The organism is Aerophototrophica crusticola (assembly GCF_012913305.1).
Lineage (GTDB): Bacteria > Pseudomonadota > Alphaproteobacteria > Azospirillales > Azospirillaceae > Niveispirillum > Niveispirillum crusticola.
In genome coordinates, this window is record NZ_CP051775.1 from 3,483,262 (window position 1) to 3,593,646 (window position 110,385).

109 protein-coding genes, 1 tRNA gene and 9 pseudogenes (2 of these 119 cut by a window edge) are annotated in these 110,385 nt (G+C 70.4%); 71 read left to right on the forward strand and 48 right to left on the reverse strand.

What is annotated here, in order from left to right; translation table 11 throughout:
* On the reverse strand, positions 1 to 47 hold the 5' portion of the coding sequence (locus tag HHL28_RS17100; RefSeq protein ID WP_075771092.1) for a S24 family peptidase. 607 nt of this gene lie to the left of the window's left edge; 47 of the gene's 654 nt are visible here — the first part of the coding sequence; its start codon is at positions 45 to 47; its stop codon lies off the left edge, out of view.
* 141 nt (positions 48 to 188) lie between these two features.
* Here HHL28_RS17100 and HHL28_RS17105 point away from each other — a divergent pair, with 141 nt between their 5' ends.
* The 7 genes and pseudogenes from HHL28_RS17105 to HHL28_RS18985 form a co-directional block, all read left to right on the forward strand.
* The gene (locus HHL28_RS17105) at positions 189 to 563 is read left to right on the forward strand and encodes a hypothetical protein (protein WP_075771091.1); all 375 of its coding nucleotides are present in this window, start codon (positions 189 to 191) and stop codon (positions 561 to 563) included.
* Positions 560 to 985, forward strand: a complete 426-nt coding sequence (locus HHL28_RS17110; RefSeq protein WP_075771090.1) for a hypothetical protein — start codon at positions 560 to 562, stop codon at positions 983 to 985. Before HHL28_RS17105 ends, HHL28_RS17110 begins: the two co-directional genes overlap by 4 nt.
* Complete coding sequence (locus HHL28_RS17115) at positions 973 to 1,236, forward strand: hypothetical protein (protein ID WP_075771089.1); 264 nt, start codon at positions 973 to 975, stop codon at positions 1,234 to 1,236. Before HHL28_RS17110 ends, HHL28_RS17115 begins: the two co-directional genes overlap by 13 nt.
* Before the next feature lie 12 nt (positions 1,237 to 1,248).
* A pseudogene (locus tag HHL28_RS18970) lies at positions 1,249 to 1,482 on the forward strand (portal protein); the annotation flags it as partial.
* Positions 1,445 to 1,813, forward strand: a complete 369-nt coding sequence (locus HHL28_RS18975; RefSeq protein WP_404326955.1) for a portal protein — start codon at positions 1,445 to 1,447, stop codon at positions 1,811 to 1,813. The pseudogene HHL28_RS18970 and the gene HHL28_RS18975, both read left to right, overlap by 38 nt.
* Before the next feature lie 53 nt (positions 1,814 to 1,866).
* Positions 1,867 to 2,720 (forward strand): annotated as a pseudogene (locus HHL28_RS18980) (portal protein); the annotation flags it as partial.
* 607 nt (positions 2,721 to 3,327) lie between these two features.
* Positions 3,328 to 3,708, forward strand: a pseudogene (locus HHL28_RS18985) (capsid assembly protein); the annotation flags it as partial.
* 6 nt (positions 3,709 to 3,714) lie between these two features.
* Here HHL28_RS18985 and HHL28_RS17130 read toward each other — a convergent pair.
* Positions 3,715 to 4,050 (reverse strand): hypothetical protein, encoded by a 336-nt coding sequence (locus HHL28_RS17130; RefSeq protein ID WP_169655555.1) that lies wholly within the window; start codon positions 4,048 to 4,050, stop codon positions 3,715 to 3,717.
* Entirely contained in the window at positions 3,999 to 4,472 is a 474-nt protein-coding gene (locus tag HHL28_RS17135) for a hypothetical protein (protein ID WP_169655557.1), read from the reverse strand. The genes HHL28_RS17130 and HHL28_RS17135 overlap by 52 nt, the downstream gene beginning before the upstream one ends.
* A gap of 159 nt (positions 4,473 to 4,631) precedes the next feature.
* Between HHL28_RS17135 and HHL28_RS17140 the strand changes: the two genes are divergently transcribed.
* The 12 genes from HHL28_RS17140 (at position 4,632) to HHL28_RS17185 (ending at position 15,198) form a co-directional block, all read left to right on the forward strand.
* On the forward strand, positions 4,632 to 5,513 hold the full coding sequence (locus tag HHL28_RS17140) for an alpha/beta fold hydrolase (protein WP_075772065.1): 882 nt from the start codon (positions 4,632 to 4,634) through the stop codon (positions 5,511 to 5,513).
* A gap of 295 nt (positions 5,514 to 5,808) precedes the next feature.
* The gene (locus tag HHL28_RS17145; RefSeq protein ID WP_075772064.1) at positions 5,809 to 6,624 is read left to right on the forward strand and encodes a phage capsid protein; all 816 of its coding nucleotides are present in this window, start codon (positions 5,809 to 5,811) and stop codon (positions 6,622 to 6,624) included.
* 261 nt (positions 6,625 to 6,885) lie between these two features.
* Positions 6,886 to 7,155, forward strand: a complete 270-nt coding sequence (locus HHL28_RS17150; RefSeq protein ID WP_075772063.1) for a hypothetical protein — start codon at positions 6,886 to 6,888, stop codon at positions 7,153 to 7,155.
* A 25-nt stretch (positions 7,156 to 7,180) separates the two neighbouring features.
* Complete coding sequence (locus tag HHL28_RS17155; protein ID WP_075772062.1) at positions 7,181 to 7,753, forward strand: hypothetical protein; 573 nt, start codon at positions 7,181 to 7,183, stop codon at positions 7,751 to 7,753.
* Positions 7,750 to 8,169 carry a hypothetical protein gene (locus tag HHL28_RS18990; protein WP_404326059.1) on the forward strand — a complete coding sequence of 140 codons (420 nt, stop codon included), beginning with the start codon at positions 7,750 to 7,752 and terminating at the stop codon, positions 8,167 to 8,169. The genes HHL28_RS17155 and HHL28_RS18990 overlap by 4 nt, the downstream gene beginning before the upstream one ends.
* Positions 8,121 to 9,257 carry a hypothetical protein gene (locus tag HHL28_RS18995; protein WP_404326060.1) on the forward strand — a complete coding sequence of 379 codons (1,137 nt, stop codon included), beginning with the start codon at positions 8,121 to 8,123 and terminating at the stop codon, positions 9,255 to 9,257. The genes HHL28_RS18990 and HHL28_RS18995 overlap by 49 nt, the downstream gene beginning before the upstream one ends.
* Positions 9,218 to 9,643: a hypothetical protein gene (locus tag HHL28_RS19000; protein WP_404326062.1), complete on the forward strand. Its 426-nt coding sequence runs from the start codon at positions 9,218 to 9,220 to the stop codon at positions 9,641 to 9,643. Before HHL28_RS18995 ends, HHL28_RS19000 begins: the two co-directional genes overlap by 40 nt.
* Positions 9,643 to 10,167: a hypothetical protein gene (locus HHL28_RS17165; RefSeq protein WP_075772060.1), complete on the forward strand. Its 525-nt coding sequence runs from the start codon at positions 9,643 to 9,645 to the stop codon at positions 10,165 to 10,167. Before HHL28_RS19000 ends, HHL28_RS17165 begins: the two co-directional genes overlap by 1 nt.
* A gap of 131 nt (positions 10,168 to 10,298) precedes the next feature.
* Positions 10,299 to 12,668, forward strand: coding sequence for a glycosyl hydrolase family 28-related protein (locus HHL28_RS17170; protein WP_075772059.1), 2,370 nt, complete (start codon positions 10,299 to 10,301; stop codon positions 12,666 to 12,668).
* Positions 12,669 to 12,841: 173 nt separating this feature from the next.
* Positions 12,842 to 14,221 carry a phage terminase large subunit gene (gene terL / locus HHL28_RS17175; protein WP_169655559.1) on the forward strand — a complete coding sequence of 460 codons (1,380 nt, stop codon included), beginning with the start codon at positions 12,842 to 12,844 and terminating at the stop codon, positions 14,219 to 14,221.
* A gap of 205 nt (positions 14,222 to 14,426) precedes the next feature.
* Positions 14,427 to 14,735: a hypothetical protein gene (locus HHL28_RS17180; protein ID WP_075772057.1), complete on the forward strand. Its 309-nt coding sequence runs from the start codon at positions 14,427 to 14,429 to the stop codon at positions 14,733 to 14,735.
* A 307-nt stretch (positions 14,736 to 15,042) separates the two neighbouring features.
* Positions 15,043 to 15,198 carry a hypothetical protein gene (locus tag HHL28_RS17185; protein WP_169655561.1) on the forward strand — a complete coding sequence of 52 codons (156 nt, stop codon included), beginning with the start codon at positions 15,043 to 15,045 and terminating at the stop codon, positions 15,196 to 15,198.
* Positions 15,199 to 15,269: 71 nt separating this feature from the next.
* Here HHL28_RS17185 and HHL28_RS17190 read toward each other — a convergent pair whose 3' ends face one another.
* Positions 15,270 to 15,467: a hypothetical protein gene (locus HHL28_RS17190; protein ID WP_169655563.1), complete on the reverse strand. Its 198-nt coding sequence runs from the start codon at positions 15,465 to 15,467 to the stop codon at positions 15,270 to 15,272.
* A gap of 289 nt (positions 15,468 to 15,756) precedes the next feature.
* Here HHL28_RS17190 and HHL28_RS17195 point away from each other — a divergent pair, with 289 nt between their 5' ends.
* The 4 genes from HHL28_RS17195 (at position 15,757) to HHL28_RS19145 (ending at position 19,510) form a co-directional block, all read left to right on the forward strand.
* Positions 15,757 to 16,137: a DUF952 domain-containing protein gene (locus HHL28_RS17195; protein ID WP_075772055.1), complete on the forward strand. Its 381-nt coding sequence runs from the start codon at positions 15,757 to 15,759 to the stop codon at positions 16,135 to 16,137.
* Positions 16,134 to 17,195 (forward strand): quinone-dependent dihydroorotate dehydrogenase, encoded by a 1,062-nt coding sequence (locus HHL28_RS17200; protein WP_075772054.1) that lies wholly within the window; start codon positions 16,134 to 16,136, stop codon positions 17,193 to 17,195. The genes HHL28_RS17195 and HHL28_RS17200 overlap by 4 nt, the downstream gene beginning before the upstream one ends.
* A gap of 11 nt (positions 17,196 to 17,206) precedes the next feature.
* Entirely contained in the window at positions 17,207 to 18,409 is a 1,203-nt protein-coding gene (locus HHL28_RS17205) for an EAL domain-containing protein (protein ID WP_075772053.1), read from the forward strand.
* A gap of 165 nt (positions 18,410 to 18,574) precedes the next feature.
* Positions 18,575 to 19,510, forward strand: a complete 936-nt coding sequence (locus HHL28_RS19145) for a TIGR01459 family HAD-type hydrolase (protein WP_449686966.1) — start codon at positions 18,575 to 18,577, stop codon at positions 19,508 to 19,510.
* Here the strand turns inward: HHL28_RS19145 and HHL28_RS17215 are convergent.
* Positions 19,462 to 19,848, reverse strand: coding sequence for a ribbon-helix-helix domain-containing protein (locus HHL28_RS17215; protein WP_169655565.1), 387 nt, complete (start codon positions 19,846 to 19,848; stop codon positions 19,462 to 19,464). The genes HHL28_RS19145 and HHL28_RS17215 overlap by 49 nt on opposite strands.
* A gap of 495 nt (positions 19,849 to 20,343) precedes the next feature.
* On the opposite strand from HHL28_RS17215, the gene HHL28_RS17220 reads away from it, so the two are divergent.
* From HHL28_RS17220 to leuC, 7 genes and pseudogenes are all read left to right on the forward strand, one after another.
* Positions 20,344 to 21,276 (forward strand): hypothetical protein, encoded by a 933-nt coding sequence (locus HHL28_RS17220; protein WP_169655567.1) that lies wholly within the window; start codon positions 20,344 to 20,346, stop codon positions 21,274 to 21,276.
* A 159-nt stretch (positions 21,277 to 21,435) separates the two neighbouring features.
* A complete protein-coding gene (locus HHL28_RS17225; protein ID WP_075772049.1) occupies positions 21,436 to 21,588 on the forward strand; it encodes an entericidin A/B family lipoprotein in 153 nt (50 codons plus the stop codon).
* 108 nt (positions 21,589 to 21,696) lie between these two features.
* Positions 21,697 to 22,326 (forward strand): NUDIX hydrolase, encoded by a 630-nt coding sequence (locus tag HHL28_RS17230; protein ID WP_169655569.1) that lies wholly within the window; start codon positions 21,697 to 21,699, stop codon positions 22,324 to 22,326.
* Positions 22,327 to 22,385: 59 nt separating this feature from the next.
* Positions 22,386 to 23,396, forward strand: a complete 1,011-nt coding sequence (locus HHL28_RS17235) for an alpha/beta hydrolase (protein ID WP_075772047.1) — start codon at positions 22,386 to 22,388, stop codon at positions 23,394 to 23,396.
* Between the two features lie 17 nt (positions 23,397 to 23,413).
* Positions 23,414 to 23,776, forward strand: coding sequence for an RNA-binding S4 domain-containing protein (locus tag HHL28_RS17240; RefSeq protein ID WP_075772046.1), 363 nt, complete (start codon positions 23,414 to 23,416; stop codon positions 23,774 to 23,776).
* Between the two features lie 127 nt (positions 23,777 to 23,903).
* Positions 23,904 to 25,193, forward strand: coding sequence for a M48 family metallopeptidase (locus tag HHL28_RS17245; protein ID WP_083699245.1), 1,290 nt, complete (start codon positions 23,904 to 23,906; stop codon positions 25,191 to 25,193).
* A gap of 185 nt (positions 25,194 to 25,378) precedes the next feature.
* Positions 25,379 to 26,805: pseudogene (gene leuC / locus HHL28_RS17250) on the forward strand (3-isopropylmalate dehydratase large subunit).
* Between the two features lie 229 nt (positions 26,806 to 27,034).
* Here the strand turns inward: leuC and HHL28_RS17255 are convergent.
* Complete coding sequence (locus HHL28_RS17255) at positions 27,035 to 29,170, reverse strand: TonB-dependent receptor plug domain-containing protein (RefSeq protein WP_169655571.1); 2,136 nt, start codon at positions 29,168 to 29,170, stop codon at positions 27,035 to 27,037.
* On the opposite strand from HHL28_RS17255, the gene HHL28_RS17260 reads away from it, so the two are divergent.
* The 4 genes from HHL28_RS17260 (at position 29,163) to HHL28_RS17275 (ending at position 32,230) form a co-directional block, all read left to right on the forward strand.
* On the forward strand, positions 29,163 to 30,080 hold the full coding sequence (locus HHL28_RS17260; protein WP_075772043.1) for a LytTR family DNA-binding domain-containing protein: 918 nt from the start codon (positions 29,163 to 29,165) through the stop codon (positions 30,078 to 30,080). The two genes, HHL28_RS17255 and HHL28_RS17260, sit on opposite strands and share 8 nt — an antisense overlap.
* Before the next feature lie 114 nt (positions 30,081 to 30,194).
* Complete coding sequence (locus HHL28_RS17265; protein ID WP_075772042.1) at positions 30,195 to 30,983, forward strand: TSUP family transporter; 789 nt, start codon at positions 30,195 to 30,197, stop codon at positions 30,981 to 30,983.
* 7 nt (positions 30,984 to 30,990) lie between these two features.
* Positions 30,991 to 31,785, forward strand: coding sequence for a HesA/MoeB/ThiF family protein (locus tag HHL28_RS17270; RefSeq protein WP_075772041.1), 795 nt, complete (start codon positions 30,991 to 30,993; stop codon positions 31,783 to 31,785).
* Between the two features lie 22 nt (positions 31,786 to 31,807).
* On the forward strand, positions 31,808 to 32,230 hold the full coding sequence (locus HHL28_RS17275; protein WP_075772040.1) for a DsrE family protein: 423 nt from the start codon (positions 31,808 to 31,810) through the stop codon (positions 32,228 to 32,230).
* A gap of 10 nt (positions 32,231 to 32,240) precedes the next feature.
* On the opposite strand, the gene HHL28_RS17280 is transcribed toward HHL28_RS17275, so the two are convergent.
* The 7 genes and pseudogenes from HHL28_RS17280 to HHL28_RS17305 form a co-directional block, all read right to left on the reverse strand.
* A complete protein-coding gene (locus HHL28_RS17280) occupies positions 32,241 to 32,795 on the reverse strand; it encodes a hypothetical protein (protein ID WP_169655573.1) in 555 nt (184 codons plus the stop codon).
* A complete protein-coding gene (locus HHL28_RS17285; protein WP_169655575.1) occupies positions 32,792 to 32,938 on the reverse strand; it encodes a hypothetical protein in 147 nt (48 codons plus the stop codon). Before HHL28_RS17285 ends, HHL28_RS17280 begins: the two co-directional genes overlap by 4 nt.
* Before the next feature lie 541 nt (positions 32,939 to 33,479).
* The gene (htpG, locus tag HHL28_RS17290; protein WP_075772038.1) at positions 33,480 to 35,360 is read right to left on the reverse strand and encodes a molecular chaperone HtpG; all 1,881 of its coding nucleotides are present in this window, start codon (positions 35,358 to 35,360) and stop codon (positions 33,480 to 33,482) included.
* Positions 35,361 to 35,611: 251 nt separating this feature from the next.
* Positions 35,612 to 36,058, reverse strand: a complete 447-nt coding sequence (locus HHL28_RS17295; protein ID WP_075772037.1) for a DUF4167 domain-containing protein — start codon at positions 36,056 to 36,058, stop codon at positions 35,612 to 35,614.
* 471 nt (positions 36,059 to 36,529) lie between these two features.
* Positions 36,530 to 36,775, reverse strand: coding sequence for a class I SAM-dependent methyltransferase (locus tag HHL28_RS19010; RefSeq protein WP_404326982.1), 246 nt, complete (start codon positions 36,773 to 36,775; stop codon positions 36,530 to 36,532).
* A 143-nt stretch (positions 36,776 to 36,918) separates the two neighbouring features.
* A pseudogene (locus HHL28_RS19015) lies at positions 36,919 to 37,391 on the reverse strand (N5-glutamine methyltransferase family protein); the annotation flags it as partial.
* Positions 37,392 to 37,780: 389 nt separating this feature from the next.
* The gene (locus tag HHL28_RS17305) at positions 37,781 to 40,324 is read right to left on the reverse strand and encodes a helicase-related protein (protein ID WP_083699242.1); all 2,544 of its coding nucleotides are present in this window, start codon (positions 40,322 to 40,324) and stop codon (positions 37,781 to 37,783) included.
* Between the two features lie 205 nt (positions 40,325 to 40,529).
* Here HHL28_RS17305 and HHL28_RS17310 point away from each other — a divergent pair, with 205 nt between their 5' ends.
* Entirely contained in the window at positions 40,530 to 42,026 is a 1,497-nt protein-coding gene (locus HHL28_RS17310; protein ID WP_169655577.1) for a hypothetical protein, read from the forward strand.
* Between the two features lie 97 nt (positions 42,027 to 42,123).
* On the opposite strand, the gene HHL28_RS17315 is transcribed toward HHL28_RS17310, so the two are convergent.
* From HHL28_RS17315 to HHL28_RS17375, 15 genes are all read right to left on the reverse strand, one after another.
* Positions 42,124 to 43,023, reverse strand: a complete 900-nt coding sequence (locus HHL28_RS17315) for an MOSC domain-containing protein (protein ID WP_169655579.1) — start codon at positions 43,021 to 43,023, stop codon at positions 42,124 to 42,126.
* A 296-nt stretch (positions 43,024 to 43,319) separates the two neighbouring features.
* Positions 43,320 to 43,754, reverse strand: a complete 435-nt coding sequence (locus HHL28_RS17320; protein WP_075772033.1) for a c-type cytochrome — start codon at positions 43,752 to 43,754, stop codon at positions 43,320 to 43,322.
* A 404-nt stretch (positions 43,755 to 44,158) separates the two neighbouring features.
* On the reverse strand, positions 44,159 to 45,229 hold the full coding sequence (gene pufC / locus HHL28_RS17325) for a photosynthetic reaction center cytochrome PufC (protein ID WP_083699241.1): 1,071 nt from the start codon (positions 45,227 to 45,229) through the stop codon (positions 44,159 to 44,161).
* The gene (gene pufM / locus HHL28_RS17330) at positions 45,226 to 46,209 is read right to left on the reverse strand and encodes a photosynthetic reaction center subunit M (protein WP_075772032.1); all 984 of its coding nucleotides are present in this window, start codon (positions 46,207 to 46,209) and stop codon (positions 45,226 to 45,228) included. The genes pufC and pufM overlap by 4 nt, the downstream gene beginning before the upstream one ends.
* Before the next feature lie 11 nt (positions 46,210 to 46,220).
* The gene (gene pufL / locus HHL28_RS17335; RefSeq protein ID WP_075772031.1) at positions 46,221 to 47,063 is read right to left on the reverse strand and encodes a photosynthetic reaction center subunit L; all 843 of its coding nucleotides are present in this window, start codon (positions 47,061 to 47,063) and stop codon (positions 46,221 to 46,223) included.
* Positions 47,064 to 47,181: 118 nt separating this feature from the next.
* A complete protein-coding gene (pufA, locus tag HHL28_RS17340; protein WP_075772030.1) occupies positions 47,182 to 47,364 on the reverse strand; it encodes a light-harvesting antenna LH1, alpha subunit in 183 nt (60 codons plus the stop codon).
* 9 nt (positions 47,365 to 47,373) lie between these two features.
* Positions 47,374 to 47,610, reverse strand: a complete 237-nt coding sequence (gene pufB, locus HHL28_RS17345; protein ID WP_075772029.1) for a light-harvesting antenna LH1, beta subunit — start codon at positions 47,608 to 47,610, stop codon at positions 47,374 to 47,376.
* 228 nt (positions 47,611 to 47,838) lie between these two features.
* Positions 47,839 to 49,296 carry a chlorophyllide a reductase subunit Z gene (bchZ, locus tag HHL28_RS17350; RefSeq protein ID WP_075772028.1) on the reverse strand — a complete coding sequence of 486 codons (1,458 nt, stop codon included), beginning with the start codon at positions 49,294 to 49,296 and terminating at the stop codon, positions 47,839 to 47,841.
* The gene (locus HHL28_RS19150) at positions 49,290 to 49,589 is read right to left on the reverse strand and encodes a hypothetical protein (RefSeq protein ID WP_449686976.1); all 300 of its coding nucleotides are present in this window, start codon (positions 49,587 to 49,589) and stop codon (positions 49,290 to 49,292) included. The genes bchZ and HHL28_RS19150 overlap by 7 nt, the downstream gene beginning before the upstream one ends.
* Positions 49,538 to 50,917, reverse strand: a complete 1,380-nt coding sequence (gene bchY / locus HHL28_RS17355; protein ID WP_449686978.1) for a chlorophyllide a reductase subunit Y — start codon at positions 50,915 to 50,917, stop codon at positions 49,538 to 49,540. Before bchY ends, HHL28_RS19150 begins: the two co-directional genes overlap by 52 nt.
* A gap of 8 nt (positions 50,918 to 50,925) precedes the next feature.
* Entirely contained in the window at positions 50,926 to 51,957 is a 1,032-nt protein-coding gene (locus HHL28_RS17360; protein WP_075772027.1) for a chlorophyllide a reductase iron protein subunit X, read from the reverse strand.
* On the reverse strand, positions 51,954 to 52,103 hold the full coding sequence (locus HHL28_RS19020; protein WP_404326071.1) for a hypothetical protein: 150 nt from the start codon (positions 52,101 to 52,103) through the stop codon (positions 51,954 to 51,956). The genes HHL28_RS17360 and HHL28_RS19020 overlap by 4 nt, the downstream gene beginning before the upstream one ends.
* Positions 52,058 to 52,885 (reverse strand): chlorophyll synthesis pathway protein BchC, encoded by an 828-nt coding sequence (gene bchC / locus HHL28_RS17365; RefSeq protein WP_404326073.1) that lies wholly within the window; start codon positions 52,883 to 52,885, stop codon positions 52,058 to 52,060. The genes HHL28_RS19020 and bchC overlap by 46 nt, the downstream gene beginning before the upstream one ends.
* Positions 52,886 to 53,016: 131 nt before the next feature.
* On the reverse strand, positions 53,017 to 54,162 hold the full coding sequence (locus HHL28_RS17370) for a methyltransferase (protein WP_075772025.1): 1,146 nt from the start codon (positions 54,160 to 54,162) through the stop codon (positions 53,017 to 53,019).
* A 235-nt stretch (positions 54,163 to 54,397) separates the two neighbouring features.
* Positions 54,398 to 55,201 carry a polyprenyl synthetase family protein gene (locus HHL28_RS17375; RefSeq protein WP_404326075.1) on the reverse strand — a complete coding sequence of 268 codons (804 nt, stop codon included), beginning with the start codon at positions 55,199 to 55,201 and terminating at the stop codon, positions 54,398 to 54,400.
* Between the two features lie 144 nt (positions 55,202 to 55,345).
* On the opposite strand from HHL28_RS17375, the gene HHL28_RS19025 reads away from it, so the two are divergent.
* From HHL28_RS19025 to HHL28_RS17385, 3 genes are read left to right on the forward strand one after another with little or no spacing between them, the layout of a single operon-like run.
* The gene (locus HHL28_RS19025; protein WP_404326076.1) at positions 55,346 to 55,807 is read left to right on the forward strand and encodes an FAD-dependent oxidoreductase; all 462 of its coding nucleotides are present in this window, start codon (positions 55,346 to 55,348) and stop codon (positions 55,805 to 55,807) included.
* Positions 55,807 to 56,844, forward strand: a complete 1,038-nt coding sequence (locus HHL28_RS17380) for a phytoene desaturase family protein (RefSeq protein ID WP_404326959.1) — start codon at positions 55,807 to 55,809, stop codon at positions 56,842 to 56,844. The genes HHL28_RS19025 and HHL28_RS17380 overlap by 1 nt, the downstream gene beginning before the upstream one ends.
* Positions 56,841 to 57,782, forward strand: coding sequence for a carotenoid 1,2-hydratase (locus HHL28_RS17385; RefSeq protein WP_404326077.1), 942 nt, complete (start codon positions 56,841 to 56,843; stop codon positions 57,780 to 57,782). Before HHL28_RS17380 ends, HHL28_RS17385 begins: the two co-directional genes overlap by 4 nt.
* 319 nt (positions 57,783 to 58,101) lie before the next feature.
* Here the strand turns inward: HHL28_RS17385 and HHL28_RS17390 are convergent, their stop codons facing one another.
* The 5 genes and pseudogenes from HHL28_RS17390 to HHL28_RS17410 form a co-directional block, all read right to left on the reverse strand.
* A complete protein-coding gene (locus tag HHL28_RS17390) occupies positions 58,102 to 58,305 on the reverse strand; it encodes a hypothetical protein (RefSeq protein WP_075772022.1) in 204 nt (67 codons plus the stop codon).
* 63 nt (positions 58,306 to 58,368) lie between these two features.
* The gene (locus tag HHL28_RS17395; protein ID WP_169655581.1) at positions 58,369 to 58,509 is read right to left on the reverse strand and encodes a hypothetical protein; all 141 of its coding nucleotides are present in this window, start codon (positions 58,507 to 58,509) and stop codon (positions 58,369 to 58,371) included.
* 3 nt (positions 58,510 to 58,512) lie between these two features.
* A pseudogene (locus HHL28_RS17400) lies at positions 58,513 to 59,621 on the reverse strand (phytoene/squalene synthase family protein).
* Entirely contained in the window at positions 59,602 to 61,128 is a 1,527-nt protein-coding gene (locus tag HHL28_RS17405) for a phytoene desaturase (protein ID WP_075772020.1), read from the reverse strand. Before HHL28_RS17405 ends, HHL28_RS17400 begins: the two are co-directional and overlap by 20 nt.
* An 813-nt stretch (positions 61,129 to 61,941) precedes the next feature.
* Complete coding sequence (locus HHL28_RS17410) at positions 61,942 to 62,847, reverse strand: alpha/beta fold hydrolase (protein ID WP_075772018.1); 906 nt, start codon at positions 62,845 to 62,847, stop codon at positions 61,942 to 61,944.
* Between the two features lie 224 nt (positions 62,848 to 63,071).
* Between HHL28_RS17410 and ptsP (HHL28_RS17415) the strand changes: the two genes are divergently transcribed.
* The 8 genes from ptsP (HHL28_RS17415) to prfA all read left to right on the forward strand — a co-directional run bounded on the left by ptsP (HHL28_RS17415) (position 63,072) and on the right by prfA (position 74,618).
* A complete protein-coding gene (gene ptsP, locus HHL28_RS17415) occupies positions 63,072 to 65,369 on the forward strand; it encodes a phosphoenolpyruvate--protein phosphotransferase (RefSeq protein WP_404326080.1) in 2,298 nt (765 codons plus the stop codon).
* Between the two features lie 265 nt (positions 65,370 to 65,634).
* Positions 65,635 to 66,816: a helix-turn-helix domain-containing protein gene (locus tag HHL28_RS17420; protein WP_169655583.1), complete on the forward strand. Its 1,182-nt coding sequence runs from the start codon at positions 65,635 to 65,637 to the stop codon at positions 66,814 to 66,816.
* Positions 66,817 to 67,231: 415 nt separating this feature from the next.
* Positions 67,232 to 68,359: a flavodoxin-dependent (E)-4-hydroxy-3-methylbut-2-enyl-diphosphate synthase gene (gene ispG, locus HHL28_RS17425; RefSeq protein ID WP_075772488.1), complete on the forward strand. Its 1,128-nt coding sequence runs from the start codon at positions 67,232 to 67,234 to the stop codon at positions 68,357 to 68,359.
* A gap of 106 nt (positions 68,360 to 68,465) precedes the next feature.
* Positions 68,466 to 69,734 carry a hypothetical protein gene (locus HHL28_RS17430; protein WP_075772489.1) on the forward strand — a complete coding sequence of 423 codons (1,269 nt, stop codon included), beginning with the start codon at positions 68,466 to 68,468 and terminating at the stop codon, positions 69,732 to 69,734.
* A gap of 7 nt (positions 69,735 to 69,741) precedes the next feature.
* Positions 69,742 to 70,830 (forward strand): hypothetical protein, encoded by a 1,089-nt coding sequence (locus tag HHL28_RS17435; protein ID WP_169655585.1) that lies wholly within the window; start codon positions 69,742 to 69,744, stop codon positions 70,828 to 70,830.
* Positions 70,831 to 70,973: 143 nt separating this feature from the next.
* On the forward strand, positions 70,974 to 72,047 hold the full coding sequence (locus HHL28_RS17440; protein ID WP_075772490.1) for an IS630 family transposase: 1,074 nt from the start codon (positions 70,974 to 70,976) through the stop codon (positions 72,045 to 72,047).
* 71 nt (positions 72,048 to 72,118) lie between these two features.
* A complete protein-coding gene (locus HHL28_RS17445; RefSeq protein WP_449687634.1) occupies positions 72,119 to 72,868 on the forward strand; it encodes a DUF5131 family protein in 750 nt (249 codons plus the stop codon).
* Positions 72,869 to 73,532: 664 nt separating this feature from the next.
* A complete protein-coding gene (prfA, locus tag HHL28_RS17450; protein ID WP_075772492.1) occupies positions 73,533 to 74,618 on the forward strand; it encodes a peptide chain release factor 1 in 1,086 nt (361 codons plus the stop codon).
* Positions 74,619 to 74,665: 47 nt separating this feature from the next.
* Here the strand turns inward: prfA and HHL28_RS17455 are convergent, their stop codons facing one another.
* The 5 genes from HHL28_RS17455 to HHL28_RS17475 all read right to left on the reverse strand — a co-directional run bounded on the left by HHL28_RS17455 (position 74,666) and on the right by HHL28_RS17475 (position 81,219).
* Positions 74,666 to 76,081 (reverse strand): S10 family peptidase, encoded by a 1,416-nt coding sequence (locus HHL28_RS17455; RefSeq protein WP_169655587.1) that lies wholly within the window; start codon positions 76,079 to 76,081, stop codon positions 74,666 to 74,668.
* A gap of 183 nt (positions 76,082 to 76,264) precedes the next feature.
* On the reverse strand, positions 76,265 to 78,196 hold the full coding sequence (locus tag HHL28_RS17460; protein ID WP_083699371.1) for a potassium transporter Kup: 1,932 nt from the start codon (positions 78,194 to 78,196) through the stop codon (positions 76,265 to 76,267).
* Between the two features lie 77 nt (positions 78,197 to 78,273).
* A complete protein-coding gene (locus tag HHL28_RS17465; RefSeq protein ID WP_075772494.1) occupies positions 78,274 to 79,671 on the reverse strand; it encodes a DUF3369 domain-containing protein in 1,398 nt (465 codons plus the stop codon).
* A 55-nt stretch (positions 79,672 to 79,726) separates the two neighbouring features.
* Positions 79,727 to 80,851: an alpha/beta hydrolase gene (locus tag HHL28_RS17470; RefSeq protein ID WP_075772495.1), complete on the reverse strand. Its 1,125-nt coding sequence runs from the start codon at positions 80,849 to 80,851 to the stop codon at positions 79,727 to 79,729.
* 68 nt (positions 80,852 to 80,919) lie between these two features.
* On the reverse strand, positions 80,920 to 81,219 hold the full coding sequence (locus tag HHL28_RS17475; protein WP_075772496.1) for a hypothetical protein: 300 nt from the start codon (positions 81,217 to 81,219) through the stop codon (positions 80,920 to 80,922).
* A gap of 83 nt (positions 81,220 to 81,302) precedes the next feature.
* Between HHL28_RS17475 and HHL28_RS17480 the strand changes: the two genes are divergently transcribed.
* The 4 genes from HHL28_RS17480 to HHL28_RS17495 all read left to right on the forward strand — a co-directional run bounded on the left by HHL28_RS17480 (position 81,303) and on the right by HHL28_RS17495 (position 85,598).
* A tRNA-Leu gene (locus HHL28_RS17480) sits at positions 81,303 to 81,389 on the forward strand.
* A gap of 363 nt (positions 81,390 to 81,752) precedes the next feature.
* Entirely contained in the window at positions 81,753 to 83,408 is a 1,656-nt protein-coding gene (locus tag HHL28_RS17485) for a right-handed parallel beta-helix repeat-containing protein (protein WP_169655589.1), read from the forward strand.
* A 177-nt stretch (positions 83,409 to 83,585) separates the two neighbouring features.
* Positions 83,586 to 84,665 carry a patatin-like phospholipase family protein gene (locus HHL28_RS17490; protein WP_075772497.1) on the forward strand — a complete coding sequence of 360 codons (1,080 nt, stop codon included), beginning with the start codon at positions 83,586 to 83,588 and terminating at the stop codon, positions 84,663 to 84,665.
* A 138-nt stretch (positions 84,666 to 84,803) separates the two neighbouring features.
* A complete protein-coding gene (locus tag HHL28_RS17495; protein WP_075772498.1) occupies positions 84,804 to 85,598 on the forward strand; it encodes an ABC transporter ATP-binding protein in 795 nt (264 codons plus the stop codon).
* A 273-nt stretch (positions 85,599 to 85,871) separates the two neighbouring features.
* On the opposite strand, the gene HHL28_RS17500 is transcribed toward HHL28_RS17495, so the two are convergent.
* Positions 85,872 to 86,573, reverse strand: coding sequence for a DUF2076 family protein (locus HHL28_RS17500; RefSeq protein WP_075772499.1), 702 nt, complete (start codon positions 86,571 to 86,573; stop codon positions 85,872 to 85,874).
* A gap of 115 nt (positions 86,574 to 86,688) precedes the next feature.
* Between HHL28_RS17500 and HHL28_RS17505 the strand changes: the two genes are divergently transcribed.
* From HHL28_RS17505 to ptsP (HHL28_RS17585), 18 genes and pseudogenes are all read left to right on the forward strand, one after another.
* On the forward strand, positions 86,689 to 87,018 hold the full coding sequence (locus tag HHL28_RS17505) for a hypothetical protein (RefSeq protein WP_075772500.1): 330 nt from the start codon (positions 86,689 to 86,691) through the stop codon (positions 87,016 to 87,018).
* Positions 87,019 to 87,108: 90 nt separating this feature from the next.
* Positions 87,109 to 87,357 carry a hypothetical protein gene (locus HHL28_RS17510; protein ID WP_075772501.1) on the forward strand — a complete coding sequence of 83 codons (249 nt, stop codon included), beginning with the start codon at positions 87,109 to 87,111 and terminating at the stop codon, positions 87,355 to 87,357.
* A gap of 371 nt (positions 87,358 to 87,728) precedes the next feature.
* A complete protein-coding gene (locus HHL28_RS17515; protein WP_075772502.1) occupies positions 87,729 to 88,121 on the forward strand; it encodes a MarR family winged helix-turn-helix transcriptional regulator in 393 nt (130 codons plus the stop codon).
* A 360-nt stretch (positions 88,122 to 88,481) separates the two neighbouring features.
* Positions 88,482 to 89,326 (forward strand): annotated as a pseudogene (gene mutM / locus HHL28_RS17520) (bifunctional DNA-formamidopyrimidine glycosylase/DNA-(apurinic or apyrimidinic site) lyase).
* A gap of 208 nt (positions 89,327 to 89,534) precedes the next feature.
* Entirely contained in the window at positions 89,535 to 90,752 is a 1,218-nt protein-coding gene (gene trpB / locus HHL28_RS17525) for a tryptophan synthase subunit beta (protein ID WP_075772504.1), read from the forward strand.
* A 25-nt stretch (positions 90,753 to 90,777) separates the two neighbouring features.
* A complete protein-coding gene (gene trpA / locus HHL28_RS17530) occupies positions 90,778 to 91,653 on the forward strand; it encodes a tryptophan synthase subunit alpha (RefSeq protein WP_169655591.1) in 876 nt (291 codons plus the stop codon).
* Entirely contained in the window at positions 91,619 to 92,065 is a 447-nt protein-coding gene (locus HHL28_RS17535) for a hypothetical protein (protein WP_075772506.1), read from the forward strand. The genes trpA and HHL28_RS17535 overlap by 35 nt, the downstream gene beginning before the upstream one ends.
* Complete coding sequence (locus tag HHL28_RS17540) at positions 92,062 to 92,535, forward strand: hypothetical protein (protein ID WP_075772507.1); 474 nt, start codon at positions 92,062 to 92,064, stop codon at positions 92,533 to 92,535. Before HHL28_RS17535 ends, HHL28_RS17540 begins: the two co-directional genes overlap by 4 nt.
* Positions 92,532 to 93,476: an acetyl-CoA carboxylase, carboxyltransferase subunit beta gene (accD, locus tag HHL28_RS17545; protein ID WP_075772508.1), complete on the forward strand. Its 945-nt coding sequence runs from the start codon at positions 92,532 to 92,534 to the stop codon at positions 93,474 to 93,476. The genes HHL28_RS17540 and accD overlap by 4 nt, the downstream gene beginning before the upstream one ends.
* Positions 93,477 to 93,602: 126 nt before the next feature.
* Complete coding sequence (locus HHL28_RS17550; RefSeq protein ID WP_075772509.1) at positions 93,603 to 94,922, forward strand: bifunctional folylpolyglutamate synthase/dihydrofolate synthase; 1,320 nt, start codon at positions 93,603 to 93,605, stop codon at positions 94,920 to 94,922.
* Between the two features lie 66 nt (positions 94,923 to 94,988).
* Positions 94,989 to 95,369: an MAPEG family protein gene (locus HHL28_RS17555; protein WP_075772510.1), complete on the forward strand. Its 381-nt coding sequence runs from the start codon at positions 94,989 to 94,991 to the stop codon at positions 95,367 to 95,369.
* 74 nt (positions 95,370 to 95,443) lie between these two features.
* Positions 95,444 to 96,316, forward strand: coding sequence for an alpha/beta hydrolase family protein (locus tag HHL28_RS17560; protein ID WP_075772511.1), 873 nt, complete (start codon positions 95,444 to 95,446; stop codon positions 96,314 to 96,316).
* A gap of 42 nt (positions 96,317 to 96,358) precedes the next feature.
* A pseudogene (locus HHL28_RS19030) lies at positions 96,359 to 96,448 on the forward strand (HPr kinase/phosphorylase); the annotation flags it as partial.
* 125 nt (positions 96,449 to 96,573) lie between these two features.
* Positions 96,574 to 96,837: a hypothetical protein gene (locus HHL28_RS19035; protein ID WP_404326984.1), complete on the forward strand. Its 264-nt coding sequence runs from the start codon at positions 96,574 to 96,576 to the stop codon at positions 96,835 to 96,837.
* Positions 96,834 to 97,823 (forward strand): RNase adapter RapZ, encoded by a 990-nt coding sequence (gene rapZ / locus HHL28_RS17570; RefSeq protein WP_075772513.1) that lies wholly within the window; start codon positions 96,834 to 96,836, stop codon positions 97,821 to 97,823. Before HHL28_RS19035 ends, rapZ begins: the two co-directional genes overlap by 4 nt.
* On the forward strand, positions 97,820 to 98,221 hold the full coding sequence (locus HHL28_RS17575; RefSeq protein WP_075772514.1) for a PTS sugar transporter subunit IIA: 402 nt from the start codon (positions 97,820 to 97,822) through the stop codon (positions 98,219 to 98,221). The genes rapZ and HHL28_RS17575 overlap by 4 nt, the downstream gene beginning before the upstream one ends.
* 2 nt (positions 98,222 to 98,223) lie before the next feature.
* Positions 98,224 to 98,529 carry an HPr family phosphocarrier protein gene (locus tag HHL28_RS17580; protein ID WP_075772515.1) on the forward strand — a complete coding sequence of 102 codons (306 nt, stop codon included), beginning with the start codon at positions 98,224 to 98,226 and terminating at the stop codon, positions 98,527 to 98,529.
* A gap of 10 nt (positions 98,530 to 98,539) precedes the next feature.
* Positions 98,540 to 100,351, forward strand: a complete 1,812-nt coding sequence (gene ptsP, locus HHL28_RS17585; RefSeq protein WP_083699375.1) for a phosphoenolpyruvate--protein phosphotransferase — start codon at positions 98,540 to 98,542, stop codon at positions 100,349 to 100,351.
* A gap of 6 nt (positions 100,352 to 100,357) precedes the next feature.
* Here the strand turns inward: ptsP (HHL28_RS17585) and HHL28_RS17590 are convergent, their stop codons facing one another.
* The 6 genes from HHL28_RS17590 to HHL28_RS17615 form a co-directional block, all read right to left on the reverse strand.
* On the reverse strand, positions 100,358 to 100,642 hold the full coding sequence (locus tag HHL28_RS17590) for a type II toxin-antitoxin system RelE/ParE family toxin (RefSeq protein WP_075772516.1): 285 nt from the start codon (positions 100,640 to 100,642) through the stop codon (positions 100,358 to 100,360).
* A 2-nt stretch (positions 100,643 to 100,644) separates the two neighbouring features.
* Positions 100,645 to 100,923, reverse strand: coding sequence for a ribbon-helix-helix domain-containing protein (locus HHL28_RS17595; RefSeq protein ID WP_075772521.1), 279 nt, complete (start codon positions 100,921 to 100,923; stop codon positions 100,645 to 100,647).
* A gap of 109 nt (positions 100,924 to 101,032) precedes the next feature.
* Positions 101,033 to 101,446: an iron response transcriptional regulator IrrA gene (irrA, locus tag HHL28_RS17600; protein ID WP_075772522.1), complete on the reverse strand. Its 414-nt coding sequence runs from the start codon at positions 101,444 to 101,446 to the stop codon at positions 101,033 to 101,035.
* 186 nt (positions 101,447 to 101,632) lie between these two features.
* A complete protein-coding gene (locus tag HHL28_RS17605) occupies positions 101,633 to 102,673 on the reverse strand; it encodes a hypothetical protein (RefSeq protein ID WP_075772517.1) in 1,041 nt (346 codons plus the stop codon).
* An 80-nt stretch (positions 102,674 to 102,753) separates the two neighbouring features.
* Positions 102,754 to 103,935, reverse strand: coding sequence for a hypothetical protein (locus HHL28_RS17610; RefSeq protein WP_169655593.1), 1,182 nt, complete (start codon positions 103,933 to 103,935; stop codon positions 102,754 to 102,756).
* A gap of 91 nt (positions 103,936 to 104,026) precedes the next feature.
* On the reverse strand, positions 104,027 to 104,842 hold the full coding sequence (locus HHL28_RS17615) for a hypothetical protein (RefSeq protein ID WP_169655595.1): 816 nt from the start codon (positions 104,840 to 104,842) through the stop codon (positions 104,027 to 104,029).
* 338 nt (positions 104,843 to 105,180) lie between these two features.
* On the opposite strand from HHL28_RS17615, the pseudogene HHL28_RS19040 reads away from it, so the two are divergent.
* Positions 105,181 to 105,471, forward strand: a pseudogene (locus HHL28_RS19040) (hypothetical protein); the annotation flags it as partial.
* Positions 105,472 to 106,039: 568 nt separating this feature from the next.
* Entirely contained in the window at positions 106,040 to 107,848 is a 1,809-nt protein-coding gene (locus HHL28_RS17625; RefSeq protein ID WP_169655597.1) for a putative bifunctional diguanylate cyclase/phosphodiesterase, read from the forward strand.
* A gap of 97 nt (positions 107,849 to 107,945) precedes the next feature.
* Here HHL28_RS17625 and HHL28_RS17630 read toward each other — a convergent pair whose 3' ends face one another.
* Positions 107,946 to 108,647 (reverse strand): hypothetical protein, encoded by a 702-nt coding sequence (locus HHL28_RS17630; protein WP_075772725.1) that lies wholly within the window; start codon positions 108,645 to 108,647, stop codon positions 107,946 to 107,948.
* Between the two features lie 181 nt (positions 108,648 to 108,828).
* Between HHL28_RS17630 and HHL28_RS17635 the strand changes: the two genes are divergently transcribed.
* Positions 108,829 to 109,533, forward strand: a complete 705-nt coding sequence (locus HHL28_RS17635) for a tRNA-uridine aminocarboxypropyltransferase (protein WP_075772724.1) — start codon at positions 108,829 to 108,831, stop codon at positions 109,531 to 109,533.
* A gap of 299 nt (positions 109,534 to 109,832) precedes the next feature.
* Here HHL28_RS17635 and HHL28_RS17640 read toward each other — a convergent pair whose 3' ends face one another.
* Both HHL28_RS17640 and HHL28_RS17645 read right to left on the reverse strand, forming a co-directional pair.
* Positions 109,833 to 110,267: a YccF domain-containing protein gene (locus HHL28_RS17640; RefSeq protein ID WP_075772723.1), complete on the reverse strand. Its 435-nt coding sequence runs from the start codon at positions 110,265 to 110,267 to the stop codon at positions 109,833 to 109,835.
* A 110-nt stretch (positions 110,268 to 110,377) separates the two neighbouring features.
* On the reverse strand, positions 110,378 to 110,385 hold the final stretch of the coding sequence (locus HHL28_RS17645; RefSeq protein ID WP_075772722.1) for a hypothetical protein. The gene runs 304 nt beyond the window's last position; 8 of the gene's 312 nt are visible here — the last part of the coding sequence; the start codon falls outside the window, past its right edge; it ends in the stop codon at positions 110,378 to 110,380.

Genomic DNA, 110,385 nt, shown 5'->3' on the forward strand with positions numbered 1-110,385 from the left:
TGCGCCAGCCGGTCGATGGCCCGCCATATGTCTGCGTGCTTGAGCATGGGAGATTTATCCCAGAAACGTTGCGGCCTGTCCCTAGGATCGTTTTCACAAATCTGTTGACATAGGAAAACTATCGCGCATAGCATCCCCCTAGTTCTGCTTTTGTTCCCTGTCGATGCTATGACTGCCTAGGATCGCCCATGCCAAGCCTGCACAGCAACGCCCCCCTGGCCCCACCCCCGCCGCCCCGGGCGGAGGTCCCCTTCGCCTCGGTCGAGGAAGCCTGGTTCTGGTTCGTGGAGGCCCAGGCCGCCCGGCAGGAAGGGGCCCGCATCCGCGCCGGCCTCGCCCTGCTGCCCCGCCCGTGCGAGCCGCTGGACATCCTGCGCGTGGTGGACCGGCTGTACCGGCAGCGCCGGCTGCTGCGAGACCATTTGCTGGTCCTTGCCCGCCATGGCCGCCGCCACATGGCCCCCGACCCCACCCGCCGGCATGAGGCCCGCGACGCCACCCTGTGGCGGGAGGCGCTGGACCGGCTGGAGCCGGTGCTGAAGGCGAAAGGCATTGTCCAATGAAACCCGCCCCCCTCTTCGACCCGCCCGACCGGGAGGGGCGGCCCGCCCTGGTCGTGTTCTGCGACGGGGTGGAGCTGTGGTGGCTGCGCTTCCTGAAGCCCGGCTTCCGCCATGTCTTCGTCGCCGTGCGCGACGGGGGCGTCTGGGTCACCGTGGACCCCCTGTCGCCCCACACGGAGGTGGCGGTCCAGCCCGTGGACCCGGCCTTCGACCTGGCCGGCTGGTTCCGCGCCCGCGGCCATGTGGTGGTGGAGACGGTGGCCCGCCGGCGCCGCGACCCCGCCCCCTTGGCCCCCTTCACCTGCGTGGAGGCGGTGAAGCGCGTGCTGGGCCTGCCCGACCGCGGCGTGCTCACCCCCTGGCAACTCTTTCGCCGCTTAACCGCTGACCGCCGAAACGGAGGTTCCGCATGGCCCGCCTGATCGCCCCCGCCACGCCGCGCAGCGTGGCACCCACCCCCGCGCCGGCGCCATCTCCCGGCCCGGCGGCCTTCGTCCCCGCCCTGCCGCCCAGCGACACCCCCCTGGGCGACGACCCCGCCCAGCCCAGCGCGGGGGAACGCAGCCTGCTGCGCCGCGGGCTGGGGCGGGCCGGGACGGTGCTGACCAGTTGGCGGGGCGTGCTGGCCCCCGGCAGCCTCGCCCCGCGCCGCAAGAGCCTGTTGGGGGAATGAGCCATGGTTGAGATGACGATCCCCCAGGCCGGCCCCGACCTGGCCGCCGCCGCGCTGCTGGAACGCTATGCCGCCGCCCGCGCCCGCCGCGCGGCCTGGGAACCGCTCTGGCAGGATTGCTACGCCCATGTCCTGCCGCAGAACGCCCTGTTCACCGGCGCCTCCCGGTCCACGGACCCCACCAGCCGCCAGAACGACCGGCTGTTCGATGCCACTGCCGCCGACGCGGCCGACCAGCTCGCCGCCAGCCTGCTGGCCCAGCTCACCCCGCCCTGGTCCCGCTGGGCCGGCCTCGCCCCGGGCCCGACCTGGAGGGGGAGGCCCGCGCCGCCGTCGCCCCCTGCTGGAAGGGGCGGGCGCCACGCTCCAGGCCCACCTGGACCGCTCCAACTTCGCGGTGGAGATGCACCAGGCCTTCCTGGACGTGGCCACCGGCGGCACCGGCTGCCTGCTGGTGGAGGAGGCACCGCCCGGCGGCCCCAGCGCCCTGCGCTTTACCGCCGTGCCCCTGTCCGACCTGGTACTGGAGGAAGGCGCCGACGGAAGGCTGGACACGGTGTTCCGGCGGGGGAGATGACCTTTGCCGCGCTGGAGCGTCGTTTCGGACCCGTTCCGGATGCGGTCCGCAAGGCGACGGACGATCCGGCTGCGAAACTGCCCATTGTGGAGGCCGTTTTCCCCGACGGCCCGGCTTGGCGCTGGGGTGTTGTCCTGGATACGGAGCGGCCGACCCTGCTGGCGGGCGGCCGGTTCGGGGAACTGCCCTTCATCGCCTTCCGCTGGCTGAAGGCACCGGGGGAAACCTATGGCCGCAGCCCGGTCATGAAGGCCCTGCCGGACATCCGCACCGCCAACAAGGTGGTGGAGCTGGTCCTGAAGAACGCCAGCATCGCCGTATCAGGCATCTGGCAGGCGGATGATGACGGGGTGATCAACCCGGCCGCCATCCGGCTGGTGCCCGGCACCATCATCCCCAAGGCGGTGGGCTCCGCCGGTTTGACGCCCCTGGCCGCCCCCGGCCGGTTCGATGTCAGCCAGCTCGTCCTGGACGACCTCCGCGCCCGCATCCGCCACGCCTTGCTGGCGGACCGGCTGGCCCCCCTGGACGGCACCCGCATGACCGCCACGGAGGTGCTGGAGCGCAGCGCGGAGATGGCCCGGCTGCTGGGCGCCACCTATGGCCGCCTTCAATCCGAACTGTTGGTGCCGCTGGTGCGGCGCTGCCTGTCCATCCTGCGCCGCCGGGGGAGGTGCCGGACATCCTGGCCGACGGCCGCCTGGTGGCGGTGCAGATCCTGTCGCCGCTGGCCCGCGCCCAGGCGGCGCGGGACGCGGAGGCGACGGTGCGTTGGCTGGAAAGCGTCTCCGCCCTGGGCCCCGACGCCCTGGCTGCCGTGGATTTGGCCGCCTGCGCCCGCTTCCTGGCCGAGGCCGCCGGCGTGCCCGTCGGGCTGCTGCGACCGGCGGAGGCCGCCGATGGCTGAGCCCGACTGGAGCGGGTTCGAGCCCGCCCCCGCCGCCCCGGCGACCCGGCGAGGCCGGAGGCCGCCGACCTGGCCCGCGCCGTCGCCCGGCTGGCCGCCACGCCCGACGGCGCCCGCCTGCTGGCCCACCTGCGCCGCGTCGCCTTCGGCCGCGCCGTGGGGCCGGAGGCGCCGGAGGCCACCCTGCGCCACCTGGAAGGCCAGCGCGCCCTGGTGCTGTCCATCGAGACCCTGGCCGCCCGCGGCCGTGACCCCTGACGTTCAAGGAGCAAGCGATGACCGAAGTGACCGCTACCGATATCCCGGCCCCCCAGCCGCCCGAGCCCGCCCCCGCCCCGCCGGGGTGCCGGAGAAGTTCTGGGACCCTGCCACCGGCCAGGTCCGGGTGGAGGCGCTGCTGAAATCCTACCTGGAGCTGGAGAAGCGCCTGGGCGCCCCCGCCGACCCGACCGCCGACGCTGGAAAACTGCGCAAGGCCCTGGGCGTGCCGGACAGCCCCGATGGCTATTGCATCGACTGCGCCCACGGCATGTTCGGCCCGGACATGGAGGTGAACGCCAAGCTGCACGCCGCCGGCTTCGCCCCGGCCCAGGCTCAGCTGGTCTATGATTTGGCGGCGGAGCGGCTGCTGCCCCTGGTGCGGGAACTGGCCGCCGAGTTCGAGGCGGAGCGGGAGCTTGAACGCCTCGTCGCCCAGTTCGGCGGGCCGGACAAGTGGCGGGAGACGGCCCGCCAGATCCTGGCCTGGGCCGGCCGCAACCTGCCCGCCGCGGCGGTGGAGGCCCTGGCCGGCACGGCGGACGGGGTGATGGCCCTCTACCGCATGATGCAGGGGGCTGAGCCCCTGGCCCTGGGCAGCGGTGAGCGGGAGGCCGCCAGCGAGGCCGACCTGCACCGGCTGGTGGGCGACCCCCGCTACTGGCGCGACCGCGACCCGGCCTTCGTCGCCAAGGTGACGGAAGGCTTCCGCCGGGCCTATGGGGGGTGACGCCCTTTACCGCGGGGCCAGGCCCAGGCCCCGCGCCTCCCGGCTGGTGAAGGCCGCCCAGGCCCGGGCGGCATAGCCGGGGATGCCAGGCCCCAGCAGGGGCAGGCCGCTCTCCGCCACCGTGGCGGCCAGGCCTTCCTCGTCCAATGCCCGCCCGGCGGCCCGGGCCATGCGGGCCAGGACCAGCTCCTGGCCCCAGAAATAGATGGTGTCGGCGCGGCAGTTCTGCTGCATGCGCCGCACCTCCTCCAGCCGGCCCTCATTCTCGAAGGGCAGCCAGATGTCGGGCATCAGCAGGTCCACCGGCTGGTCGGGCACGAACCCATAGGCGTCGCCCTCCACGATCCGCAGCTTGGCCGCGGCCCCGGGGGAAGCTGGGACCAGATGTCCAGCTCCCGGTGCAGGGCCAGCACGTCCGGGTCCCGCTCCACCACCGTCACGGCCGTCACATTGGGGTTCAGGGCCGTGTTGGCGGCGGCCCAGCCCATGCCCAGCCCCATGATCACCGTGTGGCCGCGGGCATGGCGACAGCCCACCTCCTGGCTTTCCAACTCCATCGGGGCCAGGGACATCCAGGTTTCCCAACCGCCGCGGCCATTCTCCCGCAGAAGCCCCACCAGGTCGGCCACCATATAGGGCGTGCCCCAATAGCCGATGCTGGTGGACAGGGGCGCCATGGTCATCCGCCAGCGGCCGGAGCCCGTTTCCCGATAACGCGGCACGAACAGGTCGGTGCTGAAGAAGGCCGGCAGGGCAGCAGTCACGGTCATCATCCCTTTGTCGATCCCCGGTTGCCCTTTCTGCCGGTTCTGCCGACGGGCTGCAACCGCGCCGGCGCCGATGTCATCCGATGTCCCCGGGTCGTGGGACCTTGGGGCCCGTTCCGCTGTTCCCCCCAGGCCGCAACGACCTGGGTACCGCCCATGCCCGACAGCCTCATCCTTGATCCCCGCATACGCCCCGGCCGGTTGGTGGGGGTGGTGGGACGGGCCGTGCACCTGCTGGACGAGGGGGAGGGGCCGCCCCTGTTGCTGCTGCACGGGTTGGGCGGCCTGGCGCAGGAGGTGGCGGCCCCCCTTGCCGACCTTTCCACCCGCTACCGCCTGCTCGCCCCCGACCGGCCGGGCTATGGCCTGAGCGAGCCGGTCCCCGAATCGGACATGGCCCCGCACCGCCAGGCCGGGGCGCTGGTGGCCCTGCTGGACCGGCTGGGCCTGGACCGGGTGACGGTGGCCGCCCATTCCATCGGCAGCGCCACGGCCCTGTGCCTGGCGCTGGATTTCCCGGACCGCGTTTCCGGACTTGTGCTTGTCGGGCCCTATTGCCGGCCCACCCGGCCGGCGGCCATGCCGCTGCTGCGCTTGGCGGTGGCGCCCGTCGTGGGGGTGCCGGTGCGGGAATGGGTGGTGCCCTGGCTGGCGGAGGCGCTGGGCCCGGCCAAGCTGCAGGCCTGCTTCGCCCCGGACCCCGTGCCGCCGGTCCTGGCCGACTTCCCCCTGGGCCACGCCGCCCGGCCGGACGCCATGCTGGCCATGGCGGGGGAGCTGCGCGGCTTCAACGCCAGCATGATGCCCCGCGCCTTGCGCCTGCGCCGCCTGGCGGTACCCCTCATCGTGCTGTGCGGGACGGAGGACACGGTGGCCGAGCCGGGGCGCCATGCCGCCTGGCTGGCGAAGCGGGTTCCGGGGGCGGCGCTGCGCCTGCTGCCCGGGGTCGGGCACATGGCCCACCATGTCTGGCCGGAGGCGGTGGTGCGGGCCGTGGACGATCTGCACGGGCCTGCATTTTCTGGCTTGACAGCATAAGGACTATAAGCCTACCATCCGCCTTGCCAACACCCCCGTGTGCCCGGGCCCAGCGGCCCGCCGCCCCGCGGGGTGTCCGGCATCCTGACAGCCTCCCTGCTCCCCAAGACCCCCGCCTGCCGCGACCGGGGAACCGCCGGACCTGTGTCCAGTGGCCTGGTCGCCGCTTGTATCCGTGGGGTGGGCAAAGCGCCAGGGGCGGCATCCCCCCATCCTTCCCGGCGTCCGCGCGGCGACCCCCGGTCGCAACCGCTGCTGTGGCCGGCCCTTGCCCTCCACACAGGAAGGAATTCATATGTCTGCCGAGATTGAGAAGGGCTTCGTCAAGCAGTTCGAGCGCGAGGTCCACGAGGCGTACCAGCGCATGGGCTCCAAGCTCCGCGCCACGGTGCGCAGCAAGAACAACGTCAAGGGCGCCAGCACCGTCTTCCAGATGGTCGGCAAGGGCAGCGCCAGCACCAAGGCCCGCAACGGCCTGATCGCGGCCATGAACCAGGACCGCGAAGCGGTGGAATGCCTGCTGGCCGACTATTACGCCGGCGACTGGATCGACAAGCTGGACGAGATCAAGACCAACATCGACGAGCGCGCCGTGGTGGCCAACGCCGGGGCCTATGCCCTGGGCCGCAAGACGGACGAGCTGATCATCAAGGAGCTGGACAAGTCCGCCCTGTTCGCCGGCGGCCCCGGTGACGGGCTGACCCGCGACAAGGTGCTGGAAGCGTTCGAGCTGCTGGGCGCCGGCGACGTGCCCGACGACGGCCAGCGCACCTGCGTGGTGGGCTGGAAGCAGTGGAGCCAGTTGCTGTCCATCGAGGAGTTCGCCAACGCCAACTATGTGGGCGTGGACGAGCTGCCCTGGCGCGGCACCCAGGCCAAGCGCTGGCTGGGCACCCTGTGGATGCCCCATTCCGGCCTGACCAAGCAGGGGGAGACGCGCCTCTGCCACTGGTACCACAAGACCGCCGTGGGCCACGCCTCCGGCTCCGAGGTGCAGCTTGACATCACCTGGCACGGCGACCGGGCCAGCCACTTCGTCAACTCCATGATGAGCCAGGGCGCCGCCCTGATCGACGCAAAGGGCGTGGTCACCCTGCGCTGCGTGGAGTGAGGCGTTGATGGTGCGGCGGCGGGGTTGCTGGCAGATTTCCACAGGTGTGCCCGAATACACGCACGAACACGCACAAGAAAAACACACGAACATTCACAAAAAGGAATGGCTGCGCCGCAGGCAATTGTCCTGTGCGTGTCCGTGAATGTTTTTGTGCGTGTTCGTGAATGTCCTCTTGTGTTTCCTGCGTCTTCCTGCCCCGCCGCTGCCACGCCCGCTCCTTCACCCGGCTTTTTCCCATCGACAAGAAAGGGTTCCCCCATGGCCTTCCTGCCGAAGGACCTGAGCGTGCTTGCCTATGCCAACGGCTTCACGCTCTGGCACTACACCACCCCCGACACGGCCGCCCAGGTGCGGGTGGCGGGGTACATGAACGCGGCCAGCCACATGCTGCGGCTGGGCGACATGGTGCTGGCCAACACCGGCACCGCCGGAACCCAGGCCGCCGGCATCTTCCTGGTGTCCGGCAACAGCGGCGGCACCGTCAACCTGTCCGACCTGACGCCCGTGGGCGCGGCGGACAGCGACTGATCCACCCCAGCCGGAGGCCCCACCCATGGCCCTCACCGCCATCGGGCTCTGCGCCCGTGCCTTGTTGAAGATCGGGGCCGCCCCCATCGCCACCTTCCAGGACGGCACGGCAGAGGCCGAGGTGGCGGCGGCCCTGTACGGGCCCACGCGGGACGCGCTGCTCTCGGCCCATGCCTGGAGCTTCGCCACCGCGCAAAGCCCGCTGAACCGGCTGGCCGGGCAACCGGCCGCCGACTTCGCCCACGCCTTCGCCCTGCCGCCCGGGTTCCTGCGGGCCCTGTCGGCGGGAACCGGGGGCAAGGGGCGGGGCCTGCCCTACCGTATCCAGGGGCAGGCCCTGCTGTGCGACGCGGCCGCCGTCACCCTGACCCATGTCTACCGCCCGGCGGAAGAAGGTTACCCGCCCTTCTTCGACCAGGCCCTGGTGGCGCGGCTGGCAGCGGAGTTCTGCGTGCCGCTGACGGAGAACACCAGCCGGGCGGAGGCCCTGTGGCGGCTGGCGGACGCGGAGTTCCGGCGCGCCCGGCTGGTGGACAGCCAGCAGGACAACCAGCCGGGCTTCGAGGATTTCAGCCTGCTGGAGGCCCGATTGCCATGACCCGGCTCAAGACCGTCAAGACCAACTTCACCGGCGGCGCCCTGGCCCCGGACCTGCTGGGCCGCGGTGACCTGCGGGCGTATGAGAACGGGGCGCGGACCCTGGACAACGTCATCGTCCTGCCCACCGGCGGGCTGGCGCGGCGCCCGGGCACGGCCTTCGTGGCGGCGGCCCCCGGCCCGGGGCGGCTGGTGCTGTTCAGCTTCAGCACCGACCAGGCCCATCTGCTGCTGTTCACCGACGGGCAGGTGCAGGTGTTCCGCGACGATGGGCTGGAGGCGACCCTGCCCACCCCCTGGACCCTGGCCCAGCTCAAGGACCTGACCTGGACGCAGAGCGCCGACGTGCTGCTGCTGTGCCACCCCAGGTGCCGCCCCAGCGGCTGGCCCGCACCGGCCCGGGCGCCTGGACCCTGAGCCCTTGGGTCTTCGCGGCGGAGGATGGCAAGTCCCGCATCCCCTATTTCCGCTTCGGCGACCTGTCCGTCACCCTGACCCCATCGGCCAGGTCGGGCCGGGTGCGGGTGAAGGCGTCCGCCCCTGTCTTCCAGCCCGGCCATGACGGGCAGCCCCTGCGCATCCACCGCAAGCCCTGCCGCTTCGCCGCCATCCTGTCCCCCACCCTGGCGGAGGTGGACGTCTTTGAAACGCTCCCCGACACGGACCCCACCGTGGACTGGGACGAGGCGGCGTTCAGCCCGGTGCGGGGCTGGCCCGTATCCGCCTGCTTCCACCAGGACCGGCTGGTGGTCGGCGGCAGCCGCGACCTGCCCAACCGGCTGTGGCTGTCCCGGTCCGGCGACCTGTTCAACTTCGACCTGGGCGAGGGGGAGGATGACGAGGCCATCGAGTTCGCCATCCTGTCGGATGAGGTGAACCCGATCCGCGCCGTCTTCAGCGGCCGGCACCTGCAGGTCTTCACCACGGGCGCCGAATGGGCCGTGACGGGGGAACCGCTGACGCCGCAGGCCATCCGCCTGGACCGGCAGACCCGCCTGGGCAGCCGCGGCGACCGCCAGATCGGCCCGCGGGAGGTGGACGGCGCCACCCTGTTCGCCGCGGCGGACGGGTCCTTGCGGGAGTTCTTCTGGACCGACGCGGAGCGGGTCTACCAGGCCGGCGACCTGACCGTGGCGGCCCGGCACATCGCCGGGCAGACGGTGGAGATGGACCATGACCGCCGACGGCGCCTGCTGCTGGCGGTGCAGGCGGACGGCACGGTGGCGGCGCTGACCCTCTACCGCGCCGAACAGGTCAGCGCCTGGACCCGGCTGGTGACGGCAGGGCAGGTGCTGTCCCTGGCCGTGGTGGGCGACACCCCCTATTGGCTGGTCCGCCGCGACGGCGCCGTGTGGCTGGAGGCCTGGGACGACGGATTCCAGGTGGATGCCGGCATTAGCGGCACCGCCCCGCGCCCACCGCCCGCTGGTCCGGGGCCGGGCACCTGGCGGGCCGCACGGCCACGGTGCTGGGCGACGGCATCGTCCTGGCGCCTTCATCGGTGAAGGCTGGGCGGCTGCGGCTGGACCGGGCCGTCCGCGCTATCCAGGCCGGGCTGCCCTTCACCCACCGGGTGGAGCCCTTGCCCGCCAACCTGCTGGCGGCGGAGGGGCAGGGGGCCAAGGCGCGGCTGCTGGCCGTGACCTTCCGGCTGAAGGATACGCCGGTGCTGAAGGCCGACCTTGGCCGCGGGGCCCTGGAGGTACCGCTGCGCCGCACGGGCGGGCTCGTGCTGACGGAAGCGCCGGCCGTCCCCTTCACGGGGGACCGGCGGCTGACCACCCTTGGCTGGCCCGCCGACCCGCTGAAGCCGGCCTGGAGCCTGGCCGACGACCGGCCGCTGCCCTTCACCCTGCTGGCCGCAACCCATGAGATGAAGGTGAACGACTGATGGCTGGGCTGACCACCCCGGTGCTGGCGACGCTCGGCACCCTGAACAACATCCGCCGCACCGCCACCGCCGTCCGCTCCCTACGCGGCAGCGGCGGGCGGGACAGGGGCGACGACGATGCCCTGCTGGGCCAGGCGCAGGAACTGGAACGCCGCTCCCTGGCCGAGGAACAGGCGGAGGAACAGCGCACCCAGAGCGAGGAACTCCAGCGCGAATCCGACCGCATCGCCCTGGAAGCGGCGGAGGATGAGCGCCGCCGCCAGCGCGCCCTGCGCCGCGCCGTGGGCCGCACCCGCGCCCAGCTCGGCGGCCAGGGCATCAGCACCGCCGACGGGTCGGGCGAGGCCATCCTGCTGGGCCTGGCGAGGCAGGACCAGGAAGACCGCGACACCGCCCGCCAACTCGACACCCTACGCCGCAAGGCCCTGACCGACCGCGACCAGTCCCTGACCCGCCGCAACCTGCTGGAACGCACCCGGCTGGAAGAACGGCAGCGGCTGGAACGGCTGGCGCGGGGGTACTAGGGGCGCCACCGTAGGTCGGATTAGGTGCCGCAGGCACCGTAATCCGACGGCCCCCCAGACGGCCCCTTGCCGTCGGATTACGCGGCTGGCGCCGCTAATCCGACCTACGAACCCGAACAGGACGACATCCCATGACCACCCACCCCCAGGTGCCGGCGGTGATGCCGCGCGTGCAGTATCTGGCGGATGGCGGCACGGCCGCCTTCGCCTTTCCCTTCCCCATTTTCGCCCAGGCCGACCTTAGGGTCTTCCTCAACGCCGCCCCGCAGGATGGCGGCTTCACCGTCAGCGGGGCCGGGCAGACTGAAGGAGGGTCCGTCACCTTCGCCAGCCCGCCCGCCGCCGGCACGGTGGTGACGCTGGAGCGGCGGCTCAGCGTCGAGCGGCTGTCCGACTTCGGGGAGAGCGGGCCCCTGTCCGCCCGCGCCCTGAATGAGCAGCTCGACCGCATGACCGCCATGGTGCAGGAAGCGCGGGCGGAGCAGGAGCGGGTGGTGCGCGCGCCCGCCACCGACCTGGCGGCGACGCTGGAGCTGCCCAGCCGCGCGGCGCGGGCCGGCAAGGTGCTGGGCTTCGATGAGGTCGGCGCCCCGGTGGCCCTGCCGCCCGGGTCTGGGGCCGATCCCGCCTTCACGGCGCAAGGGGCCGGGGCGGTGGGCCGCGGCATGGCGGCCAAGCTGCGCGACCTGGCCTCCGCCAAGGATTTCGGCGCGGTGGGGGACGGCATCGCCGACGACACAGATGCCATCCGCGCGGCCCTCGCCGCCCACCGGGCCGTGTTCCTGCCCGCCGGCACCTACCGCACCACGGGCACCATCACCCTCGGCCATGGCCAGACCCTGTACGGGGTGGGGGAGGGGTCGGTGATCCAGGCGCGGGCCACGGCCTTCGACCCCGTCAACCTGCCCAGCTACCCCAGCGGCTTCAACGCGGTGGAGCTGGTGGACGGCTACGCGACCCTGCGGGACCTGCGCATCGTCGGCGGGGCGGCGGGGGTGAAGCTCTATGGCCGCGACGGACCGTGCGTGAAGAACGTGCTGGAGAACCTGTCCCTGTGGGACAACGTCATCGGGCTGGTCCTGGACGGCTACCAGGACCCGGACCGGCCCTGTTATTGGAACCACATCACCCGCGTGCTGGTGGCCCGGCCGCAGTTGCACGGTGTGCTGCTGACGGTGGAAGGGGCGGGCGACACGCCCAACGCCAACAAGTTCGTGGATGTGCGCGTCTACAGCTTGGCGGCGCCCCTGTCGGGCTGCGGCTTCTTCCTGTCGGCGGGGCGGTTCAACAACAGTTTCACCGATTGCGAGGCGAACCTGCACCCCAATGGGGAGGCCTGCTTCCGCCTGGGTGCGGCCACGGACCAGACCCTGGTGGTCAACTTCTATGCGGAGAGTTTGGGGGCGCTTCCCGGCATCCGCATCGACAACGGGTCCCAGGGCACCAGCATCGTCAATTTGTTCAGCGCCACCGGCGGCCAGCCCATCTGGGACACGACGGGCGCGCGCAAGTACACCGCCGTCAACGCCGGCTTCCCTCTGCGCAACCTGTTGAAGGAGACGCTGGTCACCGACCTGCGGGTGGAGGGGTTCAGCCTGGACACGGAGTATGTGGAGCCCGCGGCGGGTGGCGTCGTCACCCCCGACCTGACCAGCACCACCTATTTCGTCAGCGCCTTCGGCGGGGCGGTGGAGTTCCGGCTGCCCCAGGCCTCCACCGCCAACGGCCGCGTCGTCACGGTGAAGAAGACCGACGGCAGCGCCAACCCCGTGCGCGTCACGGAAGGCGGCGGCCCCGGTCCGGACGGCCGCACCCTGCTGCTGGCCAGCCGGTTCGACGGCGCCACCCTGGTCAGCAACGGCGCCGGCTGGTGGGTCACCGCCCACAACATGCCGCCGGTGAACGCGGAGTTCTGGGAGACGGCGGGCCTCTTCACCCCCGACTGCGCCAAGGCCCTGTACCTGGTCAGCGCGTCGGCCGGGGCGGTGGAGGTGCGCCTGCCCGCCCCGTCGGACCCGCAGGCCGTCGGCCGCACCGTCACCATCAAGAAGGCCGACCTGTCCGACACCGCCGTCACCGTCACCCAGGCCGGCGGCGGGACGGGGCCGGAGGGGCGGGCCTGGGTGCTGTCCAGCCGGTACGATTATTTGACCGTCTTCTCCAACGGCGCGGCTTGGCTGGTGCTGGGCGGCCGGACCCAGCCGCTGGCAGTGCGCTTCCGGGAAGCGGCGGGCCTGTTCCAGCCGGACCTGGGCGCCGAGCTGTACCTGGTCAGCGCCTTCGCCGGCCCGGTGGAGGTGCGCCTGCCGGCGCCCGCCGACGGCAACGTAGGCCGCCGGGTCAGCATCAAGAAAACCGACGCCAGCGCCAACGCGGTCACGGTCACGTCCGGCGACGGCAGCACCGGCCCCGACGGCGCGACCCTCGCCCTCTCCGCCAAGAACGCTGCCGTCACCGCCATCAGCAACGGGGCGGCGTGGCACGTGGTGGCGCGGGTGTAGCCGCCGACACTCCCGGCCCCCCTCACCCCAACCCTCTCCCCGGTGGGGAGAGGGGGAAGGATCTCAAGCATGAATCCAGAAGATCGACTGCCCACGGGCAGCGTCAGCTTCCCCGCCTTCGTCGATGCCTGGAACGCCCGGTTCGGGCACGACACCCCGACATCCACCAGGAGATGTCGCGCTGGCTCCAGGACCAGTGGGACATCCCCAACCGGGACCTGCTGCTGCTGGCCTTCCGCGACAGCGGCAAGTCCAGCATCGTCGGGCTGTTCTGCGCCTGGCGGCTGGTGGAGGCGCCGGACACCCGCATCCTGGTGCTGGCGGCGGAGGAGGGGCTGGCCCGGCGCATGGTGCGCACGGTGAAGCGGGTGATCGAGACCCTGCGCCCCGACCTGAAGCCGCCCAAGCCCGATCTGTGGGGGGCGGAGGCCTTCACCATCCTGCGCCCCGGCGTGCACCGCGACCCGTCCATGGAGGCCAAGGGCATCTGCGCCAACGCCACCGGCTGCCATGCCGACATCGTGGTCTGCGACGACGTGGAGGTGCCCAACACCGCCGACACTGCCGCCAAGCGGGCCGAGCTGCGGCTGCGGCTGGGGGAGCTGGCGCATGTCCTGTCCCCCCGCGGCACCCTGCTCTACATCGGCACGCCGCACCACCACCACACCATCTACGCCGCCCAGCCCCGGCCGGGGGAGACGCAAGCGTTCCTGGCCGGGTTCAGCCGCAAGGAGCTGCCGGTCTACCGGGACATGGACAACCGGGCCGACCCCTGGTGGTCCGACCGCTTCACGCCGGAGACGCTGGAGCGCATCCGCCTGCGCAGCGGGGAGGCCAAGTTCCAGTCCCAGATGCTGCTGGTCCCCCGCCGGCTGGGCGACGGCCGCCTGGACCCCAACCGCCTGCGCCGCTATTCGGCGGAGCCGGTGCGCCAGGGGAACAGCGCCGGGGCCACCATCCTGCTGGACGGGCGGCCGCTGCTGCATCGCCGCGCCTGGTGGGACCCCGCCCTTGGCACCAACCCGGAGAAGGGCCGGGCCGGCGACGGCAGCGCCCTGGCCATCCTGTTCATCGACAACGAGGGCTGCGCCTGGCTGCACCGTCTGCTGTACCTGACCGTGCCGGAGGGGGAGGAACCCGCCCAGGCCCAGTGCCGGCAGGTGGCCCTGCTCTGCCGCGAGTTCCATGTGCGCCAGGTGACCGTGGAGACCAACGGCATCGGCAACTTCCTGCCCGGCCTGCTGCGGGAAGCGCTGGCGACGCTGGGGGAGGCCGGGACCAGCGTCCAGGGCAAGCACGCCCAAGGGGCCAAGGTGGACCGCATCCTGGACGCGTGGGAGCCGCGGCTGCTGTCCGGCACCCTGTTCGCCCACGACACCGTCTTCGACACCCGCCTGGTGCAGGAGATGGAGGAATGGCGCCCCGACCTAGCCGACGCCAGTGACGACGGGCTGGACGCCGTGGCCGGCGCCCTGCGCGACGGCGGGGAAAGCGGCACGCCCGGCCGCAAGCACCGCTCCCCCGTCCTGGCCCTGACCGACTTCGCTGTCTGATGCGCTGCCGTTTCCCAACCCGCACCCCTGATCCTTTCTTCGACATCCGTCACCCCGGCGAAAGCCGGGGCCCAGGGGGATAGGAATGCGCTCGTGATCCTGGGTCCCGGCTTCCGCCGGGATGACGGTCATTCATTGGGGGAAACGGACGATTGATCCGTATGGGGTGGCATGACCCACCCCCCGATTGAGAGGAGATGCGAATATGACCACACCCACCCTCGACCTCGTCTGGTGGATCACCGCCATCGAGGTGCCGGCCCTGGCCGGGCTGTTCTGGATGATCCAGCAGGTGAAGCGCGACACGGAGCAGTCGCTGGAGCCCCTGCGCGCCGGGCTGGACGCCACGTCGGTCCAGCTCCGCGATGCCCTGGCCGCCTTCAAGCTGGAAGTGGCGAAGACCTATGCCTCGCAGGATGCCCTGCGGGAGGTGGAGCAGCGGCTGACCGCCCACCTGCTGCGGATCGAGACCAAGCTGGACGGCAAGATGGTGGCCGACGGGGGTGTGCGGTGAGCCGCCCCTGCCTGACCCCCGACCGCCCGGCGCCCCCGCCGGCGCCGCCGGTACCCCGTGCCGACATCCGGGCGACCCCGGCGGACACGCTGGACATCCTGGCCCGCACCCTGTGGGGCGAGGCGTGCGGCCAGCCGCCGCGGGTGATGGAGGCGCTGGCCTGCATGGTCCTGAACCGGCAGCGGCGGGAACCGGGGGCGACCCTGGCGGCCGCCTGTGCCGACCTGGCGGGCTTCCGCGGCGGGGACCCGGGGGCCGACGCCGGCCCGTCCCCCTGGCGCCAAGCCCGGACGACCCGTCCTTTGCCATGGCCCTGCGGGTGGCCCGGCGGGCGCTGGCCGGCACCCTGTCCGACCCCACGGGGGGTGCCTGGCGTTTCCACCGGGGTGGGGAGTCCCCCGATTGGGCACAGGGGCTGGCCCCCCTGGCAGAGGTCGGGCCGCTGCTCTGCTACGGGTCCTGAGCGCGTCGGGCCGGGCCGGGGCGCGCGGTGCGCGCACCCGGCGACCCGGTTTCACCTGCCCGGCAACAGGGTCAATCCGCCGCCTGGAGCATCGCCGCATAAATACGCATGACGGTGCCGATGGAAACTTTGCCGGCATCGGCGCCCGCCGTAAGCATTTCCAGCGTCGGCTTCACCGGCACGGCAGTCAAGCCGCGGGTCCCCATGTGCGCGACCTCTTCCAGGGCGTGGCGCATGGAATCGCTCATGTCATCATCGTCTGGCATCATGGCCTGTCCCGTCATTCTCTTCATCGCTGACCCCCGGATCTTCTCTCTTCTTCTCCCTTGATTGACATCTAGCACCAGCCTGGGATGTCGGTGATCTATGCGTTGGGATAGAAGGATGGGACCTATCCCTTTGGATTCCGCGCATAATCATATGCGCGCCTTGGAGAACTATTGGCCTTTACATAGTCCCCTGCGGAAATCCACATTCCTGGCAGGGACTTTTCTTGTCATCCGGGCCATCCCGGCCAAAGGCTGGTCAGGGCGCCCCGTTCGGATTAGGGTACGGCCCATGACGACCCTGATCTTCCACATGTGCCGCGAGCCCGAATGGCAGGCGGCGCTGGCCGCCGGCCGCTATGACTGCTCCTCCCAGGACCAGGCGGACGGCTTCATCCATTTCTCCGACGCGGCGCAGCTGCCCGGCAGTGCCGCCAAGCACCGGGCCGGCCAGACGGGCCTGCTGCTGCTGACGGTGGCGGCGGATGCCCTGGGCGACGGGCTGAGGTGGGAACCGTCCCGCGGCGGGCAGCTTTTCCCGCACCTGTACGGGCCGCTGCTGCCGGGGCAGGTGCTGCGGGTGGACCCGCTGCCCCTGGGTGCCGATGGGCTCCACGTCTTCCCGCCGCATGTGGCGGGGGAAGCGGCGAAGCGGGGCGGGGCCGGCGCGTGATCGACCTGTACCCCCTGGCCCGCCCCCTGATCATGCGCCTGGACCCGGAAAAGGCGCATGGGCTGACCATTTCCGCCCTGAAGGCGGGCCTGGTCCCCGCCGACCGGCGGCCGGACCCGCCAAGCCTGCGCACCCGGGTGTTCGGGCTGGACTTCCCCAACCCCGTGGGCCTCGCCGCCGGCTTCGACAAGAACGCGGAGGTGCCGGACGCCATGCTGGCCCTGGGCTTCGGCTTCGTGGAGCCGGGCACCGTCACCCCGCTGCCCCAGCCGGGCAACCCGCGCCCGCGCCTGTTCCGGGTGCCGGAGGCGCGGGCCGTGATCAACCGCTTCGGCTTCAACAACGGGGGGCTGGAGGCCTTCACGGCCCGGCTGAAGGCGCGGCACCGCAAGCCCGGCATCGTCGGCGCCAACGTGGGCAAGAACAAGGACCAGACGGACGCGGCGGCCGACTACGCCGCGGGCATCCGGGCCGTGGCGCCCTGGTGCTCCTACGTCACCGTCAACGTCTCCTCCCCCAACACCCCCGGCCTGCGCACGCTCCAGTCCCGCGACGCGCTGGCGGACCTGCTGGGCCGCTGCCTGGAGGCACGGCGTCAGAGCGGGGCCACCCCGCCCCTGCTGCTGAAGGTCGCCCCCGACCTGGCCGATGCGGACAAGGAAGACATCGCCGCCGTGGTGCGGGACAGCGGCATCGACGGGCTGATCGTCAGCAACACCACCATCGCCCGCCCGGCGGAGATCCCCGCCGACCTGGCCAAAGAGGCCGGCGGCCTGTCCGGCAAGCCCTTGATGGGGCCCAGCACAAAGGTGTTGGGGGAGTTCCACCGCCTGCTGGGCGGGGCCGTGCCCCTGGTGGGGGTGGGCGGCATCGCGTCCGGTGCCGACGCCTATGCCAAGATCCGCGCCGGCGCCAGCCTGGTGCAGCTCTACTCCGCCCTGGTCTATGACGGCCCGGCCCTGGTGGGCCGGATCAAGCGGGAACTGGCGGACCTGCTGGCCCGCGACGGCTTCCGCAGCGTGGCGGACGCCGTGGGCGCGGACCAGCGGGGCGGCTGAGGGGTGACGGCATGACCACCCTCCGCCACATCGCCTTCGCCACCCTGTACGTGGCGCTTGCCTTCGCCGTGGCGGTGACCCTGCCGCTGACCGGCGGGGTGGACCGGCTGGTCGGCCTGCTGTTCGGGCTGGTGGTCTTCCTGGCCGGGGCCCTGCTGCATGAGTTCTGGGCCCGCAACGCGGAGCGGGAGGCGCTGGAGGAGGAACTCTGGCACCTGCGCAAGACCCAGGATGAGATGCGCATCGTGCTGCTGCACCTGGAGGAAAAGCTGCGGGGTGGGATCGCCGCCCCCGCCGCTGCCCCCTTGGTCCCGCCCCCAGTGCCGGCCCGGCCGGAGCTGGACTCGGTGGTGTCCGAGGCGCGGATGCTGGAGACCCTGGCCGGGCAGCTTCCCGTCCGCCGCCCCGGCGGGCGGGTGGAGCCGGTGTTCGGCGGCCCCGCCACCCCGGTGGCCGAGGCCGGGGTGGATGCCGATGCGGTGCTGGAAATGGTGCGCACGGCCCTGCGTTCCGACCGGGTGGACATCTTCCTCCAGCCCATGGTCAGCCTGCCCCAGCGCAAGCACCGCTATTACGAGGTCTTCTCCCGTATCCGCGGCGATGACGGCAGCCACCTGCCCCCCGACCGCTACCTGGACGTGGCGGCCAACGCCGGGCTGATCGCCGCCATCGACAACATGCTGCTGTTCCGCTGCATCCAACTGATCCGGGAGACGGAGAAGCGGCACCAGACCGTGGGCTTCTTCTGCAACATCTCCGCCGCCAGCCTGGACGATGCGGGCTTCATGCGGGAATTCGTCACCTACATGGGCCAGCACCCCAGCCTGGTGAACAAGCTGGTGTTCGAGCTGGGCCAGGCCGACCTGATGCGTGGCGGGGTGTTCGCCACCGGCTTCCTGGACGGGCTGCGGCGCCTGGGCTTCCGCTTCTCCATGGACCAGGTGACCCACCTGGACGTGGACTGGGACCAGCTGGCCCGGCACGAGATCCGCTTCGTCAAGCTGGACGCCGCCCGCCTGCTGGACCCTGCCGGCCGCTTCGCCGACCCCGCCGCCTTCAAGGCGCTGAAGGGCCAGCTGGACCGCAACGCCATCGACCTGGTGGTGGAGAAGATCGAGACCGACCGCCAGCTCCTGGACCTGCTGGACCTCTCCGTCGACTTCGGCCAGGGCTACCTGTTCGGCGAGCCGCGGCTGGCGAAGAAGCTGGGGTAGGTCAGACGGCCTCACCCGCGCCCGGCATCTGCCGCAGGTCCGAGACCAGGTCGGGGTGCCGGTCCAGCAGGTGCAGCAAGGCCACTTTGGGGCGCAGGCGCGACGGTTGTGCCGGTGCGCCCGACCCGGTATTGATGACCGGCCTGCCCACTTGGATATGTCCCCATGACCCTCCCCATCCACGTCGGCCTGTCCCAGGTCGCGGACCGGTATGACGGTTTCATCCTGGACCTCTGGGGTGTCGTGCATGACGGGGTGGCGCCCTATCCCGGGGTGCCGGAATGCCTGGCGGCGCTGAAGGCCCGGGGCAAGAAGATCTGCCTGCTGTCCAACGCGCCCCGCCGGGTGGCGGCGGCCAAGGCCAAGCTGGACGGGATGGGGCTGGACGCCGGGCTCTATGACTTTCTCTACACGTCGGGGGAGGCCAGCTTCGAGGCGTTGCGGGACCCGCCGGATGCCTGGCACGCCGCCCTGGGGCCCCGGCTGTTCCACATCGGCCCGCCGCGGGACAACGACGTCTATGACAGCCTGCCCGGCCGGGTTCGGGTGGACACGCCCGACCAGGCAGACTTCGTCGTCAACACGGGCATCGACGATTTCGACGAGACCCTGGCGGATTACGAGCCGGTGCTGCAGGCCTGCGCCGCCCGCCGCCTGCCCATGCTCTGCGCCAACCCGGACCTGGTGGTGGTCGTGGGCACGAAGATGGTGATCTGCGCCGGGGAACTGGCCCGCCGGTATGAGGAGCTGGGCGGCTCCGTCGCCTGGCACGGCAAGCCGTTCCCGTCGGTCTACCGCCGCTGCTTCCAGTTGCTGGGGGGATGGACCCGGCGCGGGTGCTGGCGGTGGGGGACAGCCTGCGCACCGACGTGGCCGGGGCCAATGCCGCCGGCATCGACAGCCTGCTGGTCACCGGGGGCATCCACCGGGAAGAACTGGGCACCCGATGGGGCGCGGCCCCCGACTCGGGCGCCGTGGCGCGGCTGCTGGAAACCGCCACACAGCGCCCCACCGGCATCATCCCGGCCCTGGTCTGGTAAGGACGGGGGGCGTCACCGCGACTCGAACACGTCCAGCGCCCGCTCAAACACGGGCGAATAGTGCCGCTCATGCCGGAACGACGCCTGCTCCTCCGCCATGCCGGCCAGGGCGTGGGCGGGGGTGGGCACCGGGTCGGCGGCGCTGCGGAAATAGCTCAGGATGAAGATGCGCAGCGCCGCGGTCAGGGCGCTGTCGCCCCGCTTCTGGTCGATCAGCGCCACCACGTCGTTGGTGGCCCGCCCCTCGCGGCGGCAGATTTCCGCAAGGCTTTCCCACTGCAAGGGCTCCATGCGGATGCTGGTCCGCCGGCCGCCCACCACCACGTTGCGGCAGACTGCCTTCATGGACTCCGGGGCCGTATCGTCGGGGATCACGGGGGGACGACGCTTCGCTGCCATCAACGACCTTCCGCCATAGGTTCTGGCCTGTACAAGGGTTGTGCCGAACATATTGAGTCTACTTGTATGGTACAATGGGTTGTAGCGGGTCTTATGACGGTTCTTGGCGTCGAAAGGCTGCCGGGTGGGCCCGGAAGGGCGGTGGGACGCGGCACCTTGTCCGGTCCATGACTTTTGTAACCGCCGTGAAACCGCGCATGACAGCCGCGTGGGGCAGTCTATCCTAAGGGGCATGAGGGACCCAGACGACATGCCCAGGACGCGACCGATGGACGCCAGCCTTGCCGCTCCCCGCACCCGACTGACCCCGGGCATCCCCATGGGGGGCATCGCGGCCCTGGCCGTGACCGTGGCCATGGTGGCTTGGGGCCTGTCCATGGGGGAGGAGGCGCCGCAGCCCCCCGCCCGCCCGGTGGCCGCCCGGGCCCCGCTCCCCCCTTGCCGCCGATGCCGCCGGCACCCGCCCCGGCGCCGTTGCGGGCGACCAGCCCCGGTATGGTGGACCTGGACGCCATCAGCCGCTCCGTGCGCGCCGCGGCCGACATGGCGGCCAAGCTGGCCACGGCGCCATCCGAATCGATGCCCGGCCATGACGGTGGCATCCGCTACCTGGAGCGGACAAGCGCCGCCGACGGGACCAACCGGGTGGTGGCCACGGCCAACGCCCCGGCCGGGCTGCGGCTGGCCAACATCTATGGCCGCGTCACCATCCGGGTGGACGAAAAGGCGGCCGGCGTGCTGTTCAGCATGACCAACAGCCGCAAGCGCTACAATCTGGAGGTCCAGGACGGGCTGCTCTGGGTCACCGGCCCCGGCCCTGACAGGGAGCCGCGCACCGACCTTGAATTCACCGTGCCGAAGGGCACGCCCCTGCTGCTGAACAACCATACCGGCGAGCTGGTGGTGGACGGCGACCTGGGCGCCCCCGTGCGGCTGGAACTGGCCCGCGGCCGGGTGGACATCCCGGGCACGGTCGCCTCGGCCCGGGTGCGCGTGACCCAGACCGGGGAGGTCAGGCTGGGACGGGTGGACGGGCTGCTGGCGGTGCAGGTGCCGGCCCAGGCTGACGTCAGCGCCGCCGGTGCCGGCCAGGCCTTCGCGGAGGTGAACGGCGCCGGCACCCTGCGGCTGGGCCCGGTGCGCGAGGGCCTGACCCTGTCCATCCCCGGCTCGGGCGACGTGCAGGTGGCCTCCGTGGCCGGGCCGGTGGCCCTGGCCTTCCAGGGCGTCGGCAAGGTGGACATCGCCGACGGCGCCGCCGACCGGTTCCAGGCGGGGGTCACCGGCATGGGGACCGTGCGCTTCAACGGCACGGCGGCGGACCCGCAGGTGCTTGTCACCGGGCCCGGCAGCGTCACCGTCGCCAAGGTCACCGGCACCCCCACGGTGCAGCAGCTCGGTGCCGGCAAGGTCAAGCTGGGGGACTGACCCCGGGTTGGTACCCACGGGGTGCATGGCTGGGCGTACCACCGCCGGTACTCGGGAACCTTGTTGACAAGTCCACGTTCCTTCCACCGACCCGTGCCGCTGGTGCGGGCAGGACAAGACCCGGACGTGTTCCGTCCGGCGCCACTGGAAGGAACAATCATGACCAAGCGTTTCTCTTGGAAGACGCTCAGCGCCGCCGGCCTTCTTCTTGCGATGGCCGGCCTGTCCGCCTGCAACACCGTCGAGGGCGCGGGCCAGGACCTGCAGTCCGGCGGCCAGGCCGTGGAGAAGGCCGCCGACCGCAACAAGTAAGCGCCAGGGCGGCGGCACGGGGGCATCCCCCGGCCGCCGCCCCCACTTCCCCGTCCGGCCTTGCGCGCCACCCTTGCGGTGCGGCCCCGACCGGCCCATCTTGCCGGCATGAGCGACACGCCCGCCCAAGCGCCCGCCGGCCCCCGCATCCGCACCATCCCCGCCGGCGAGGACCGGGAGCGGCTGGTCTGCCCGGACTGCGGCTATATCGCGTACGAAAACCCGAAGATCATCGTCGGCTCGGTGGTCAGCGCCCCCGACGGGCGCATCCTGCTGTGCAAGCGGGCCATCCACCCGCGCAAAGGTTACTGGACCCTGCCCGCCGGCTTCATGGAGCTGGGTGAGAGCACGGAGGAAGGGGCCGCCCGGGAAGCCTGGGAGGAAGCCCGCGCCCGCATCCGGGTGGATTGCCTGCTGGCCGTCTACAACATCCCCAGGATCAGCCAGGTGCAGCTGATCTACCGCGCGGGCCTTGTCTCCCCCGACGTGGAGGCGGGGCCGGAGAGCGAGGCCGTGGCCCTGTTCGCCTGGGACGACATCCCCTGGAAGGAACTGGCTTTCCCCAGCGTCCACTGGGCCCTGCACGAACACCGCGCCCGCCTGGGCCAGACCGCCTTCCCCCCGGCATCGCCCCGCCGGACGCGCCCATGGGGCTTTGAAGCCAGCGGCAGGAGCCAAGCCGCCGGATGGCGGCACCCGGCCCCTCGCATAAGCCCTCCCCTGGCGTTCCCGCCATGACCCTGGCATGAATGCGGGAACAGAGGCGGCGTCCCAGCCGCCCGGACCGGAGGAAACGGATGCGCAAGGCCCATGACACCCCCCGCGGCACCCTGCACCGGCTGGTGCTGGATTGCCGGCTGCTGGACGGGAACCTGCAAGGGGACCCGACGGAGCGGGAGGTGCATGTCTATGTTCCCGCCGGCCATGACGGGGCCGGGCTGCCCCTGCTGGTGGACATCGTGGGCTACACGGCGGGCGGCCCCGCCCACACCAACTGGCGCGCCTTCGGGGAGAACGTGCCGGAGCGGCTGGACCGCCTGATCGCGGCGGGGGAGATGCCGCCGGTGGTCGTGGCCTTCCCGGACTGCTTCACCCGGCTGGGCGGCAACCAGTATGTCAACAGCGCGGCCTTGGGCCCTTGGATGGACGTGATCTGCCAGGAGATGGTGCCCTTCGTGGAGCGGCAGTTCGGCTGCGGCGGCCCCGGCCGGCGCGGGATCTTCGGCAAAAGCAGCGGCGGCTATGGCGCCATGGCCCACGCCCTGCTGCGGCCGGATTTCTGGGCCGCCGCCGCCTGCCATTCCGGCGACGTGGCGTTCGAATGGTGCTACCTGCCCGAATTCCCCGGCGTGCTCCGCGCGCTCGCCAAGCATGACCTCGGCATCGAGGGCTTCATGCGCAAGTTCGAGTCGGCCAGGAAGCCCGACGGCAAGGACACCCATGTCCTGATGATGCTGTGCATGGCCGCCACCTATGACCCGGACCCCAAGGCCTATCTGGGCATCCGCCTGCCGGTGGACCTGGAGACCTGCGAAATCATCCCGGAGCGCTGGGCCGCCTGGCTGGACTGGGACCCGCTGATGCTGCTGGAAAAGCATGCCGACGGCCTGCGGGACCTGAAGGCGCTGTACATCGACTGCGGCGACCGCGACCAGTACAACCTCGTCTATGGCGCCCGCCGCCTGCACCGGCGGCTGGAGGCCCTGGGCATCAAGCACCGGTATGAGGAATTCCCCGACGACCACAGCGGCGTGGATTACCGCATGGACGAAAGCCTGCCCTTCCTGGCCAAGGCCCTGTCGGCGTGACGGGGGGGAGGGTAGCCATGGCCGGGAAAGGGGACGGGAAGAACGACGACACCAGCACCAGCGACCCGGCCGACGCCGCCGACCTGGCCCAGGGGCGGCTGCGGCTGGACAAGTGGCTGTGGTACGCCCGCTTCGTGAAGACGCGCAGCCTGGCGGCCAAGCTCTGTACCTCGGGCTCCATCCGCACCGGCGGGGCGCCGGTGACCAAGGCCAGCCACATGGTGCGGGCGGGGGACGTGCTGACCTTCCCCCTGGGCCCCCACATCCGGGTCATCAAGATCCTGGCCCTGGCCGCCCGCCGCGGCCCGGCCCCGGAGGCCCAGGCCCTGTACGAGGACCTGTCCCCGCCCACGCCGGAGACGCGGCTGCCGCGGGTGTAGCCATTTGTTCTCCTCAGTCGCCGCCGAAGCGTGTTTACGGCCAGCGTAAACACGCTCTGGTCCCCCTTTCCCGCGCCCCCGGCCAGGGTTACGCTCCCCGCAACGACAAGCGGCACAGGGGGCGGGGATGGGGCGGTTCGTGTGGGCGGCAGCCCTGGGGATCGGGGCCGCGCTGGCCGGGTCCGCGGCCCTGGCGCAAGGCGGTTCCCAAGGCTTCGACGTGCAGGCGGCCACCCAAGCCTACCTGGACAGCCTGCCGGCGGAGGCCCGGGCCAGGTCCGACGCCTATTTCGAGGGCGGCTACTGGCTGATCCTCTGGGGCCTGCTCTGGACCCTGGGCGCCTGCTGGCTGCTGCTGGGGACCGGCCTGTCCGCCCGGCTGCGGGATCGGGCGGAGCGGGTGACGAAGGCCCGCTTCGTGCAGGTCTTCCTCTACGCCGCCGGCCTGATCCTGGCCCTGACGGTCCAGACCCTGCCCTGGTCCATCTACACGGACTTCGTGCGGGAGCACCAATACGGCCTGTCCACCCAGAGCTTCGGCGCCTGGGCGGGGGAACAGGCCATCGGCACGGCGCTCAGCCTGGTCATCACCTCCCTCATCGTGGCGGTGATCTATGCGGTGGTCCGGCGCAGCCCGCGGCGCTGGTGGCTGTGGGGCACGGGCGTGGCCATGGTCTTCCTGGTGGTCGGCATCGCCATCTCCCCCGTCTTCATCGCCCCCATCTTCAACGACTACAAGCCCCTGGCGGAGGGGCCTTTGCGGGACCGCATCCTGTCCATGGCCCGGGCCAACGGCGTGCCGGCGGAGGAGGTCTACATGGTCGACGCCTCCCGCCAGACCAACCGGGTCAGCGCCAACGTCTCCGGCCTGTTCGGCACCACAAGGGTCAGCCTGAACGACAACCTGCTGAACCGCGGCACGCCGGAGGAGGTGGCCGCCGTCATGGGGCATGAGATCGGGCATTACGCCCTGGGCCACATCGACGAGGCGCTGTTGAAGCTGGGCGCCGTCATCCTGGCCGGCTTCGCCTTCGTCCACTGGGCCTTCCCGCGGGTGGCAAATGGTTTCGGGAGGGGCTGGGGCATCCGCGGCGTGGCGGACCCGGCCGGGGCGCCCCTGGCGCTGGCGCTGTTCAGCCTGTGGTTCACCCTGATGACCCCGGTGACCAACACCATCACCCGGAGCAACGAGATCGAGGCCGACATCTTCGGCCTGAACGCCGCGCGGGAACCCGACGCCTTCGCCACCATCGCCCTGAAGCTGGCCGAATACCGCAAGCTCGACCCCGGCCCCTTGGAGGAGTTCCTGTTCTACACCCACCCCAGCGGCCGCAACCGCATCGAGATGGCCATGCGCTGGAAGGCGGAGCACATGAGGGAACAGGCGCCGGTGGTGGGGGAGGCGGGGAAGCCCTGAGGCCAGGGGCGACGCCTGCCCCCCCATTCCCGCACCCTTCCCATGCTCGGGCGGGCATCCTGGCGGGCTTGTTCGCGGGTGCGGCAGGGGGTAAGGTCGGCTTTCCGCGAAACAAAATGGCGCATCCACGCCACGGACCTTTCCGGTTAGAACGAGACCCGACCCTACCCTAGTCGAGTGATCCCATGGCCACGCCGCGCACCCTGTACGACAAGATCTGGGACAGCCACGTCGTCCACCGGCAGGAGGACGGGACCGCCGTCCTGTACATCGACCTGCACCTGGTGCACGAGGTGACGAGCCCGCAGGCCTTCGAGGGGCTGCGCCTGGCGAACCGTCCCGTGCGGCAGCCGGCCAAGACCCTGGCCGTGGCCGACCACAACGTGCCCACCAGCCCCGACCGGCTGGAAGGCATCAAGAATGAGGAGAGCCGCATCCAGGTGGAGCAGCTCGCCATCAACGCGCGGGAGTTCGGGGTCGAGTACCTGGACATGGCGGACATCCGCCAGGGCATCGTCCACGTGGTGGGGCCGGAGCAGGGCGTGACCCAGCCGGGCCTGACCATCGTCTGCGGCGACAGCCACACCTCCACCCACGGGGCCTTCGGGGCGCTGGCCTTCGGCATCGGCACGTCGGACGTGGAGCATGTGCTGGCCACCCAGACCCTGCTGATGAAGAAGTCCAGGAACATGCGGGTGACGGTGGAGGGGGACCTGCCCCTCGGCGTCACCGCCAAGGACGTGACCCTGGCCATCATCGGCGCCCTGGGCACCGCCGGCGGCACCGGCTATGTCATCGAGTATGCCGGCAGCGCCATCCGCGGGCTTTCCATGGAAGGCCGGATGACGGTCTGCAACATGGCCATCGAGGCGGGCGCCCGCGCCGGCCTGATCGCCCCTGATGAGACCACCTTCGCCTACCTGAAGGGCCGCCCGCGCGCGCCAAGGCCGGCGCCTTCGAGCAGGCGGTGGCCTACTGGAAGACCCTGCCGTCGGATGAGGGCGCATCCTACGACAAGGAAATCTTCATCGACGCCGCCACCATCGCCCCGCTGGTGACCTGGGGCACCAGCCCGGAGGACGTGGCCCCGATCACCGCCGCGGTGCCCAGCCCGGCGGACTTCGCCGACCCGCACAAGCGCGCGGCGGTGGAACGGTCCCTGGCCTATATGGGCCTGACCGCCGGCACGCCCTTGTCGGAGGTGCCGGTGCAGAAGGTGTTCATCGGGTCCTGCACCAACAGCCGGATCGAGGATTTGCGCGCCGCCGCCGCGGTGGCGGAGCAGGCGCTGAAGCGGGGCCGCAAGGTGGCCGACGGCGTCTATGCCATGGTCGTCCCTGGCTCCGGCCTGGTGAAGCACCAGGCGGAGGCGGAGGGGCTGGACAAGGTCTTCCGGGAGGCCGGCTTCGACTGGCGGGAACCCGGCTGCTCCATGTGCCTGGCCATGAACGACGACAAGCTGAAGCCCGGCGAGCGCTGCGCCAGCACCAGCAACCGCAACTTCGAGGGCCGCCAGGGCCCCGGCGGCCGCACCCACCTGATGAGCCCCGCCATGGCCGCCGCCGCCGCCCTGACCGGCCGCCTGACGGACGTGCGGGAGTTCACCGCCTGACGCGATGGGCCGGGCGTCGGTGGGACCGGCGCCCGGTGCCCGCCTTGAGAGGGAAGATCAAATAACATTCACGGACACGCACAAACACACACACGAACATTCACACAATGAATTGGCTGCGCCGCAGGCATTTTCCTTTTGTGCGTGTCCGTGAGTGGTTGGTGCGTGTTCGTGTATGTTTTTGGCTCCCCGCCCGCCGGTTCGGGAACCCGGCCCGCCAGCAGCCCCCTCAGAACCGCGCCTTCGCCCCCAGCAGCCATTGCCGTCCCGGCCCGATATTGACCAGGCCGTCGGTGCGCTTGCCGGTCTCGATGGTGCGGTCGGTCAGGTTCTCCACCGTGGCGAACAGGTGGACGGCGTCGGTGATGTCATAGCCGACATAGGCGTCGCCGGTGACATAGGGGGCCAGGGTGCGGGTGTTGCGGCTGTCCTCGAAGGATTCGCCCACGGCCCGCACCTGGAGCCGCAGCACCAGCGGGTCCAGGGGCTGCCATTCCGCCTCCGCCGTGCCCTGGTGCTTGGGCGCCTGGCCCAGCCGGTTGCCCTCCAGGGCCGCGAAGCCCTGCGCCCGCTCGATCTCGCTGTCGCTGTAGAGATACGATAGGCGGAAGCGCAGATCGTCTCGCGCGGCCCAGTCCAGCTCCGCCTCGATGCCGTTGGCCACCACCCGGTCCAGTCCGCGCCGCTGCGCCAGGCTGCCGCCCGCGGGCACGAACACGCCGGTGGCGGCGTTCAGGCCCGGTGTCTCTTGCAGCACCACATTGTCCACGGCGTTCTCCAGCCGCGCGTGGAAGTAGGTGGCGGACAGTTCCAAGCCCGGAACGGGGCTGAAGCGCACGCCCGCCTCCCCGCCCGTCAGCCGCTCCGGCCCCAGGTTGGGGTTGGCCTCCGTGATGTCGTTGCCCACGCGGAAGGGGCGGTACAGCTCGTTCAGGGTGGGCAGGCGGAAGCCGGTATAGAAGGCGGCCCGCAGGCCCACCTGCTCCGTCGCCTGCCAGTCCACGCCCGCCCGGCCGTTCAGCACCCGGCCGGACTTGGTCTCGAACCGGTCGTTGCGCACTACGGCGCCATTGTCCAGGTTCACCTCCCGCCGGATGCCGTCGTCATTCTCCCACCAGTCGAAGCGCAGGCCCCCGGTCACGGTCAGGGTGGGGGCGGGGGTCCAGGCATGCTCCACGAAGAGGCCCGCCACCTCTTGCTCCCCGCCGGCGGCGCGGTCGCGGCGATAGGCGCCGTTGGTGAAGGTGAAGAACTCCCGCGTCTCCCCGTCCGTCAGGCGGATGTCGGCGCCCACATCCGTCTCATGGTCCGGGAATGGCTTGAAGCCCACCTGGAACACGGCGCCATAGGCGGTGGCCGGCACCTCATACTGGTCCAGGGACGGGGTTTCCCCGGTGCGGGTGGCGTTGACGCCGGAAAAGGTGCTGTCGAAGGTCCAGTCGCGGGCATAGACCACCGCCTCCCACGACACCGCCCCCTGGCCCACCAGGCGCAGGCTGCCCTCCAGCGCCTCCGTGGCGTTCTCGGTATAGGGGGTGCCGTTGCCCCGGTGCTCCCGGAAGCCGCTCAGCTTCGCCGTGGCGGTGACGGTGCCCAGCTCCAGGCTGGCCGTGCCGTCGATGTTGTAGGCTTCGGCGTCCGCGTCGATGTCGATGGGGCCGCGCCGGTCCTTGCGCACCAGGGGCACGCCGTCCGTCTGGAAGGCGCTGGCGGTCAGGCCCAGCCGGAACGGGCCTGCCTTGCCGCCCACGCTGCCCAGGCCCTGGAAGGTGCCGTCGCTGCCGCCCGCCACCTCCCCATAAAGCCCGTCGGTGGCCCGCGTCTCGATCCGGATGGTGCCGGCCAGGGCCGCGTTGCCCCAGGGGCCGGCGCCGCCGCCGCGGGTGATCACCACCCGCTCCGTGCTGGCGGTGGGCAGCCGCGCCCAATAGACCCAGCCGCCGAACGGGTCGTTCACCGGCACCCCGTCCACCAGCACCAGGGTGCGCCCCGCCCCGTTGGGGCCCAGGCCGCGCAAGCTCACGCCCTGGGTCGTCGGGTTGGCGGTGCGGCTGCCGCTGCGGCGGAACAGGCTGAAGCCGGGCACGGCGCGCAAGGCCTCGTCCAGCCGCCGCTCCGGGGCGGTGTCCAGGAACTCCGGCCCCAGCACGGTGGGACCATAGGCCCGCTCATAGGCCGGCACGCCGGACCGGCGGCCGATCACCACCACCTCCTCCGTCCGTTGGCTGCCGGCGGTGGTCTGGGCCCCGGCGGGCGATGCCACGGGCAGGGCGGCCACCAACGCGGTGCCCAGCAGCAACAGGCCGCGCCCCCGGACAGGTTGACGGATGCCGGCGGCGGCGGGAGAAGGGGGCGGAGTGCGCATCTGGTTTTTCTTCTTCTGCGGGACCGGCGGGGGCGACGTGGCGGCGACGGGCAACGGCGGGGCGGGGCAGGGGCTGTTGGGTTCCCGGCTGGGCTGGGGCGCCTTCATGCTGGCCTGGGCGGCCCTGCTGGGCGCCAGCTACATCCGTGACCTTTTGACCTTCACATTGGAAGCTGGAAAAGAGGCCAATCCCGTCCCGTTCTGGCACTATGCAACCTGGGAAGCCACCAGCCGTGTCGGCTGGATCATCGCCTTCCCCCTGATGCTCCTCGCCTTTTCCCGGCTGCGCCCGGCGCGGGTGGGCTGGCCCAGGGCCGTGGCCGGGCATGCCCTGGCCCTGGTGGCCGCCAGCCTGCTGCACGTCTCGGCCATGGTGGGGCTGCGGGCGCTGCTGCACGCCGCGGCGGGGCAAGGATACGGCCCCTTCCCCCTGCGACCCGCCCACGAGTTCCAGAAGGACGTGCTGGCCTATGCCGTCGCCCTGGGCATGGCCTGGCTGATGGCCCGCGCCTTCCCCGCCCGGCCGGCGCCGGTGGAACAGCCCGTGCCCGCCCCGGCGCCCGACCCCGTCCCGGCCGCGGACCTGGTCTTCCCCATCCGCGAACGCTGGGGCAGCAAGGACGTGCCGGCCAGCACGGTGCTGCGGGCGGAGGCCGCCGGCAACCATGTGGAGCTGACCACCGCCGAGGGCCGCTACCTGCACCGCACCACCCTGCTGAAGCTGGAGCAGGAGCTGGGCCCCCTGGGCTTCGTCCGCGTCCACCGCGGCCATCTGCTGAACCGCGCCGCCGTCATCGCCGTGCAGCCCGCCCCCGGCGGCGACGCCCTGGCCATCCTGTCCAACGGCGACGAGGTGCCCGTCAGCCGCCACTACCGCGCCGCCCTGGGCGAGGGCGCCGGGGTGGGATGAGGGGCCGGACAGCACAGTTTCGAATTCGAAAGTGCTGCACATCCCCACCCGCATCCCTCCCCCTTGTGCCGTGCAATGGCGGGGAGGGGCGCGGGCCCCTATGGTCGGGGCACCATGGATCCCGTGAATCTCCTCTTCCTCGTCCCCGCCGCGCTCCTGGCCGGATTCGTCGATGCCGTCGCCGGCGGCGGCGGGCTGGTGACCGTGCCGGCCCTGCTGGCCACCGGCATCCCCCCGGCCCAGGCCCTGGCCACCAACAAGCTGCAAGGCAGCTTCGGGACGCTGATGTCCACCTGGACGTTCTGGAAGGCCGGGCAGATCGACATCCGGTCCATGCTGTTCCCGGTGGTCTGCGTGCTGGTGGGGGCCGCGGCGGGCACGGTGGCGGTGCAGGTGATCGACGCCAGCCTGATCTCCGCCGTCATCCCGTTCCTGCTGGTGGCCATCGCGCTGTATTTCCTGCTCAGCCCGCGGGCGGGCGACCTGGAGGCGCAGGCGCGGGTGTCCCTGCCGGTGTTCGGGCTGACCGTGGGCATCGCGGTGGGCTTCTATGACGGGTTCTTCGGGCCCGGCACCGGCAGCTTCTTCGCCATCGGCTGCGTGGCCCTGCTGGGCATGCCCATGCGCAAGGCCACGGCCAACACCAAGCTTCTGAACTTCACCAGCAACGTGGTCAGCCTCGCGGTCTTCGCGTTGGGCGGCCAGATCATCTGGTGGGTGGGCCTCGCCATGGCGGTGGGGCAGGTGACCGGCAGCTTCATCGGCAGCCACGCCGCCCTGCGCTTCGGGGCCAAGCTGGTGCGGCCCCTGCTGGTGGTGGTGTGCCTGGCCATGACGGTGCGGCTGGTGGCGAACCCGCAGCACCCCGTCTATGGTTGGGTTTCCGGTCTCTTCTCGGGGTAATCATCCCATGCTCGACTTTTCCGACTCCCAGATCGAGCGTTACGCCCGCCACATCATGCTGAAGGAAGTGGGCGGGGAGGGGCAGTCACGGCTGCTGCGGTCCTCCGTCCTGGTGGTCGGCGCCGGGGGGCTGGGGGCGCCCTTGCTGCTGTACCTGGCCGCGGCCGGGGTGGGGCGGATCGGGGTGGTGGACCATGACGTGGTGGACCTCTCCAACCTCCAGCGCCAGGTGGTGCATGACACGGGCAGCATCGGCCAGCCCAAGGTGGACAGCGCCGCCGCCCGGCTGAAGGCCATCAACCCCGACGTGGTGGTGGAGACGCACCGCGAGCGGCTGACCAAGGCCAACGTGCTCGACCTGCTGGCCAAGTACGACGTGGTGGCCGACGGCACCGACAACTTCGCCACCCGGTTCCTCCTGAACGATTCCTGCTTCCTGGCCGGCAAGCCGCTGGTCAGCGCGGCCATGCTGCGCTTCGACGGGCAGCTCAGCACCTTCAAGGCGCACCTTGGCCATCCGCACCCCTGCTACCGCTGCATCTTCCGCGAACCCCCGCCCCCCGGCATGATCCCGAGCTGTTCGGAGGGGGGCGTGCTGGGCGCCCTTGCCGGCACCATGGGCAGCCTGCAGTCGGTGGAGGTGCTGAAGGAGCTGCTGGGCATCGGCGACAGCCTGTCCGGCCGGCTGCTGATGTATTCGGCGCTGGAGACCAGCTTCCGCACGGTGAAGGTCCGGCGCGACCCGGATTGCCCCCTGTGCGGGGAACATCCGACATACCGGGACCTTTCACACCACGCCTGATTACCAGAAGCGGAGTAGGGGCATGCCCGACGGCACCCAGGGACTGGCGGCCATCATCCAGTCCGGCGGCTATGACAAGGTGCATTACGCCCTGGCCCTGGCCAGCGCCGCCGCCGCCACCGGCCGACCGGTGACCCTGTTCTTCACCGGCCGCGCCCTGCCGGCCCTGTTGCAGGGCGACGGCTGGAAGCTGCTGGACTTTTCCGACGACTGCACCAGCCCGGAGGCGCGCGACGCCACCCTGGCCCGCCGCGGCGTCGCCACCTTCCCCGAACTGCTGGAAGCCTGCGCCGAGCTGGGCGTGCGTTTCATGGCCTGTGAGATGGGCTGGCGGGCGCTGAACCTGCGCGACCCGGTCACCAACCCGGCCCTGGCGGTGGAGACGTCCGGCCTGGTCACCCTGCTGGGCATGGTCCAGCCGGGGCACCAGCTGGTCTTCATCTGAACCGGCAGCCTCAGTCCAACGGCCCCCGGTAGTCCGGGTGGACATAGTGCAGCAGCAGGGTGGTGGACCGGTCCCCCTCCGGCAGCCGCGGCCGGGAATGGGGCAGGCGCCGGCCGCGGAAGACCACCCCGTCACCCAGGCGGCACCGCAGCTCCACGGGCGCCGTGTCCGGCCCGGGGCGGATGCGCAACGGCCAGGGCACCGGGCCGTCGGGCCGGGGCCGGTGGTCGATGTGGAGGCTCAGCGTGTACTCGCAGGGCGGGCGGTCCAGGTGTTCGTCCAGGGCCGACGCCGCCCGATAGGCCGACAGGAAGGCATAGCTCGGCACCAGCGGCCGGCCGGCCAGGGCCTCCGCCGCCGGGCGGAACAGGTGCAGGAACAGGGTCCCCACCGGGTCGCCATGATAGGTGTCCCGGTCCGCCGCCTTGGCGGAATGCTCCGTCAGTCCGGCGGCCACCAGCGCGTCGGCATAGGCCTGCCAAGCAGCCAGGTGGGCCGGCGGTAACAGGCCGGGGACCAGCACGAAGCCCTGGGCCGCCAGCGCCTCCCGGCCCCCGCCGGTCACGGATGGCGCGGCGCCCCCACCGGCACGGCCAGGCCTTCCCGCAGCAGGGTCGCCGCCACGTCGGGCGGGACGGGGGTGGGGATTTGGGTGTCAAGGGATCGCAGGGCGGCGCGGCAGGCCGGGTCCGGCCACCAGGGCAGCACCGGGCCGCCCGGCCGCTGGTGCCACAGCGGTTCCCCCCGGACAGGACGCAGCGCCAGGGCAGCGACACATGCGGGGCCGGGCACAGGCTGCCCGTGGCCAGCAGCGGGACCGGTTCACCACCCTCCGCCGCCCCCGCCGCCAGCGGCACGCGGAAGCCGGGCAGGCCGTCCAGTTCCGTGTCCAGCAGGGCCAGGCCCTGCCGGATCAGCAGGGGCAACGCCTGGGGCGGCAGGCCCGTGGGTTCCACCCGGCCGGCGGCCAGCCGGTCCAGGATCGCCTCCCCCCAGTCGCGGGACAGGCCGCCGGGGCCGAACCTCGTCTCGATCCGCATGCCGCCGCGCCGGGCGGCCTTCAGCAGCAGGCTGCCGTCAGGCTGTTCACGGGCGGACAGGAACGGGTTCAACACCAGTGTCGCGGTCGCCATGGCCCGGACCCCCGGAAAGGGACGGATGGCGCCAAGTATAACAGCAAATCCTGAAACAACGGGCCTGCGCGGATGGCACCCCGCCGGGCGCGGCGGGGGCCATCCGTCACGGGGGGTCAGGCCGCCAGGCCTCGCTCCAAGAAGGTGGCAAGGCGCCTACTGAAAGCGGCAGGGTCGCTCACCGCCTCGCCTTCCACGATGCGGGCCTGGTCCAGCAACAGCCAGGCGGCTTCCTCCAGGCCCGGCTTGGCACCCTCATTGGCGGCGGTGGCCGCCAGGCGCTTGATCAGCGGGTGGGTGGGGTTCAGTTCCAGGATGCGCTTGGACGGGCCGGCGCCCAACTGCTTGTGCTGGGCCAGCAGCCGCTCCAGGTGCATGTCCAGGTCGCCGTCGTCCGCCACCAGGCAGACGGGGCTTTCCGTCAGCCGGTCGGACACGCGCACATCCTTCACCTGGTCGCCCAGGGTCAGCTTGCAGAAGGCCAGCAGGCTGGACAGCTCGCCCTCCGGCGGGGTGTCCTTCTTCTCCGGCTCCTCGCCCTGGATCTTGGCCAGGTCGGCCCCGCCGCGGGTGACGGACTTGAAGGCCTTGCCCTTGTACTCCCGGACCGAGCCGACCCAGAACTCATCCACCGGGTCGGTCAGCAGCAGCACCTCGACACCCTTGGCGCGGTAACCCTCCAGTTGGGGGCTCTTCTCCAGGGCGGCGCGGTCGTCGCCGGCGATGTAGTAGATGGCCTCCTGCCCCTCCTTCATCCGGCCCAGCACCGTCTCCAGGCTGACCAGGGCGCCGTCGCTGGCGGTGGTGCGCACCCGCAGCAGCTTCAGCAGGTCATCCCGGTGGGCATAGTCCTCGTACAGCCCCTCCTTCAGCACGGGGCCGAAGGCGTCCCAGAAGGTGGCAAAGTCGGCAGCGCTCTCCGCATCCTCCGCCTTCTTGACCAAATCGCCCAGCACGCGCTTGACGATGCCGGCCCGCAGCTTGGACAGGACCGGGTTGTTCTGCAGCATCTCGCGGCTGACGTTCAGCGGCAGGTCCTCGCTGTCCACCACGCCGCGCAGGAAGCGCAGCCAGGACGGGACCAGCCCCTCCGCCTCATCGGTGATGAACACCCGGCGGACATACAGCTTCACCCGGTGGCGGCGCTTCGGGTCGAACAGGTCGAAGGGCCGCTCCTTGGGCACGTACAGCAGGCCCGTGTACTCGATCACCCCCTCGGCCCGCCAATGCAGGGTCAGCCAGGGGTCGTCGAAGCCGTGGCCCACATGGTGGTAGAATTCCTTGTACTGCTCCGCCGTGATCTCGCTTTTCGGGCGGGTCCACAGGGCGGACGCGGCATTGACCGACTCCGCGTCGTCCGCCTTGCCCAGCAGGATGGGCACGGCGATGTGGTCGGAATAGGTCTTCACGATCTGGCGGAGGCGGTAATCCTCCAGGTATTCCCCGGCATCCTCGCGCAGGTGCATGACGATGCGGGTGCCGCGGCTGGGCGCGTCCTCATCCGCCGCCTCTGCCACGGTGAAGCTGCCGCGGCCGTCGCTTTCCCACTTCCAGGCCTGCGCCTCGCCGGCCTTGCGGCTGAACACCTCCACCCGCTCCGCCACCATGAAGGCGGAATAGAAGCCGACGCCGAACTGGCCGATCAGGCTCACATCCTTCTTGGCGTCGCCGGTCAGGCTGTTCAGGAAGGCGCCGGTGCCGCTGCGGGCGATGGTGCCCAGATTCTCCACCAGCTCGTCCCGGGACATGCCGATGCCGTTGTCCCAGACGGTCAGGGTCTTGGCATCCTTGTCGGGGACCAGGCGGATGCGGAAGCCGCTGTCGTCGCCCAGCAGGGCCCCATCCGTCAGGGCCGCATAGCGCAGGCGGTCACAGGCGTCCGAGGCGTTGGAGATGAGTTCCCGCAGGAACACCTCCTTCTCGGAGTAGAGGCTGTGCGCCACGATGTCGAGCAGGCGGCTGACCTCGGCCTGGAAACTGAGCCGCTCCTCAGTCATGTCTTGTTCCCTCACCCTTGTCATAAGTCGGCGTGGTTGGGCCGGCCCCCGCCCCTGGGGATGGGCGCGGGGAACCGGTGCCGACGATATGGGCAAAGGCCGGGAAAGACGCAAGCGGCAGGATGGGGGCGACGCGGGCGTCCCACCGTCACGATGCTGGAACTGCCCCCTCTCCCCCTGAGTGAGGGGGAACAAGGTGCCGCCCTGACCTTATCCCAGTACCGATGGGACCCGGTCAGGGGCCGCGCGTACTACGCGTTGGCCTGCTCGCGGTCGTCCTCGCCCTGGCCGGCGTCGTCGCCGCCGTCATCCTGGCCGTCCTCGCCGTCATAGCCGTTGCCGTTGGGCTGGCCATAGGCGCCGTGGCCGTTCTCCCGGCCCTGCGGGCGCTGGCGGCCTTCCTGCTCGTTGATCTGCAGGATGATGCGGTAATAGTGCTCCGCATGCTGCAGGTAGTTCTCCGCCGCCACGCGGTCGCCGGAGGCCTGCGCGTCCCGGGCCAGGGCCTGGTACTTGTCGTAGATCTGGAAGGCGTTGCCGCGGATGCGCACATCCGGGCCGTTGCTGTCATAGTTCTGGTGGCGCAGCGGCACGTTGGACCGCCGGTTGCCGCCACCGTTGTTGTTGTTCTGGTTGCCGCCGTTCGGGTTGTTGTTGCCACGGCCGCGCGAGCGCCTGGAGTTCGGTCCCTGTCTCATTCCGCTTGCTTCTTGCCCAGTGAAAGTCTGCCCCTGGCCCTTGCCGCCAGCCCGGTCCCGTCCGCCCCTGGCGGCGACCCCCGTCCCGGACTGGCCAGCCACCGCTGGCATAGGTCGGGAAAACGGTCATCCATAGGGTCGGGCGGTGGGTTGCCCTGGCGGGGCGGGTCACCCCTGGCATGGTCGCCGACGACGGTGGGATGCCCAAGGCGCGGCACCCACACGGCCCCAACCGGCAACGGCCGTGGTACGGGCGGCCCCGAAACGGGGGGGCCACCGGACGGGCCGCGCCCCACGCGACAGCCCCGTTCCGTACCGGACCCTAGCCCTTGCCGCCCTTCATTCCAACAGCTTTTTTGCAGGCCCGCCCCTTTGCCCCGGCACCCGGCGGCCGCAAAATGCCCTGGCCATCGGCTCCCTCAGGCGCCGGGCGCCGGCAGTCGCCGGCCTTTAGCGGCATAAGCCCTCGTCTCACGCCGCTGGCACGACGCCCAACGTGACCCGGTCGCGGCCACCCAGGTCGTCCACCGTCTCCACCCCCGACAGGCCGGCCTGCCGCAACAACGCGGCCACCGCCGGCCCCTGGCCCAGGCCATGCTCCAACGCCGCCAACCCGCCGGGCACCAGCAGGCGGGGCAACTCCGCGGACAGGTGGCGGTAAGGGTCCAGCCCGTCCGCCCCGCCGGCCAGGGCGCGGCGCGGCTCATGCCGGGCCACCTCGGGCTGGAGGGTGTCGATCTCCCCATCGGGGATGTAGGGCGGGTTGGAGACGACGATGTCGAACCCCCGCCCGCCAGGGCGTCCGCCCAGCTCCCGACCACGAACCGGGCCCGGTCGCCCGCGCCGTTGAGCTGGGCGTTGCGCGCCGCCGTGGCCGCCGCCCCGGGGCTCAGGTCCACGCCCAGGCCGGTGGCCCGGGGGTATTCCGACAGCAGGGCCAGCAGGATGGCGCCGGTGCCGGTGCCCAGGTCCAGGATGCGCCAGGGCCGCCCCCGGTCCGGCCGCCGCTTCAGCACCGCGTCCACTACCGTCTCCGTATCGGCCCGCGGGATCAGCGTGTCGGGGGACAGCAGCAACTCCAGCCCCCAGAACTCCCAACTTCCCAGGATGCGCTGCAACGGCTCCCGCGCGGCGCGCCGGTCCAGCAGCGCCTGGAACCGGGCGGCCCGGCCGGGCTCGACCGCCTCCCCCCGCGCCGCCGCTGGGCCAGCCGCGGGATGCCCAGCGCATGCTCCGCCAGGTAGGCCGCGTCCAGCCCCGGGCTGTCGATGCCCGCGGCCTCCAGCCGGGCGGCGGCGGCGGAGAGGAGGTCGGAAAGGGTCGGCACGCTCATGCAGGGCCCTGATGTCACCCCGGGCTTGACCCGGGGCCCTTGGGAAAGCCGCGGTGCCAAGGGGCGGCAGCGGGTTTCAGGAAGGGGTTGTCGGCGACCTCCCTACCACGGCCGCTTGGGCGGGGCCAGGGTGGGGGTGCTGCTGTCCGGGCCCGCTGCCGCGCCAGTGCATCTAGGTGGCGAACCCTCGAATCCACCAAAATCCGTCATCCCCGCGGAAGCGGGGACCCAGGAGTCCCAAGCGCAACCTCCCCGCCAAACCGCTGCCCCCGCGAACCATGCCGTCGATCCCGTGACCCTGGGTCCCCGCTTTCGCGGGGATGACGGGAGAAGCATAGGAACAGGGGTAGGGCCAAACTCCCCCTACAATCCCCAATCCTGCAACGCCATCACCCCGCCAACCGCTGCAACACCGCGAACGGGTTGTCCGGGTCCACCGGTGCCGCCTTCCGTTCCTCCTGCCTGCGTTGCTGGCGCTTGGCGCGGCCGGAGCGGGCCCAGGGGCCGGGTTGGCCATCCTCCGTGGGCGGGCGCTGCTTCCAGCCCAGCACCTCCAGCACGCCCGCCAGCTCTTCCGTGGAGCAGCCGAGCAGGGAGGTCAGGTCCGCCACGCTGGCGATGGGGCCGGCAGCACCCCGGGTGGCCAGTTCCTTTTCCAGCCGGTCCAGCATGTCCACCCGGATGGCCCGGGGGCCGACGCGGGGGTAGCCCACCGCCTCCAGCAACCCGTTGGGCCCCGCGGCGGGGATGGAGACGCGGCCGGGCGGGGGAACCGGGGCCGGCAGGGCATGGCCGTGCTTCACCGCCCACAGCAGGGCGCGCAAGGACACCGCCTTGGGCTTGGACAACTGCGGCAGGAAGACGTGGCTGAAGCCCAGTCTGATGCCCAGCTTGGCCAAGTCCCGCCGCTGTTCCCGGGTCAGGGTGCGGATCAGCGGGTCCAGCGGGGGCCGGGGCAGGGCGCCCAGCCCCTCCGCCACCTGGAAGGCGATGCCGCGGCCGGGGCCCGTCAGGTCCGCCGTCTCCAGCCGCACCAGCGGGGCCAGGTTGCGGGTGATGTGGGCCCGCAGCCAGGCGGTCAGCCGGGCGCGTACCCGCTCCCGCTGGCTGCTGTCCAGCAGCTCGTCATGCAGCGGCTTCACCTGGGGTTCCAGCACCAGGGCGCCGGGCACCAGCCGGCCGGCGGGCGCCCCCTCCCAGGTAAGGATAGCGTGGTCGTCCAGGGCGAAGGCCTCGTCGCCGGCCTGTTCCAGCCGGGTGACCCGGTTGCCGACCTCGTCCTTCAGGGCCCGGCGGGCGGCGGTCATCAGGGCGCGCTGGTCGTCCGGCGCCACCTCCGCGTCCAGGGTGAAGCGCAGCCCGTCCATCCGGCCGACGGCATGGCCCTCCACCAGCACGGCCCCGTCCCCGGCCACGGCGCCCAGCAGGTCCCGCCCGTCCCGCAGGGATTTCACCAACCCGGCGGACCGCTTGTCCACGAAGCGCTGGGTCAGCCGCTCATGCAGCATGTCGGACAGCCGGTCCTCGATGGCGCGCGTCTTCTCCTGCCATTCCCGCGGCTTGGCCAGCCAGTCGGCCCGGTGGCTGACATAGGTCCAGGTGCGCACATGGGCGATGCGGGCCACCAGCGCGTCGATGTCCCCCTCCGTCCGGTCCAGCCGGTCCACCTGCCCCGCCACCCAATCGTCGGGCAGGCGGCCCGCCGGGGACATCAGGTGCCGGTAGATCTGGCCCAGCAGGCGGGTGTGCTGGTCGGACATGACCTTGCGGAAGTCCGGCACCTGGCAGACCTCCCACAACAGCCGCAGGTCGGACTGGCGGCGGACCAGCTTGGCGACCTCCTCCTCCTTGGACAGGGCCAGCAGGGCCTGCTGGTCGTCCGCCTCCCGCGCCCGGATCAGCACCGGCGAGGGCGGCCGCTCGTCCAGGGAGCGCAGCAGGTTGGGCAGGCTGCGGAAGTCCAAATCGCTGTTGCGGTAGAAGAAGGCCGTCTGCGGCGGGAAGGTGTGGCTCTCCACCGCCTCGACGGTCTCCTCATCCAGGGGCGCGCAGTCCCAGGTGGTGCCGAAGGTGCCGTCGGACAAATGCCGCCCGGCGCGGCCGGCGATCTGCGCCACCTCCGGCGCCCGCAGCCGGCGGGGGCTGTGGCCGTCGAACTTGTTCAGCCGGGCGAACCAGACATGGTCCACGTCCATGTTCAGGCCCATGCCGATGGCGTCGGTGGCCACCAGGTAATCCACGTCCCCCGCCTGGTACATGGCCACCTGGGCGTTGCGGGTGCGGGGGCTCAAGGCGCCCATCACCACGGCGGTGCCGCCGCGGGACCGGCGCACCATCTCCGCCAACTGGTAGACCTCCGTCACGCTGAAGGCGACGATGGCGCTGCGCGGGGGCAGGCGGGTCAGCTTCTTGTGCCCGGCATAGGACAGGTTGGAAAAGCGGGGGCGGCTGATCACCTCCACCCCCCGCACCAGCTTCTGGATCAGGGGGCGGGCGGTGTCGCTGCCCAGGAACATGGTCTCCGCCCCGCCGCGGGCGTGCAGCAGCCGGTCGGTGAAGATGTGCCCCCGCTCCGGGTCGGCGCAGAGCTGGATCTCATCCACGCACAGGAACTCCACCGGCCGGTCCAGGGGCATGGACTCCACCGTGCAGATCCAATAGCGCGGGGTGGCGGGGATGATCTTCTCCTCGCCCGTCACCAGGGCCACCGCGGCGGCACCCTTGGCCTTCACCACCTTGTCATAGTTCTCCCGCGCCAGCAGGCGCAGGGGGAAGCCGACCATGCCGGTGCGGTGCGCCAGCATGCGCTCCATCGCCAGATAGGTCTTGCCGGTGTTGGTAGGCCCCAGCACCGCGATGACCCGGCCGCCGGGGCTGCCCGCCCCCGGCCCCGGGGCAGGCCGGGGCGTCTGGGCGGAATCAAGCTTGCTCATGGCCCTCATCCTTGGGCGTTGCGGCACGTGAATGCAAGGGCGCGGGCCCGGTTTCGTTCCGGCGGCCTGTCGGATCATCCCGATGGCCCCACCGGGGAAGGCATCATTCCGGTTGCGCGACGACACAGTCCTGCCCGGCCATAGTTCTGCCATGGGGGCCCGCGATGATGGGGGCGAGATGGTCCATCACCCGAAGGCCTGCCCCATGCGTGTCCGCCCGATCGCGACATCCGCCCTGGTCGCCCTGCTGCTGGCGCCCCTGCCCGCCCTGGCGCAGGACACCTCGACCGAGGGGGCGGCGCGGCTGAAATCCATGGTGGAGCGGCGGCTGGCGGAAATGGCCCGCGGCGGCCCGGATGAGCTGCGGCTGGACGGGGTGCCCCCCGTGCAGGTCCGCCCGGCGGGGGAGACCTACCTGCTCAGCGTGCCCGGCCTGCGGGTGCTGCTGCCCGGCGGCTGGCTGGTGGAGGCCAGCGTGGTGGAGGCGGTGGTGACCCCCCAGGATGGCGGCGGCTTCGCCGTGGAGGCGACGGTGCCGCGGACCCTGGCCGTGTTCGGCGAACAGGGTTTCCGCGCCGGGGAGGTGACGGTGGGCAGCCAGCAGCTCCGCGGCCGGCTGACGGCGGACCTGTCCACCCTGGACGCGCTGGACGCCCGTTATGGCAACCTGGTCTTCACCCCGCGCACGGGGCAGGGCACCAGCCGCCTCGGCTCCTTCGCCGCCACGCTGGTGCCCCAGGGGGACGAACCCGGCAAGTGGAGCGGCCCCGCCACCCTGTCCATCGCCGACCTGTCCGCCCGGGGCATGGACGGCATGGAATGGCTGGCCCTGAAGCGGCTCCAGGCCACGGTGCAGGTGGCCGGGCTGGACACGGCCAAATACGCCCTGTGGAACGCCGCCCTGGCCCGCCGGGCCGCGGCGGATGACGACAAGGACGGGCTGTCGGCACCAGAGGCGGCGGCCCTGCAACCGGGCGTGCCCGCCCTGGACGGGCTGCTGTCCCGGCTGGACGCCAACCTGGAGGTCTCGGGCTTCCGCCAGGTGGGCGAGGCCGGCAAGCGGCTGGCCGTCGCCGACGGCACCTGGTCGCTCCAGGCCGCCGGGCTGAACGCCGACCGGGCCCGGGTGGCCTTCGCCTGGAAGCACAAGGGCCTGGCCGCCAGCGGGCCGGACGTGCAGCCGGGCTTGGTGCCCGCCACGGGGGAGGGGCGCCTGACCGCCACCGGCCTGCCGCCGGGGCCGCTGCTGGACGCCTTCGCCCAGCGCTTGGCCGACACCGCGGCCCTGGGGGACCGGGCGGCCGGTGCCGCCTTCCGCGACCGGGCGGTGGCCGCCCTGGGGCGGGCCGGTGCCCAGGTGACCCTGGACAAGCTGGCCCTGGACAGCGCGGAGGCCGGGCTGGACGGCAGCGGCACGCTGCGCTTCGACGCCGCGGCACCCCGCGGGCTGGTGGGGGCCATGTCGCTGCTGCTGCGGGGGATGGACGGGCTGGTCGCCCGGGTCAGCGCCGCCGGCAACCCGGCCAACCCCGGCCCCACCCTGGCGCTCTATGCCCTGCAAGGCCTGGCCAAGGTGGAAACCGACGCCTCCGGCCGGCCCCAGCACGCCTACCGCCTGGACATCCAACCCGACGGCCGCATCCTGCTGAACGGCAACGACGCGACGGCCCTGGTGACGGGGCTGATGAGCCTGGGGCGGTGAGATCGGGGCTGGGTTGGGAATTTGGACACGGACGACACGGACAAGGCCACGGACGGACACGGACAAGGAAAGGTGCCTGCGGCACCAGAACGATCTTTCACTGTGGGAGAGCACACCCTCTTCCCGGAAGGCACGGGCCACCAGCGCCGAAGGCGCAAGATGTTTGTCCGTGTATGTCCCTGTCCTTGTCCGTGCCGTCCGTGTTGACGGCCCCACGCTGTCGGACAGGGAAAACCTCACCCCACCCCGACCGTGTCCCCACCGCCACCGTGCCGCCTTCCACCACCCGGGCGTAGACGCCGCAGACCACGTGGCTGAAACCTGACGACAGGGCCTTCAGCAGGTTCATGTCCCGCTCGCCGGTGGCGGGGTTGACCTCCGTCGCGGCGCAGCGGGTGATGGTCTGGAAGACCTCCAGCACCGTGCCGCCGACGGTCAGGCGCTTGCCCACCCAGGCGTTCTCCGCCCAGGGCTCAAGCCCGTCCAGCAGCAGGTTGCCGCGGAAGCGCACCGGGTCCACGGGGGCCTTGGTCACCCGCTCGATGTCCTTGGCGCTGGCCAGGTTGATCAGGGACACGGCCTTGTCCGGGATGTCGGTGAAGGCGTGGCCGGGGCTTTCCGCCAGCTTGTAGGGGCCGGGGGCGGACGTGCCCGCCATGTAGGCGGACAGGAACTGGTCGATCAGCAGGCGGCCCGTCTGGGTATCGATCTTGCCGCGGGCCACGCGTTTGCCGGCGCGGCGCAGCTCCAGCATGCAGGTGGCGGGGTCGAACACCGCCTCCAGCGTGGCCAGCTTCTCATCCCGCATCAGGGTCAGGAAGTTGGACTTGGGCTTCCAGGCCGGTTCCGTCGGGTCGAAGGTGGTGGCCCGGTGCAGGATGGCGAAGCGCCGGTCATGGGGCAGCGTCTCCCCCGGCGACAGGGTCACGGCCTGCAGGGGCTGGGCCGACAAGCCCTTGACGGGGAAGTAGTGGATGGTGGCGATGCGGGCGGTCATGATGCAACCATGTTGCGCCGCAAGGACGGGATGTCAACCGCGGTCGGCCGAACCGTTCGCGATCACGCACGATCCCCGCCCTGGATCCGTTCCCCGCAAGCTGGAAACGGATCTAGCCTTTCGTTTTCCTCACTCGCCGGCGCCGCATCCGCGGCTTGGCTTACGCGGCCACGAGGCCGCGCGGCGGCAGCCGCCGCCGGAGCGTGTTGCCAGTCAATGGCAACACGCTCCAAGCAAAAGGGCCCGCCACGGGGGCGGGCCCTTCTACGGCCGGTCGCGCGCTGGCGCGCGGGGCCTTACTTCTTGGTGGCCAGGAAGGCGATGACGTCCTTGCGCTCCTGCTCGTTGGCCAGCTTGTAGACCATCTTGGAGTTGCCGGTGGCCTTGTCCGCGGCGCCCTTCTCGGTCAGGTACTTCTTCAGGTAGCCGCTCGGGTCGGCCAGATAGTCGAACAGGGCGTCCTCCGTCCAGATCAGCCCGGCCTCGCTGGCCGCGTGGTTGATGTCGGAGTACTTGTAGCCCTCGGCCGTGCCGGCCTTGCGGCCGACGACGCCGTTCAGCACCGGGCCGACCAGGTTCTTGGCGTCCGGGCCCACGCGGTGGCAGGCCTGGCACTTCTTGAACACCGCCTCACCCTTGGCGGCATCGCCACCGGCCCCCTGGGCAAGGGCCGAACCGGCGGACAGGGACAGGGCGCCGGCGAGGAGTGCGGCGGCGAATTTGGCTTTCATCAGTAGAACCTCCCTGGAAGGGTGCCGGTCGGAAGTCTGCCGGACCCGGGGTTTGACCGCAGGATTGACTGCACGCGAACTTGAACACCAGAGCCCATCGCCTCGGCAGAGGCGGGGCCGACGCCAACGACATCGGCTTGCCAGGGATCCGGTCAAGCCACCCGGGGGACGGGCAACCGATCGGAAGCCCCTGTCCCGCCAGGATGGCCCCCGATCATGTCCCCATCATGGCCGGGGAGAAAGCCTTTGCGCAGCGGCAAAACGCTGCGGTTGCCCCTTCCGGCCGGGGTAGCCCGATGTCGCTGCCGGGCCGTGGTGAAAACGCGCGGGAATGCTGGTCGGCTCCAAAAAAAGATCCCGGGCCGCCCTGGGGTGGGGGCGGCCCGGGAGGCGGGAGGGAAGCGTCACTGCAAGGGGACCCGGGGTCCCAGCGCGGCGGACTGTCCGGGCGCCGCCGGGCCCTTGCGGGCCAGTTCGGGCCAGTCGGCGATCATCGGGGCGCCGAACAGGGGCTTGTAGGCGCCCTTGTGGCAGGTCTGGCAGTTGACCTTGGCCACGTCCCCCTCCGGCCCCAGCCGGTGGGCGGGGAAGACGCCTTGCAGGGGAAGCAGGTACTCGGCGTTCACGTCGCGGACCATGCGGATGCCGTGCCAGGCGGTGGTCCGCTGCGGCGGGCTCTGGCTCCAGTCGGCGAAGGCTCGGCTGTTGTGGCAATAGGTGCAGTTCACGCCCAGCGACTCGGACATGTGGATCATCAGCCCATAGGTCCACTCCGCCTGCTTGATGGAATGGTTGTTGCCCGTGGGCAGGGCGGTGTTCCCGATGACGCGGATGCCGGGGTCCTCCTTGCCCACCAGGTAGGTGGAGAAGGGGTCGGACGGCAGCGAGCTGAGCCCCACCTGGGCGGCGGGCCGGTTCTGGCCGGCGGGGTTGCCCACCATCCCGTGGGCGGGGGACCGGCCGGGGTCGGCGAACCAGATGCCCGTGGGCACGGGCTGGCCGCGGTGGCAGGTATAGCAGGTCACGCCGGTGGCCTGGACGTGGCTGCCCCAGTCCACGTTGATAGTCCGGGTCATCTGCAGCATCTTCCGCGCCACGACCTTGGTGTAGAGGCTGTCGGACGACAGCTCCTCCCCCTCCGCGTGGCAGTAGGTGCAGCCCTGTTCCGGCGACACCCAGGCGGTGATGGCCGTCATGGTGCGCAGGAACTCCGACTCCGTCAGGTCGCCCAGCACCTGGACGTTCTGGTAGACGGCGGAGGCCAGCTCGCCCTCCGGCTCCACCCTGTCGATGGGTTCCGGCAACTGGTTGGCGGCGATGCTGGCCGGGATGGCGCTGGCCCGGTAGTTCTGTTCCATCGCCACGCCGCGGAAGCCGGTCTGCACCGTCTCCACGCTGCCATACTCGAAGGTGAACAGCAGGCCGACGCCCAGCACGACCGCCGCCGCGGCGGCTCCTCTCAGGACCATGCTCATCTCACACCCCCTGTCGGCGGCAGCGTGGTGGGGTCGATGGCCGCGGGATAGGCCGCCGGGTAGGACGGCGCGACCCCGTGCTTCACGGCCCACAGGTACCAGTTGTCCACCACGGTCCCGGTCAGCAGGATGCCGATGCCGCCCGTTAGGGTGGTCAGGATGGCGAACCAGATGGCCCAGCGGTGGATGCTCTCGGCCGTGGCGTTGAAGCCCATGGTCCAGCGCCAGAACAGGGCCCCGCGCTCGAACGCCGTGCCGCGGTCCACGATCTGCTCCACCTCCCGCTCCGCCCCGAACCGGCCGGTGGCCAGCACGGTGGCCCCGTGCATGGCGAACAGCAGGGTGGAGCCGTACAGGAAGACGATGGAGAGCATGTGGAACGGGTTGTAGAACAGGTTGCCGTAGCGCAGCGAGAAGGCGGCGGTCCAGTCCAGGTGCGGGAAGATGCCGAAGGGCACCGCCTCGCCCCAGCTCCCCATCAGCAGCGGGCGGATGAAGCCCAGCACCAGGTACAGCCAGATGGCCGAGGCGAAGGCCCAGGCCGTGTGGGTGCCGATGCCCAGCATGCGGGACCGGCGATAGACCCGCAGCCACCACAGCAGGATGGACGCGGTCAGGAAGAAGCCCGCCAGCAGCCACCACCCGCCCTCGTTCAACGGCGGCAGGCGCAGGCCATAGGCCGGCGGCGGCGGCTCCAGCGCCAGCCAGGGCAGCTGGCGGATGAACTGGATCGGGTCCCACCCCACCGAGGCCCACATGTTCAGGCCAATGATCTCGATGGCGATGACGCCGCAAAGGATGGAGGCCAGGCCCAGCCAGCCCAGATAGACGGGGCCGACCTGGCTGTCGCCGATCTTGCCCAGCCAGTAGGAGAAGCCGGGCTTCATCTGCCGGACCCAGGGTCCCGCCTCGATGGGCACGCCCTCATAGGCGGGGCCGCGGATCTGCACCTGCGTGAAGATGTTCTGGTATTCGGCCATTGCCGCCTCCCTCACAAAGGCCAGATCGGCAGGTTGAGCCACCAGCCCCACCATTCCGGCCAGCCACGGGTCCAGAAGGGGCCGCTGATCACGATGCACACGGCACTCCAGAACCCGGCGGATAGCGCCAGGAACAGGCCCAGCCGGTGGATGCCCAGCGTGCCGATGGAATAGCCGATGGTGTCGCGGAAGAACGTGTTCTCATGCTCCGCCGTCTTCACCACGTCCTGGGCGCCTGACCGGGTCCGGCCGGGGTTGGCGGCGGCCAGCACCAGGGCGCCGTGCAGGGACAGGGCGAAGGTGGTGGTGAAGAAGAACGTCACCGCCAGCATGTGCGCCGGGTTGTAGTGGAAGTGCAGGTACTGGTAGCCGACGTTCGACACCCAGTCCAAATGGCTGAGGATGCCGTAGGGGAACCCGTGCCCCCAGGCGCCCAGCAGCACCGGCCGCACAACCACCAGGGTGAAATAGGCGAACACCGCCACGCCATAGGCCACGGGCACGTGGTAGCCCATGCCCAGCTTGCGGGAGATCTCCACCTGCCGCAGCGCCCAGGACCCGAAGGCCCCCAACGCGCAGATGGTGATGACCTGCCACAGCCCCCCTTCCTTCAGCGGGGCCAGCGCCAAGCCGTATTTCAGGTCCGGCGGCGCGATGTTGATCTGCCAGATGTTCCAGGTGGGCCCCTGCGAGGCCCCGTAGATGATCAGGAGCGTGCCGAGCACGGAGAAGAAGATCGTCGTGACACCGAAGAAACCGACGTAGAAGGGCCCGACCCAGAAGTCGAACAGGTCTCCGCCGATCAGGGTGCCGCCCCGGACGCGGTACTTTTTTTCGAAGTTGAGCATGGCCATGGTCGGATCCCCCCGTCAGGCGGCCCTGATTGTTAGGGAAGGCGGCCGGCGTCCCAGGGGTGACGGGGGGTGAGCCCCGTTCCCCCGGCGGCGCCGGCCTGTCCACCGGCCCAGGGCCTTACCGGCCCGCGGGCAGCGGCGAGTTCTGGGTCACCGCCGCGGCTGGCGCGGGACCTTCCAGCCAGTTGAAGCGGTTGGTGCTCAGCAGGATGAAGTGGATCAGGAGCGCCAGCGCGAACAGGAAGGTGGCCAGGGCCACCAGCGTCCGGCGGGGATCGAAGAGGAGCCATAAGCGCCACATGTCAGCCTCCTAGCCCAGCAGCGTGGTTGCGGTGTCCATCGCCAGCTTCACGCCGTCCTGCAGGGCGGCGTAGCCGTTCGGCCCCGGGATCCACGGGCGCCACGACCAGACGAGGAAGTGGGCCACGATGGCGATCAGGGTGAAGGCGATGAAACTCACGATGAAGATCTGGTGGAACTCGCGGGCTTCCGTCTCCGTCAGGCCTGACAGAGACGAGTCACCCCTTCCTTGTGCGTAATCAGCCATTGCTTACCTCCTGCTCTTTGGCCTCTCGGCCGGTGCGGCGCGCGGCGTGCGCGACCGCAGACATGGCGTTGGCCGCCATGACCGGATGCCCGTGCCCGGGGGCGCGGAGTTCTGGTGGGTGGAAGGGACGGACGGGCGAAGCCCAGGCCGCCGACCGGCGGCCCGCGGGCCCATGCCCGCGTAAGCCAAGCCGGCGGAGCCGGCGCCCGGCGTTTGAGGGGGCATGTGTCATGCCGCCCTCCCCGCGGTGAGGGTGGCGCCGGCGTTGGCGGCGTGGGTGCGGGTGACCCGCTCCTCGCCGGCGGCGCGGGCGGACTGCTCCGCGGCGTCGCGCAGGCGCTTGGCGGCGGAGATGCGGACCAGCACGGGCTGGGCCTCCACAAGGTCGTCCAGCACGGCGCGGGCATCGTCGTCCCAGGGCAGCTGCGTGTGCAGGCGCGACGGCGTGGCCTCCACCTGGTCCATGGTCTTGGCCAGGGGCAGGATGTTGAAAAGCGCGTCGAACAGCGCGTTGCAGACCTCCTGCACCACATAGGTCGCCCCGGCATAGCCCATGAAGGGCGTGCCCGTGTGGCGGCGGATGATGGCGCCGGGGAAGCTGGCGGGGATGAACTGGCAGCGGGCGCCGGCCTCTTGCGCGTACATGCGCTCGTTGAAGCTGCCGAACAGCACCAGCGGCGGGGTCTTGGCGATGGCGGCGCGCACCGCGTCGTTGTCCGGCTTCAGGCCCGGGCGGCGGCTGAAGGCGAAGACGCAGGGCAGGCCCAGCTCCTCCTCCAGGAAATGCCTGACACCCCGGGCATAGGTCTCGTTGGCGACGATGCCGAAGCTGGCGGTGCCGAAGAAATCCTGCGTCACCGACCGCCAGAGGTCCCACAGCGGCTTGATGGTGGTGTGCTTTTCCTTCTCGATGAAGGGCTCCGGGTCCAGGCCCAGCAGCTCCCCCAGCTTGCGCAGGAACTTGGTGGTGGAATGCAGCCCGATGGGGGCTTGCAGGTACGGCTTGTCCAGCGCCTCGCACAGCAGGCGGCCGAACTCCCGGTACAGGCAGACATTCACGTCCGCGTCCACCAGCCGGGGCACGTCCATCAAGTGGCTGCCCAGGGGGAAGGCCATGTTGACCTCCGCCCCGATCCCCTCCACCAGCCGCCGCACCTCCGCCAGGTCGCTGGCGGTGTTGAAGGTGCCGTAGATGGGGCCGATGATGTTGACGCGGGGCTTGTCGCCCTCCTTGCGCGGCTTCGCCTTGGGCATCACGCCGCGCCGGGCGCCGTACTCCGACCACAGCCAGGCCATGGCGCGGTTGGCGCTCTGCCACTGGTCCTCGTCGATGGTGCGGGGCAGGAAGCGCTGGATGTTGGTGCCCTCGGGCGTCACCCCGCCGCCGATCATCTCCGCGATGGATCCAGTGACCACCACGCTGGGCAGGCCGGGGTCCAGGGTCCGGTGCGCCCGGGCCATGGCCTTCTCCGTCCCGTGCTGGCCCAGCTCCTCCTCGCCCAGGCCGGTGACCACCACCGGCAGCTCGTGGGGCGGCAGCCCGTCGGTGTAGTGCAGCACGGCGGTGACCGGCAGGTTCTCGCAGCCCACGGGGCCGTCGATGATCACCTGAAGGCCCTTGATGGCGGTGAAGACGTAGACGGCGCCCCAATAGCCGCCGGCCCGGTCAAGGTCCTGGATCAGCATGGCGCGTCCTCCGCGACGGAGGTTTTTTCCTTCGCCGCCTTGGCGGCCAGGGCGGCGTTCTTCTTGCGGAACTCCGGCCGGTCGCGGGGCACCTTCTCCCACACGCCGGCGGCGTGGCCGGTGCCCACGCCCTCGAAGAACTCCCGCATGCTGTCGAAGCGTGCCTTGTTGCCCAGGGCGGCGTTGACCACCTGCGCCAGCGACCCCGCGCCCGCCGGGCCCATCAGCGGGCGGGCGGAGATCAGGTTGGTGAAGTACAGGGCGGGGATCGCCCTCTCCTTCGCCGCCTGCACCACGGGGTGGTGCCGATGGCCAGGTCCGGCTTCACCGTCTCCAGCGCCGCAAGGTCCTGCTCCAGGCTGGCGCGGAACTGGACGTGGACGCCGCGGGCCTCCAGCCATTCCCGGTCCGCGTCGGACCAGCGGGTGCGCGGGCAGGCCGTGCCGACATAGGGCACCTCCGCCCCGCTCTCCACCAGCAGCCGGGCCACCAGCAGCTCCGACCCCTCATAGCCGGACAGGGTGATGCGCCCCTTGACCGGCTTGGCGGCCAGCGCCCCGCGGATGGCGGGAAGGAAGCGGTTCTGGGCGGCCGCCACCTTGTCCTTGGCGATCCCGCACGCCTCCCCGATGGCGGCCAGCCAATCGGCCGTGCCGTCATGGCCCACGGGGGCGGAGCCGACGATGGGCCGGCCCGCCGCCTCGAACTCCCGCACGCTCGCGGCATAGAAGGGGTGGATGGCTGCCACGGCGGCACCGTCCAGGGCGGCATACAGCTCCCGCCACTCCCGCGTCGGCACCACGGGCCCGGCCGCCAAGCCTAAGGGCTCCAGCAACATGCCGATGCTGACGGGGTCCGCCGGGAACATCTCCCCCAGCAGGGTGATGGTGGGCTTGTCCTTGCGGCCGTCGCGGGGGGCCTGCACGGGGCCCTGCTCGGCCTCCGTGCGGGCATAGTGCAGCATGGCCCCGGCCAGCACGTCCTTGGCCTCCGCATGGGTCGGCACGCCGAAGCCGGGCACGTCGATGCCGATGATGCGGACGCCGTTGATCTCCTTGGGCAGCAGCCGCAGCGGCACGCCGCTGGCGCTGGGCACGCACAGGTTGGTCACCACCACCGTGTCGTACAAAGCGGGGTCGGCCAGGGCATGGACGGCGTCGCGGATGTCCTCGAACAGCTTGCCGGTGACCAGCGTCTCCGAGTTGAAGGGCACGTAGCCCACGGACCGCTTGGCGCCATAGAAGTGGCTGGTGAAGGTCAAGCCATAGACGCAGCAGGCGCTGCCCGACAGCACCGTCGCCGTGCGCCGCATGCGCAGGCCGACGCGAAGGCTGCCGAAGGCCGGGCACATGCTCTGCGGCTGGTCGTGGGGCCCTTGCGGGTAGTCCTTGGCGTACTGCTCCAGCACCGCGCCCAAACCCGCCTTGGCGGCGGATTCCTTCAGCGCGGCCTTGTTGTGGCAGCCCTGGCCGTCGCCGCGACCCTCAAGCCGGGGCGCGCAGCCGCCGACGGAGTTGCCCTCCGGCACCGGGTCAGCCTGGGCCGCGGCGGCGCCGACGGCGTCGTAGACCACTTCCGTGCTGGGCGGGGGACCGGGGTCCCGTTGGGTGAGGTCGTCCATCATCCGCCTCACACGCTGTCGTAGATGACTTCGAGGGACGGCTTCTTGACGGCGGCCACGCCGCACATGTCCTCCATGCTGGCGGGCTCCAGCACCACGTTGCGGCCCACCGTCTCCCCGCTGAACAGGCCCAGCAGCCCGTCCTGGGTCAGGGGTGTCGGCCGCTGCGGCGGGGCGTCGGCCACGTTGCGGGCCAGCTCCTCGAACAGGGGGCCCCATTGGCCGCCGGGCTTGCCGATGATCTCGTAATTGGCGGACTTGCGGCGGATGTCCTCGTGCGCCGGGATGCTGGCCAGGACGGGGATGCCGGCGTTCTGGGCGAAGGCCGCCGCCTCCCCCGTGCCGTCGTCCTTGTTGATGACCATGCCGGCGACGCCGACATTGCCGCCCAGCTTGCGGAAATACTCCACCGCGGAGCAGACATTGTTGGCGACGTACAGGCTCTGCAGGTCGTTGCTGCCGACGACGATGACCTTCTGGCACATGTCCCGGGCGATGGGCAGGCCGAACCCGCCGCAGACCACGTCGCCCAGGAAGTCCAGCAGGACGAAGTCGAAGCCCCAGTCGTGGAAGCCCAGCTTCTCCAGCGTCTCGAAGCCATGGATGATGCCGCGCCCGCCGCAGCCGCGGCCCACCTCCGGCCCGCCCAGCTCCATGGCGAACACGCCGTCGCGCTTGAAGCAGACGTCGCCGATCTCGACCTGCTCCCCCGCCAGCTTCTTGCGGGTGGATGTCTCGATGATGGTGGGGCAGGCCTTGCCGCCGAACAGCAGCGATGTGGTGTCGCTCTTCGGGTCGCAGCCGATCAGCAGCACCTTCTTGCCCTGCTGCGCCATCATGTAGGACAGGTTGGCCAGGGTGAAGCTCTTGCCGATGCCGCCCTTGCCATAGATGGCGATGATCTGGGTCTTCTTGGCGGCGGGGCTGGTGTGGACGGGGTCCGGTTCCTGCGCCGCCTCGGCGCGCAGGCGATCCCGCAGGGCTTCCACCGCCGCTTGGGACTTTCGCGAAGGCTCGGCGACGCGCAGGGCGACGGTCATTGGGGGCCTCTCCAGTCCAGGATCATCTTCAGGCAGGCGGGGTCGCCGAACGCGGTGCGATAGGCGGCGTCTGCCTCGCGCGCCGGCAGGCGATGGGTGATCAGCCCGTCCAGGGACAGGCGCCCGCTTTCCACCAGGTCGCGCACCGCGACCAGGTCCAGGGGCTGCCACTCCGCGGCCACGCGGATCCGCGCCTCCCGCATGAAGGCGGGGGGAAGGCGAAGCTCAGTGGTGCTGAATAGAACCCGGCCAGCACCACCTCACCCCCGCGGGCCAGGCGGCTGATCAGGCTGTCCAGCAGGGTGGCGTCGCCGCTCACGTCATGGATGGCGCGGTAGTCGCGGCGGGGGTCGGCTTGCGGGTCCAGCACGGCATAGAGGTCGGCGCCGTCGCGGCGGGCTTGGTTGCTCTCCCACACGGTGGGCGCACCACCCAGGGCGACGGCGATGCGGGCCAGCAGCCTTCCCAGCACCCCGTGGCCGACGACCAGGTCCGGCAGGGCGCCCCCGGCGATGGCATGGTGGGCGGTGGCGGCCAGGGCCAGCAGCACCGCCTGTTCCCCCAGCCCGTCGCCCACCGGCAGCACCTTGGCCCCCGGCACGACGATGCGGCTGGCCGCCCCGCCGAACAGGCCGCGGACGGGGCCGAAGCCGCGGGACCCCGGCGCGAACACCCGGTCCCCCACCCTGACCCGGGACCCCGGCCCGGCATGGCTGACCCGGCCCACCGACTCATAGCCCGGCACCAGCGGGTAGCCCATGCCGGGGAAGGCGGGCATGCGGCCGCTCCACAGCAGCCGCTCCGTGCCGGTGCTGATGCCGCTCCATTCCATCTCGACGATGACGTCATCCTCGGCCGGCGGAACCAGGTCCACCCTGCGCAACGCGAGCCTCTCAGGCTCCTCCAGGACGACGGCGAGCGATTCCATGGGACCCTCCGGGGGTCTTGGGCGGGACAGGCTTCCCGCCATGTGTAATCCTAGACTGACGCCGTTGAGTGTCAATCTATGTTTACGTCATAAGCCGCTGACATGGGCTTTTGCCCGCAGGGCGGACGGGATCACGCGCGATCCGGTCGGGCCGCCAGCAGGCTGGCCAGCAGGGGCGTGCGGGTCCGGACCGGCCTTGGCGGTTGGAATCCGGCAGCGACAAGCAGGGTTGACAGTTCCGCCGGCGTGCGCGGCCGGCCGCGGCCCATGGCCAGCAGGTAGAAGCCGAAGTAGGCGTCCCCCATGGCCCGGGCGCCCCGGCCGCGGGACCCCGCCATGGGCTCCGCCACCAGCAGGGTGCCCGTGGGGTGGATGGCCCGGCGCACCGCCTTCAGCAGGGCCAGCACGTCCCCGTCATCATGGTCGTGCAGCACCCGGACCAGGGTGACCAGGTCGGCCCCGCCGGGCAGCGCGTCCGTGTGGAAGTCCCCGCCCTCCGCCCGCGCCCTGCCGCCCAACCCTTCCGACTCGAAGCGTTCCTGGGCGCGGGCCGCCACGGCGGGCAGGTCGAACAGCACCAGCTCAAGGCCCGGCGCCCGCTGCCCCGTGGCCCGCAGGAAGCTGCCGTCGCCCCCGCCCACGTCCAGCAGGCGGCGGTGCTTGTGTACGGGCCAGGCGTCCAGCACTTCCGCCGCCACCAGCGGCTGGGTGGCCGCCATCAGGGCGGTATAGGGGTCGACGTCGCCTGCCAGCGCCTCCGCCGGCCGCTCCGCCCCGGCATAGGCCCAGTACCCGGCCAGCCCCGTGTCCGTCCGCCGCTGCCGCAGCAGGGCCACCGGGTCCGCCAGGTCGGCGTACAGCAGCACATGGTGCTCCACCATGGCCGCGATGCCAGGGTTGCCCAGCAGCGGCGCCCCCAGCGGGCCCAGGCCATAGCGCCCGCCGCCCCGCTCCGCCGCCAGGTCCAGCGCCGCCGCCGCCCGCAGCAGCCTTGCCGCCCCGTCCGCCGGCAGGCCCAGCCGCGGGGCCAGTTCCGCCACCGTGCGCGGCCCCTCCGCCAGCACCTCCGCCGCCCGCAGCCGCACGAAGGCCAGCAGTACCTGCGAATAGACGAAGCCCGCACAGAGGTCGAACAGCGCCCCCGCCCGCCGCCGGGCGACGGGGCGCGTCAGGGGGAAGGCGGTGGCGAACCGCATGAAGCCCGGGCTGGCCAGCAGCCGGTCCTTGGCCGCGTGCAGGCGGTCAATGAGACGTGTGAGGACTGTCTGACCAGCCACACCCGCACCACCTGCTTCCCCCGCGAAGGCGGGGGTCCACGGTTTTTCAACCCGAGTGCCGTCGGAGGGCGCGTCAAGAACTGTGGGCCCCCGCCTTCGCGGGGGACGCGGCAGTTCCTGGGGAAACGGGGGTGATCCCACCCCACCGCCCCACCTGTCGCTGTCGGCGCTCACGCCGCCACGCGGGCCAGTTCCTTCGGCAGGAACCGCCGCGCCTCCCAATGGATGATGGTCTTCAGCTCGGCTTGGCCTGGGCAAGGGGGATGCTGTCCATGGCGGCGGCCACCAGCCGGTCCAGCCGGGCCAGCGCCCCGGCCAGGCCCAACTCCCGCACCGCGCTGCACCGTCCCAGCGCGGCGTCGCGGCCCACCGGCTTGCCGATGTCCTCTGCCTTCGACGCCACGTCATGCAGGTCGTCGGCCACCTGGAACGCCTCGCCCAGCCTTGCGCCAAGGGTGCGCCAAGGGGTGCCGTCATGGCCGGCGGCGATGGCCCCGGCCATGGTGGCGGCGGCGAACAGCACGCCGGTCTTGGCCCGGTGGTACTCGGTCAGGTCCACCGCCGGCTCGCACTCCCAGGACTGGCCGGCGACGATGCCGCCCGGCATGCCCACCGCTTGGGACACGGTCACCAGCAGGCTGGCCAGCCGGATGGGGTTGGCCGACGCCCCACGCGCCAGCGCCTCGAACGCCATCACGATCAGCGCGTCGCCGCACAGCACGGCCAGCGGCTCCCCATAGGCGCGGTGGACGGTGGGCTTGCCGCGCCGGGTCCCGGCGTCGTCGAAGCAGGGCAGGTCGTCATGGACGAGGGAGGCGCAGTGCAGCAGCTCGATGGACGCCGCCGCCGCCTCCGCCGCCTCCGGGTCGTCGTCGCCGCAGGCCCTGGCCACTGCCAGCAGCAGCTTGGGCCGGATGCGGGCGCCGCCGGGGAACACGGCATAGCGCATGGCCGATCCCAGCAGGGGCGGCGCGCCGGGGCTGTCCAGCCCAACCATGGCGCGGTCCAGCGCCTGCTCGATCCGGGCGATCACGTCCATGCGGCGTCTCCCCGTGGGCGAAGGGGCGGTACACCCCCTGTCAGCCCTTGTTGTCAGCCTAAACTGTCATCTAACATTGACACTGGTCTGTGTCAGGCGCAACGACAATCCGGGGGTGGCCCAATGGGTGGTCAGGAAGGCCGGGTGGTCATCATCGGCGCGGGCGTGGCGGGACTGGCCGCCGCCGCGATCCTGTCCGCCCGCGGCATGGAAGTGACCCTGCTGGACCGCGCCCCCGCCCCCGGCGGCAAGATGCGGGAGGTGGCGGTGGGCACCACCCGCCAGGACGCTGGCCCCACGGTGCTGACCCTGCGCCCGGTGCTGGAGGAGCTGTTCCAGGCCGCCGGCAGCCGCCTGTCCGACCACGTGACCCTGACAAGGGCCGACATCCTGGCCCGCCACGCCTGGGACCCCGGGCTGGGGGCGGGGACGCGGCCCAAATGGACCTGTTCGCCGACGTGGACCGCTCGGCGGAAGCCATATCCGCCCTGGCCGGCCCGGCGGAGGGGCGGGGCTACCGCCGCTTCGTGGCGGACGCGGCGCGCATGTTCCGCACCCTGGACAAGCCCTTCATCCGCAGCCCGCAGCCCAGCATGGCCGGGCTGATGGCGGGCGTCGGGCCCTTCGGCCTGGGCGATTTGTGGGCCATCAAGCCGTTCGAGACCCTGTGGGGGGCGCTTGGCGGCTATTTCCAGGACCCGCGGCTGCGGCAGCTGTTCGGCCGCTACGCCACCTATTGCGGCTCCTCCCCCTTCCAGGCGCCGGCCACCCTGATGCTGGTGGCGCATGTGGAGCAGGCGGGTGTCTGGCTGGTGGAGGGGGGCATGCACCGGCTGGCCCAGGCCCTGTCCACCCTCGCCCAACGCAACGGCGCCACCGTGCGCTATGGCGCGGAGGCCCGGGAGATTCTGGTCAGGCGGGGCCGCGCCGCCGGGGTGCTGCTGGCCGACGGAGAGGTGGTGGAGGCAGACGCAGTGATCCACGCCGGCGACGTGGCCGCCCTGGGCGACGGCTTGCTGGGGCCGGGCGCCAGGCCTGCCGCCCCAACCGTGCCGAGGCAGGCCCGCTCCCTCTCCGCCCTGACCTGGAGCGTGGTGGCCAGGGCGGACGGCTTCCCCCTGAAGCGCCACACGGTCTTCTTCTCCCGCGACTACCGGGCGGAGTTCGACACGATCCTGGAACGCCGGAGCCTGCCCGCCGCCCCCACCGTCTATGTCTGCGCCCACGACCGGGGCGCGGGGCTGGAGGAGGACACGGTGAACGGCCCGGAACGCCTGCTGGTCCTGGTCAACGCCCCGGCGGACGGCGACACCAACCCCTTCCCACCGGACAGCGTGCGCGCCTGCGGCGAGGCGACCGCCGGCCTGCTGGCCCGATGCGGGCTGGAACTGTCGGAGCAGGAGGAGGTGACCACCACCCCCGCCGACTTCGCCAGGCTGTTCCCCGCCAGCGGCGGCGCCCTCTATGGCCGCGCCTCCCATGGCTGGCAGGCCAGCTTCCAGCGCCCCGGCATCCCCAGCCGCGTCCCCGGCCTGTTCCTGGCCGGCGGCAGCGTCCACCCCGGCCCCGGCGTGCCCATGGCGGCCTTGTCCGGCCATATGGCGGCGTCCCAGGTGCTCGCCGCTTTGGAGAAGGTGCAATGACGAACCTCGACCTGGGCTTCACCCGGCCGGTGCCGCGGGACGGCTATGCCTGGTGGTACATGGATGCCTACAGCGACGACCACCGTCACGGCCTGACCATCATCGCCTTCATCGGCAGCGTCTTCTCCCCCTGGTATGCCTGGGCGCGGCGCAAGGGGTCGGCGGAGCCGCGGGACTTCGCCTGCTTCCACATCGTGCTGACGGGCCCCGGCGGTGACCGTTGGGCCATGACGGAGCGGCGGGCCGGCGCCCTGTGCCGCACCCCGGACAGCCTCACCATCGGCCCCAGCGGCCTGGCCTGGGACGGGCGCACCCTGACCGCCCGGGTGGATGAGGTGACGTTCCCCCTGCCGCAGCGGGTGCGCGGCACCATCCGGCTGCACCCCAGCGCCGCCACCACCTTCCAGCCCACCCTGGACAGCCACGGCCTGCACCGCTGGTGGCCCATCGCCCCCTTCAGCCGGGTGGAGGTGGAGCTGGACCAGCCCGGCGTGCGCTGGTCGGGCCCCGGCTATTTCGACAGCAACTGGGGCGACGGCCCGCTGGAGGACAGCTTCAAGGAATGGGACTGGTGCCGCGGCCCCCTGACCGACGGAGCCAGCATCCTCTATGACGTGGTCCGCCGCGACGGCAGCACCCAAGGCATCGCCATCCGCATTGGCCGCGACGGCACGGTCACCCCCTATGACGCCCCGGCCCGCGTCACCCTGCCCGGCACCCGCTGGTGGCGGATAAGGCGGGAGACGCGGTGCGAGCCCGGCCACGGGGCAGAGGTGGCCCAGACCCTGCTGGACGCGCCTTTCTATGCCCGGTCCGTGGTACGGACGCGGCTGTTGGGACAGGCGGTGACGGCCATGCACGAAAGCCTGGACCTGGACCGCTTCCGCCAACCCTGGGTCCAGGCCCTGCTGCCCTTCCGCGTGCCGCGGCGGGGGTAGGATATCTGCCGATGCCAGCCTTCGTTGGCTGACACCTTGATGGTCGCGGCGTGGATTTCTGGTCGGCAAACGGGCCGAACCGCACCCCAACGTCCCCTCTCCCAGGGGGAGAGGGACAGGGTGAGGGGTGGTGCGACCAGGACAGCAGGAGCCTGTCCGCAGGTTCCCCTTTCCGCAGAGGGCCCAACCCCTCTCCCTGTCCCTCCCCCACTGGGGGAGGGGACGATGGGGCACGGTTCGGCCTTACAATTCAACGGAATGCCGACCCCAGCCTTCAGGAGCAGCAAGCGGTCACGCGTCCCGGGCCCGGCATTGTCGCTCACGTCGGGTGGCGGGTGCCGTCCACGGCGGCTTGTTCGGTGGAGCGTTCGGCGGTGATGCGGGTGCCGTCACCCATGTGCTCGCCGCGCTTGTGCCGGCTGTTGCTGGTCCGCTTGGCCTGCATGATGCCGATGGCCAGCACGGCCACCAGGGTGAAGAAGGCCAGGATCCAGATCAGGTTGCCGCCCAGAAGGTCGCCCATGGGTGCCTCGCTGCAAGGTGGGTCATGGGCACCCCAACCGCGCGCGCTTTGTATCGTTCCGAGTCACGGGTTCGGCGGCTGTCCCGCCCGTTCCTTCGCCCTGCGGTTGGCGCGGCGCAGGGACCACAGCTCATAGGCCCCGAAGCCCACCACCAGCCCGAAGACCAGCAGCATCTCTACCAGGCCGTAATAGTGCGGGTGCATGGCTCACGCCCCTTCCAGTCCGGTCTGCCCCAGCTCCTCCCGGCGCAGGCGCTTGCCGGGGCGGCCCGCCTGTTCCCAGCGCTCCAGCCGGTCGAACAGGGTCAGCACCCGCACCAGCCGCGCCCCCATGTCCCACCACGGGGCCGCCTGGATCAAGGTAGGCGGCGCGGGCGTGGCGTCCACCGCCTGGACCAGGAAGGCCACCGCCGGCAGGGGCGGGGCATGGACGGGGCCGCCGGCCAGGGCCGCCGCCGCCACGGCCTGGGACAGCAGGGCCAGCTTGCGGGCGCCGGGCACCACGGCACGGCTGTGCAGGGCGGCGGGGCCCAGCCGCTCCACCTCCCGCCCGATCTCCGCATACAGCAGCCGGGCGGCGAAGATGCCCGGGCGGCAGCCGGCGGGCAGCCGGGCGATGCCGGCCTCCGCCCGCGCGTACAGGGTTTCCGCCTCCCGCAACAGGCCTGCCACGGCGCCCGATATGGCCGGGTGCGGCCTGGGCCGGGCCAGCCAGGCCTCGGGGTCCAGCCCGCCGTCGCGCAGCCAGGACCGGGGCAGGTACAGCCGCCCGTTGGCCGCGTCCTCGCCTATGTCACGGGCGATGTTGGACAGTTGCATGGCCACGCCCAGGTCGCAGGCCCGCGCCAGGGCGCCGGGTTCGCGCAGCCCCATCAGCAGGGCCATCATGGCCCCCACCGTGCCCGCCACCCGGGCGGCATAGGCATGCAGGTCTTCCAGCGTCTCATACCGCCGTCCCTGCGTATCCCAGGCGATGCCCTCCACCAGCGCGGCGGGCAGGGCGCGGGGATGGCGAAGCGCCTGACCGTGCGGGCGAAGGCCCGGTCCACCGGCGTGCCCAGGGGCCGCCCGGCATAGGCCCGGTCCAGCCGGTGCCAAAGCTCGTCCAGGGCGTTCTCCCCGCCCAGGCCGAGGTCCACCGCGTCATCCGCGGCCCGGCAGAAGGCGTACAGGGCCGTCGCCGGCTCCCGCACCCCCTTGGGCAGCAGCAGCGACGCCGCCCAGAAGGTGCGCGACCCCGCCCGCAGGTCCGCCCGGCACTGGGCCAGGTCGGCGGCGGCCTCCATGGCCTCGGCCTCAGGAAAAGACGGCGGCATCCGGCACCACACTGTCCAGCACCCGGGCGGAGGACAAGACCCCCGGCAGGCCCGCCCCGGGGTGGGTCCCGGCGCCGACCAGATACAGGTGCTCCACCTCCTCGCTCTTGTTGTGCGGCCGGAACCACGCGCTCTGCGTCAGGATGGGTTCGAGGCCGAAACCGGCCCCGCGCAGGGACAGGTAGCGGTCGCGGAAGTCCAGGGGCGTCTGGATGCGCTCCGTCACGATGGACGGTTCCAGCCCCGGCATGATCGTGTCGGACAGGCGGCGCAGGATGGCGTCGCGGTAGGTGCCGGCCATGATGCTCCAGTCCGTCTCCCCCTCCAGGTTCGGCACGGGGGACAGGGCATAGAAGCTGTCGCAGCCCGGCGGGGCCATGGACGGGTCCGTGGCGGTGGGCCGGTACAGGTACAGGCTGAAATCCTCCGCCAGCCTCTTCCGGCGGAAGATGTCGGTCAGCAGCCCCTTGTAGCGGGGCCCCAGCAGCAGCGTGTGGTGGCCCACCCCGTCGAAGCGGCGGTCGGTGCCGAAATGCCAGACGAACAGCCCCATGGAATAGCGTGACCGCTCCACCTTCCGGTCGGTCCAGCGCTGCCGCGCCTCGGGCGGCAGCAAATGGCGGTAGGTCCAGGCGCTGTCGGCGTTGCTGACCACGATGTCGGCGGCTATCTCCTCCCCCGACTCCAGCCGGACGCCCCGCACCCGGCGGCCGTTCAGCAGGATTTGCGTCACCGTGGCATTGCAACGGATTATGTTGCCCTGGCCGCGGATCAGGTCGGCGATGCCCGCCACCAGCGATCCCGTGCCGCCCATGGCGTAATGCACGCCCCATTTCCGCTCCAGGTAAGCGATCAGGGCGTAGATGGAGCTGGCGGCGAACGGGTTCCCGCCCACCAGCAGGGGGTGGTAGCTGAAGATGGTGCGCAGCCGCGGGTCGCGGATATGGCTCGCCACCAGGGAATGGACGGAGCGGAAGCCCCCCAGCCGCAGCAGGTCCGGCGCTACCCGCAGCATGTCCCGGATGCCGCCGAAGGGCACGTGGCCCAACTGCTCGAACCCGATGCGGAACCGCTCCTCGCTGGCCGCCAGGAAATCCTCATAGCCGCGCACGTCGCCGGGGCTGATGCGCGCCACCTCCGCCCGCATGGCGCCGGGGTCGCCGCTATAGGAGAACACCTCCCCGTCGTCGAACCGGATGCGGTAGAACGGGTCCAGCGGCACCAGCTCCACGTCGTCGGCCATGCGCCGCCCGCACAGGCCCCACAGCTCCTCCAGCAGGAAGGGCGCCGTCACGATGGTGGGGCCGGCATCGAAGGTATAGCCGTCCTGCCGGAACACCGACGCCCGCCCGCCGGGCGCCGGCAACCGCTCCAGCACCGTCACCCGATAGCCATGCGCCCCCAGCCGCACCGCCGCGGCCAAGCCCCCGAACCCGCTGCCGATCACCACGGCATGGGGCGCATCGGGGGAAACCGCCCGGCGGGGACGCCGGAGATGGAGTGTCATTCCGTCCATAGCTGAGGAGTGTAACAGAAACTGGACACTCCACCAGCGGAGATGGCGGGTTATCGGGGCGCGGGGGAAAAATGCGGGGCGATCCGGGCGATGCAAGCCTGTCCGGGGCAACCGTGCGGCCAACGCCGCGCGTGATTGGGAACGCAGAGGACGCAGATGGCCGCAGAGGACACAGAGGTCATCAATTCGGCAACCGGCATGCCCTTGGCGCCAATTTGATCAATCTATGGGCGCCGCGCCGTTGAGCTTTCTCCCGCCGGCGTGCAGACCGACCGCGCCGCCGCACCGACTCTCCGTGTCCTCTGCGGCCATCTGCGTCCTCTGCGTTCCAAGCCTCGACAGTGGAATGCTTGCGCGCCTCGTCATGTTGGGGACCCTTGCACCTCTGCCGTTGGTCGTGTCAGCTCCTCCGACCTTATCCGAGGCTTGCATAGCAAGGGGCCCATGGGCCGACAGGGAATAGACCTACGCGCTCTCGTCAAGATGCATCCGGCACCGGATCGCGCGGCTGACCTCCCCTTGCGCCAAGGTGGGGGCGTCAACGTCTTCGTAAATGGAAGCTTCTATCCCGGCATGGTCCTGGAATGCCCGCGGCCGATACCGCGCGGCGGCGTTGGGGAGGCCGTCATTGGGATCATCGGCTCGCCAGCCGACGGGTTGACCCTGCGGGAAGGGTCCCGGTTTGAACTCTGGGCTGGACCAGCCATCAAACTTGCCGATGCGGATGTCCTGGCCATCCTCTGAGCACAAGCCCATGAAAGGGCTCCCGTCCCCATCGGAAACCCCGTCCGGGCCGGAAATCGATCAAGCCGCCTCCGCCCGTCCCAGGAACCCCTGCCAGTCCGCCAGGAACCGTTCCGTCTGTTCCCAATGCACCAGCGCCCCGGTGGGATAGGGTTGCAGGGACCAGTTGGGTTTGGCCTTGGTCCAGCCGCTGCCGCTGAAATCCTTGAAGTCGCCCCTTGTGGCATGGGGCACCCAGACCGGCAGGGCGAGCGACTCGTACACGCTGACGATGTCGCCGCTGAACAGCCGCCCCGCCAGGAAGGCCAGGGGCGCGTTGCGGGCGCCCGGCTGGTGGCTGGTCAGCCAGTCATACTCCACCATGTCGTCATGGATGGCGTCGGAGCCGTAGGTGCGCTTCAGGAAGTAGCGGATCACCCCCTTGCCCACCAGCCGGTCATAGATGGCCTGGCTCCAGATGGCCGCGCTGAAGAAGGCGTGGAAGCCCGGGATCTCCAGCGTCGTGCCCGGCGCCCGCCGCAGCTTGGCGGATCGGCGGCTGAAGCCGGTGGGGGTGACCAGGGTCAGGCTGCGGAAGGCATCCGGCCGCTCCGCCGCCGCCCGGGCCAGGAACTCCGACGACAGGGACAGGCCCAGCGCGTCGATGGGCTGGCGGCCATGCTCCGCCTGGATCAGGTCCACCGCGTCATGCACCGCGTCGGTGTACAGCCGCGGGTCGTAGCGGCGCTGCGACCGGTCCGACTGACCGAAGCCCGGCAGGTCGGGCGCATAGGCCCGGCGGGTGGCCATGATCCCCTCGAACGCCGGCTTCACCTCATAGGCCGAGGCGGCGGCGTTGATGCTGTGCAGCAGCAGCACCGGCGCCCCGGCCCCCGCCACATAGCAGGCCAGCGGCCCGGCCTTGCCGGTGAAGCGGCGCAGCTCGCCCGGCAGGGCAGGGGGCAGGGGCGGGGCGGGCTCGGGCATGGCGGCCTCCAGGCGGGTGGGGCGGGCGGTTCCCCCTCAACAGCGCTGCCACCAGAAGGTGCCGAGGTTCCCCGACACCCACCATACGCCGCTGCCGCGTCCTGTCCACCCGCATAGGGTGTGTGGCGTTGGGTTTGGCATCCCCGGCCATACCTGCTATTCCAGGGGCCAGTCGCGTGGAAGGCCCCGGCAAAGGCGGGGGCCGAGGGGAAGTTGGTCCGACGATGACGATACCGTCCAGCACCATGGAGCCAGGCCCGGCGAAGGATCCCGCCGTCGGCGCGCGCCGGCTGCTGGCTCGGCTGCGCGACATCATGGCCGGCAGCGGCGCCGCCCAGGACCGGCTGGACAAGATCACCAAGACCATCGCCCATGAGATGGCGGCCGACGTCTGCTCCTGCTACGTCATGCGGGCGGGCGAGGTGCTGGAGCTGTTCGCCACCATCGGCCTGAACCAGGACGCGGTGCACAAGACCCGCATGCGGGTGGGCGAGGGGTTGATCGGCGACGTGGCCGCCCACGCTCGGCCCATCGCGCTCGCCAACGCCCAGAGCCACCCCAACTTCGCCTATCGGCCCGAGACGGGGGAGGACCCGTTCCACGGCTTCCTGGCCGTGCCGATCCTGCGCGGCGGCCGGGTGCGCGGGGTGCTGGCCATCCAGCACGCCGCCCGCCGCGACTATGACGAGCAGGAGGTGGAGACCCTCCAGACCATCGCCATGGTGGTGGCGGAGCTGGTGGCCGCGGGCGAACTGGTGGACAGCCGGGAGCTGTCCGTCGCCAACGACCTTGTCCTGCTGCCGTCACGGCTGGAGGGCAGCAGCATGAACCGGGGCATCGGCATCGGCCTGGCCGTGCTGCACCGGCCGCAGCTGACCATCCGCCAGATGGTGGCCGACGACCCGGAGGCGGAGCTGGCCCGCCTGCGCGACGCGGTGGACGGCATGCACTCCGCCATCGACCAGCTGCTCATCGCCGTGGGGCAGGTGGAGGGTGAGCATGCCGAGATCATGCAGACCTACCGCATGTTCGCCAGTGACCGCGGCTGGCTGAACCGCATCCGGGAGGCGATCCGCTCCGGCCTGACGGCAGAGGCGGCGGTGCAGCGGGTGCAGAACGACAACCGCGCCCGCCTGTCCCAGGCCTCCGACCCCTATCTGCGGGACCGGCTGCACGACCTGGACGACATCACCAACCGCTTGCTGCAGCATCTGGCGGGCAAGCCCGTCACCGCGGTCGGCGGCACCCTGCCGGACGAGTTCGTGCTGGTGGCGCGCAACCTGGGGCCAGCGGAGCTGCTGGACTATGACCGCCGTCGTCTCCGTGGCTTGGTGCTGGAGGAAGGGGCCGCCTACAGCCACGTCTCCATCGTCGCCCGCGCCCTGGACATCCCCGTGGTGGGGCAGTGCGCCGACGTGCTGAACCGGGTGGAGCCGCTGGACAGCCTGATCGTGGACGGCGACCACGGCCAGGTCTTCATCCGCCCGTCGGAAGACATCCAGGAGGCGTTCACCCGCTCTGTCCAGGCGCGGCAGCGCCGGATCGCGGAGTACGCGACCCTGCGGGACCTGCCGGCGGTGACGCGGGACGGCACGCCCATCAAGATCATGCTGAACGCCGGCCTGCTGATCGACCTGCCCCACCTGCACGCCACCGGGGCGGACGGCGTCGGCCTGTACCGGACGGAGATCCCGTTCATGGTCCGGGCCAGCTACCCGGACGTGGCCACGCAGCTTGAGACCTATTCCAAGGTCCTGGACGAGGCGAAGGGCAAGCCCGTCGTCTTCCGCACCCTGGACGTGGGCGGCGACAAGACCCTGCCCTATTTCCCGGAGCTGGGGGAGGAGAACCCGGCCCTGGGCTGGCGGGCCATCCGCATCGGGCTGGACCGCCCGGCCATGCTGCGCAAGCAGCTCCGCGCCATGCTGATGGCCGCCGGGGGCCGCGAGCTGCGGGTCATGTTCCCCATGGTGGCGGAGGTGGCGGAGCTGGACCGCGCCCGCAAGGTGCTGGACCTGGAACTGGCCCGGCTTGCCCGCCAGGGCCACAAGGCGCCGGCCAGCCTTCAGGTGGGCGTGATGATGGAGGTGCCGTCCCTGCTGTTCCAGCTGGACGCGCTGCTGCCGCGGATCGACTTCATGTCGGTGGGCTCCAACGACATGCTGCAGTACCTGTTCGCCAGCGACCGCGGCAACCCCATGATGAACAACCGCTACGACCTGCTGTCGCCGGCCATGCTGCGGGTGCTGAAGCTGCTGGTGGAGAAGTGCGGCGCCGCCGGCGTCAACCTGTCCCTGTGCGGGGAGATGGCCAGCCGCCCGCTGGACGCCATGGCGCTGCTGGGGGTGGGGTTGCGCACCATCTCCCTCTCCGCCCCGGCCTTCTTCGACGTGAAGAACATGCTGCGGCACCTGGACCTGCGGGAGCTGTCGGGCTTCCTGGACCGGCTGTACGACTGCGCCGACCACAGCGTCCGCCCCCGCCTGCGCGACTTCGCCCGGGATCGGGGGATTCCAGTCTGAAGACTGTTGATCCACGTTCAAGCCGATTGACTGCCTCCCCTGCGAAAGCAGGGGCCCACGGTTCTTGACCCCCTGCCCCCCGGCTCCCGGCTGAAAAACTGTGGCCCCCTGCTTTCGCAGGGGAAGCAATTGGCTTCCAAGCCGGGGCAGCTTCCCCCCACTCACAAGGGGTGTTCTCCCCTCCCACGGTTGCGTGGGCGCAACGGCGTTGCTAAGACGGGGCAACGAACGGAATCGGGCGCCACGGGGCACAATGGCCGAGCGCATGCAGCGACAGCAGGATCTCCGCAACCCGGTCCTGAGCGACCAGGTGCCGCCGGTGGACACAGGCCCCGGCGCCCCCCGCCATGTGGGTGAGGTGCTGCGGCTGAGGCGGGAGGAGCTGGGCCTGAACCTGGACCAGCTCGCCACCGACCTGTGCATCCGCCACGGCTACCTGGAGGCGATCGAGCAGGGCCGCTGGGCGGAGCTGCCGGGCCAGGCCTATGTCACCGGCTTCCTGCGCTCCTACGCCCAGGCGCTGGGGCTGGAGCCCACCCAGGTGCTGGCCCGCTTCCGCCAGGACACGGCCAACGTGGCCCAGCCGGCGGAGCTGTACTTCCCCGAGCCGGTGAGCGAGGGCCGCGTGCCCGGCGGCGCCATCCTGCTGGTGGCGGTGCTGGCCGCGGCGGTGATCTATGGCGGCTGGTACGTCATGTCCTCCGCCGACCGCAGCGTGGGCGACCTGGTGCCGCCCCTGCCGGACCGGCTGTCCGGCCTGATCTATGGCGACAAGACGGCGGAGCAGGCCACCCCCGACCCGGCCCAGACCCCCGTGCTGGGCCAGGACCAGGCGAAGGAGCTGGTCGGCTCCTCCCAGCCCACCGCGCCGGAGATCGGCGTGACCGGCACCAACCCGGTGCCCGTGCCCAACAGCCCCGCCGCCACGCCGCCCGGCGCGACGACCCCCGCCCCCGGCACCCCGCCGGCGACCCCCGCCCCCGGCACGCCCCCCGCCGCGGTGGCAGAGGCTGACGACAGCGAGGTCCCGCAACTGCCGGAGGTCGGCCAGCAGGCCGCCGCCCCCGCGGCCCCGGCCGAGGCGCCGTCCGCCGACAGCGGCGGGGCGGAAGCCCCCGCCGCCGGCACGCCCCCCGCCGCCCTGCCGGCCGGCGGCCGCGTCTTCGGCGTGGCGCAGGGGCCCACGCGGGTGGAGGTGCGCGCCACCGACGACGCCTGGATCGAGGTACGCGACGCCAAGGGCACCACCTGGGCCGCCCGCAACCTGCGCGCCGGCGACGTCTTCCGCGCGCCCGACGTCCCCGGCCTGACGCTTCTGACCGGCAACGCCGCCGGCGTCTCCGTCATCCTGGACGGGCAGGAGCTGCCGCCCCTGGGCAAGAAGGGCCAGGTCGTCCGCAACGTCTCCCTTGTCCCCGCCGACCTCGCCACCCGCGCGGGGCGGTGAGGGGGGCGTTCCCCGCCGGAACCTTGGCGCAGTGGTCACGACAGGCTGACCGGGTCGCCGTGGGCAGGCGTGTGTTGGGAAAACGGATTTGAACGGATCAGAACGGAATTCAACGGATGAAAATGTTCGCGCCGAAGGCGCCGTAAAATCCGAAAGTCATGCGCACCCCTGATCCTGATCGGCTCGATCCGTTTCCATCCGTTGTGATCCGTTGACTTCCGTTTTCCCAACACACCTCTCCACCACACCAACACTCGACATCGACAGACCCTCCGGCCCCAGGCCACACCGCACCCCCGCCCCCCACGCACCCCCGCCCCCCACGCAGCCCCGCACCCCACCCATTCCCCTTGATCCCCGCGCCCGCCGGTCGCACCTTTAGGCCGCCGCATCCAATACCCCACAGGCCAAGCCCATGACCGCCGCCATCCGCCCCTGGCGCCAGATCCAGCGCCGCAAGTGCCGCCAGATCATGGTGGGCAAGGTGCCCGTGGGCGGTGACGCGCCGATCACCGTGCAGACCATGACCAACACGGTCACGGCCGACGCCAAGGCCACCATCGAGCAGATCCGCCGGGTGGAGGAGGCCGGGGCCGACATCGTCCGCGTCTCCTGCCCCGACGTGGAGAGCACGGCCGCGCTGCGGGAGATCGTGCGCGCCGCCACCATCCCCGTGGTGGCCGACATCCATTTCCACTACAAGCGCGCCATCGAGGCGGCGGAGGCCGGTGCGGCCTGCCTGCGCATCAACCCCGGCAACATCGGCAGCGCCGACCGGGTGCGGGAGGTGGTGCAGGCCGCCAAGGACCATGGCTGCTCCATCCGCATCGGCGTCAACGCCGGCAGCCTGGAACAGGACCTGCTGGAGAAGTACGGCGAACCCTGCCCGGAGGCGCTGGTGGAAAGCGCCCTGGACCATGCCCGCATCCTGGAGGACCACGACTTCCGGGAGTTCAAGATCAGCGTCAAGGCCTCGGACGTCTTCCTGGCCGTCGCCGCCTACCAGGGCCTGGCAGAGGCCTGCGACTACCCCCTGCACATCGGCATCACCGAGGCCGGGGGCCTGCGCGCCGGCACGGTGAAAAGCAGCATCGGCCTGGGCATGCTCCTCTGGGGCGGCATCGGCGACACCATCCGCGTCTCCCTCTCCGCCGACCCGGTGGAGGAGGTGAAGGTGGGCTACGAGATGCTGAAAAGCCTAGGGCTTCGCCGCCGCGGCGTCACCGTCATCTCCTGCCCCTCCTGCGCCCGCCAGCAGTTCGACGTGATCAAGACCGTGGAGGTGCTGGAGGACCGCCTGTCCCACATCACCACCCCCCTCAGCGTCTCCGTCATCGGCTGCGTGGTGAACGGCCCGGGGGAGGCCACCATGACCGACATCGGCTTCACCGGCGGCGGCAAGGGCACCCACCAGGTCTATTTGGGCGGCGTCCCCGCCCACCGCCTGAAGGACGAAGGCATCGTGGACCACCTGGTCAAGCTGGTGGAGGCCAAGGCCGCCGAGATCGAGCGGGCGAAGGCCGCGGAGGCCGTGGTCGCCTGATTGTACCTGTATTGAACTGAAACGGTCAGCGATTATCGCTTGATAAGGAGGGTTGCAGCCGGTAGACATTATTCATTGGGGTTAACCACCTAGCAGTGAGCCGACCATGGATGGTAAAGCTGTTGCGGAATACGCGTCTGATTTGCAGCTTGGCTTGCGTCAGCAAGATGTTCCTGAGTATAAAGCTATTCGCAAGATCGGTATGTCTGCTGTTCTTGCAATGAACATTCGCGGTTTAGACGAAATAAATTATCGCATTTTGCAAATGGCGGCCCCCTTTTACTTTGGTATACCTTCTTACGTTCTTGACGATATAGTCTCGGTTCTTGAGGAAATCGAGTTTATCAAGGTGGTTAGAAAAGCTGATGACATTGTTTCAATCATTCCAGATGTACCTTTTTACGAAGATGTTTTTCATGTAGTGGGAGATTATGCATCGACTCAGAAGTTGAGGGAAGTTGAACAGCTCACTGTCAGTATATTAGAAAAACTTCAGCAAGCTCCTCAGAATGTAGACACTCTTGCTGCAAGTCTTGGGGCAGATACCAAGCTGTTTAAAACCAGCATCGGCATTGCTGAGAAGGGTGGGCTTCTTCTCAAGAAAAGAGCGCGTGGAAAAGACATATTGGTCAGTCCGCTCTATTTTTCGGACAGTTTGGAGGCGCTTGCCGATTTGGCCGCAAGAGGCGATAGTAAGCGTCTACAGCGCCTAATCTCATTAATTTCTAGCATGCAAGGAATGCCGTTGTCTCTCATTCGTCAGAAAAAGGAGATTAAAGGTACGGCACTTTCTGCTGAAGACATCGCTATTCTCGAAGTGATGGCGGCGGATGGGATTTTGAAGCCACCGCGCATCGTGCGGCCAGATAACACTTCGGAAGATTTTATTTTTACGCCTCAACCTGGCTCGGCGCGATTAAATCCTGCACGACGTGAAATTTATGAGAAGGCCATGGCTCTTGCTGCCGCCGTTCGCAAAGGTGAGTTGCTTCCTGAGGCATATCGAATAAGGAACCCTCAGGCGCTTCTAGCGTCCTTTCAGCAGAAAAAGTTTCTCCGCGCAAATACCGAAGCAACTCATCAGTATAAGAATCTTTCCGTAATGAATCTTGGCAAATTACGGAAGGTTGGAGGTGGGTTTTCAGAATTTCACCTCATCGACATTGATGAGAATCACGAGGCTATTAAAATTGCAAAACAACTTCTGGCTGGTCGCACAGATATCGATACTAATATTGATCCAAACGCCATCATCACCCTGAGTAGTGATGAAGAATACGTGCGGTCTCAAATATCGAGGATGACTGTTGCCGCGAGCGCAACAATCATTTCCGATGAGTCGAAAAAGGAATTAGAGCAACTCTGGCTTTTCTGAGGATGAGATGATCAAGGATACTGAGCAGAAGTTAGATTGTGCAAAATTCTGCGCGACCCAATACATCGTTCCATTTTTGGAAGTTGTTGTTTCTCATCCTAACGAAGTGAGTGACTCAGAAACGCACATCACCGATATTGACGTTCTTGGGGTTTCCATAAACAAGTTTGGGCATATCGAGAGATACCTGTTTGATTGTAAAACACAGGCAAAGCTTAGTCCAATAAACCGAGCTCTTTGGGCCGCTGGTGCTGCACGATTCACCGATGCCGCTCGCTCTTTTGTTGTCTTGAAGAAGGATGCACCGGAAAGTCACCGCTTAGCAGCTTCCAGCGTCAATGTTCATCTTCATAGTGAAGACTCGTTCCGGCGCTATGCTACTTCCCTCGATATAAACTTTTTAAGAAAATTTACCTATTTAGAAGTTCTGGATGGTTGGTCGAAACTTCAAGAAACTCAGCAGAAATACCCGAAGTTGGAGGCGCTTGCACGCGTTAGCAGTGGCAGCTTTCTATTAGAGCCTTCTGCTGCACGCGCCCTCCGGCGCTTGGTCGGTGTGTTGTCAAAAGTGCGTGGCGAATTAGACCCGAGCAAACCCGATCACCGGCAAGTTTTTTTGTCGACTCTAAGTGTTTTCATCTTGCTTATGGCAGCTTGTATTCAGGATTTAAAAGACCTGTTTGACTTTAAATTGCCGAAAGAAGATTTTGAGAGAATAGTGCGATACTATATTTGGGAGGGAAAAGAAAACTATGAGTTAAGGAGAAAACTAAGACATGCTTTCGAGGTAGCAAAAGGAAGTGAAGAAAATGTGGAATTTGACCTTCCCGGCTGGGAGAAATTCTTACACTTGACTCGTATATACCTTGAAGCTCCCCATAGCGTTCCTTATCTGGCGCTTCCCGCAAAGGAACTCGCCTTTAGAGAAGTAATGAAGCATGAATCTGACTACGATACCGGCATAAAAATTCGGCTCACTAATAACGGGCGTGGAAGACAGTTCCTGTTTGCTGCTGCTAGTTATTTGGTCTCTGCATGCCAGCTTCCTGGCGATTTTTCTAAGCAGCTGGAGAAAACGGTGAATGATCTTCTATGACTGTTAGGAACGAGAATGTAGCATCGTAAATACATATTGAAACGCTTTGGTTCAGCTAAATAGAACTATGTGTGATCACCAAACTAGTGCACTGACGCCAACAAGGGATTCACAGCGGATCGGCGCTGTGCGAGTCTGGGCCCATGGCCCAGACAGTCAGCGTCATCGTCAGCCCTGAGGACGGCGCGCGGTTGGCCGCCGTTGTTGGGGACCGCAACCGCCCGCTCAAGCATGTGCAGCGGGCACGGATCGTCCTCCTGTCGGCGGATCGCCTGCCGGTGCTGGAGATCGCCCGGCAGGCCGGGGTCAGCCGCCCCTCGGTCTGGCGTTGGCAGCGCCGCTTCGCCGAGAAGGGTGTGGATGCCCTGCTGCGCGAACCGAGCCGCAAGCCGGGCAAGGCCCCGGTTGCCTGGGACATGGCCCAGCGGGTCGTGTCCCTGACCTGCGCGGAGCCGCCGGGCACGGCGACGCACTGGACGGGGCGGGCCATGGCCAAGGCTGTCGGCCTGAGCCTGCGGACCATCCAGCGGATCTGGGAGGCGCACCGGCTCCAGCCCCACCGCGTTCGCACCTTCAAACGCTCCAACGACCCCGCCTTCGCGGCCAAGGTCGAGGACGTCGTCGGCCTCTACATGGACCCGCCCGCCTATGCGGTGGTCGTCTCCATCGACGAGAAAAGCCAGATCCAGGCGCTCGACCGCACCCAGCCGGGCCTCCCGCTGAAGCCGGGGAAATGCGGGACCATGACCCACGACTACAAGCGCCACGGCACAACCACCCTGTTCGCCGCCCTGAACGTGCTGGACGGCACGGTGGTCGGCCGCTGCATGGCCCAGCACCGCCACCAGGAGTTCATCAAGTTCCTCAACGCCGTGGAGCGCGCCGTCCCGGCGGGCAAGGTCATCCACGCGATCCTGGACAACTACGGCACCCACAAGCACCCGAAGGTCCAGGCCTGGCTGGCCGACCATCCCCGGTGGATCTTCCATTTCACCCCCACCTCGGCGTCCTGGCTCAATGCCGTCGAGGGCTTCTTCTCGATCCTGACCCGCAAGCGCCTGAAGCGTGGCGTCTTCACCTCCGTGCCCCAGCTGGAGGACGAAATCCGGCGCTTCATCAGGGAGCACAACGGCAAGGCCAAACCCTTCGTCTGGACCAAGCCAGCCGAGACCATCCTCGAAAAGCTCAGGCGGCTGCCCGCTGCATCCCTTCAATGAGTCGATGCACTAGCAGTTATCAAAGCTAGATATTTGAACTCCTCGCCTGGAAAACTGTTACCGCCACCACCATCGAATGGACCGACAGCACCTGGAACCCGGTCGCCGGCTGCACGATCCTGTCGCCGGGCTGTACCAACTGCTACGCCATGGGCATGGCCCGGCGGCTGGAGGCCATGGGGCAGGGGAAGTATGCGGGGACCACGCGGGTCTCCGGCGGGCGGGCGAAGTGGACGGGCACGCTGGTGATGGACGAGGGCGCGCTGGACATCCCGCGCCGCTGGTCCAAGGGCCGGATGATCTTCGTGAACTCCATGTCCGACCTGTTCCATGAAGATGTGCCGCTGGATTTCATCGCCCGCGTCTTCACGGTGATGCGGGAGACGCCGCAGCACACCTACCAGATCCTCACCAAGCGGGCGGAACGGCTGGCGGAGCTGGCCCCGCACCTCCCCTGGCCGGACAATGTCTGGATGGGCGTCAGCGTGGAGAGTGAGGATTACTGGCCCCGGGTGGACCACCTCCGCCGCACCGGGGGCTATGTGAAGTTCCTCAGCTTGGAACCCCTGCTGGGGCCGCTCAAGACCCTGGACTTCACCGACATCGACTGGGTCATCGCCGGCGGGGAAAGCGGCCCCAACGCCCGCCCCATGGACCCGGCCTGGGTCCGCGCCATCCGTGACGCCTGCGTGGCCCAGCGCGTCGCCTTCCACTTCAAGCAATGGGGCGGCCGCAACAAGAAAGCCGCCGGCCGCACCCTGGACAACCGCACCTGGGACCAATGGCCGGCTAAGGCCCGGGTAGCCGTGGTGGCGGCGTAGGGGGCGTGCCATTCGGGGGTTGATGGTCCTGATACGGCGCAGGCGTTCCCCATGGTCGGCGTCGCTGTTGGAACGCAGACGACGCAGACGACGCAGAGGGCCGCTGCGCGGCCTCGCAGAGGACAGGGAGGCATCCCACCCCTATCCTGCCCGGCCGGATTTCGGCCGTCCCGGTACCGCTTGACCCCTCCTTGTCCTCTGCGTGCCGGCCGACGGCCGGCCTCTGCGTCCTCTGCGTTCCCAACGACGGCCGATACGGCACCGACACCGATCGCCAGGCACCCGCGCGCCGACCTTCCTTGACAATATTCCTATCGCCTGCTCCCATATCCGATCCGCCTCATCGCGGACGGGTCTTGCACAAGTTGGCTTTCCCTGCTGTGCCGAACCGGGCGCGGTGTGCCTATGGCCGTCAATCCGGGACCCTGGCCGGCCCCTTAAGGTGACACAAGCCCGCCCCGGTCACCTTTGTCTCCTTAAGGCGGTTTTGCTTGTGTGTTCAAGGGGTTGTGATGTGACGCCCTGTCACCTTAACGTCTCCTTTCGTCACCTTAGCGTCTCCTTTGGTCTCCTCATGTCGCGCGTGTCCCGGCACTCCGCGCTCCTTCCCGCGTGACCCCGGCCCCCGGATATCCTATACCCACCGGCCGGAGGACCGGGTGTCATGAGTGATTTCGAGCAGAGGTTCGGGGAACCCCTCGCCAAGGTGTCCCAGCGCTTTGACGAGCTGCGGGACATGCTGGCGTCGGGCACCCTGTCGGGCGACGCCTTCGTGCGGGCCAGCCAGGAATATGCGGAGCTGGAGCCGGTGGCCCAGGCCATCGGGGAGATGCGGCGTGCCCGGGCCGACATGGGCGAGCTTCAGGTGATGGCCACGGGGGACGACCCCGACATGGCCGCATTGGCGGCGGAGGAGCTGGCGGAGGCGGAGCGGCGCCTGCCGGACCTGGAGCGGCAGATCCTGCTGGCCCTGCTGCCCAAGGACGCGGCGGATGAGAAGAACGCCATCCTGGAGGTCCGCGCCGGCACCGGCGGGGATGAGGCGGCCCTGTTCGCGGCGGAGCTGTTCGACATGTACAAGCGCTATGCCGCGCTCCACGGCTGGCGCTTCGAGGTGATGGAGGTCAGCGAGACGGGCCTCGGCGGCTACAAGGAGGCCATCGCCACCATCACCGGCCGCGGCGTCTTCCGCCGGCTGAAGTACGAATCCGGCGTCCACCGGGTGCAGCGGGTGCCGGAGACGGAGACGCAAGGCCGCATCCACACCTCCGCCGCCACCGTCGCCGTGCTGCCGGAGGCGGAGGAGGTGGACATCCAGATCGACGACAAGGACCTCCGCATCGACGTGTTCCGCTCCAGCGGCCCCGGCGGCCAGTCGGTCAACACCACCGACAGCGCCGTCCGCATCACCCACCTGCCCACCGGCCTCGTGGTCAGCCAGCAGGACGAGAAGAGCCAGCACAAGAACAAGGCCAAGGCCCTGAAGGTGCTGCGGGCCCGGCTTTATGAGATGGAGCGCCAGAAGGCCGACGCGGAGCGGGCCGCCGACCGCAAGAGCCAGGTGGGCAGCGGCGACCGCTCCGAACGCATCCGTACCTACAACTTCCCGCAAGGGCGCGTCACCGACCACCGCATCAACCTGACCACCTATGGCAAGATCGACAAGGTGATGCTGGGCGAGGCGCTGGACGACTTCATCGATGCCCTGATCGCCCAGGACGAGGCGGAGCGGTTGGCGGAGATCCAGTAGGTCGGATTAGCGAAGCGTAATCCGACGCCGACGGCCGCCAAGCCGACCTACCGCCCGATGAACTCCCTTATGTCCTTCAGCAGCGCCTCCCGGTCGGCGTCGCGGACATACATCATGTGCCCGGCCCGGTAATAGGTCATGCGCACCCGGTCCGGCAGGATGTCATGCCGGGCGAAGGTGTGCTCCGCGTCATAGAAGGGCGTGATCAGGTCGTAATAGCCGTTGGCCACCAGCACCTTCAGGCTGCCGTTGCGGCGCAGGGCGTTGGACAGGCGGCGGGCAGTGTTGACATAGGACGGCTCCCACCACTCCCCCTTGGGCGCGGTGCGCCAGTCCCAGCCCTGGCCGGCGGCCTCGCTGCTGGTGACGTAGGGCCGGTCCATCTCCACCTTCAGCTCCCCGGACAGGTAGCCGTTCAAGGCGGCGGTATAGGCGCTCTCGATGGCGTCGCCGGCGGCGTCCCCCAGCACGGGGCTGTCGGCCACGTCGTCCGGGTCGTCCACGGTGTAGCGGCCGTCCAGTTGGCCGATGGCCAGGCCCCTGTCGCGCAGCAGCTCCTTGCGGAAGCGCGCCATGGTCACCCGCAGGTCGGACCGCAGGACATAGGCCTTGTCCAGCCCGATGAAGCCGGCCAGCTGCCCCGCCACCTTGTCCCGCTCCGCCGCGGGCAGGGCGGCGCCCTTGAACAGGGCGGGAAGGTAGGTGTCCACGGCGAAGGCCCGCGCCTCCGCCGCGAAGTCCTCCAGGCTTTTGCCCTGGCCGGCCTTGCCATGGTACTGGGCCGCGACCGCCATGGCCGGCAGGTAGGTGACGAAGCTGGTGATGTTGTCCGGCGTGCTGGTGCTGCCCTGGTAGTCCAGCGCCTGGCTGATCAGCACCAGCCCGTTCAGGGCCATGTCCTGCCCGCCGCCCGACAGGGCGTCCGCCACCGCCGCGGCGCGGGTGGTGCCAAAGCTTTCCCCCGCGATGTATTTCGGCGCGTTCCAGCGCCGGTTCTTGGTGGCCCACTGGCGGATGAACTTGGCGATGCTGTCCGTGTCGCCGTTCAGGGACCAGTAATCCTCCGTCTTGCCCTCGCCCACCACCCGGCTGAAGCCGGTGCCGACGGGGTCGATGAAGACCAGGTCGGTCAGGTCCAGGGGGCTGTTCGCGTTGTCCAGCACGGGATAGGGCGCGGCCCCGTCATCCCGGTCGGCCTCGCTGGCCACCTGCACCCGCTTCGGCCCCAGCAGCCCCATGTGCAGCCAGACGGAGGCGGAGCCCGGCCCCCCGTTGAAGACGAAGGTCACCGGCCGCCGGGTCGCGTCCACCCCGTCGCGGGTATAGGCCACGGACCAGATGCTGGCCACCGGCTCCCCCTTGTCGTCCCGCAGGTAGGTCTCCCCCGCGGTGACGGTGTAGCGCAGGGCCGTGCCGCCGAACTTGCCCTCGGCTTGCGTGGTGAAGCTCTTGGGTTCCGGCACCGGCTTCGGGCGGGCGGGGCCTCCGCCGGCTTGGGCGGGTCGGCGGCCAGGAGGGGGAGGGGGAGAGGGACAGGACGGATGCCGCCAACAGGACCCGGACCAGACGCATTCACCCGCACTCCCATGACCCCAAGGATGACGGGGAGAGTAGACGGCCGATGGGCGGCTTGTCTCGGCCGGTGATCACACCTCGATCTGCGTGCCCAGCTCCACCACCCGGTTGGGCGGTAGGTTGAAGAAGCGGGTGGCGGGTTGGGCGGTGGCGGACAGGGTGATGAAAAGCTGCTCCTGCCAGCGGGCCAGGTCCGGCTGGTCGCTTGGCACCAGCGTCTCCCGCCCCAGGAAGAAGCTGCTCTGCGGCACGTCGATGGCCAAGCCATAGGCACGGCAGGCCAGCAGCGCCTCCGGCACGTCCGGCGACTCGAAGAAGCCATAGCGGGCGGTGACGGCATGGAAGCCCTTGCCCAGTTTCTCCACCGACACGCGCTGGTCCTGGGCGACGAAGGGCACCTCCTGGATGGCGATGGTCATCAGCACCACCCGCTCATGCAGCACCTTGTTGTGCTTCAGGTTGTGCAGCAGGGCATGGGGCACGGTGGCCAGGTTGCCCGTCATGAACACGGCGGTCCCGGCCACCCGCACCGGCGTGCGGTCGGCCCGTTGCAGGAACTGCTCCACCGGCAGCGCGTCCTGGTACAGGTGCCGCCAGACCACCCGCCGCCCCCGCCGCCAGGTGGTCACCACCAGGTACACGCCCGCCGCCACCGCCAGGGGGAACCAGCCGCCCTGCGGGATCTTCAGGGCGTTGGCCGCCACGAAGGCCAAATCCACCAGCAGCAGGGCCCCGAAGACGATCCCCGCCCGCACCGGCCCCCAGCGCCACAGCCCCGCCGCCACGAACATGGCCAGCACGGCGTCGATGGCCATGGCCCCGGTGACGGAGATGCCATAGGCCGCCGCCAGGGCGCTGGAGCTGCCGAACCCCACCACCAGGGCCATCACCCCCAGCAGCAGGATATAGTTGACCCTCGGGATATAGACTTGGCCGATCTGCATCTCCGAGGTGTGGCAGACCTCCATCCGCGGCAGGAAGCCCAGCGAGACGGCCTGCCGCGTCAGGGAGAAGACGCCCGATATGACGGCCTGGCTGGCGATGATGGTGGCCCCGGTGGACAGCACCACCAGGGGCAGCCGCGCCCAGTCCGGCGCCAGCAGGAAGAACGGGTTCTCCGCCGCCGCGGCGTTCGACAGCAGCAGCGCCCCCTGGCCGAAATAGTTCAGCACCAGGGCCGGCAGCACCAGCCCGTACCAGGCCACACGGATGGGCCGCCGGCCGAAATGGCCCATGTCGGCATACAGCGCCTCCGCCCCCGTCACGGCCAGCACCACCGTGCCCAGCACCAGCACCAGGGCCCAGCCCTGGCCGGCGGCGAAGGACAGGGCATGGCGCGGGTCCAGTGCGCCGAGCACCCGCGGCTCCGCCAGGATCTCCGCCCCGCCCAGCAGGGCCAGGGACAGGAACCACAGGCACATGACAGGGCCGAACACCCGGCCCACCTTGCCGGTGCCCCGGCTCTGGGCCAGGAACAGGCCCAGCAGCACGATGGCGGCGATGGGCACGACCCAATGGTCCAGCCCCGGGGCCGCCACCTTCAGCCCCTCCACCGCCGACAGGACGGAGATGGCCGGCGTGATCAGCCCGTCGCCATAGAACAGGGCCAAGCCGGCGATGGCCAGGGCCGTGATGGTCCGCCGCCGCCGGGCGGTCCCGTCGCCGCCCGCCAGGGCCAGGGTGGCCAGGGCCAGCACCCCGCCCTCCCCCTTGTTGTCGGCGCGCAGCACCAGGATCACGTATTTCAGCGTGACCACCAGCATCAGCGACCAGAAGATCAGCGACAGCACGCCGAAAACGTTGGCCTCCGTCACCGGCAGGCCGCCGGTATGGCCGAACGTCTCCCGCACTGTGTAGAGCGGGCTGGTGCCGATGTCGCCATAGACGACGCCCAGGGCCGCCAGGGTCAGGGTGCCCAGGCCCCCATGGTGTGACCGGCGGCCCCGGCGGGCCGGCCGGGCCCCGGTGGGGGCAGGTCTGTCAGCGTTGGTGCTGTGCTGCATGCGGCCCTAACGGTCCAGGGAACCGGTTGGAACGCTGCCCGGCCCGGCCGGTTCCGCTTGGGACCTGCCCGTGGCCTTTACGCCGCACCTGCCGCGGCCAGGAAGGCGTCCACCACCGCCGGGTCGAACCGGCCTCCCGCCCCGGCCTGGAGCACCGCCGGCCCGCCTGCCGCCCAGGCTTCCGCCACCGCCACGATGCGGGCGGCCAGGGGGATGTCCTCCCCCGACAGGCCCGTGGGCGAGCCCTGGCCGTCCCAATGGGCCCCGCGCGTCGCCATCACCTCCGCCGCCAGGTCAAAGCCGGCGGTGGCTTCCGGCGTGGATGGCAGCAGCAGGGCCAGCCCCACCAGCTCCGGCACCGCCTCGTCCACCCGGCCGGCATGGGGACCCGCCTCCGCCAGCCGGCGGGCCGTGGCCTCGGCCAGGGCGGCCAGGCGGGCCCGGTCAGGGCCGCCGGCCAGGGCCGCCTGTGCCGCCCGGTTGGCCTGGCGGAACTGGTGGAACAGCAGCATGTTCTCAAACCCCTGGGAGATCTTGGCCGCGAAGGTCTCGATCACCTGGCGGGAGGGGTCGGGCAGCACGCCGTTGCTGTCGATGCTCACCACCACCTCCCGTCCCGTCGGGGTGGCGATGTACAGGGTGGTCAGGCTGGCGGCGAAGATGGACCGGCGGCCGGCGAAGCTCTCGGCGATCTGGGCCGCCTCCGCCGCGGGCAGGGCCTGGGCCAGGGGCCGGTTCGCCGCTTCCCGGTAGCGGCCGCTGGCGGCCAGCACCAGGATGCCCGGCGGCTGGGCCAGGGGGCCACCCCGCTGGACGCAGAGCATCCCGTGCTCCCCCATCCCCAGCATGGCCTGCACCTGCAGCAGGATGCCGCTGTGGAACTGCTCCACCGACCGGGCCATGAACAGGCTGGATGCCGCGTCCACCACCATGTCCAGCCCCTTGCGGCTGGCCTCGATGGTCATAATGTGGTCATAGGTGCGCAGGGCGGCGATGATGGTCGTGGTCAGCTTCTGCGCCGTCAGGTCGGTCTTGGCCTTGTAGTCGTTGATGTCGTAGTCGAGGATGACCCGCTGTTCCGGCGCCTGGCCGGGCTGGCCGGTGCGCAGGATGATGCGCGTCTCCTGGTTGCGCAGCTCCTCCCGGATGGCGCGGGCGCAGGCCAGGCCGGCATCGTCCGTCTCCATCACCACGTCCAGCAGGATCACCGCCACGTCGCGGCGGCGGCGCAGCAGCTCCAGCGCCTCGCGGCCGGAATAGGCGTTCAGGATCTCGATGCCCCGGCCCTTGAAGCTCAGGCTGCGCAGGGCCAGGCGGGTGATGTCATGCACCCCTTGCTCGTCATCCACCACCAGCAGGCACCAGGGCGGCTGGCGGGGGCCGCCGCCATCGCCGCCCGGCCCCTCCGGCTCGTCGTCCTCGATGACCAGCAGGTCGTCATCGTCCGGGTCCGGGGTGGTGGGCGTGGCTGTCATGTTCGGGTGTCCTGGCCGGGGGATGTCACAACCCTGCGTAAAGCGGGATCATGGGTCAGGGCCCCTTCACCTGCAAGCGCGGTTCCTTGCGCAGGCCGGGGTCCCGCGGCCCGCCCGCCCGGCCCATGAGGGCCGATGACAGGAAGCCGCAGGCCATGTCCGTGGCCGCCTTGGCCGCCGGCACATAGCCCAGCAGGTTCGGGTAGTTGTGCACCAGGGTCGGCTCCAGCATCACCTTGCTCTCCACCCCCGCGGCGCGCAGCCGGTCGGCCAGTGCGAACACCTGGTCCGACAAGGGGTCGAACCGGCCGGCGCTGATCCAGGTCACGGGCAGGCGGGACAGGTGGGGCAGGTTGATGGGGCTGGCGAAGGGTTCCGCCCGGCGGGCCGGGTCGGCCACATAGCTGTCGCGGAACCAGGCCACCGTCCGGCTGGACAGCAGGAAGCCTTCCCCATACAGGTCGTAGGACGGGTAGTGGTTCACCATGTCCACGGCCGGGTTGACCAGCCACAGCACCTTGGGCCGCAGCTCCTCCGGCGCCTCATGGGCGGCGATCATGGCCAGGCCCCCGCCGGCGCTGTCGCCGCCGATGGCGATCCGGCCGGGGTCGGCGCCCAGGGACGGGGCACGGGCGGCGATGTCCTGGTAGGCGGCGACGGCATCCTCCGCCGCGGCGGGATAGGGGTTCTCCGGCGCCAGCCGGTAATCCACCGCCAGCACCCGGATGTTCGCCCTGGCGCAGACATAGCGCAGCAGCGTGTCATGGCTGTCCAGGTCGCCCAGTACATAGCCGCCGCCGTGGAAATACACCATCATCGGCCCGGCCGTGGTCAGGCCCTTGGGCTTGTACAGCCGGGCCGGCAGCATGCCCGCCCCGCCGCGCACCCGCAGTTCCCGCACGTCCGGCGGGTTGCGCAGCTTCAGCCGGGCCGCGGCGCGGAACCCCTCGCGCAGTTGGGCCCGTGCCGCCTCGATGCCTTGATCCCTCGCCACCTCGTCCAGGGGCTTCTTGCCCGACCGCTCCATCAGCCGGGCCAGGGCCGCCACGTCCCGGTCCAGGCGCAAGCCCTTCACCTCCACCGGGGCCACCCCCAGCAGCCGGTCGCGCAATGCCGGGCCCATCCGCAGCAGGCGCCGCGTGACCGCATCCTCAACATAGGCTTTCAGGTTGAACGCCACCGCCCCGGCCTCCCCTACCATCGCGTGTCGGCAGGTCTAACGGCTGGCGGCGGCAGGGGGAAGGGGGTTCAGGTGCGGATCTCGCCCGGTTCCCGCTCCGGCGCCGATGCGGGCGGCTGGCCCTCCACGGGGGCCGGCGTGCCGGGGAAGCGCCGCTCGAAGTTCTCGAACGGGCCGAACATCTTGTAGACCACGCCCAGCAGGGCGAAGATGCCCAGCCAGATCACCACCATGCGCAACGTGCCGCCCCCCGCCGGGAAGCGGACCCCGCGGGACACGATCAGCAGCGCCATCAATCCGGCCGCCAGCGCGGCCCATTGCCAGGTTTCCATGGGGCAATAGCTGCGCACGCGCCGGTCGTGCGTCAAGGGGCCGCCATGCCCTTTCCACACCACCCCGCTTGCATCCCGCGAGCACCGCCGCTACCGTCCCCCGGTCCACCGCGACAGGCGCCCGCTTGGCGGAATCGGTAGACGCCAGGGACTTAAAATCCCTTGCCCGCAAGGGCGTGCCGGTTCGAGTCCGGCAGCGGGCACCAATCGACTGTGTTGTCAGCATCGGCCAGCAGTGCGCCAATTTTTTGGTCCAGGCGGCACCGGGATTCATGTCCGGCAACCGGCTAGCAAGATCACCCTAGAAGATGGTTCGACAGCAAGCCACGACGGTCCTGTTGACCCCCGAAATATGCCGAGAAAGCAATTAATTCTTGCTCTAAGAATAAAATGGCATATATCTTCGGCGTAAAATGTCGTGCAATCAGGATTGCGGAAACATCATGCGGCCATACCAGCTGCCATCTGGCACCAAGTCCCCAGTTTTCCACCCTGAGCCCCTTGGCGGCACGTCTTCTGATATCGGAACCCCCCTTGTCCCGGCGGTTGAAAGTCGCAATTGCTTTGTATTGGACCACGATTACGGGTCACTGCAGGCAGCGGTCGATGCGGCAGCCGGCAAGACGCTTGTGCTGACCGCATCACACCGGCTGAGCGTCGCGGTCAATGTTGGGGGGGCTACACGCAGCCCCGTCCACATCATGGCTATGCCAGGAGTGGTCATTACCCAAACGGGCGATGGGCAGGATGGCTTCCGTATCGGAAGCGATGACTGCATCCTTGATGGGCTGACGATCGTCTTTGAGTGCACCAACACCTCCAGCAATTGCCAATCTGGTAGCGGGATCCGCGCCTTGGCCGGCGTGCGCCGGCCAATCATCCGGGGGTGCAAGGTCGTGAACTGGCGGTATGGATATACCTTCAACGGCGTGAAGGGGGGCCGCATTGAGGGTTGCTGGGCGTGGGGAGGTTCGGCCGACGGTGCCGCCAGCAGTGATTTTTTTCTGTATGCAGAAAGCGGAAACCCGAATGACCGCATCGATGTGGAAGGATGCTTCGCCCTTTCCAACAATGACAACGGGTTCAGCATTGCCACCAACAGCGGTGAGCGCAACGTGCATATCCGCGGCTGCCTTGCCGTCCCTTGTGACCCCACGGGCACGACCGAACTGGCCGAGGGTGATGTGCGGCGGCGCTACGGTTTCGTGATGGGCTATAATGGCAATAGCGAAATCCTGTCCACCGTGACGGGGTGTGAGGCGCGGCTCTGTGCCTACGCTGGCTTCTACAGCCAAGGCGGTGCGCTCCCAGCCGGAACGGTCGCCTGGAGCAACTTAGTCGCGTCCCGTTGCGGGTTCGGTACCTTTTTCCCCCAGGATAGTAGCCTTCGCGCAGGCTTCCTGATCATATCCGGTGGCGCCGATACCTGGACGGGGCTTGTTGCCGCCGATTGTCATCATGCCGGGATCAAGTTCTGCCCTGACTTCGGTTACTCCAACACCAACGGCATGCGCGCCAGCTTTTCAGCAATCACCATAGCCCGCACGGAGGGTTATGGCATTTGGTGTACGAACAAGCCAGCTCATGCAGTGTTCACTGGCTACACCATTACCGGTAGCAGGGATGCTGCCGTTTATATTGAAGCAAACAGCCATGACGCCGGTGGAATTGTGTTCGGCGACGGACGCGTTGAGGTGAATGGGGCCAAGGGTGGGTTCCAAGTCTCCGCGACAGTTGGCGGGATCGATTTTAACCAACCAGTGACAATCGCTGGGGCCATTGAGATTGTCGGTGACGGCGATCCCACCGACAACGAGTTCAACAGCGGCATATGGTGTGAGGGGAACGTTAGGGTGCGCGGCGCCAGCATCAAGGGCTTCCACCGCGGCGTCAACGTTCGGGAGGTTACTGCTGGGCGGCGCATCGACCGGGTTTTTGAAAGCCTTGTCTTGGAGGATTGCGCTTTTGGCTTTAATGCCGCCGGGACGGGCACGCTCCTGGCAACCCAGTCAGTATTCCGGAACTGCGCCACCAAGACGTACGGCGCATTCGTTGTTGGTTCCCTGATCGGTGAGGCGATCCATTTCCAGACAGGAACGCTGCCCGCTAGCGGTGTCTGGGCCCAGGGCGACATCGGCTGGAACCCTTCGCCCACAATCGGCACCCCCTATCAGTATGTTTGTGTGGCCAGCGGAAGCCCAGGCACCTGGATCAGCAAGATCTGACTTGTCGGGTTTCGCTTCATGGTCCGGTCCAACTGGACCTGTCGCTGGTCAGGCCTTGCATTCCACCTCGCTCACAAGCGTATTTGGGGGGGCGGGAATGCAGGGCCACGGTGGTTGCCACCCCACTGCCCCCCGGGTTAAGCCTGCGCCACCGTTTCCCGCAGCGCAGCATCCGCCATGCCCAGCCGTCCCCTCCGCTTCCTGGCCGGTCCCGAGGCCATGGCCCGCATCCGGGCCGAGGGGCTGCATGAGGGTCTGTTCGACGTGGTGGCCGGCGCGTCGGGCGGGCCGAAGTGGCTGGCGCTCACCCGGCTGGACCGGGCCATCTTCGGCCGCTGGTTCCGGGACCGGGACCGGCCGCTGCACATGGTGGGCAGTTCCATCGGCTGTTGGCGCTTCACCTGCGTGGCTCAGCGGGACCCCGTCGAGGCCTGCCGCCGGTTCGAGGAGGCGTACCTGGGTTACGTGGTGGAGCCGGCGCCGGGCAACCCGATCACCGCCGCCCGCCTGACGGAGGATTGCCGCCAGCTGCTGGCCATCATTCTGGGGGAGGGTGGGGCGCATGAGGTGCTGTCGCACCCGTCCATGCGCCTGTCCATCCTGGCGGTGCGGGGGCGGGGGATGCTGGGCCGCGACCACCCGTTGAGCCTGGGGTCAGGCCTTGCCGCGGCGGCCATCGCCAACGCCGTCAGCCGCCGCAGCCTGCCCCTGTTCTTCGAGCGCACCCTGGTCCACGACACGCGGGACGACCCGCCCTTCGACCTGGCCAGCGGCTTCGCCACCCATGCCGTGCCGCTGACGCCGGGGAACCTGACCGCCGCCCTGCTGGCCACCGCGGCCGTGCCCTTCCTGTTCCAGCCGGTGCCGGCGTTGGAGGGGGGCAAGCCCGGCCTGTACCTGGATGGCGGCATCATGGACTATCACCTGGACATACCGTATCGGGCGCCTGGGCTGGTGCTGTACCCGCACTTCTCCGACCGGGTGGTGCCGGGCTGGTTCGACAAGGCCCTGAAGTGGCGCAAGGCGGCGCCGGCCAACCTGTCCCGCACCCTGCTGCTCTGCCCCTCGCGGGAGTTCCTGGCCGGGCTGCCCCACGGGAAGATCCCCGACCGGGGCGACTTCACCAAACTGCCCACCGCCGCCCGCCACACCTATTGGAAGCGGGTGGTGGCGGAGACGGAGCGGCTGGTGGACGCCTTCAACGAGGCGGTGGAGAAGCAGAACGTGCCGGACCTGCTGGAGCCTCTCTGCCGTTGACACGCCCTCAAGCGCCGGGCGCGGCCATGGGCCGCGGTCGCAGCCCTGGCGCTGGCAAGCCAGCACCGAAACCCCTTCCGGATCAGGGACCGGCACGCTAGCCTCCCCCGGTCACCATCCTTGGAAGCTTCGCCGCCCATGTCCCTTGCCGCCGTCGCCCCGACCAGCCCGCCCGCCGTCGTGGTGGAGGACATGCACAAGAGCTTCGGCAAGCTGGAGGTGCTGAAGGGCGTCTCCGTCACCGCCCGGGAGGGGGAGGTGGTGGCGCTGATCGGGTCGTCCGGCTCGGGGAAAAGCACCCTGCTCCGCTGCATCAACCTGCTGGAGGTGCCGGACTCCGGCCGCGTCTGGATCGAGGGGGAGGAGCTGAAGCTCGCCCGCGACCGACATGGCCACGGCAAGCCCGCCGACAAGGGGCAGGTGGATCGCATCCGCCGCCGCTGCGGGATGGTGTTCCAGAACTTCAACCTGTGGACCCACCGCACGGTGCTGGAAAATGTGATCGAGGCGCCGGTCCACGTCCTGAAGCAGCCCAGGGAGCAGGCCGTTGCCAATGCCGAGCGGCTGCTGGACAAGGTCGGCCTGTCCGCCAAGAAGGACAGCTACCCCGCCCAGCTTTCCGGCGGGCAACAGCAGCGGGCCGCCATCGCCCGCATGCTGGCCATGGGGCCCCAGGTCATGCTGTTCGACGAGCCCACCAGCGCCCTGGACCCGGAACTGGTGGGGGAAGTGCTGAAAGTCATGCGCGACCTGGCCGCGGAGGGGGCGACCATGCTGATCGTCACCCATGAGATGGCCTTCGCCCGCGAGGTCGCGCACAAGGTGGTCTTCCTGCACCAGGGCAAGGTGGAGGAGGAAGGCCCGCCGGAGGAGGTCTTCACTAACCCGAAGAGCGAGCGTTGCCGCCAGTTCCTGTCCCGGGAGGGGAGGTAGGCCCCGTAGGTCGGATTAGCGGAGCGTAATCCGACAACCCCGCCGCCGCCGCGCGTCAACTATCCCGTGTCGCCGTCGGATTACGGAGCCTCGCGGCTCCGAATACCAGCCGCCGTTGATCGTGACCGATCAACGGCCCCTCAAGCGCCGGGCGCCGCCATCCGGCGGCTTGGCTCACGCGGGCATGGGCCCGCGGGCCGGCGGTCGCCGGCCTCCAAGCGCATGAGTCAAAAACTCATGCGCTTGGTATAATCCAACCTACGAAGCGGCGCCTCACACCCACTCGCCCCCGCCGCCGCCAAAGTCCCCGCCCAGGTCGCCGGCATAGTCGGCGTCGGTGCCGAAGTCCCCGCCGGGGTCCTGGTAGTCGGCGGGCTGCACGTCGCCGCCCGCATCACCCGCGTCGGCCGCGGCGGGGCCGGCCCCGGTCTCTCCCAGGCCGCCGTCGCCCGGATGCTCATGCACCACCACGTCCGGCCCGAACATGTTGCCCAGGCTGTTCAGCAGCAGGGCGCCGCCCACCACCCCCGCCGCCGTGGCCGCGGCGGAGCGCATGAAGCCGCCCCCACCCCCGCCATAGCCCGGCAGGTAGCCGCCCCCCGACGCCCCCCACGGCCCGCCCGGCTGGGGCATGCCGCCATAGCCCCCGCCATAGCCGGCCTGGGGCTGCCCGCCCCACGGGCCCCTGGCATGGTGCGGCTGCCCGCGGTTCAGCAGGCCGCCCAGGAAGCTGCCGCCGCCGGACGGGGCCGGCTGTCCGGCACCCTGCCGCTCCAGCGTGGTGATGCGGGCCTGGGCGTCCTTCAGGGCGAAGTCCTGCATCAGGATGGTCTGGGCCATCAGGTAGGGCAGGTCGGGCCGCTCCCGCATGGCGCGGATGATCAGGTCGTCGGCCTCGTCATCATGCTGCTGCATCGGCGCGCGGCGCAGCCGGTCCAGCAGGTCGGTCAGCAGGCGACGTTCATCGGGGGTCATGGCAGCCTCCAGGCATGGGCATTCCCCCCTCAACGGGCGGGGCGGGGTGGGGTTCGGCCTTGATCCTGCCGAAAACGGAGCACAGGTTGGGGGTTCCTATCGAAAGGGGTGCCCCATGGCCCGCTTCCTCGCCGCCCTCGCCCTGCTGGCCCTGCTCACCCCGCCCGCGGCGGCGGGGGACCTGCCCTGCAAGCCGCCCCCGGGGTCGGACCGGAAAAGCTTCGGGGACCTGCTGCCCACCGTGGCCAAGCGGGATGACGTCTTCGCCCAGGCCGGGCTCCAGCCGGAGCTGGACCGCCGGAACGCGGACGACATGGACCGGGACCTGATCTATGTGATGTCCTACCTGGACCGCCCGGACTACCTAGCCCGCAACTTCCCTTGGCTCACCCCCGCCCAGGCCGTCGCCCTGTCGCAGGCGATCTGCAAGGCGGAGGGTCGTTGATCAGCCCTTGACGGAACATATCCGATGACGGATGGTTTGCGCATCTGCACGGGTCGTCAAGCCCGCGCCAAACCATCCGGAGTCGCTGCCATGACCACGCCCCTGTTCGGGTGGCTTGCCACCCTGCTCACCCCGCGTTCACCGGGGTTGGAAGACCTGCCCGCCAGCATCCGGCGGGACATCCTGGCCGATGGCCTGACCCCCCGCCAGCGGGAGGTGGAGCCGCGGAACCCCGGCCGGCTTTTTTCGTTCCGCATTCATCCGGCTGCGGAATTGACGGAGTGGCGGGACAGATCACCCGTTGCAATGTTCCCGCGTATCGGCGACAAGGTGGCGTGAGGTCCGTTCGCGGGCCCCGCGTCCACCCTTTCCCTTCAACCCCCTTTTCGGAGGCAGAATCCCATGACCATTAAGTTTGGACCGTCCCTTGCCGCCAGCAACGGCCTGCGCCGCTGCGGGCTGACCCGCACCGCCCAGGCGCTTCTCACCGAAGCGAGCGACGTCTTTCGAACACAAGAGGGAAGCCATGTGCCTGTTGTTGTCCTTGGGCAAGGGGCCCAAGCTCTACGTTGAGATCGCGCGTTGGGCCGAGACCCCGCGCGGCATCCATGTCCGCCGGGAAAATGGGGAGACCCTTGTCTGGCTCGGCCGCGTCCACCTTATTTACACGCCGGCCCGTTGGCGGCCGGCCGTAAGGGGACCCACTTTTGATGGCCGCACATCCGACGGACGCAGCTTGGCGACCTGAGGGACTTGACCCGATCGTCCGTGTCGTGGAGGCGTTCCGCGCCCTCGACCCGGACCTGCCCATCCAGTACGCGCTGTCGTTCCTGACGATCGCGCAGAACGAGGGGCTGTCGATCCGGGACCTGTCCGAACGTCTCGGGATCGCACAGTCTTCCGCCTCACGGAACGTGGCGGCCCTGTCGAAGTGGCACAGCTTCGGCAAGGCCGGCCACGACCTCGTCCAAGCCGAGGAAGACCCCCGTGAGCGCCGGCGCAAGGTCATCACCTTGACGCCCCAGGGCCGCGACCTGGCCCGCCGCCTGACCGACCTGCTGGCCCCGCCGGAATCCCAGGCGCCGCTGCGCCGGACGGCGTGAGGGAAGGTGCGCCCCTGTCGCGGTGGTGTGGCGGGGGCGTGTGTTGGGAAAACGGATTTGAACGGATCACAACGGAGTTGAACGGAAGGGCCATCGTGCGGTTCGCCCCGATGCCTTCATAAAGAGTGGAATGACCGCGCCTTCGGCGCGACAGCCAAACCCGAGCCCGGAAGTCATCCCGACCGCAAGGCCCGTCACCACGCCATCCGTTTTCATCCGTTCTGATCCGTTGAATTCCGTTTTCCCCAAACAGGCCACCCCAGGCAGCCCCATTCGCCATCCTGCCACGGCAACCCCTGTGAGAAGCGGGCCTGACCGGCTATATCCTGGCCTCCCGCCCGACCACCCCGACGATCCCCCATGCCCGAGCTTCCTGAGGTTGAGACTGTCCGCCGCGGCCTGGCCATGCGGCTGGAGGGGAGGGTGTTGGCGCGGGTGCACCAGTACCGGCCGGATTTGCGCTTCCCCTGCCGCCGGACTTCGCCGCACGGCTGGCGGGGCGGCGGGTGCTGTCCCTGGGCCGGCGGGCCAAGTACATCCTGGCCCGCCTGGACGACGGCACGGTCTGGATGACCCACCTGGGCATGTCCGGCAGCATGGTCCTGCGCGAGGGCCCGCCCCCCGCCGCCCGGGCACCCCACGACCATCTGGTGTTCGAAACGGATGACGGCTGGACCGTCACCTACAACGACGTCCGCCGTTTCGGCTTCATGGATCTGTTCCCGGAGGCCGGGATCGAGTCCCACCCCATGCTGTCTTGCCTGGGCCCGGAGCCGCTGGGCAACGGCTTCAACGCCGCCGTCCTGACCGAGGCGCTGAAGGGCAAGCAGACCCCCATCAAGGCCGCCCTGCTGGACCAGCGGGTGGTGGCGGGCCTGGGCAACATCTATGTCTGCGAGGCCCTGTTCCGCGCCGGCATCTCCCCCACCCGCTTGGCCGACACGGTGGCCGGCAAGCGGGCAGAGCGGCTGGTCCCCGTGATCCGGGAGGTGCTGGCGGAGGCCATCGCCGCGGGCGGCAGCTCCTTGCGCGACTATGTCCAGTCGGACGGGGAGCTCGGCTACTTCCAGCACAGCTTCAAGGTCTATGGCCGCGAGGGCCAGCCCTGCGAGGGCTGCGACTGCGACCTGTCTCGCACCGGCGGCATCCAGCGCATCGTCCAGTCCGGCCGCTCCACTTTCTACTGCCCGCGGAAACAGGAGTAGGGGGACCGCCCCGGAGGCTGCGTGGGTACCACAAGTCCCGGGGTGTTGAAGCCTGCCCCAAATCACGCCTGGCCGCGCGGGGCCCCGGGGCAAATCCCCATCCCACACCCCAGCCTCCCGCCAGCCGCGACCCCTATGCCCTTGGAATCGGCCGGCCAGCGGTCTAGTGTCCCTGTCCCTTTTCCGGTGACAGCACGGGCGTTTCCCCATGACCCAGGCCCTCAACACCTTCCGCGGCGGCCCCGACGAGCACGGGCATTTCGGCATGTTCGGCGGCCGCTACGTGGCCGAGACGCTGATGCCGCTGATCCTGGAGCTGGAGGAGGCGTACGATGCCGCCAAGGCGGACCCGGAGTTCCACGCGGAGCTGCGCCACTACCTGACCCACTATGTGGGCCGGCCCAGCCCGCTGTACCTGGCGGAGCGGCTGACGGCGGAGCTGGGCGGGGCCAAGATCTATTTCAAGCGGGACGAGCTGAACCACACCGGCGCCCACAAGATCAACAACTGCATGGGCCAGATCCTGCTGGCCAAGCGGATGGGCAAGAAGCGCATCATCGCGGAGACGGGGGCCGGCCAGCACGGCGTCGCCACCGCCACCGTGGCCGCCCTGTTCGGCCTGCCCTGCACCATCTACATGGGCGAGGTGGACATCGAGCGCCAAGCCCCGAACGTCTTCCGCATGAAGCTGCTGGGGGCGGAGGTGAAGCCCGCCAAGTCCGGCTCCCGCACCCTGAAGGACGCCATGAACGAGGCGCTCCGCGACTGGGTGACCAACGTGGAGGACACCTTCTACATCATCGGCACCGTCGCCGGCCCGCACCCCTATCCCACCCTGGTGCGCGACTTCCAATGCGTGATCGGGGAGGAGGTGCGCCAGCAGATGCAGGAGGCGGAGGGCCGCCTGCCGGACCTGCTGGTGGCGGCCATCGGCGGGGGGTCCAACGCCATGGGCCTGTTCCACCCCTTCCTGGACGACCCCACGGTGAAGATGCTGGCGGTGGAGGCGGGCGGCCACGGGCTGGACGTGCCCAATGGCCACGCCGCCAGCCTGACCGGTGGCCGCCCGGGCGTGCTGCACGGCAACCGCACCTACCTGCTGCAGGACGATGACGGCCAGATCATTGAGGGGCACAGCATCTCCGCCGGCCTGGACTATCCCGGCATCGGGCCGGAGCATGCCTGGCTGAAGGATGTGGGCCGGGTGGAATACACCAGCGCCACGGACAAGGAGGCGCTGGAGGCCTTCCAACTCTGCGCCCGGACGGAGGGCATCCTGCCGGCGCTGGAGCCCAGCCACGCCTTGGCCGCGGTGCGCAAGGTGGCGCCGACCCTGCCGAAGGACACGCTGGTGGTGATGAATCTGTGCGGCCGGGGTGACAAGGACATCTTCACCGTGGCGAAGCACCTGGGCGTGCAGATGTGACCGGCCGGAAGGAAAGAAGAAGACCATGAGCACCCAGGATTCCGGCCGCATCGCCGCCCGCTTCGCCGCCCTGAAGGCGGAGGGCCGGGCCGGCCTCGTCACCTTCGTCATGGCCGGGGACCCGGACCACAACACCGCCCTCGCCATCCTGAAGGGCCTGCCCGGCGCGGGCGCGGACCTGGTGGAGCTGGGCATGCCCTTCACCGACCCCATGGCCGACGGCCCCGCCATCCAGGCCGCCGGGCTGCGGGCCTTGGGATCGGGTGCGCGGATGACCCGGACGCTGGAGCTGGTGCGTGCCTTCCGGGCGGGCGACCAGGCCACGCCGCTGGTCCTCATGGGCTATTACAACCCCATCTACAGCTATGGGGTGGAGCGCTTCCTGACCGACGCGCGGGAGGCCGGGGTGGACGGGCTGATCGTCGTGGACCTGCCGCCGGAGGAAGACCAGGAGCTGTGCCTGCCGGCCCTGGCCGCGGGCGTCAACTTCATCCGCCTGACGACGCCGACCACCGACGACAAGCGGCTGCCGGCCGTGCTCGCCAACACCTCGGGCTTCGTCTACTACGTCTCCATCACCGGCATCACCGGGGCCGGCAGCGCCACGGCGGAGGCGATTCAGGCCGCCGTGGACCGGCTGCGCCGCCACACCGACCTGCCCGTGGCCGTGGGCTTCGGCATCAACACGCCTGAGCAGGCCGCCGCCGTGTCCCGCATCGCCGATGCCGCCGTGGTGGGCAGCGCCATCGTCCGCCATGTGGAGCAGAACCTGGACGCATCAGGCCGCCCCACTGCCGCCCTGGTCCCCAGCGTGTTATCCTATGTCCGCGCCCTGGCCGACGGGGTGCGACAGGCGCGGGGTAGGGATGGCGTACCTCTACGACGACAGTGGGTTTCATGACGAGCTTCCGTCGCGGGAGCAGGTGGCCGCCCGCGTGGAACGCTGGAAGCAGCGCGTGGCCGACCTGTTCGACCGCATGGAATCCTGGATGCCGGAAGGCTTCGTGGCCGACCGGGACACCACCATCCCCATGTCGGAGCCGCTGATGCGGGAGGTGGGCGTGCCGACGCAGCGCTTGCCCATCCTGACCGTCACGACACCGGGCGGTCACGTTATCCGCATCGTGCCACGCTCGCTTTACACCCTTTATGCCAACAGCATGGTCTCGGTGGTCGGGTCGAAGCGGGCGGGCAGGATCGTTGATGCCGGCAGCGATGACGCGCCCGACTGGCGGGTCTACCTCCGGGACAGCCTGACGACGCGCACGCCGCTGACGCGGGAGGTCTTCGCCGATATCCTGGGTGCGTCGTGAAGTTCGCCGCCTTGGTGAAGCAAACTTACGAGGAAACCCACGACCATTTGGAGCAGGTCGCCCTGGATGACATGCTGTTCGGGCCGCCGGGCATGTCTCATCGGCCCTACGACCGGGTCAACGCCAACAACGCGGCGTACGCCATCCTGTACTTTGCCCAGTTCGAGGCCCTGGTGAACGAACTGGTCGAGCGGGCGATTCAGGGTGGGAAGACCAGCGGCGATGCCGCCATCCGGCGGGTCTGGGGCGTGATGGACGACCGGAACCGGCAGACGGTCACCAACATGCCATTCCTGGACAGGGTGGCGCTTTTGCTCGATAAGGGCGACGCCCTGTATGGGAAGGTGAAGGAATTGTACCAGCGACGGAACGCCATCGCCCATGGCAGCCGTTTGCTGGAAGAGATCGACGTGACGGAACTGGCGGTGACGCTCGACGGGATCGCCGCCCGCCTGCAAGGTGCCCCATGAACTGGCTTACCAACTTCGTCCGGCCCAAGATCCAGGCCCTCGTCTCCAAGAAGGAGGTGCCGGACAACCTCTGGCACAAGTGCCCGGGCTGCGGTGCGATGATCTTCCACCGTGACCTGGAAGAGAACCTGCATGTCTGCCAGCACTGCGGGCACCACATGCGGCTGGACCCGATGCGCCGCATCAAGATGCTGTTCGACGCAGGGTTCCAGACCATCGAGCTGCCCAAGGTCGTGGTGGACCCGCTGAAGTTCCGCGACCAGAAGCGCTACACGGACCGGCTGAAGGAAGCGCAGGCCAAGACCGGCCGGCAGGACGCCATCGTCGTGGCCCATGGCAAGATCAACGGCCACCAGGCCGTGGTCGCCGCCTTCGACTTCGGCTTCATGGGCGGCTCCATGGGCATGGCGGTGGGGGAGGGGCTGCTGGCCGCCGCCAAGCTGGCGGTGTTGCAGCAGGCGCCCCTGATCGCCATCCCGGCCTCCGGCGGTGCCCGCATGCAGGAGGCGATCCTGTCCCTGATGCAGATGCCCCGCACCACCATCGCCGTGGAGATGGTGAAGGAGGCGGGCCTGCCCTATCTCGTGCTGCTGACCGACCCCACCACCGGCGGGGTGACCGCCAGCTTCGCCATGCTGGGCGACATCCACTTGGCCGAGCCGGGGGCCGTGATCGGCTTCGCCGGCGCCCGCGTGATTGAGAACACCATCCGGGAAACCCTGCCGGAAGGCTTTCAACGGTCCGAGTACCTGCTGGACCACGGCATGGTGGACATGGTGGTGCACCGGAAGGAGCTGAAGGAAACGGTGGGCCGGCTGATCGACCTGCTGCGCCGCCCCGGCCCGGGGGCGGAGGTGGTGCGCCTGCCCTCCACCGAGGTGATCGACCGCCAGCCCCTGCGCCCCACCCCCGTCGTCGTGCCTGGCCGCCCGGCCGAATAGGATACGGGATGCTGCCAGGGACCCAGGCCGGCGACCGCCGGCCCGCGCCCCCATCCTTTGCGTGGGTTGGGGCGCGTAAGCCAAGCCGCCGGACGGCGGCGCCCGGCGTCTGAGGGGGCAAGCATAATGATCAAGGCCCGCGTCGTGCCCGCCTCCGCCCGGCTGGAAGCCGCGCTGGAGCGCATGCGGCTGCTCCACCCCAAGGTGATCGACCTGTCCCTGGGCCGGGTGGAGCGGCTGTTGGGCAAGCTGGGCAACCCGGAACGGCGCCTGCCGCCGGTGGTCCACGTGGCCGGCACCAACGGCAAGGGCAGCACCGTCGCCTTCCTGCGGGCCATGGCGGAGGCGGCGGGCCACCGGGTCCACGCCTATACCAGCCCGCACCTGGTGCGCTTCAACGAGCGCATCCGGTTGGCGGGCAGCTTGGTGGACGATGAGCGGCTGGCGGCCCTGCTGGAGGAGGTGGAGGCCGCCAACGGCGACGACCCCATCACCTTCTTCGAGGTGACCACCGCCGCCGCCTTCCTGGCCTTCGCGGAAGAACCCGCCGACCTGCTGCTGTTGGAGGTGGGGCTGGGCGGGCGGTTGGACGCCACCAACGTCATCGAGCGGCCCGCCGTCAGCCTGCTGACCCGGATCAGCATGGACCACATGCAGTTCCTCGGGAACACCATCGCCGAGATCGCCTGGGAGAAGGCGGGCATCCTGAAGCCCGGCGCCCCCGCCGTGGCCGGCCCCCAGTTCGACCCGGCGGTGACCCGTGTCTTCGCGGAGCGGGCGGAGGCCCTGGGCGTGACCTTGCAAGCCCATGGCCGGGATTGGACCGCCACGCCCACGCCGACGGGCTTCCGCTGGGACGGGCAGGGGCACTCGCTGGACCTGCCTGCCCCCGGCCTGCTGGGCGACCACCAGTTCGCAAATGCCGGCCTTGCCATCGCCGCGCTGGAGCATCTGCCGGTGCGGGTGGGGGAGGATGCCATCCGCGCCGGCCTGCGGTCGGTGTCCTGGCCGGCGCGGCTCCAGCGCCTGACCCGCGGTCCCCTGGCGGATGCGCTGCCGCCGGGGTGGGAGCTGTGGCTGGACGGCGGCCACAATGACAGCGCGGGGGAGGTGCTGGCCAAGCAGCTCGCCCGCTGGGCGGCGGACGGGCGGCCCCTGGACCTAGTCTTCGGCATGCTGGGCAGCAAGCAACCCCTGGACTTCCTGCGCCCCCTGGCCCCCTTCGCCCGCTCCTTGCGCGCCGTCGCCATACCGGGGGAGGCCAACGCCCTGCCGGCGGAACAGGCCGCCACCCTGGCTAGGGAAGCGGGGTTCGAGGCCGCGACGGCATCTGAAAGCGTGGACGCCGCCGTCTCCGCCATCGCGGCCGCAGGCGGTGCGCCGGGGCGGGTGCTGGTCTGCGGATCGCTGTACCTGGCCGGCACGGTGCTGCGGGACAACGGGTAAGCCCAGGGGCTGGCGGGACGCCGGCTCCCGCCCTACCTTACCCCCAACGATAAAAGGGGGCCGTTGATGATCCTGGCGTTCTGGTGCGTGCTCATCGTCGGGCTGCTGCCCTATCTCACCGCCGCGCCGGCCAAGGCGACCAAGAGCTACGACAACGCCGCCCCCCGCGACTGGGCGGCGCGGCAGAGCGGGTTCCGGGCCCGCGCCCTGGCAGCCCATGCCAACGGGTTCGAGGCATTCCCCCTGTTCGCCGTCGCCGTGCTGGTGGCCTTCGTCAATGGCGCGCCGCACGATGCCATCGACAGCCTGGCCGTGGTCTTCGTCGCCCTGCGGCTGCTCTACATCGCCTGCTACTACGCCGGTTGGGCGCTGGTGCGGTCCATCGTCTGGATCGCCGCCCTGGGTGTCGCCATCGCCATCTTCTGCCTGCCCGTCTTGTTCGGCTGAGCCGCCCCCTCGCCAAGCGGCCGGGCCTGGGGTAATGTTGGATTAAAGCACGAACGTTCGGGCGAGGAACGGCCATGGATGGTGGCACGGCACAGGTGGGTGAGCAGGATGTCACCCTGGCCACGGCGGATGGGCGCACCCTGGCCGCCACCCGCTTCACGCCCGCACGGGTGGGGCGCCCACCGGTCCTGATCGCCCCGGCGACGGCGGTCCGGCGGGGCTACTACGCCCGATTCGCCCGGTTCCTGGCGGGGCTGGGGCATCCCGTGCTGACCCTGGATTATCGCGGCGTCGGCGGTTCGCTCCAGGGCCCCGTCCGGCGCTATCGGGCGCGGATGCAGGATTGGGGCCGCCAGGACCTGGACGCGGCCCTGCGCCATGTCGCCGAGTGGCAGCCGGGACAGGCGCCGCTGGTGGTGGCGCACAGCGTCGGCGGGCAGGTGCTGCCCCTGGCCGAGTCGGCCCACACCGTGGCCGGGCTCTACCTCGTCGCCTCACAGAGCGGGGCGCCGCGGCACTGGAAGGGGCTGGACAAGGCCAAGCTGGCCGCCTTCTGGTACGGGTTGGTGCCGGTGCTGACCCGCCTGCACGGCCACCTGCCCGGCTATGCCATGGGCAGCGAGCCCCTGCCCCTGGGCATCGCCCGGGAATGGGCCCGCTGGGGCCGCCACCCCGATTACATCCTGGGCCACCTGCCGGAACTGCGGGACCGGTTCAAGGCCCTGTCGTTCCCCATCCGGCAGGTCAGCTTCAGCGACGATTTCTATTGCCCCGAGCCGGCGGCGGCGGAGCTGCTGTCCTGGTACGGGGGCACGGCGAAGACACACCGCCATCTGCGCCCGGCCGACATCGGCGCCAAGGCAATCGGCCATTTCGGTTATTTCCGTGACCGCTTCGCCGCCGCCCTTTGGCAGGACGCGGCGGACTGGCTGGCGGCACCCCGGTAGCCGCGCGTTGACAGCGGGGGGCCGGGTCCCCACTGTCGGGCCATGGTCCAGACCATCCATGCCACCTGTGTCAGCCTGTCCGGCGCCGGGGTCCTGTTGCGGGGGCCGTCCGGCTGCGGCAAGTCCGACCTCGCCCTGCGCCTGATCGACGCCGGTGCCCTGCTGGTGGCGGACGACCGCGTCGCCATCGAGCTGGTGGGCGGCGTGCCCTGGGGGCCTGCCCGCCGGCCCTGGCCGGCCTGCTGGAGGTGCGGGGGGTGGGCATCCTGCCCGTGCCCTGGGTGGGGGCGGCCCCCTTGGCCCTGGTGGTGGACCTGGTCCCGCCGGGGGAGGTGGAGCGCCTGCCCGGGCCGGCGACGGCCGACGTGGCGGGAATTTCCCTTCCGTCCCTGCGGCTTGCCCCGTTCGAGGCGTCCGCGCCCGCCAAGCTTCGCCTTGCCCTGGGGGCGCGGCTGGCACACATTCCAGGGGTCCCGGCGGACCCGCCGCCGGACGTCCGGCAAGGCAGCCCGTCGACATGAGCCCCCTTGGCACCGACCTCACCCCCACCGACCAGGGCGCAGCACCGCTGCCCGTGGTGGTGGTCACCGGCCTGTCCGGGGCCGGCCTGTCCACGGCGCTGAAGTCCCTGGAGGATCTGGGCTACGAGGCGGTGGACAACCTCCGCCTCTCCCTGTTCCGGGCCCTGCTGACCCAGGCCCATGACCGGCCCCTGGTGGTGGGCATCGACAGCCGTACCCGGGATTTCGACCCGCCCGCCCTGGCCGCCGCCATCGAGGAGATGCGCGGGCGTCCGGAGCTGAAGGTGCGCCTGCTGTTCATGGATGCCTCCGACGAGGTGCTGCAGCGGCGCTACACGGAGACCCGCCGTCCCCACCCGCTGGGGCTGGACCGGCCGGTGCTGGACGGGGTGGCGCGGGAACGCAGCCTGCTCCAGCCGCTGAAGGACACGGCGGACGAGGTGATGGACACCTCGGACCTGTCCATCCATGACGCCCGGCGGCACCTGGCCGGGGCGTTCGGGCTGGAGGTGACGCCGCGGCTGCAGGTCTTCGTCACCAGCTTCTCCTACCGCCACGGCGTCCCGCGTGAGGCGGACCTGGTGTTCGACGTGCGCTTCCTGGAGAACCCGCACTATGTGCCGGAACTGCGGCCCCTGACCGGGCTGGACCGGCCGGTGCAGGATTACATCCGCCAGGACCCGGACTATGCCGGCTTCTTCGAGCGGCTGACCGCCCTGCTCGGCCCCCTGCTGCCCCGCTATGTGCGGGAGGGCAAGCACTACCTGACCATCGCCATCGGCTGCACCGGCGGGAAGCACCGGTCGGTTTTCCTCACGCATGGGCTTGCCACGTGGCTGGCGGAAAGGGGATACAAGGTGGTAGAGGCACACCGTGAACTCGACCGGAAAGGGATGGCCCGACCGGCCGGGGCACGGGACGGCGGCCAGCCGGGCGATGCGCCCGGGGGCGGCCTCGTCGGGGAGACGCCTGGGGAACGCAGATGATCGGTTTGGTCCTTGTCACCCATGGCCGCCTGGCCGAGGAATTCATCGCCGCCCTCCAGCATGTGGTGGGGGAGACGCCGCAGGTCGCTGCCGTCTGCATCGGCCCGGAGGACGACATGGAACGCCGCCGGGAGGAAATCCTGGCCCGCGTCGCCGAATGCGACAGCGGCAAGGGCGTGGTGGTCCTGACCGACATGTTCGGCGGCACGCCCTCGAACCTGGCCATCTCCATCATGGACCGGGCGAAGGTGGAGGTGATCGCCGGCGTCAACCTGCCCATGCTGATCAAGCTCCAGGCGGTGCGCCGGACCGAATCGTTGAAGGACAGTGTGCTGGCCGCGCAGGAGGCCGGGCGGAAATACATCAACATCGCGTCCTCCCTGCTGGCGGACGGTTGAGCATGCCGGACATGACCCAGGAACTCGCCGGCGCGGCGCCGCTGACCGCCACCGTCACCATCGTCAACCGCCGCGGCCTGCACGCCCGTGCCGCCGCCAAGTTCGTCCGCACCGTGGGCGAGTACCAGGCGGAGGTGGAGGTGGTCCGCGGGGAAACCGCCGTGAACGGGGAAAGCATCATGGGCCTGATGATGCTGGCCGCCGGCATCGGCAGCAGCATCACCCTGACGGCCAGCGGCCCCCAGGCGACGGAGGTCATGGCGGCCCTGGTGGCCCTGGTCCAGGGCAAGTTCGGCGAGGAAGACTAGGGGTCGGGCCATGGAGCGCTCGGAGCACGATCCCGCCCCGCCGCCGCCCGCCTCGTCCGGGATCGCGCCGGGACGGGAGCGGGTGTTGCGCGGCCTGCCCGTCTCCCCCGGCATCGCCATCGGCCCTGCCCATGTGGTGGATGCGGGTGCCGTGCAGGTGCCGGAATACACGGTGGCCGACACCGCCCTGGACGCGGAGGTGGCCCGCTTCCACCTGGCGGTGGAAAAGGCCCGGCGGCAGATCCGCAAGCTGAAGACCAAGGCTTCCAGCCTGCCGGAATCGGCGGCGGAGGACGTGGACATCCTGCTGGAGGCGCACCTGGCCATGCTCTCCGGCTCCCGCCTGATCCGCGGGGTGGAGCGGCGCATCCAGGGGGAGCGGCTGAACGCCGAGGCCGCCGTGCAGGCGGAGATCACCTGCATCGCCCAGAGCTTCGCCGGCATGGACGACGCCTATCTGGCCGCCCGCGTCACCGACGTGCGGGAGGTGGGGCGGCGTCTGGTGCGCAACCTGATGGACGCGCCCTACCAGGCCTTCTCCCGCCTGCCGCCGGGGGTGGTGATCCTGGCGGAGGAGCTGTCGCCCGCCGACACGGCCCTGATGGACCCGCGGCTGATCGGCGGCTTCGCCACCGTGCTGGGCGGGGCGGAGGGGCATACGGCCATCATGGCCCGTGCCCTGGGCCTGCCCGCCGTGCTGGGGGCCGCGGGGCTGCTCCAGGGCGTGCAGCCCGGCGACATGGTGGTGGTGGACGGGCTGACCGGCCGGGTCCACCTGAACCCGCCCCCCATGGTGCTGGCCGCCTACCGCCACCGGCTGGACACCTGGCGGGCGGAGCGGGAGCAGCTCAAGGCCCTGCGCCGGGTGCCCGCCGTCACCCGCGACGGCACCAACGTGACGCTCCAGGCCAACCTGGAACTGCCGCGGGAGCTGGAGGCGGCGCTGGAGGCCGGGGCCGCCGGCGTGGGCCTGCTGCGGACCGAGTTCCTCTACATGAACCGGGACGATTTGCCGGGGGAGGAGGAGCAGTACGCCATCCTGCGCGACCTGATCCAGCAGATGGGCGGCAAGCCCCTGACCGCCCGCACCATGGACATCGGCGGGGAGAAGCTGGCCACGGCGCTGAGCAAGCATTTCGCCGAGCCGGCCAACCCGGCCCTCGGCCTGCGCGCCATCCGGCTGGGGCTGAAGGAGCCCAAGCTGATGGAGGTCCAGCTCGCCGCCATGCTGCGGGCCGGGGCGCACGGGCCCATCCGCATCCTGGTGCCCATGATCTCCAGCATCGCGGAGATGAAGGCCGTGCGGGAGATGATGGGCATCGTCGCCCGCCGCCTGACCCGCCGCGGCATCGCCATCGCCGACCCGCTGCCGCCCCTGGGCGCCATGATCGAGGTGCCGGGGGCCGCCCTGTCCGCCGACAGCCTGGCCCATGCCTGCGATTTCTTCGCCATCGGCACCAACGACCTGATCCAGTACACCCTGGCCATCGACCGGGGTGACGAGCAGGTGGCCCACCTCTACGACCCGCTGCACCCGGCGGTGCTGCGGCTGGTGCAGTTCACGGTGCAGGCCGCCGCGCGCCGCGGCATCCCCGTCTCCATCTGCGGGGAGATGGCGGGCGACCCCCGCTATGCCGCCCTGCTGCTGGGCCTGGGCGTGCGCGACCTGTCCATGGCCCCGGGCAACCTGCCCCTGGTCAAGCGCCGCGTCCGCGCCCTGGACCTGGTGGAGGCCACCCGCCGGGCCGAGACCATCATGGAACAGAGCGACAGCGGCCGCATCGCCGCCTTGCTGGACGACTTCAACGAGGCGGCGGGGTAGGGGCGGTCACGCCCTGACCTGCCGCCCGCCGTAAAACACGCCCTGGACCAGGACCAGGTCACCCTCGAGGGTGAAGGAGATCGAGACTCGGCGTTCAAAGCCGACGACCCGAAGCCCCGGGACAATGTCATCCCTCCTGATACCCCTGTCCGGAAAGGTCGCCAGGGATTGGCAGAACCCGATGATGCGGCCGACATAACCGTCCGCTATCGCCTCACCGGACCGTGTCGCGATGTAGCGGTGCAGGTTGTCCAGGTGCCGCTCGGCCGTCGGGGTGAAGGCGACGCGCACGGCTACCGGCCGGCAGTGCCCGCGTCGCGACGGGCCTTGATCCGGGCCAGGACCTGATCCGCCGGTATGATGTTGTCGGGGTCGGAGCGGTAAGCCTCATAGCCCGGGACCACTTCCTCCCGCAGCCAGCGCTCCAGGGAGTCCTCCTGCTCCAGCAGGGCCCGGACGCCTTCGACCACCACGTCGTTCGCGGACGCGTAGCCACCGGACCGGACCTTCTGTTCCAAAAGGTCGGCCAAGTCGGTCGGCAAGGTGACGTTGATCTGGCGGGTCGCAGCCATGGCGGGCCCCTGGTCCATTCACGGTGGTCCCGGGGATGCTAACAGAGCCGGGGGCCGTCCGCCTATAGGCCGGTTCGGTCCAGGCGCCCCGCCACCACCGCCCCCGGCCTCAGTCCTGGGCGAGGCGGATGATCACGTCCACCCGGGCCACCTTGGTGCCCGGCGGGGCGTCCGGCAAGGCGGCGACGGCCACGGCGGGGATGTCCTGCAGCCGGCCCTCGCCCTCGAAGAAGAAATGGTGGTGGTCGTTGGTGTTGGTGTCGAAATAGGACTTGCCCGCCTCCACCACAACCTCGCGCAGCAAGCCCGCCTCGGTGAACTGGTTCAGCGTGTTGTAGACGGTGGCCAGGGACACCTCCAGCCGGGCCGCCACCGCCTCCCCGTGCAGCTGCTCCGCCGTGACGTGGCGGTCACCGCCGTCGAACAGCAGCCGGCCAAGGCCCAGGCGCTGGCGGGTAGGGCGCAGGCCGGCCTGGGCCAGGCGGTCCAGGACGGGCTTGAAGGGGCGGGGGCTGGTGCTCATGGCCTTGATATGGGCGGGAGGGGCCGGCAGACACATGACTATTTGGAATCGTTCCAGGCCCCTTGGCAAGAGCCTGTCGACAAACAATTCACTAATATAACGGAACCTTTCGTATTCCCTCGAAAGCCGGGCGCCGGCAGGTGCCCGCGGTCGCCGGCCATAGTGCCTAGGGAAAGGCCGGCGGCATCAAGCCGTGCCTTCCTCGTCCGGCTCGTCGTCGTCCTCCACCTCCTCGGCCCCGGGGCCGAGGGCGGCGTTGCGGATCTCGGTCTCCAGCATGGCCAGGGTGGCGCGTTCCAGGTCGCTGCCGCCGCGGTCCCGGGGCATGGCCAGGCTGAACAGGGCCAGTGTCGTCTGCCCGTCGGCGGCGGAGCCGCGGAGCCACAGGTGGAAGTACAGCTTCTCCCCGTCCTCCTCCCCCTCGGTGCTGAAGCGGGCCAGCACCTCCCCCTCGCGCAGGAACTCAAGGCTGCCCTTGCCCACGCGGCCGTCGGGGCCGTCGGCGAACTGCTCGGCCGTTTGGCGCAGCACCATCTGGGCCAGCGCCTCCCCGCCCTCCGCCGTGTGGGGGAAGGCGTGCACGGCCACCCGCAGGGTGCCGGTGTCGGCCTCCTCCCGGAAGAAGACGGATAGCTCCCCCTCCATCTCCACCTGCCAGTCCCAGGGCAGGCGGAAGCGCACATTCTCCCCGTGCGCCACGTTGCGCATGGTCACGGGGGTCACCGGCACCGGGGCGGTGGGGTCATGGAACTCCACCCGCGCCGCCTCCTCCCCCAGCCGGTCGATCAGCTCCTCCAGGTCGGGGGCGGCGGCGCTGGTCTCCGGCACCAGCAGCTGCACGGTCACCACCCGCACCGTGTCGGGCGGCTGGAAGTCGGCCACCTTCCAGACGAAGATCTGCCGGTCCGGCGGCTGGGTCACGGCATAGGCGATCCAGCGGCGGTCATCCTCCGCGTCCTCCGACGGGGCGATGCCGTGGGGCAGCACGTTCTCCCGGTCCAGGTACTGGATGGCCTCCTCCGCCTTCACCCCATAGGGATTGCGGTAGGTGGTGATGGAGACCAGCAGGTCCACCGGGTTCGGCCCCGGCGACTGGAAAGCCAGGCCGCCGTCGTCCCGTGACAGCCGACGCCAGCCGCTGGGCAGCTTCAGGCTGGCCGCGCCGCCCCGGAGGGCGACCGGGCTCCACTCCGCTGCCGGGTCGTCGTTGGTTGCCTCATCCCACATGCGACCGAATCTAGGCACGCGGCGGGCCTGAGTCCATGTCCCCGTGTGGGGCGGGGGCGTTTTGCCCGATGGGTGTGGGGTCAAAGCCCCGACAGGGCGGCCCCCACCTCGGACGGGACCACCGCGCCCACCAGCTCCAGCCCCGGCACGGCGACGGAGACCAGCCGGCCGGCGGCCGCCCCGGCGCCCACGGACTGGGCATAGTCGGTCACTTCCCGCAGGCTGGGCAGCAGGTCAACGGCACCGTTGCCATAGACCAGCACCGGCACCACCGTGGCGCCCGGCCGGGCCTGCTCCGCCAGGGCCGCCGCCGCCAGCAGGGCCCGCCAGCAAGGGGTGCGGGCAGCCTGGGCCTCCTGGTCGTCGCTGCGCAGCTCCGCCCCGCCGCGGCCCAGCACCCAGCTCCGGCCGCAAAGGTCCTCCACCGCCACCAGCACGGTCACCGGGCCGGTACGCCCTGCACCCGTGGCCACCGCCACCAGGCCGGACCCCTTCGCCACCTGCGGCGGCCGGACCACATGGTCCAGCCGGGTGGCCAGCACGGCCAGCACCTCCTCCACCGCCCGGGACAGGGCCTCCGCGCCCGTGGGCTGGGACAGCCGGGACCAGGCGCCGAACACCAGGCCCGCAAGGGCCGCCGCCTCCCCCGCCGCGGACGGGGGCAGGGGCTTGGGGGCCTGCTCCAGGGCGTCCACCCGCCGCGCCAGGGCGGCCAGGGCCGCGTCGGCCGCCGGGACGCCCACCGGGGCGCCCTCACCGGCGCCGCCCTGCTCCTTGACGGCGCCGCGCAGGTCGCGGATGTCCAGTTGCATGCCGCGCACGGCAGAGACCACGCGCAGGATGCTCTCATGCACCTGGTCGATGACCTTGTCGAACTGGTCGCTGCCCACGAAGCCGCCGGTGGGCACCGGCAGGTTGGGCATGTCGCCCTGGGCCACCGACTGGCGCGCCACGGCGATCCAGGATTCCAGCCCGGCCACGCGGTTGGTCAGCTCCCCCACGCCTTTGGCGACCCGGTCCAGCTCCTCCGGGTAGCGGGTGACCTGCTGGCTGACCACGCCGGTCAGGTGGGCCAGCCGCTCCCGCAGCTCCTGGATGCTCTGCCCCAGGGCGTTGATCTTCATGGTCTCCGGCAACTGGACCACGGCGTTGTGCATGGTCGCCAGGTCGGCCCGGAAGTCCCGCAGCCGGGTGCCCACATGCAGCGCCAGGTCGCGGACGATGGTCTCCGCATAGTCGAAGGGGTCCACCGTCTCCTGCACCTCCCCGGTCAGGGGGGCGGGGCCGGCCAGGGCCGTCTGGCGCTTTTCCGCCGGCAGGGTCTCCGCCTCGGGCTCGCGGGGTCGGCGGTGGTCATGGGGCGGCCTCGTTGGCGGAAAGGTGGTCGGACAGGCTGTCCATCAGCCTGGCGCGCCGCGCCTCGGCGGCGCCGCGATCCAGGCGGGGCAGTCCGGGCGCCGGCTCCGCCGGCTTGGGCGGGGCGGTCACGGGGGGCACGGGCGGTGCCGCGGCCAGGGCGGCAGCCGGGTCGGCCCCGGTGTCGGCCAGGGAAGCCAGGGGCGGCACGATGGGCGCTGCCGCCGGCTCCGGCCTGGGGGCCGTGAGGGGGGCCGTGAGGGGGGCAGGGGCGGGGGCCGCGGGCCGGGCCATCGACGGGGCCACCGGGGGCCGGCCGGGCACCAGGACCGGGGCCTTCGACGGGGCCGGTGCCTCCGCCCGGGGCGGGGCGGCGGGGATCGGGGGCAGGGGCTGGGGGGCCGCGGGATAGGGCATGGCCAGGGTCGGGCCCGGCCCGGCCAGATCCGCCAGCAACCGGCGCAACGGGGCCGCCTTCGGCCCGCGCGCCGTCTCCGCCCGTGCCAGGCAGCGTTGCAGCAGCGTGGGCTCCGCGCTCAGTTGCAGGAAGCTGGTCTGGTCGGCGGACAGCCCCTCCAGCCGGAAGGCCAGATCGTCCCCCGGCTCCTGCCCGTCGGCGAAGCGGCGCATGGCCTCGATGGTGGCCGTGACCACGGCCGCGTCCCGCACCGCGCGGGAGGAAAAGACCTTGGCCGTGCCCGCCGGCTCCCCGCCGGTGGGTGTCGGTTCGGGCAGGGTGGGGGGCGTGGATTGCGCGCGGGGCGCCTCCCGGGGTGGGTTGCCGCCGATCAGCTTGAACAGCTTGCCGAACATGCCGGCCTCACCCGGCCCGGCGGGCGGGCTGGATGCCCCGGCCGGACGGAGCCCTAAGGCATGCGGTGGTCGCCGGCGTCTGCATCAATACCCTTACCCCAGTCGAGAGACATCTTTCGGCTATCGTTACCACGCATGGGCGCGACCATGCAATTTCGACCCCGGCCCGAAACCTGCCGCCCTTGTGACCTTTGCGCCGATGGCTCCTGCCCTGCGCGCCCAGGTGGAACTGGCGGGCACGATCGAACGGGGTAAGGCTAAGGGCTTGTTAACATCTGTGGCCGCAAGGTCGTCGGGTGTGGCGCGGGGACGGCACGGAGCAGGCGGGTTCACGGCGGATGGCGCCCGATCATCTTTCCTTTGCCGGGGATCTGGACGCCGTGCAGCAGGCCTCGGCCGTGCAGCCCCATGGCTGGGTCCTTCTGCTGCATCCGGAAACGCGCTGCCTGGTCCAGGCCGGCGCCAACCTGCCGGATTTGGCCGGCCGCCCCTTGCAGGCCCTGCTGGGCCGCCCCCTGGCCGAGGTGCTGGGGGAAGCCGGGGCCGCGGCCCTGGAACGCGCTACCGAGTCGGCACCCGCCGACGGCTTCGGCCCCGTCCCGTTCCGGGGCGGCGCCGGCGGCGACCGGCCCCTGTGCCTGCACGGCCATTGGACGGCCGCGGGGTTGTTGCTGGAGGTGGAGCCGGCGGACGACGGGGCGGAGGCGCAGGACTTCCTGGCGGGCTTCGGCGCCGCCATCCGCCGTTACCGGGCCGCCCCCGACATCGTGACCCTGGCCCGGACCCTGGCCCGTGACCTGCGGCGGCTGACCGGCTTCGACCGCACCTTGGTGGCCCGCATCACGGACGGGTCCAGCCTGCTGCTGGCCGCCGATGGCCATGGCGCCCCGCCCCCCGGCACCCGGCAGCCGGTCCCGGAGGTGACGCGCATCCTGCTGGAGCTGAACCGCGTGCGGCTGGTGGTCGACCTGGCCGCCCCGGCGGTGGCCCTGGAACCGCCGGTGAACCCCCTGACCGGCCGGCCCACGGACCTGTCCCGCGCGGCCCTGCGCCAGCCTGCGCCCACCCTGGCCCGCCATGCGGGGCCGGGCATGCGCTGCGTGCTGACCGTGTCGCTGATGCGCAACGGCCAGCTCTGGGGGTGGTCTGGTGCGAGTCCGGCCGCCCCCGCCACCTCGCCCCCAGCCTGCGGTCCCTGTGCGAGGGCCTGGGGGAGATCGCCGCCGCCCAGGTGGCGGCGCTGGAGGACCGGGAACAGGCGGCCCGGCGGGTCGCAACCGCCGATGCCCTGGCCCGCATCGCCGCGGACCTGCGGGGCACGGACGACCTGGCCGGGGTGCTGGCCGCCCGGCGGGCGGAGTTGCTGGCCCTGTTCCAGCCCGACGGCATGCTGGTCAGCATCGACGGGGGCCTGCACCGGCACGGCTTCATGCCCCGGCCACCCGCTGGCTGCCCCTGCTGGACCATGCCCGGCCCCAGGACCGGGACGGGGTCAGCCAGGGCTGCGACGGCACCCTGGCCGCCCTGCGGGTCGAGGTCTCGGCCGGCGGCTCCGTCGTCCTGGTCCGCCGCGGCGGCCAGCCCTGGAGCGAGGCGGAGCTGGAATCGGCCCACGCCCTGCACCGGCTGCTGGCGGAGCGCCATGCCGGCCTGTACCGGGCCAAGGCGGAGCAGGCCCTGTTCCGGCTGGCCAACTTCGACCCGGTCACGGACCTGCCCAACCGCGCTGCCCTGCTGGCAGAGGCGCAACGGAGCCTGCTGGCGGGCCATCCCACGGCCGTGCTGGTGGTCGGGCTGGACCGGTTCCGCGCCCTGAAGGGCACGCTGGGCGAGGCGATGGCCGACCAGCTCCTGGCGGGGGTGGGACAACGCCTGGCCGGATGCGTGCAGCCCGGCGACCGGCTGGCCCGCGTCGATACCGGCGCCTTCGCCGTGCTGCTGTCCGGCGACCGCGCCAGCCCCGGCCCGGGCGGCGGGGCCGACACCCTGGTCCAGGCCGTGCGCGAGGGGCTGCGGGCGCCCTTCCCCCTGGGCGGGCGGGAGATCTATGTCACCGCCAGCCTGGGCCTGGTCCCCGCGGCGGCGGGGCAGGGGGACGCGGCAGGCCTGCTGCGGGACGCGGAGATCGCGGCCGCGGAGGCGGAGGCCGGCGGCGGCGGCTCCCGCGCCTTCGACGCCGCCATGCGCGACCGGCTGACCGAGCGGTACGAGCTGTACGACCGGCTGCGCCACGGCATCTATTTCGGCGACGCCGTCCGCCCCGTCTTCCAGCCCATCGTGAACCTGGAGGACGGCCAGCTCGTGGGGTTCGAGGCCCTGGCCCGTTGGACGGACGCGGAGAAGGGGGCCGTCCCGCCCACCAGCTTCATCCCCGTGGCGGAGGAAACCGGGCTGGTCGTGCCCCTGGGCAACCAGATTCTGCTCCAGGCCTGCCGCCAAGTGGTCCGCTGGAATCGGGGCCGGCAGGGCAAGCCGCTGTTCGTCTCCGTCAACCTGTCGCCCTACCAGCTCGACCCCGACCGGCTGGACCTGGTGCGTTGGGTGTCCGGCGTGCTGGCCCTCACCGGGGCGGACCCGTCCTGGCTGCGGCTGGAACTGACGGAAAGCGGCCTGGTCACCCACGCCGGCACGGCCATCGAGGTGTTGCAGAATCTGCGGGACCTGGGGGTGGGCTTGGCCATCGACGATTTCGGCACCGGCTATTCGTCCCTGGCTTACCTTCAGCGCCTGCCCATCGACGGCATCAAGATCGACCGCAGCTTCGTCGCCAACCTGGATGACGGGGCCAAGGGGCTGGCGCTGGTCCGCACCATCGTCCAACTCGCCCGCACCATGGGGCTGGGGGTGGTGGCGGAGGGGGTGGAGACGGGTCGCCACCTGGAGGTCCTGCGCGCCCTGGGCTGTGGCCGCGGCCAGGGCTACCTGTTCGCCCGCCCGCTTGAAACGGCCGACGCCGCCCGGCTGGTCCAGGGCGGTGCCGCCTGGGACGGCAAGGCCTGGGGGTAAGGGCCGTCTCCCGCAACGGGACACAGGCCCCAGCAATCGATGGGGTTTAAGGCCCTGGCCTGTTTCCAGGCAGTGGCCAGGCGCCCCACATGGGCCGTCACGCCGCCGCCAGCACCCGCTCCGCCTCGGCCAGGCTGGCGCCCAGGGTGCGGCCCAGTTCCGGCAGGTGTGCGTGGCGCTCCAGCAGGGCCGCGGCCTCCCGCAGCAGGGTGCGGGCGCGGGCGTGGCAGCCCACCGCCAGTTCCAGCCGCAGCAACCGCGCCGTGGCGGCGGCCAGGGGAAGCAGCACGGCGACGCCCGCCCCGGACCACCCCGCCAGGTCACGCAGGGCCCCATGCAGGGCCTGGGTCGCGGGCAGGTCACGCCCGTCGGCATAGGCTTCCAGCAGCAACAGCCCGCCGGCGGCCAGCAGGACCTGCAGTTCCCGGTGCCCGGGGAAGGCATGGGCGAAATGGGCCAGGGTCTCCACCAGCTGGTGGGCCGTCTCCAGCCCCTCGCCCGTGCCCAGGTCGGCATAGGCCCGGGCCAGGGCGTGGCAACATTCCGCCGCGCACTGCCGGGAGAAGGCCTCATCCTCATACAGCCCGGCCAGGGCCACCATCTCCCGCGCCAGGGACAGGGCATCGTCGCGGTAGCCCTCTTCCAGCAGCGCCTGGACATAGGCGCGCATGGCCTGCACCTTGCCCCGCCGCAGCCCCGCATCCAGCTTCAGCGGGTCGGCGATGGCGGCCGCCCGTTCATAATCGGCGCGGGCATGGGCAAGGCGGACCGGTTCCCGACGAAGGGGCATGCGCGACATGGTGGGCCTCCCGGTGTCAATGGGTGCCATCGGATGGTCAAATGGACGCAGGGGGTAAGATGTCCAGCCACATCACCCAAACAAGGGACGGTGCCCGAACGCTGCTCGGCCTTTCGCATGGCTGTCCGCAGGTCGGTCGCCCCTGCCCAAGACGCTTGCCCTAGGCTATGGTGCCCCCGCCATGACAGACGACACCCTCCTCCCGCCCCCGCCCGAGCCGCCGCCGCCCTGCGCCACCTGCGGCAAGCCCCCCGACCTCTGCCTCTGTGCCGAGCTGGTGCCCCTGCGCGTCCGCCGGGGCCTGCTGGTGCTCCAGCACCCCCAGGAACAGGACGTGGAGCTGGGCACCGCCCGCCTGCTGACCGGGCAGGTGGAAGGTGCCGTCCTGCGCGTGGGCCTGTCCTGGCCCAACCTGGCCAAGGCGCTGGGCCGGCCCCAGGCGGACAACCGCCGTTGGGGCGTGCTGCACATGGGCAGCAAGGAAGACGTGGCGAAGGTGCCTCGCGGCGGCATCGCCGTGATGGGCAAGTCCGGCATCCTGCCGGAAAACGACCTGGTGCTGGCCGACCTGGAAGGCATCGTGCTGATCGACGGCACCTGGGCCCAGGCCAAGACCCTGTGGTGGCGGAATCCCTGGCTGCTGAAGCTGCGCCGCGTGGTCATCCACCCGGACTTCCGCTCCGCCTACGGCAACGTGCGGAAAGAGCCGCGCAAGGAAAGCGTCTCCACCCTTGAGGCCGGCGCCTTCGCCCTGGCCAAGCTGGAGAACCGGCCGGAGCTGCAGGCCCAGCTCACCAAGCCGTTCGACACCCTGCTGGACCGCTGGAAGAAACGCCGCGGGCCGAGGCGGCCGGTGAAGCTGGCGGCGGAAGTGCCCAACGACTGAGCGGGTTCCATTTGACACGGACGACACGGACCCGACTTCGTCGGACACGGACCCGACTTCGTCGGACACGGACAAGCACGGACGCAGGTTAGCTGCCGGTAGTGTCGGGCTCGGGCCGTCGCACAATTCTTGCCTGCCCTGCTTTCGCAAGGGAGGCGGTTTTGCTTGTCATCAGCCTCAGTGCTTCAGCCAAGCACCTTTGGGATCGTCTCCCGTTCGTGCTTGTCCGTGTTGCCGACGCAGTCGGCGTCCGTGTCGTCCGTGTTGTCTGGTGACCCGGCCCGGCGGGGGAGCACCCCTCACCCATACGCACGCCGGCGCAGGTCCTCCGCGATGTCCTTGTCCACGATCTCCTTGCCGATGGGGGCCAGGGACAGGCCGGCGAACTTGAAGTGCTGGAAGCCGAAGGGGATGCCGATGATGGTCAGGCAGAATCCGATGCCGACCACCAGGTGCAGCAGGGCCAGCCACCAGCCCGCCAGCACGAACCAGATGATGTTGCCGACCGTGCCCAGGGGCCCGGTGCCGATGTCCTCCCGCCCCGTCAGCAGGGTGCGGTCCACGGCGGTGCGGCCCACGGGCCACAGGGTGAACAGGGCGATGGTCAGGGCCGACCGGGCCCAGGGGATGCCGACGATGGTGATGACCATGACCACGGCCGCCAGCAGCCAGCCCAGCGCCGCTGCCCAGCCGAACAGGAACAGCCATAACAGGTTCAACAGCAGGGCCAGCATCCGCACGCTCCCATAAGCCTCGGGTCACCCCGCAAGGCTGGGCCATCGGGCCGGGGATGTCCATGCCATTGGGCGCGCGGCGTGCGGGGCCATTCCCGGGACCACGGGCATCAGGCCG

What these genes read in the sequence shown, in the direction of transcription:
- HHL28_RS17105 (WP_075771091.1), top strand. Translation starts at nt 189, where the DNA reads ATGCCAAGCCTGCACAGCAACGCCCCCCTGGCCCCACCCCCGCCGCCC.
- HHL28_RS17110 (WP_075771090.1), top strand. Translation starts at nt 560, where the DNA reads ATGAAACCCGCCCCCCTCTTCGACCCGCCCGACCGGGAGGGGCGGCCC.
- HHL28_RS17115 (WP_075771089.1), top strand. Translation starts at nt 973, where the DNA reads ATGGCCCGCCTGATCGCCCCCGCCACGCCGCGCAGCGTGGCACCCACC.
- HHL28_RS18975 (WP_404326955.1), top strand. Translation starts at nt 1,445, where the DNA reads ATGCCACTGCCGCCGACGCGGCCGACCAGCTCGCCGCCAGCCTGCTGG.
- HHL28_RS17140 (WP_075772065.1), top strand. Translation starts at nt 4,632, where the DNA reads ATGCCCGACAGCCTCATCCTTGATCCCCGCATACGCCCCGGCCGGTTG.
- HHL28_RS17145 (WP_075772064.1), top strand. Translation starts at nt 5,809, where the DNA reads ATGTCTGCCGAGATTGAGAAGGGCTTCGTCAAGCAGTTCGAGCGCGAG.
- HHL28_RS17150 (WP_075772063.1), top strand. Translation starts at nt 6,886, where the DNA reads ATGGCCTTCCTGCCGAAGGACCTGAGCGTGCTTGCCTATGCCAACGGC.
- HHL28_RS17155 (WP_075772062.1), top strand. Translation starts at nt 7,181, where the DNA reads ATGGCCCTCACCGCCATCGGGCTCTGCGCCCGTGCCTTGTTGAAGATC.
- HHL28_RS18990 (WP_404326059.1), top strand. Translation starts at nt 7,750, where the DNA reads ATGACCCGGCTCAAGACCGTCAAGACCAACTTCACCGGCGGCGCCCTG.
- HHL28_RS17165 (WP_075772060.1), top strand. Translation starts at nt 9,643, where the DNA reads ATGGCTGGGCTGACCACCCCGGTGCTGGCGACGCTCGGCACCCTGAAC.
- HHL28_RS17170 (WP_075772059.1), top strand. Translation starts at nt 10,299, where the DNA reads ATGACCACCCACCCCCAGGTGCCGGCGGTGATGCCGCGCGTGCAGTAT.
- terL (WP_169655559.1), top strand. Translation starts at nt 12,842, where the DNA reads ATGTCGCGCTGGCTCCAGGACCAGTGGGACATCCCCAACCGGGACCTG.
- HHL28_RS17180 (WP_075772057.1), top strand. Translation starts at nt 14,427, where the DNA reads ATGACCACACCCACCCTCGACCTCGTCTGGTGGATCACCGCCATCGAG.
- HHL28_RS17185 (WP_169655561.1), top strand. Translation starts at nt 15,043, where the DNA reads ATGGCCCTGCGGGTGGCCCGGCGGGCGCTGGCCGGCACCCTGTCCGAC.
- HHL28_RS17190 (WP_169655563.1), bottom strand. Translation starts at nt 15,467, where the DNA reads ATGATGCCAGACGATGATGACATGAGCGATTCCATGCGCCACGCCCTG.
- HHL28_RS17195 (WP_075772055.1), top strand. Translation starts at nt 15,757, where the DNA reads ATGACGACCCTGATCTTCCACATGTGCCGCGAGCCCGAATGGCAGGCG.
- HHL28_RS17205 (WP_075772053.1), top strand. Translation starts at nt 17,207, where the DNA reads ATGACCACCCTCCGCCACATCGCCTTCGCCACCCTGTACGTGGCGCTT.
- HHL28_RS19145 (WP_449686966.1), top strand. Translation starts at nt 18,575, where the DNA reads ATGACCCTCCCCATCCACGTCGGCCTGTCCCAGGTCGCGGACCGGTAT.
- HHL28_RS17215 (WP_169655565.1), bottom strand. Translation starts at nt 19,848, where the DNA reads ATGGCAGCGAAGCGTCGTCCCCCCGTGATCCCCGACGATACGGCCCCG.
- HHL28_RS17220 (WP_169655567.1), top strand. Translation starts at nt 20,344, where the DNA reads ATGGTGGACCTGGACGCCATCAGCCGCTCCGTGCGCGCCGCGGCCGAC.
- HHL28_RS17225 (WP_075772049.1), top strand. Translation starts at nt 21,436, where the DNA reads ATGACCAAGCGTTTCTCTTGGAAGACGCTCAGCGCCGCCGGCCTTCTT.
- HHL28_RS17230 (WP_169655569.1), top strand. Translation starts at nt 21,697, where the DNA reads ATGAGCGACACGCCCGCCCAAGCGCCCGCCGGCCCCCGCATCCGCACC.
- HHL28_RS17235 (WP_075772047.1), top strand. Translation starts at nt 22,386, where the DNA reads ATGCGCAAGGCCCATGACACCCCCCGCGGCACCCTGCACCGGCTGGTG.
- HHL28_RS17240 (WP_075772046.1), top strand. Translation starts at nt 23,414, where the DNA reads ATGGCCGGGAAAGGGGACGGGAAGAACGACGACACCAGCACCAGCGAC.
- HHL28_RS17245 (WP_083699245.1), top strand. Translation starts at nt 23,904, where the DNA reads ATGGGGCGGTTCGTGTGGGCGGCAGCCCTGGGGATCGGGGCCGCGCTG.
- HHL28_RS17255 (WP_169655571.1), bottom strand. Translation starts at nt 29,170, where the DNA reads ATGCGCACTCCGCCCCCTTCTCCCGCCGCCGCCGGCATCCGTCAACCT.
- HHL28_RS17265 (WP_075772042.1), top strand. Translation starts at nt 30,195, where the DNA reads ATGGATCCCGTGAATCTCCTCTTCCTCGTCCCCGCCGCGCTCCTGGCC.
- HHL28_RS17270 (WP_075772041.1), top strand. Translation starts at nt 30,991, where the DNA reads ATGCTCGACTTTTCCGACTCCCAGATCGAGCGTTACGCCCGCCACATC.
- HHL28_RS17275 (WP_075772040.1), top strand. Translation starts at nt 31,808, where the DNA reads ATGCCCGACGGCACCCAGGGACTGGCGGCCATCATCCAGTCCGGCGGC.
- htpG (WP_075772038.1), bottom strand. Translation starts at nt 35,360, where the DNA reads ATGACTGAGGAGCGGCTCAGTTTCCAGGCCGAGGTCAGCCGCCTGCTC.
- HHL28_RS17295 (WP_075772037.1), bottom strand. Translation starts at nt 36,058, where the DNA reads ATGAGACAGGGACCGAACTCCAGGCGCTCGCGCGGCCGTGGCAACAAC.
- HHL28_RS17305 (WP_083699242.1), bottom strand. Translation starts at nt 40,324, where the DNA reads ATGAGCAAGCTTGATTCCGCCCAGACGCCCCGGCCTGCCCCGGGGCCG.
- HHL28_RS17310 (WP_169655577.1), top strand. Translation starts at nt 40,530, where the DNA reads ATGCGTGTCCGCCCGATCGCGACATCCGCCCTGGTCGCCCTGCTGCTG.
- HHL28_RS17315 (WP_169655579.1), bottom strand. Translation starts at nt 43,023, where the DNA reads ATGACCGCCCGCATCGCCACCATCCACTACTTCCCCGTCAAGGGCTTG.
- HHL28_RS17320 (WP_075772033.1), bottom strand. Translation starts at nt 43,754, where the DNA reads ATGAAAGCCAAATTCGCCGCCGCACTCCTCGCCGGCGCCCTGTCCCTG.
- pufC (WP_083699241.1), bottom strand. Translation starts at nt 45,229, where the DNA reads ATGAGCATGGTCCTGAGAGGAGCCGCCGCGGCGGCGGTCGTGCTGGGC.
- pufM (WP_075772032.1), bottom strand. Translation starts at nt 46,209, where the DNA reads ATGGCCGAATACCAGAACATCTTCACGCAGGTGCAGATCCGCGGCCCC.
- pufL (WP_075772031.1), bottom strand. Translation starts at nt 47,063, where the DNA reads ATGGCCATGCTCAACTTCGAAAAAAAGTACCGCGTCCGGGGCGGCACC.
- pufA (WP_075772030.1), bottom strand. Translation starts at nt 47,364, where the DNA reads ATGTGGCGCTTATGGCTCCTCTTCGATCCCCGCCGGACGCTGGTGGCC.
- pufB (WP_075772029.1), bottom strand. Translation starts at nt 47,610, where the DNA reads ATGGCTGATTACGCACAAGGAAGGGGTGACTCGTCTCTGTCAGGCCTG.
- bchZ (WP_075772028.1), bottom strand. Translation starts at nt 49,296, where the DNA reads ATGCTGATCCAGGACCTTGACCGGGCCGGCGGCTATTGGGGCGCCGTC.
- bchY (WP_449686978.1), bottom strand. Translation starts at nt 50,917, where the DNA reads ATGGACGACCTCACCCAACGGGACCCCGGTCCCCCGCCCAGCACGGAA.
- HHL28_RS17360 (WP_075772027.1), bottom strand. Translation starts at nt 51,957, where the DNA reads ATGACCGTCGCCCTGCGCGTCGCCGAGCCTTCGCGAAAGTCCCAAGCG.
- bchC (WP_404326073.1), bottom strand. Translation starts at nt 52,885, where the DNA reads ATGGAATCGCTCGCCGTCGTCCTGGAGGAGCCTGAGAGGCTCGCGTTG.
- HHL28_RS17375 (WP_404326075.1), bottom strand. Translation starts at nt 55,201, where the DNA reads ATGGACGTGATCGCCCGGATCGAGCAGGCGCTGGACCGCGCCATGGTT.
- HHL28_RS17380 (WP_404326959.1), top strand. Translation starts at nt 55,807, where the DNA reads ATGGCGGGCGTCGGGCCCTTCGGCCTGGGCGATTTGTGGGCCATCAAG.
- HHL28_RS17385 (WP_404326077.1), top strand. Translation starts at nt 56,841, where the DNA reads ATGACGAACCTCGACCTGGGCTTCACCCGGCCGGTGCCGCGGGACGGC.
- HHL28_RS17390 (WP_075772022.1), bottom strand. Translation starts at nt 58,305, where the DNA reads ATGGGCGACCTTCTGGGCGGCAACCTGATCTGGATCCTGGCCTTCTTC.
- HHL28_RS17395 (WP_169655581.1), bottom strand. Translation starts at nt 58,509, where the DNA reads ATGCACCCGCACTATTACGGCCTGGTAGAGATGCTGCTGGTCTTCGGG.
- HHL28_RS17405 (WP_075772020.1), bottom strand. Translation starts at nt 61,128, where the DNA reads ATGACACTCCATCTCCGGCGTCCCCGCCGGGCGGTTTCCCCCGATGCG.
- HHL28_RS17410 (WP_075772018.1), bottom strand. Translation starts at nt 62,847, where the DNA reads ATGCCCGAGCCCGCCCCGCCCCTGCCCCCTGCCCTGCCGGGCGAGCTG.
- ptsP (WP_404326080.1), top strand. Translation starts at nt 63,072, where the DNA reads ATGACGATACCGTCCAGCACCATGGAGCCAGGCCCGGCGAAGGATCCC.
- HHL28_RS17420 (WP_169655583.1), top strand. Translation starts at nt 65,635, where the DNA reads ATGCAGCGACAGCAGGATCTCCGCAACCCGGTCCTGAGCGACCAGGTG.
- ispG (WP_075772488.1), top strand. Translation starts at nt 67,232, where the DNA reads ATGACCGCCGCCATCCGCCCCTGGCGCCAGATCCAGCGCCGCAAGTGC.
- HHL28_RS17430 (WP_075772489.1), top strand. Translation starts at nt 68,466, where the DNA reads ATGGATGGTAAAGCTGTTGCGGAATACGCGTCTGATTTGCAGCTTGGC.
- HHL28_RS17435 (WP_169655585.1), top strand. Translation starts at nt 69,742, where the DNA reads ATGATCAAGGATACTGAGCAGAAGTTAGATTGTGCAAAATTCTGCGCG.
- HHL28_RS17440 (WP_075772490.1), top strand. Translation starts at nt 70,974, where the DNA reads ATGGCCCAGACAGTCAGCGTCATCGTCAGCCCTGAGGACGGCGCGCGG.
- prfA (WP_075772492.1), top strand. Translation starts at nt 73,533, where the DNA reads ATGAGTGATTTCGAGCAGAGGTTCGGGGAACCCCTCGCCAAGGTGTCC.
- HHL28_RS17460 (WP_083699371.1), bottom strand. Translation starts at nt 78,196, where the DNA reads ATGCAGCACAGCACCAACGCTGACAGACCTGCCCCCACCGGGGCCCGG.
- HHL28_RS17465 (WP_075772494.1), bottom strand. Translation starts at nt 79,671, where the DNA reads ATGACAGCCACGCCCACCACCCCGGACCCGGACGATGACGACCTGCTG.
- HHL28_RS17490 (WP_075772497.1), top strand. Translation starts at nt 83,586, where the DNA reads ATGCCCAGCCGTCCCCTCCGCTTCCTGGCCGGTCCCGAGGCCATGGCC.
- HHL28_RS17495 (WP_075772498.1), top strand. Translation starts at nt 84,804, where the DNA reads ATGTCCCTTGCCGCCGTCGCCCCGACCAGCCCGCCCGCCGTCGTGGTG.
- HHL28_RS17500 (WP_075772499.1), bottom strand. Translation starts at nt 86,573, where the DNA reads ATGACCCCCGATGAACGTCGCCTGCTGACCGACCTGCTGGACCGGCTG.
- HHL28_RS17505 (WP_075772500.1), top strand. Translation starts at nt 86,689, where the DNA reads ATGGCCCGCTTCCTCGCCGCCCTCGCCCTGCTGGCCCTGCTCACCCCG.
- HHL28_RS17510 (WP_075772501.1), top strand. Translation starts at nt 87,109, where the DNA reads ATGACCACGCCCCTGTTCGGGTGGCTTGCCACCCTGCTCACCCCGCGT.
- HHL28_RS17515 (WP_075772502.1), top strand. Translation starts at nt 87,729, where the DNA reads ATGGCCGCACATCCGACGGACGCAGCTTGGCGACCTGAGGGACTTGAC.
- trpB (WP_075772504.1), top strand. Translation starts at nt 89,535, where the DNA reads ATGACCCAGGCCCTCAACACCTTCCGCGGCGGCCCCGACGAGCACGGG.
- trpA (WP_169655591.1), top strand. Translation starts at nt 90,778, where the DNA reads ATGAGCACCCAGGATTCCGGCCGCATCGCCGCCCGCTTCGCCGCCCTG.
- HHL28_RS17535 (WP_075772506.1), top strand. Translation starts at nt 91,619, where the DNA reads ATGGCGTACCTCTACGACGACAGTGGGTTTCATGACGAGCTTCCGTCG.
- accD (WP_075772508.1), top strand. Translation starts at nt 92,532, where the DNA reads ATGAACTGGCTTACCAACTTCGTCCGGCCCAAGATCCAGGCCCTCGTC.
- HHL28_RS17550 (WP_075772509.1), top strand. Translation starts at nt 93,603, where the DNA reads ATGATCAAGGCCCGCGTCGTGCCCGCCTCCGCCCGGCTGGAAGCCGCG.
- HHL28_RS17555 (WP_075772510.1), top strand. Translation starts at nt 94,989, where the DNA reads ATGATCCTGGCGTTCTGGTGCGTGCTCATCGTCGGGCTGCTGCCCTAT.
- HHL28_RS17560 (WP_075772511.1), top strand. Translation starts at nt 95,444, where the DNA reads ATGGATGGTGGCACGGCACAGGTGGGTGAGCAGGATGTCACCCTGGCC.
- rapZ (WP_075772513.1), top strand. Translation starts at nt 96,834, where the DNA reads ATGAGCCCCCTTGGCACCGACCTCACCCCCACCGACCAGGGCGCAGCA.
- HHL28_RS17575 (WP_075772514.1), top strand. Translation starts at nt 97,820, where the DNA reads ATGATCGGTTTGGTCCTTGTCACCCATGGCCGCCTGGCCGAGGAATTC.
- HHL28_RS17580 (WP_075772515.1), top strand. Translation starts at nt 98,224, where the DNA reads ATGCCGGACATGACCCAGGAACTCGCCGGCGCGGCGCCGCTGACCGCC.
- ptsP (WP_083699375.1), top strand. Translation starts at nt 98,540, where the DNA reads ATGGAGCGCTCGGAGCACGATCCCGCCCCGCCGCCGCCCGCCTCGTCC.
- HHL28_RS17595 (WP_075772521.1), bottom strand. Translation starts at nt 100,923, where the DNA reads ATGGCTGCGACCCGCCAGATCAACGTCACCTTGCCGACCGACTTGGCC.
- irrA (WP_075772522.1), bottom strand. Translation starts at nt 101,446, where the DNA reads ATGAGCACCAGCCCCCGCCCCTTCAAGCCCGTCCTGGACCGCCTGGCC.
- HHL28_RS17605 (WP_075772517.1), bottom strand. Translation starts at nt 102,673, where the DNA reads ATGTGGGATGAGGCAACCAACGACGACCCGGCAGCGGAGTGGAGCCCG.
- HHL28_RS17615 (WP_169655595.1), bottom strand. Translation starts at nt 104,842, where the DNA reads ATGTTCGGCAAGCTGTTCAAGCTGATCGGCGGCAACCCACCCCGGGAG.
- HHL28_RS17630 (WP_075772725.1), bottom strand. Translation starts at nt 108,647, where the DNA reads ATGTCGCGCATGCCCCTTCGTCGGGAACCGGTCCGCCTTGCCCATGCC.
- HHL28_RS17635 (WP_075772724.1), top strand. Translation starts at nt 108,829, where the DNA reads ATGACAGACGACACCCTCCTCCCGCCCCCGCCCGAGCCGCCGCCGCCC.
- HHL28_RS17640 (WP_075772723.1), bottom strand. Translation starts at nt 110,267, where the DNA reads ATGCTGGCCCTGCTGTTGAACCTGTTATGGCTGTTCCTGTTCGGCTGG.